The 115,343-nt window shown below is 40.6% G+C and carries 115 protein-coding genes and 3 tRNA genes (2 of these 118 cut by a window edge); 81 read left to right on the top strand and 37 right to left on the bottom strand.

What is annotated here, in order from left to right:
- From G4Y78_RS20820 to G4Y78_RS20785, 8 genes are all read left to right on the top strand, one after another.
- On the top strand, positions 1-2,472 hold the 3' portion of the coding sequence (locus G4Y78_RS20820; protein ID WP_163834828.1) for a DUF748 domain-containing protein. The gene continues 366 nt to the left of window position 1, outside the view; only the last 2,472 of its 2,838 coding nucleotides appear in the window; its start codon lies beyond the left edge, outside the window; its stop codon occupies positions 2,470-2,472.
- 498 nt (positions 2,473-2,970) lie between these two features.
- A complete protein-coding gene (locus G4Y78_RS20815; protein WP_163834827.1) occupies positions 2,971-3,219 on the top strand; it encodes an STAS domain-containing protein in 249 nt (82 codons plus the stop codon).
- A 284-nt stretch (positions 3,220-3,503) separates the two neighbouring features.
- On the top strand, positions 3,504-3,812 hold the full coding sequence (locus G4Y78_RS20810; protein WP_329604896.1) for a response regulator: 309 nt from the start codon (positions 3,504-3,506) through the stop codon (positions 3,810-3,812).
- Between the two features lie 259 nt (positions 3,813-4,071).
- Positions 4,072-6,087, top strand: coding sequence for a chemotaxis protein CheA (locus G4Y78_RS20805; protein ID WP_268935104.1), 2,016 nt, complete (start codon positions 4,072-4,074; stop codon positions 6,085-6,087).
- A gap of 30 nt (positions 6,088-6,117) precedes the next feature.
- Positions 6,118-6,627 (top strand): chemotaxis protein CheW, encoded by a 510-nt coding sequence (locus tag G4Y78_RS20800; protein WP_222937548.1) that lies wholly within the window; start codon positions 6,118-6,120, stop codon positions 6,625-6,627.
- Between the two features lie 339 nt (positions 6,628-6,966).
- Complete coding sequence (locus G4Y78_RS20795) at positions 6,967-7,452, top strand: chemotaxis protein CheW (RefSeq protein WP_163834826.1); 486 nt, start codon at positions 6,967-6,969, stop codon at positions 7,450-7,452.
- Between the two features lie 94 nt (positions 7,453-7,546).
- The gene (locus G4Y78_RS20790; protein WP_163834825.1) at positions 7,547-8,107 is read left to right on the top strand and encodes a chemotaxis protein CheD; all 561 of its coding nucleotides are present in this window, start codon (positions 7,547-7,549) and stop codon (positions 8,105-8,107) included.
- A 231-nt stretch (positions 8,108-8,338) separates the two neighbouring features.
- A complete protein-coding gene (locus G4Y78_RS20785) occupies positions 8,339-9,412 on the top strand; it encodes a protein-glutamate methylesterase/protein-glutamine glutaminase (RefSeq protein WP_163834824.1) in 1,074 nt (357 codons plus the stop codon).
- A gap of 32 nt (positions 9,413-9,444) precedes the next feature.
- On the opposite strand, the gene G4Y78_RS20780 is transcribed toward G4Y78_RS20785, so the two are convergent.
- Positions 9,445-9,762, bottom strand: coding sequence for a hypothetical protein (locus tag G4Y78_RS20780; RefSeq protein ID WP_163834823.1), 318 nt, complete (start codon positions 9,760-9,762; stop codon positions 9,445-9,447).
- Positions 9,763-9,801: 39 nt separating this feature from the next.
- Between G4Y78_RS20780 and thpR the strand changes: the two genes are divergently transcribed.
- Positions 9,802-10,407, top strand: coding sequence for an RNA 2',3'-cyclic phosphodiesterase (gene thpR / locus G4Y78_RS20775; protein ID WP_163834822.1), 606 nt, complete (start codon positions 9,802-9,804; stop codon positions 10,405-10,407).
- Positions 10,408-10,419: 12 nt separating this feature from the next.
- Here the strand turns inward: thpR and G4Y78_RS20770 are convergent, their stop codons facing one another.
- Positions 10,420-10,728, bottom strand: a complete 309-nt coding sequence (locus G4Y78_RS20770) for a hypothetical protein (protein ID WP_163834821.1) — start codon at positions 10,726-10,728, stop codon at positions 10,420-10,422.
- Between the two features lie 106 nt (positions 10,729-10,834).
- Positions 10,835-12,457 carry a methyl-accepting chemotaxis protein gene (locus G4Y78_RS20765; RefSeq protein ID WP_163834820.1) on the bottom strand — a complete coding sequence of 541 codons (1,623 nt, stop codon included), beginning with the start codon at positions 12,455-12,457 and terminating at the stop codon, positions 10,835-10,837.
- Positions 12,458-13,073: 616 nt separating this feature from the next.
- Between G4Y78_RS20765 and alaE the strand changes: the two genes are divergently transcribed.
- From alaE to G4Y78_RS20735, 6 genes are all read left to right on the top strand, one after another.
- A complete protein-coding gene (alaE, locus tag G4Y78_RS20760; RefSeq protein ID WP_163834819.1) occupies positions 13,074-13,517 on the top strand; it encodes an L-alanine exporter AlaE in 444 nt (147 codons plus the stop codon).
- 874 nt (positions 13,518-14,391) lie between these two features.
- The gene (locus G4Y78_RS20755; RefSeq protein ID WP_163834818.1) at positions 14,392-16,125 is read left to right on the top strand and encodes an ABC transporter ATP-binding protein; all 1,734 of its coding nucleotides are present in this window, start codon (positions 14,392-14,394) and stop codon (positions 16,123-16,125) included.
- 212 nt (positions 16,126-16,337) lie between these two features.
- A complete protein-coding gene (locus G4Y78_RS20750; protein ID WP_163834817.1) occupies positions 16,338-17,891 on the top strand; it encodes an ABC transporter substrate-binding protein in 1,554 nt (517 codons plus the stop codon).
- 95 nt (positions 17,892-17,986) lie between these two features.
- Positions 17,987-18,967 carry an ABC transporter permease gene (locus G4Y78_RS20745; protein ID WP_163834816.1) on the top strand — a complete coding sequence of 327 codons (981 nt, stop codon included), beginning with the start codon at positions 17,987-17,989 and terminating at the stop codon, positions 18,965-18,967.
- On the top strand, positions 18,964-19,899 hold the full coding sequence (locus G4Y78_RS20740; protein WP_163834815.1) for an ABC transporter permease: 936 nt from the start codon (positions 18,964-18,966) through the stop codon (positions 19,897-19,899). Before G4Y78_RS20745 ends, G4Y78_RS20740 begins: the two co-directional genes overlap by 4 nt.
- Positions 19,900-20,115: 216 nt before the next feature.
- Complete coding sequence (locus tag G4Y78_RS20735; RefSeq protein WP_163834814.1) at positions 20,116-21,273, top strand: coiled-coil domain-containing protein; 1,158 nt, start codon at positions 20,116-20,118, stop codon at positions 21,271-21,273.
- Positions 21,274-21,341: 68 nt separating this feature from the next.
- Here G4Y78_RS20735 and ppnN read toward each other — a convergent pair whose 3' ends face one another.
- Complete coding sequence (gene ppnN / locus G4Y78_RS20730; protein WP_163834813.1) at positions 21,342-22,718, bottom strand: nucleotide 5'-monophosphate nucleosidase PpnN; 1,377 nt, start codon at positions 22,716-22,718, stop codon at positions 21,342-21,344.
- Between the two features lie 275 nt (positions 22,719-22,993).
- Between ppnN and G4Y78_RS20725 the strand changes: the two genes are divergently transcribed.
- Complete coding sequence (locus G4Y78_RS20725; RefSeq protein ID WP_163834812.1) at positions 22,994-23,623, top strand: riboflavin synthase subunit alpha; 630 nt, start codon at positions 22,994-22,996, stop codon at positions 23,621-23,623.
- 99 nt (positions 23,624-23,722) lie between these two features.
- On the opposite strand, the gene G4Y78_RS20720 is transcribed toward G4Y78_RS20725, so the two are convergent.
- Together G4Y78_RS20720 and G4Y78_RS20715 are read right to left on the bottom strand one after the other, a co-directional pair.
- Entirely contained in the window at positions 23,723-24,607 is an 885-nt protein-coding gene (locus G4Y78_RS20720) for a glycerophosphodiester phosphodiesterase (RefSeq protein WP_163834811.1), read from the bottom strand.
- Between the two features lie 164 nt (positions 24,608-24,771).
- Positions 24,772-24,978, bottom strand: coding sequence for a YgdI/YgdR family lipoprotein (locus tag G4Y78_RS20715; protein ID WP_163834810.1), 207 nt, complete (start codon positions 24,976-24,978; stop codon positions 24,772-24,774).
- 668 nt (positions 24,979-25,646) lie between these two features.
- Between G4Y78_RS20715 and G4Y78_RS20710 the strand changes: the two genes are divergently transcribed.
- Genes G4Y78_RS20710 through G4Y78_RS20700 form a run of 3 tightly spaced genes read left to right on the top strand, consistent with a single transcriptional unit; the run spans position 25,647 to position 29,088 of the window.
- Positions 25,647-25,895, top strand: coding sequence for an OadG family protein (locus tag G4Y78_RS20710; protein WP_163834809.1), 249 nt, complete (start codon positions 25,647-25,649; stop codon positions 25,893-25,895).
- A gap of 43 nt (positions 25,896-25,938) precedes the next feature.
- Entirely contained in the window at positions 25,939-27,735 is a 1,797-nt protein-coding gene (oadA, locus tag G4Y78_RS20705) for a sodium-extruding oxaloacetate decarboxylase subunit alpha (RefSeq protein WP_163834808.1), read from the top strand.
- Between the two features lie 12 nt (positions 27,736-27,747).
- Positions 27,748-29,088 carry a sodium ion-translocating decarboxylase subunit beta gene (locus G4Y78_RS20700; protein ID WP_163834807.1) on the top strand — a complete coding sequence of 447 codons (1,341 nt, stop codon included), beginning with the start codon at positions 27,748-27,750 and terminating at the stop codon, positions 29,086-29,088.
- Positions 29,089-29,345: 257 nt separating this feature from the next.
- On the opposite strand, the gene G4Y78_RS20695 is transcribed toward G4Y78_RS20700, so the two are convergent.
- Together G4Y78_RS20695 and G4Y78_RS20690 are read right to left on the bottom strand one after the other, a co-directional pair.
- On the bottom strand, positions 29,346-29,795 hold the full coding sequence (locus G4Y78_RS20695; RefSeq protein ID WP_163834806.1) for a hypothetical protein: 450 nt from the start codon (positions 29,793-29,795) through the stop codon (positions 29,346-29,348).
- A gap of 414 nt (positions 29,796-30,209) precedes the next feature.
- Positions 30,210-31,163 (bottom strand): Tim44 domain-containing protein, encoded by a 954-nt coding sequence (locus G4Y78_RS20690; RefSeq protein ID WP_163834805.1) that lies wholly within the window; start codon positions 31,161-31,163, stop codon positions 30,210-30,212.
- Positions 31,164-32,189: 1,026 nt separating this feature from the next.
- Here G4Y78_RS20690 and G4Y78_RS20685 point away from each other — a divergent pair.
- A complete protein-coding gene (locus G4Y78_RS20685) occupies positions 32,190-33,140 on the top strand; it encodes a DUF3137 domain-containing protein (protein ID WP_163834804.1) in 951 nt (316 codons plus the stop codon).
- Between the two features lie 100 nt (positions 33,141-33,240).
- Here the strand turns inward: G4Y78_RS20685 and G4Y78_RS20680 are convergent, their stop codons facing one another.
- Both G4Y78_RS20680 and udk read right to left on the bottom strand, forming a co-directional pair.
- A complete protein-coding gene (locus G4Y78_RS20680) occupies positions 33,241-33,621 on the bottom strand; it encodes a hypothetical protein (RefSeq protein ID WP_163834803.1) in 381 nt (126 codons plus the stop codon).
- A 257-nt stretch (positions 33,622-33,878) separates the two neighbouring features.
- Complete coding sequence (gene udk, locus G4Y78_RS20675; RefSeq protein ID WP_163834802.1) at positions 33,879-34,505, bottom strand: uridine kinase; 627 nt, start codon at positions 34,503-34,505, stop codon at positions 33,879-33,881.
- A gap of 503 nt (positions 34,506-35,008) precedes the next feature.
- Here udk and G4Y78_RS20670 point away from each other — a divergent pair.
- The 3 genes from G4Y78_RS20670 to G4Y78_RS20660 are packed head-to-tail and all read left to right on the top strand — an operon-like array spanning position 35,009 to position 37,204.
- Positions 35,009-35,791: an amino acid ABC transporter substrate-binding protein gene (locus G4Y78_RS20670; protein WP_222937547.1), complete on the top strand. Its 783-nt coding sequence runs from the start codon at positions 35,009-35,011 to the stop codon at positions 35,789-35,791.
- Positions 35,788-36,450: an amino acid ABC transporter permease gene (locus G4Y78_RS20665; RefSeq protein WP_163834801.1), complete on the top strand. Its 663-nt coding sequence runs from the start codon at positions 35,788-35,790 to the stop codon at positions 36,448-36,450. The genes G4Y78_RS20670 and G4Y78_RS20665 overlap by 4 nt, the downstream gene beginning before the upstream one ends.
- 22 nt (positions 36,451-36,472) lie before the next feature.
- Complete coding sequence (locus G4Y78_RS20660; RefSeq protein WP_163834800.1) at positions 36,473-37,204, top strand: amino acid ABC transporter ATP-binding protein; 732 nt, start codon at positions 36,473-36,475, stop codon at positions 37,202-37,204.
- A 162-nt stretch (positions 37,205-37,366) separates the two neighbouring features.
- On the opposite strand, the gene G4Y78_RS20655 is transcribed toward G4Y78_RS20660, so the two are convergent.
- Positions 37,367-38,338, bottom strand: a complete 972-nt coding sequence (locus tag G4Y78_RS20655) for an NADPH:quinone reductase (protein WP_163834799.1) — start codon at positions 38,336-38,338, stop codon at positions 37,367-37,369.
- Positions 38,301-39,053, bottom strand: a complete 753-nt coding sequence (tsaA, locus tag G4Y78_RS20650) for a tRNA (N6-threonylcarbamoyladenosine(37)-N6)-methyltransferase TrmO (protein WP_230425626.1) — start codon at positions 39,051-39,053, stop codon at positions 38,301-38,303. The genes G4Y78_RS20655 and tsaA overlap by 38 nt, the downstream gene beginning before the upstream one ends.
- A gap of 78 nt (positions 39,054-39,131) precedes the next feature.
- On the opposite strand from tsaA, the gene G4Y78_RS20645 reads away from it, so the two are divergent.
- Complete coding sequence (locus G4Y78_RS20645) at positions 39,132-40,148, top strand: sphingomyelin phosphodiesterase (RefSeq protein ID WP_163834797.1); 1,017 nt, start codon at positions 39,132-39,134, stop codon at positions 40,146-40,148.
- 39 nt (positions 40,149-40,187) lie between these two features.
- Here G4Y78_RS20645 and G4Y78_RS20640 read toward each other — a convergent pair whose 3' ends face one another.
- Complete coding sequence (locus tag G4Y78_RS20640) at positions 40,188-41,840, bottom strand: hypothetical protein (protein ID WP_163834796.1); 1,653 nt, start codon at positions 41,838-41,840, stop codon at positions 40,188-40,190.
- 521 nt (positions 41,841-42,361) lie between these two features.
- On the opposite strand from G4Y78_RS20640, the gene G4Y78_RS20635 reads away from it, so the two are divergent.
- Complete coding sequence (locus tag G4Y78_RS20635; protein WP_163834795.1) at positions 42,362-42,844, top strand: hypothetical protein; 483 nt, start codon at positions 42,362-42,364, stop codon at positions 42,842-42,844.
- A gap of 39 nt (positions 42,845-42,883) precedes the next feature.
- Here the strand turns inward: G4Y78_RS20635 and G4Y78_RS20630 are convergent, their stop codons facing one another.
- Positions 42,884-43,576, bottom strand: a complete 693-nt coding sequence (locus G4Y78_RS20630; protein WP_163834794.1) for a helix-turn-helix transcriptional regulator — start codon at positions 43,574-43,576, stop codon at positions 42,884-42,886.
- Positions 43,577-43,755: 179 nt separating this feature from the next.
- On the opposite strand from G4Y78_RS20630, the gene G4Y78_RS20625 reads away from it, so the two are divergent.
- Positions 43,756-44,361 carry a restriction endonuclease gene (locus G4Y78_RS20625; RefSeq protein ID WP_163834793.1) on the top strand — a complete coding sequence of 202 codons (606 nt, stop codon included), beginning with the start codon at positions 43,756-43,758 and terminating at the stop codon, positions 44,359-44,361.
- Between the two features lie 59 nt (positions 44,362-44,420).
- Here G4Y78_RS20625 and G4Y78_RS20620 read toward each other — a convergent pair whose 3' ends face one another.
- Together G4Y78_RS20620 and G4Y78_RS20615 are read right to left on the bottom strand one after the other, a co-directional pair.
- Positions 44,421-45,650, bottom strand: coding sequence for an aminotransferase class I/II-fold pyridoxal phosphate-dependent enzyme (locus tag G4Y78_RS20620; protein ID WP_163834792.1), 1,230 nt, complete (start codon positions 45,648-45,650; stop codon positions 44,421-44,423).
- 99 nt (positions 45,651-45,749) lie between these two features.
- Positions 45,750-46,337, bottom strand: coding sequence for a cytochrome b (locus tag G4Y78_RS20615; protein ID WP_163834791.1), 588 nt, complete (start codon positions 46,335-46,337; stop codon positions 45,750-45,752).
- Positions 46,338-46,656: 319 nt separating this feature from the next.
- Here G4Y78_RS20615 and glsB point away from each other — a divergent pair, with 319 nt between their 5' ends.
- The 3 genes from glsB to G4Y78_RS20600 all read left to right on the top strand — a co-directional run bounded on the left by glsB (position 46,657) and on the right by G4Y78_RS20600 (position 49,972).
- Positions 46,657-47,574 carry a glutaminase B gene (gene glsB / locus G4Y78_RS20610; protein WP_456242945.1) on the top strand — a complete coding sequence of 306 codons (918 nt, stop codon included), beginning with the start codon at positions 46,657-46,659 and terminating at the stop codon, positions 47,572-47,574.
- 178 nt (positions 47,575-47,752) lie between these two features.
- Positions 47,753-48,331: a YfiR family protein gene (locus G4Y78_RS20605; protein WP_163834790.1), complete on the top strand. Its 579-nt coding sequence runs from the start codon at positions 47,753-47,755 to the stop codon at positions 48,329-48,331.
- A 42-nt stretch (positions 48,332-48,373) separates the two neighbouring features.
- Positions 48,374-49,972: an ATP-binding protein gene (locus G4Y78_RS20600; RefSeq protein WP_163834789.1), complete on the top strand. Its 1,599-nt coding sequence runs from the start codon at positions 48,374-48,376 to the stop codon at positions 49,970-49,972.
- Between the two features lie 138 nt (positions 49,973-50,110).
- Here the strand turns inward: G4Y78_RS20600 and G4Y78_RS20595 are convergent, their stop codons facing one another.
- Positions 50,111-52,102 (bottom strand): TonB-dependent receptor plug domain-containing protein, encoded by a 1,992-nt coding sequence (locus G4Y78_RS20595; RefSeq protein ID WP_163834788.1) that lies wholly within the window; start codon positions 52,100-52,102, stop codon positions 50,111-50,113.
- 249 nt (positions 52,103-52,351) lie between these two features.
- On the opposite strand from G4Y78_RS20595, the gene G4Y78_RS20590 reads away from it, so the two are divergent.
- On the top strand, positions 52,352-54,334 hold the full coding sequence (locus tag G4Y78_RS20590; RefSeq protein WP_163834787.1) for a TonB-dependent receptor: 1,983 nt from the start codon (positions 52,352-52,354) through the stop codon (positions 54,332-54,334).
- A gap of 9 nt (positions 54,335-54,343) precedes the next feature.
- Here the strand turns inward: G4Y78_RS20590 and G4Y78_RS20585 are convergent, their stop codons facing one another.
- Complete coding sequence (locus G4Y78_RS20585) at positions 54,344-55,909, bottom strand: DUF3369 domain-containing protein (protein WP_163834786.1); 1,566 nt, start codon at positions 55,907-55,909, stop codon at positions 54,344-54,346.
- A 220-nt stretch (positions 55,910-56,129) separates the two neighbouring features.
- Positions 56,130-56,603 (bottom strand): VOC family protein, encoded by a 474-nt coding sequence (locus G4Y78_RS20580; RefSeq protein WP_163834785.1) that lies wholly within the window; start codon positions 56,601-56,603, stop codon positions 56,130-56,132.
- Between the two features lie 61 nt (positions 56,604-56,664).
- Here G4Y78_RS20580 and msrA point away from each other — a divergent pair, with 61 nt between their 5' ends.
- Both msrA and G4Y78_RS20570 read left to right on the top strand, forming a co-directional pair.
- A complete protein-coding gene (msrA, locus tag G4Y78_RS20575) occupies positions 56,665-57,297 on the top strand; it encodes a peptide-methionine (S)-S-oxide reductase MsrA (RefSeq protein ID WP_163834784.1) in 633 nt (210 codons plus the stop codon).
- Positions 57,298-57,486: 189 nt separating this feature from the next.
- A complete protein-coding gene (locus G4Y78_RS20570; protein WP_163834783.1) occupies positions 57,487-57,756 on the top strand; it encodes a ComEA family DNA-binding protein in 270 nt (89 codons plus the stop codon).
- 25 nt (positions 57,757-57,781) lie between these two features.
- On the opposite strand, the gene G4Y78_RS20565 is transcribed toward G4Y78_RS20570, so the two are convergent.
- A tRNA-Asn gene (locus G4Y78_RS20565) sits at positions 57,782-57,857 on the bottom strand.
- A gap of 160 nt (positions 57,858-58,017) precedes the next feature.
- Positions 58,018-59,196 (bottom strand): pyridoxal phosphate-dependent aminotransferase, encoded by a 1,179-nt coding sequence (locus G4Y78_RS20560; protein ID WP_163834782.1) that lies wholly within the window; start codon positions 59,194-59,196, stop codon positions 58,018-58,020.
- A gap of 196 nt (positions 59,197-59,392) precedes the next feature.
- Between G4Y78_RS20560 and uvrB the strand changes: the two genes are divergently transcribed.
- The 16 genes from uvrB to G4Y78_RS20480 all read left to right on the top strand — a co-directional run bounded on the left by uvrB (position 59,393) and on the right by G4Y78_RS20480 (position 75,624).
- Complete coding sequence (gene uvrB / locus G4Y78_RS20555) at positions 59,393-61,414, top strand: excinuclease ABC subunit UvrB (RefSeq protein WP_163834781.1); 2,022 nt, start codon at positions 59,393-59,395, stop codon at positions 61,412-61,414.
- 125 nt (positions 61,415-61,539) lie between these two features.
- Positions 61,540-62,820 (top strand): Vi polysaccharide biosynthesis UDP-N-acetylglucosamine C-6 dehydrogenase TviB, encoded by a 1,281-nt coding sequence (tviB, locus tag G4Y78_RS20550; protein ID WP_163834780.1) that lies wholly within the window; start codon positions 61,540-61,542, stop codon positions 62,818-62,820.
- Between the two features lie 24 nt (positions 62,821-62,844).
- Positions 62,845-64,182, top strand: coding sequence for a UDP-glucose dehydrogenase family protein (locus G4Y78_RS20545; protein ID WP_163834779.1), 1,338 nt, complete (start codon positions 62,845-62,847; stop codon positions 64,180-64,182).
- 119 nt (positions 64,183-64,301) lie between these two features.
- The gene (locus G4Y78_RS20540) at positions 64,302-65,318 is read left to right on the top strand and encodes an NAD-dependent epimerase (protein WP_163834778.1); all 1,017 of its coding nucleotides are present in this window, start codon (positions 64,302-64,304) and stop codon (positions 65,316-65,318) included.
- A 71-nt stretch (positions 65,319-65,389) separates the two neighbouring features.
- Positions 65,390-65,466, top strand: a tRNA-Val gene (locus tag G4Y78_RS20535).
- Positions 65,467-65,622: 156 nt separating this feature from the next.
- A complete protein-coding gene (thrS, locus tag G4Y78_RS20530; protein WP_163834777.1) occupies positions 65,623-67,554 on the top strand; it encodes a threonine--tRNA ligase in 1,932 nt (643 codons plus the stop codon).
- Positions 67,545-68,102, top strand: coding sequence for a translation initiation factor IF-3 (infC, locus tag G4Y78_RS20525; protein WP_222937764.1), 558 nt, complete (start codon positions 67,545-67,547; stop codon positions 68,100-68,102). Before thrS ends, infC begins: the two co-directional genes overlap by 10 nt.
- A 90-nt stretch (positions 68,103-68,192) precedes the next feature.
- Positions 68,193-68,387 (top strand): 50S ribosomal protein L35, encoded by a 195-nt coding sequence (rpmI, locus tag G4Y78_RS20520; RefSeq protein ID WP_163834776.1) that lies wholly within the window; start codon positions 68,193-68,195, stop codon positions 68,385-68,387.
- Positions 68,388-68,429: 42 nt separating this feature from the next.
- A complete protein-coding gene (gene rplT, locus G4Y78_RS20515; protein WP_163834775.1) occupies positions 68,430-68,786 on the top strand; it encodes a 50S ribosomal protein L20 in 357 nt (118 codons plus the stop codon).
- Between the two features lie 206 nt (positions 68,787-68,992).
- Positions 68,993-69,988, top strand: coding sequence for a phenylalanine--tRNA ligase subunit alpha (pheS, locus tag G4Y78_RS20510; RefSeq protein ID WP_163834774.1), 996 nt, complete (start codon positions 68,993-68,995; stop codon positions 69,986-69,988).
- A 55-nt stretch (positions 69,989-70,043) separates the two neighbouring features.
- A complete protein-coding gene (gene pheT, locus G4Y78_RS20505; protein ID WP_163834773.1) occupies positions 70,044-72,419 on the top strand; it encodes a phenylalanine--tRNA ligase subunit beta in 2,376 nt (791 codons plus the stop codon).
- Positions 72,420-72,422: 3 nt separating this feature from the next.
- Positions 72,423-72,728, top strand: coding sequence for an integration host factor subunit alpha (gene ihfA, locus G4Y78_RS20500; RefSeq protein WP_163834772.1), 306 nt, complete (start codon positions 72,423-72,425; stop codon positions 72,726-72,728).
- Positions 72,706-73,065: a MerR family transcriptional regulator gene (locus tag G4Y78_RS20495; RefSeq protein ID WP_163834771.1), complete on the top strand. Its 360-nt coding sequence runs from the start codon at positions 72,706-72,708 to the stop codon at positions 73,063-73,065. The genes ihfA and G4Y78_RS20495 overlap by 23 nt, the downstream gene beginning before the upstream one ends.
- A 76-nt stretch (positions 73,066-73,141) precedes the next feature.
- Positions 73,142-73,218, top strand: a tRNA-Pro gene (locus G4Y78_RS20490).
- Between the two features lie 791 nt (positions 73,219-74,009).
- Positions 74,010-74,471 carry a CesT family type III secretion system chaperone gene (locus G4Y78_RS20485; protein ID WP_163834770.1) on the top strand — a complete coding sequence of 154 codons (462 nt, stop codon included), beginning with the start codon at positions 74,010-74,012 and terminating at the stop codon, positions 74,469-74,471.
- Between the two features lie 13 nt (positions 74,472-74,484).
- Positions 74,485-75,624 carry a cysteine peptidase family C39 domain-containing protein gene (locus G4Y78_RS20480; RefSeq protein WP_163834769.1) on the top strand — a complete coding sequence of 380 codons (1,140 nt, stop codon included), beginning with the start codon at positions 74,485-74,487 and terminating at the stop codon, positions 75,622-75,624.
- 99 nt (positions 75,625-75,723) lie between these two features.
- On the opposite strand, the gene G4Y78_RS20475 is transcribed toward G4Y78_RS20480, so the two are convergent.
- The 14 genes from G4Y78_RS20475 to G4Y78_RS20410 all read right to left on the bottom strand — a co-directional run bounded on the left by G4Y78_RS20475 (position 75,724) and on the right by G4Y78_RS20410 (position 84,891).
- On the bottom strand, positions 75,724-76,851 hold the full coding sequence (locus G4Y78_RS20475) for a tyrosine-type recombinase/integrase (protein ID WP_163834768.1): 1,128 nt from the start codon (positions 76,849-76,851) through the stop codon (positions 75,724-75,726).
- Positions 76,848-77,060 (bottom strand): DNA-binding protein, encoded by a 213-nt coding sequence (locus G4Y78_RS20470; protein ID WP_163834767.1) that lies wholly within the window; start codon positions 77,058-77,060, stop codon positions 76,848-76,850. Before G4Y78_RS20470 ends, G4Y78_RS20475 begins: the two co-directional genes overlap by 4 nt.
- A gap of 10 nt (positions 77,061-77,070) precedes the next feature.
- Positions 77,071-77,376 carry a carbon storage regulator gene (locus tag G4Y78_RS20465; protein ID WP_163834766.1) on the bottom strand — a complete coding sequence of 102 codons (306 nt, stop codon included), beginning with the start codon at positions 77,374-77,376 and terminating at the stop codon, positions 77,071-77,073.
- Positions 77,377-77,385: 9 nt separating this feature from the next.
- Positions 77,386-77,619, bottom strand: a complete 234-nt coding sequence (locus G4Y78_RS20460; protein ID WP_163832210.1) for a hypothetical protein — start codon at positions 77,617-77,619, stop codon at positions 77,386-77,388.
- Entirely contained in the window at positions 77,609-79,234 is a 1,626-nt protein-coding gene (locus G4Y78_RS20455; protein ID WP_163834765.1) for a DEAD/DEAH box helicase, read from the bottom strand. The genes G4Y78_RS20460 and G4Y78_RS20455 overlap by 11 nt, the downstream gene beginning before the upstream one ends.
- Complete coding sequence (locus tag G4Y78_RS20450) at positions 79,231-80,271, bottom strand: oxidoreductase (RefSeq protein ID WP_163834764.1); 1,041 nt, start codon at positions 80,269-80,271, stop codon at positions 79,231-79,233. Before G4Y78_RS20450 ends, G4Y78_RS20455 begins: the two co-directional genes overlap by 4 nt.
- Before the next feature lie 184 nt (positions 80,272-80,455).
- Complete coding sequence (locus G4Y78_RS20445; RefSeq protein WP_163834763.1) at positions 80,456-80,674, bottom strand: hypothetical protein; 219 nt, start codon at positions 80,672-80,674, stop codon at positions 80,456-80,458.
- 54 nt (positions 80,675-80,728) lie between these two features.
- Positions 80,729-81,298, bottom strand: coding sequence for a DUF669 domain-containing protein (locus G4Y78_RS20440; RefSeq protein WP_163834762.1), 570 nt, complete (start codon positions 81,296-81,298; stop codon positions 80,729-80,731).
- Between the two features lie 11 nt (positions 81,299-81,309).
- A complete protein-coding gene (locus tag G4Y78_RS20435; protein ID WP_163832206.1) occupies positions 81,310-82,062 on the bottom strand; it encodes an ATP-binding protein in 753 nt (250 codons plus the stop codon).
- A 2-nt stretch (positions 82,063-82,064) separates the two neighbouring features.
- Positions 82,065-82,481, bottom strand: coding sequence for a DUF7173 family protein (locus G4Y78_RS20430; RefSeq protein ID WP_163834761.1), 417 nt, complete (start codon positions 82,479-82,481; stop codon positions 82,065-82,067).
- An 83-nt stretch (positions 82,482-82,564) separates the two neighbouring features.
- Entirely contained in the window at positions 82,565-82,774 is a 210-nt protein-coding gene (locus G4Y78_RS20425) for a hypothetical protein (RefSeq protein ID WP_163834760.1), read from the bottom strand.
- On the bottom strand, positions 82,771-83,685 hold the full coding sequence (locus tag G4Y78_RS20420; protein ID WP_163834759.1) for a recombination-associated protein RdgC: 915 nt from the start codon (positions 83,683-83,685) through the stop codon (positions 82,771-82,773). The genes G4Y78_RS20425 and G4Y78_RS20420 overlap by 4 nt, the downstream gene beginning before the upstream one ends.
- An 11-nt stretch (positions 83,686-83,696) precedes the next feature.
- Positions 83,697-84,086 (bottom strand): helix-turn-helix transcriptional regulator, encoded by a 390-nt coding sequence (locus G4Y78_RS20415; RefSeq protein ID WP_163834758.1) that lies wholly within the window; start codon positions 84,084-84,086, stop codon positions 83,697-83,699.
- A gap of 148 nt (positions 84,087-84,234) precedes the next feature.
- Positions 84,235-84,891, bottom strand: a complete 657-nt coding sequence (locus G4Y78_RS20410; protein WP_268935000.1) for a helix-turn-helix domain-containing protein — start codon at positions 84,889-84,891, stop codon at positions 84,235-84,237.
- A gap of 352 nt (positions 84,892-85,243) precedes the next feature.
- Here G4Y78_RS20410 and G4Y78_RS20405 point away from each other — a divergent pair, with 352 nt between their 5' ends.
- The 8 genes from G4Y78_RS20405 (at position 85,244) to G4Y78_RS20370 (ending at position 90,691) form a co-directional block, all read left to right on the top strand.
- On the top strand, positions 85,244-87,505 hold the full coding sequence (locus G4Y78_RS20405; RefSeq protein WP_163834756.1) for a PriCT-2 domain-containing protein: 2,262 nt from the start codon (positions 85,244-85,246) through the stop codon (positions 87,503-87,505).
- A 301-nt stretch (positions 87,506-87,806) separates the two neighbouring features.
- Positions 87,807-87,977: a hypothetical protein gene (locus tag G4Y78_RS20400; RefSeq protein ID WP_163832199.1), complete on the top strand. Its 171-nt coding sequence runs from the start codon at positions 87,807-87,809 to the stop codon at positions 87,975-87,977.
- Between the two features lie 6 nt (positions 87,978-87,983).
- Positions 87,984-88,364, top strand: coding sequence for a VRR-NUC domain-containing protein (locus G4Y78_RS20395; protein ID WP_163832198.1), 381 nt, complete (start codon positions 87,984-87,986; stop codon positions 88,362-88,364).
- A gap of 47 nt (positions 88,365-88,411) precedes the next feature.
- Complete coding sequence (locus tag G4Y78_RS20390; RefSeq protein ID WP_163834755.1) at positions 88,412-88,960, top strand: hypothetical protein; 549 nt, start codon at positions 88,412-88,414, stop codon at positions 88,958-88,960.
- A 149-nt stretch (positions 88,961-89,109) separates the two neighbouring features.
- Positions 89,110-89,409, top strand: a complete 300-nt coding sequence (locus G4Y78_RS20385) for a hypothetical protein (RefSeq protein WP_163834754.1) — start codon at positions 89,110-89,112, stop codon at positions 89,407-89,409.
- Positions 89,410-89,511: 102 nt separating this feature from the next.
- Positions 89,512-89,934, top strand: a complete 423-nt coding sequence (locus G4Y78_RS20380; protein WP_163834753.1) for an N-acetylmuramoyl-L-alanine amidase — start codon at positions 89,512-89,514, stop codon at positions 89,932-89,934.
- Between the two features lie 125 nt (positions 89,935-90,059).
- Positions 90,060-90,452, top strand: a complete 393-nt coding sequence (locus G4Y78_RS20375; RefSeq protein ID WP_163834752.1) for a hypothetical protein — start codon at positions 90,060-90,062, stop codon at positions 90,450-90,452.
- A 20-nt stretch (positions 90,453-90,472) separates the two neighbouring features.
- A complete protein-coding gene (locus tag G4Y78_RS20370; protein WP_163834751.1) occupies positions 90,473-90,691 on the top strand; it encodes a phage holin in 219 nt (72 codons plus the stop codon).
- A gap of 14 nt (positions 90,692-90,705) precedes the next feature.
- On the opposite strand, the gene G4Y78_RS20365 is transcribed toward G4Y78_RS20370, so the two are convergent.
- The gene (locus G4Y78_RS20365) at positions 90,706-91,521 is read right to left on the bottom strand and encodes a hypothetical protein (protein WP_163834750.1); all 816 of its coding nucleotides are present in this window, start codon (positions 91,519-91,521) and stop codon (positions 90,706-90,708) included.
- 667 nt (positions 91,522-92,188) lie between these two features.
- On the opposite strand from G4Y78_RS20365, the gene G4Y78_RS30840 reads away from it, so the two are divergent.
- The 18 genes from G4Y78_RS30840 (at position 92,189) to G4Y78_RS20275 (ending at position 106,570) form a co-directional block, all read left to right on the top strand.
- The gene (locus tag G4Y78_RS30840; protein WP_163834749.1) at positions 92,189-92,773 is read left to right on the top strand and encodes a terminase small subunit; all 585 of its coding nucleotides are present in this window, start codon (positions 92,189-92,191) and stop codon (positions 92,771-92,773) included.
- On the top strand, positions 92,718-94,655 hold the full coding sequence (locus G4Y78_RS20355) for a terminase gpA endonuclease subunit (RefSeq protein WP_222937546.1): 1,938 nt from the start codon (positions 92,718-92,720) through the stop codon (positions 94,653-94,655). Before G4Y78_RS30840 ends, G4Y78_RS20355 begins: the two co-directional genes overlap by 56 nt.
- Positions 94,652-94,861 carry a DUF6148 family protein gene (locus G4Y78_RS20350; protein ID WP_163836548.1) on the top strand — a complete coding sequence of 70 codons (210 nt, stop codon included), beginning with the start codon at positions 94,652-94,654 and terminating at the stop codon, positions 94,859-94,861. The genes G4Y78_RS20355 and G4Y78_RS20350 overlap by 4 nt, the downstream gene beginning before the upstream one ends.
- The gene (locus tag G4Y78_RS20345; protein WP_163834747.1) at positions 94,858-96,339 is read left to right on the top strand and encodes a phage portal protein; all 1,482 of its coding nucleotides are present in this window, start codon (positions 94,858-94,860) and stop codon (positions 96,337-96,339) included. The genes G4Y78_RS20350 and G4Y78_RS20345 overlap by 4 nt, the downstream gene beginning before the upstream one ends.
- A 5-nt stretch (positions 96,340-96,344) precedes the next feature.
- Positions 96,345-98,351: a ClpP-like prohead protease/major capsid protein fusion protein gene (locus tag G4Y78_RS20340; protein ID WP_163834746.1), complete on the top strand. Its 2,007-nt coding sequence runs from the start codon at positions 96,345-96,347 to the stop codon at positions 98,349-98,351.
- A gap of 65 nt (positions 98,352-98,416) precedes the next feature.
- The gene (locus G4Y78_RS20335) at positions 98,417-98,734 is read left to right on the top strand and encodes a DUF2190 family protein (protein WP_163834745.1); all 318 of its coding nucleotides are present in this window, start codon (positions 98,417-98,419) and stop codon (positions 98,732-98,734) included.
- A complete protein-coding gene (locus G4Y78_RS20330) occupies positions 98,734-99,111 on the top strand; it encodes a hypothetical protein (protein WP_163834744.1) in 378 nt (125 codons plus the stop codon). The genes G4Y78_RS20335 and G4Y78_RS20330 overlap by 1 nt, the downstream gene beginning before the upstream one ends.
- Entirely contained in the window at positions 99,086-99,658 is a 573-nt protein-coding gene (locus G4Y78_RS20325) for a hypothetical protein (protein ID WP_163834743.1), read from the top strand. The genes G4Y78_RS20330 and G4Y78_RS20325 overlap by 26 nt, the downstream gene beginning before the upstream one ends.
- On the top strand, positions 99,645-100,181 hold the full coding sequence (locus tag G4Y78_RS20320; RefSeq protein WP_163834742.1) for a hypothetical protein: 537 nt from the start codon (positions 99,645-99,647) through the stop codon (positions 100,179-100,181). Before G4Y78_RS20325 ends, G4Y78_RS20320 begins: the two co-directional genes overlap by 14 nt.
- Positions 100,162-100,707, top strand: a complete 546-nt coding sequence (locus G4Y78_RS20315; protein ID WP_163834741.1) for a phage baseplate assembly protein V — start codon at positions 100,162-100,164, stop codon at positions 100,705-100,707. Before G4Y78_RS20320 ends, G4Y78_RS20315 begins: the two co-directional genes overlap by 20 nt.
- 32 nt (positions 100,708-100,739) lie before the next feature.
- A complete protein-coding gene (locus G4Y78_RS20310; RefSeq protein WP_163834740.1) occupies positions 100,740-101,027 on the top strand; it encodes a PAAR domain-containing protein in 288 nt (95 codons plus the stop codon).
- Positions 101,027-101,365 (top strand): phage baseplate protein, encoded by a 339-nt coding sequence (locus G4Y78_RS20305; RefSeq protein ID WP_163834739.1) that lies wholly within the window; start codon positions 101,027-101,029, stop codon positions 101,363-101,365. Before G4Y78_RS20310 ends, G4Y78_RS20305 begins: the two co-directional genes overlap by 1 nt.
- Positions 101,362-102,354 carry a baseplate J/gp47 family protein gene (locus G4Y78_RS20300; protein ID WP_163834738.1) on the top strand — a complete coding sequence of 331 codons (993 nt, stop codon included), beginning with the start codon at positions 101,362-101,364 and terminating at the stop codon, positions 102,352-102,354. Before G4Y78_RS20305 ends, G4Y78_RS20300 begins: the two co-directional genes overlap by 4 nt.
- Positions 102,351-102,980 carry a phage tail protein I gene (locus G4Y78_RS20295; RefSeq protein WP_163834737.1) on the top strand — a complete coding sequence of 210 codons (630 nt, stop codon included), beginning with the start codon at positions 102,351-102,353 and terminating at the stop codon, positions 102,978-102,980. Before G4Y78_RS20300 ends, G4Y78_RS20295 begins: the two co-directional genes overlap by 4 nt.
- Positions 102,973-104,709, top strand: coding sequence for a phage tail-collar fiber domain-containing protein (locus tag G4Y78_RS20290; protein ID WP_163834736.1), 1,737 nt, complete (start codon positions 102,973-102,975; stop codon positions 104,707-104,709). The genes G4Y78_RS20295 and G4Y78_RS20290 overlap by 8 nt, the downstream gene beginning before the upstream one ends.
- A gap of 19 nt (positions 104,710-104,728) precedes the next feature.
- On the top strand, positions 104,729-104,914 hold the full coding sequence (locus tag G4Y78_RS20285; protein WP_163834735.1) for a hypothetical protein: 186 nt from the start codon (positions 104,729-104,731) through the stop codon (positions 104,912-104,914).
- A complete protein-coding gene (locus G4Y78_RS20280) occupies positions 104,898-106,064 on the top strand; it encodes a phage tail sheath protein (RefSeq protein ID WP_163834734.1) in 1,167 nt (388 codons plus the stop codon). Before G4Y78_RS20285 ends, G4Y78_RS20280 begins: the two co-directional genes overlap by 17 nt.
- On the top strand, positions 106,064-106,570 hold the full coding sequence (locus tag G4Y78_RS20275; protein WP_163833387.1) for a phage major tail tube protein: 507 nt from the start codon (positions 106,064-106,066) through the stop codon (positions 106,568-106,570). The genes G4Y78_RS20280 and G4Y78_RS20275 overlap by 1 nt, the downstream gene beginning before the upstream one ends.
- A 2-nt stretch (positions 106,571-106,572) precedes the next feature.
- On the opposite strand, the gene G4Y78_RS20270 is transcribed toward G4Y78_RS20275, so the two are convergent.
- The gene (locus G4Y78_RS20270) at positions 106,573-106,848 is read right to left on the bottom strand and encodes a hypothetical protein (RefSeq protein ID WP_163833388.1); all 276 of its coding nucleotides are present in this window, start codon (positions 106,846-106,848) and stop codon (positions 106,573-106,575) included.
- 134 nt (positions 106,849-106,982) lie between these two features.
- Between G4Y78_RS20270 and G4Y78_RS20265 the strand changes: the two genes are divergently transcribed.
- The 7 genes from G4Y78_RS20265 to G4Y78_RS20235 all read left to right on the top strand — a co-directional run.
- On the top strand, positions 106,983-107,561 hold the full coding sequence (locus G4Y78_RS20265) for a phage tail assembly protein (RefSeq protein WP_163834733.1): 579 nt from the start codon (positions 106,983-106,985) through the stop codon (positions 107,559-107,561).
- Between the two features lie 99 nt (positions 107,562-107,660).
- Entirely contained in the window at positions 107,661-110,246 is a 2,586-nt protein-coding gene (locus G4Y78_RS20260; RefSeq protein ID WP_163834732.1) for a phage tail tape measure protein, read from the top strand.
- Positions 110,246-110,647 (top strand): phage tail protein, encoded by a 402-nt coding sequence (locus tag G4Y78_RS20255; RefSeq protein ID WP_163834731.1) that lies wholly within the window; start codon positions 110,246-110,248, stop codon positions 110,645-110,647. Before G4Y78_RS20260 ends, G4Y78_RS20255 begins: the two co-directional genes overlap by 1 nt.
- The gene (locus tag G4Y78_RS20250; RefSeq protein WP_163834730.1) at positions 110,622-110,828 is read left to right on the top strand and encodes a tail protein X; all 207 of its coding nucleotides are present in this window, start codon (positions 110,622-110,624) and stop codon (positions 110,826-110,828) included. The genes G4Y78_RS20255 and G4Y78_RS20250 overlap by 26 nt, the downstream gene beginning before the upstream one ends.
- On the top strand, positions 110,819-111,826 hold the full coding sequence (locus G4Y78_RS20245) for a contractile injection system protein, VgrG/Pvc8 family (RefSeq protein ID WP_163834729.1): 1,008 nt from the start codon (positions 110,819-110,821) through the stop codon (positions 111,824-111,826). Before G4Y78_RS20250 ends, G4Y78_RS20245 begins: the two co-directional genes overlap by 10 nt.
- A 47-nt stretch (positions 111,827-111,873) precedes the next feature.
- Positions 111,874-112,854: an SDH family Clp fold serine proteinase gene (locus G4Y78_RS20240; RefSeq protein ID WP_163834728.1), complete on the top strand. Its 981-nt coding sequence runs from the start codon at positions 111,874-111,876 to the stop codon at positions 112,852-112,854.
- 67 nt (positions 112,855-112,921) lie between these two features.
- On the top strand, positions 112,922-115,343 hold the 5' portion of the coding sequence (locus G4Y78_RS20235; RefSeq protein WP_163834727.1) for a S1 RNA-binding domain-containing protein. 239 nt of this gene lie beyond the right edge of the window; only the first 2,422 of its 2,661 coding nucleotides appear in the window; it begins with the start codon at positions 112,922-112,924; its stop codon lies beyond the right edge, outside the window.

Raw genomic sequence — 115,343 nt, 5'->3', positions numbered from 1 at the left:
ACATTACCTGACAATAAAGATGCCGAAACGACGGACCAAAAAACAATAGACTTCGCTATTCAGGAAGCTTTCATAAAAGATGGTCATATTTACTACGGTGCTTACCAAAATGATGCGCCGGTTAATTATCAGTTGAATGACATTAATTTTTTATTAGAAAATTTAACCAGCGACTTTTCACAGTCCTTTAAAACCAAATTGGATTTAGCTGCAGCAAGTGATGGCTTGCTTTCATGGCAAGGCGAAACTGCCTTAATTCCATTGTTGGTTAAAGGGGAGGCTGCAATTCAGCAAATTAATATCCCGGCTATTCTGCAATTATTACCCCTAACGTTACCGGTCAACTTAAAGCAAGGAGAGCTACGTGAGTTTAAAACTGAAATTGAAGTGAAAAAACAACAGAAAAATTTGGCAGTATCATTAGAAAAAATTGTAATTGGTTTAGATAAACTAGACTTAAAATTAGCTAAAAAAGAACAGGCTAAATTGACGGTTGATAACTTTACGCTTAATGATGGTAGCTTTAAGTGGCCTGCTAATCAGTTGAATTTAGGCAAATGGCAGATAGAAAATATAGTTTGGCGAGGAAAACTTGACCAACAGAGGCAGCTAAACTGGGTGACTGCCTTTCAAACTAAGGAAGAAACACAGCCAAAAAATAATACATTGAAAGATACGACGAAAGAAAGTACTACAAAGCTTTGGCAAATTAGTTGGCATCAGGGTGCTATCACAAATAGTCAGCTGAGCTTAAATGACTTGAGTATTCAGCCAGAAGCTAATCATCAGCTAACATTAGCTGAGGTATCAGCAAAGGCGTGGAATAATCAAAAAAAACAACCTTTACAGATAAATGCTAAAGGACAGCTGGCAGCAGGGGGGAAATTTAAGTTATCAAGTGATATTCACTTAAATCCTTTGCAGTTGGAAACTGAAGCTGAACTGGATGAGTTTTTAGTAGATCCTTATCAGAGATATTGGCAACCTTTTTTAGCTGCTGAATTGCAGGGAGCCATTAAAACAAAAGTAAAAGCTAAATGGCAACCAGATAATGAAACAGAGCCGTATCAGATGGCTGGTGATTTTCAATGGGATAATTGGTTATTAAAGGAAACGAAGACCAACAAGTTGATAGGGCAAGGTAAACAGCTGAGCTTACAAGGTATTTCCTTGTTACCAAATAAGCTCAACATTACTGCTATTGCTTTGAACTCACCTAAAGTATTTTTACAAAGAGAACCAGAGCAACAGTGGAATTTCAGTCCCTTATTGCCGCAGGCTAATAAAGCCCAAGCAAAAACTAATAGCAATCAAACAACCTCACAGCAGAATGATACAAAGCCCTGGGAATGGTTTATTGGGGCAATTGAGATTAAAGAGGGTGATTTAGATTTTCGTGATGAAACGGTAACACCTGTAGCAGAACTTAATTTGAGTAAAATTTTTGGAAAAATAAAACAGTTATCAAGTGAAGAGAAAAAGTCTAATTTACAGCTTAGTGCCTTGATTGCTGATTCTGACTTAAAAATAGAAGGTGAACTAATACCACTCAACCCCAGAAAACTAGCATCAATAAAATTTGCAGCAAACAATATGTCTTTACCCATATTTAGTAGCTATGCAGCTAAGTATTTAGGTTATCCAATTAAAAGAGGAAAACTAGGAGCAACACTTTACTATAATGTTAAGGATTTTAGCCTGCAATCTGATAATAAAGTCACTTTAAATAAGCTTAAATTAGGTAATAAAACAGCTAGTAAAGAAGCTGTTGATGCACCGGTTAAACTAGCATTGGCATTGTTAGAAGACAGTAAAGGGAAAATAGCACTTGATGTACCTGTTAAAGGTGACTTTAGCAAGCCAGATGTTAAATATGGTCAACTAGTCGTGGATGCTGTTTTGAAAATATTTAAAAGTATCGCTGCATCACCATTTAATTTATTGGGAGGCCTAGTCGATTTTTCTGGAACAGATGTTAATTTGATTAAGTTCAAACCAGGCAGTTATGAGTTACCTAAGACTGAACAAGAGAAGTTAGTGGCGATAATAAAGCTGCTCAATAAGAGGCCAAATTTGATTCTGGAGGTTGAGGGACAGTTTGATACTGAGCAAGACAAGCCTGGTTTGGCTCAGCAGACTATATTAGACAATATTAAAAAAGATTTGGGTGAAATTGAGAGTATATCTGACAAGCAGAAAAAAAGGTGGTTAATGGCCCAGCTAGATAAAGAGGGAATTATTACTAATGACTCAATGACAATTGAGTTTCTGACACGTTTATATACAGGCACTGTAAAGGTAAAAAATAATTCATTAACTAGTTTGGCCAAGCGAAGAGCAAAAGTGGTTAGCGAGTATATAGTTCGGCAAGGTAATATTAATAAAGAGAGAATATATACCCTTGATGTTAAAGACATAAAAGAAAAGGTTAAAGGAGATGTTTCTACTGTACTAACAATTAATGCCCCCTGATAAATAAAATTTTATTACTGATTAGCCAAAATGCCCCACATAGCATGGGGCATTTTTATGTCTGACAAAATTATTGCTGAACCCTTATTTTCGAAGTTACATAACAACTCGATATAAAGTATGCACTTTTGTATCAGCTTGGACATTTATTCGCAATTTTATTGACACTAAGTTTTAGATGAATGTAATTATAGTTAGCAATATTATTTTCTCAAATAATTAGTTTGCTTCATACTTTATTGTTAAAAAATATTAATAGCTAACTAGTATAAGGCTATTACTAAAAAGTCGGTAGCAAAGGATACTTCTGGGTAATAATAGTGATTCAAGAATACTGTATTTATAGTGTTTATAGCTTTTTCTCACACACTAATGGTATTCATTTCATCCGACTTTATAGTAGGTTGAATGTTTAGGTACAAAGAAGAAAATTTTATGCTATAAAAGTTGTATAATACATATTATAGAGTTGTTATTATTACTAATAAAGGTTGGTGCATGGATGCAGATTCTCACACTGTAAAGCTACCAGAGTCTGTTGATATTAAGCAGATAGAACAGCTTTATAGAGAACTAACAGAACATATTCAGCAAAGAAATTCTCTGGGGATAGATTGTAGTCAGGTTCAATCAATAGACACTGCTGGCTTACAGTTATTACTTGTTTGTCAACAAGAGTTTCTTAAGCAAAGCAAAACGTTTCATATCATTAATGCCTCACCTATAGTTATTGGAACTATAGCTTGAAAATCATAAAGTGACATAGATATTCTCATCAAAAAGCTGGCTATCACTGAGTATTGAGCTATCCAACCTATGCCACATTATAGATTTCTAGCTATATTAAGTCTTTTAGGGATTAACTTGAATCTATTTGAGATGATGGAATTTAGAGAAGTTTAATGACATTGTTACAGTTATTTTAGAGAATGAGTGCTGAGAGTACTTCTGTGCATAAGGTTATTTTTACCTGACGTAGTCAACAGCTGGTTTAAATAGTGGCAGCTGGTTTTAAGTAATAAGGTACTATTATGGTTAAAATATTAACAGCAGATGATTCTATATCAATGCGACAAATGGTGACACTTACCTTAAAGGAAGCTGGCTACGATGTAAAAGCATGTTGTGATGGTCAGGAAGCGTTAAATACTGCGAAACAAGGCTCTTATGATATTATTCTTTCTGATGTCAATATGCCTAATATGAACGGCATTCAGTTGGTATCAGAGTTACGTAAAATGCCAAAATATAAGTTCACTCCTATCTTAATTTTAACGACTGAAGCGGGGGCATCAAAAAAAATGAAGGTAAGCAAGCGGGAGCCACTGGATGGATTGTGAAGCCTTTTGAACCGACTACTTTAATTAAAACGATTAAAAAAGTATTAAATTAGTTTAAATAGACTGAATGGTTCTTTTCTGTAGTGTGATGAAATATCCAAGCTAGGTAAAGTAAATATAAAGTTGGTATTTTATGACAATAAATGTTGAGCAGTTTCAGCAGGTTTTTTTTGATGAATGTACTGAAAATTTAGACATTCTTGAGCAAGGGTTATTAGCACTGGGTAATGCCACTGCAGATGAATAAACAGTTAATCATATTTTTAGGGCTGCGCACTCGATTAAAGGTGGAGCCGCCACCTTTAATCTCATTGATATTGCAGGGATAACCCATGAGTTAGAGTTTATCCTAGATTTTATTCGGGATGGGAGTAAGTGTCTTTTACAGTCAGATATTTCTCCAATGTTAGCTGCAGTTGATGCTGTTCGTAAAATAATTGACATGAGAAAAGGAGGAAATCAAGAGCCTTTAGTAAATCAACAAGCTGTTATAGCTTCTTTACGAGCAATTGTGAATAGTAAAAATCTAGGCAGTGCTGAAGTACAAGCTGATAACTATCATAACTTTGCTGAGCATACGCAGCAGTTCGAAAGCAATGGGGCAAATCACACTCTGCAAACGGGTGGTAAGAGTGAAGATGAACAATTAATTAATAACTGGGAAATTATTTTTATTCCTAGCCAGAATATTTTTTTGACAGGCAATGATCCTATTCGTTTTATTAGAGAGCTGTCTGAATTAGCTGAACTAACAGTGAATACTAATATCAAACAGTTACCCAATTGGGCTTTCTTTGAGCCCGAAGACTGTTATTTGTCATGGCATATTCAGATAAGGGGAATGATAACAAAATCAGATATTCTTGAGGTTTTTGAATGGATAGCTGATGATTGCCAGTTAACAATTTCGCCATTAATAAATAATGAAGATAGATCGATAAATAGTAAAGAGAACAAACAGAGTGATGAACGAGATACATTATTGGATCCTACTGAGCAATTAACTAGACAATCTAGTCAAGTACAACAGTTAACCCCTGTTAAAAAAGAGCAAAGCTTTACTATTAATACAAGTAATCAATCAATCCGGGTTAATGTTGAGAAAATTGATAATTTATTTAATTTGGTGGGAGAGTTGGTGATTACTCAGTCAATGTTGTATGAGTTAGGCATCCTATTTTCTCAGGGTAACCTTGATTGTATTGAGCGACTACAATCAGGCTTTACCCAATTGTTACAAAATACCAAGGAACTGCAAGAAAGTGTAATGCGGATTCGAATGGTACCTATTAGTTTTATTTTTAATCGCTTCCCTCGAATAGTTCATGATTTAGCAAATCAGTTAGGTAAAAAAGTTGACTTAAAAATTGAAGGTGAAGGTACTGAGTTAGATAAAAATGTTATGGAACAGCTGGCAGATCCATTAGTTCACTTGGTTAGGAACTCTTTGGATCATGGTATTGAAGCAATAACTCAACGAATGCAAAACAATAAGTTTGAAACAGGTACTATTAAGCTATCTGAATGCCATCGTGGTGGCAATATTATAATAGAGGTTTACGATGATGGTGCTGGTTTAAATAGACAAGCGATTTTAACTAAAGCAGAAACAAAGGGGCTAATTAAATCGTCTGAACACTTTTCAGATAGCCAAATCTTTGAGCTGATTTTTGAGCCTGGTTTTTCTACTGAAAAAGCAGTAACAGATGTTTCTGGTCGTGGGGTTGGAATGGATGTCGTTAGAAAAAATATCTATAGTTTGGGGGGAAATATTACGGTTGAATCCGAGCAGGGGTTGTTTAGTCGTTTTCAAATTGCGCTGCCACTAACCCTCGCTATTTTAGATGGGCAATTAGTGAAAGTGGGGAGTGAAACTTATGTTATTCCGTTGAATTCTATAGTGGAATCATTACTAATGATACCTGGTGCGATTCAGCAGGTATCTGGTGCTCTTGAAGTATACCGGTTGCGTCAGGAAAATATCCCTGTTATCAGACTGTACCAATTATTGAACCTAACAGCAGCTAACACTGATTTAACCAATGCGCTACTGGTAGTGGTAGAAGTAGATGGAAATAAAATTGGTTTATTAGTTGATGACCTTTTAGCTCAGCAGCAGGTTGTTATTAAAAGTCTTGAAGCTAATTATGATAAAGTAACTGGAATTTCTGGAGCTACAATTTTAGGTGATGGAACGGTTGCACTAATTTTAGATGTTTCTGGGTTAGTAAGATTAGTAACTGATGACCATTGTTTTAAGCCATGTGCAGCTTGATTATGTCAAACTAATTAATAGGTATAATTCATGAATGAAGCTGTAATGGAATATGATGAGCTGTTGGCAACGGATAGCAATACACAACAATTCTTAACTTTCATTTTAGCTGATGAGTTATATGCGGTTGATATTTTGAGTGTACAAGAAATAAGAGGGTGGGAGCAGCCTACTTTGATACCTAATGCACCTGTATATATTAAAGGGGTGATAAATATAAGAGGTATGATTATTCCTGTTATGGACCTTAGGTTACGTTTTAATGTGGGTAACGGAGAATGTATAGCAACGACAGTGGTCATTGTATTGAGTGTGAAACAAGGGGGAGTCAATCGTACGATGGGTGTTGTAGTTGATGCTGTATCTGATGTTGTTAATATATCTGAAAGTGCCTTAAGCAGTGCTTTGCCAGTGAAAGGAGTAATCGCTGCTGATAAAATTAGCGGTATAATTAACATTAAGAAAAAAACAGCAACAGTATTAGCCGTTGAAATGTTGTTTGATTTTAAACCATCTATACCTATCTCGAATGATTTCTAGGGTATTATGTTGTTGTCGCTGACCACCAAAGAAGAGGAAATTCAGTTTATAAGTGATAGTATGGATACCACTCATTAGAGGAATATGCTAGGGTTAACTACCTTCGCCCCTATTATTTATAAATAGATAAACTCATAGAGGCACGTCTTATACATAAAGACTTACGGTAGCTACTTTAATTTACATAAAAGTGTTACTGGAACTTATTGATCAACGATCCAGCTAGCACTGTTTACTTCAATTAGTGCTGTTATTGCTAGCTTCACAGTTGTAAGACATTCATCTAAAAAACATCCGCTTTGGCTATAAGTGGATGTAGTTACAGGAAGCAAAAGCCTGATGAGTAATTTAACTCAAAGCAAGTCTATACAAAATGACCAAGGGTTGTCGTCGGGTTATTTGGATAGTAATGAAGCAGTTGATCGAGAATTTTTATCATTTATTCTTGATGGCAATGAATTTGGTATTGATATTTTAAAAGTTCAGGAAATTAGAGGGTGGACACCTTTACGTGAATTGCCTAACTTACCTACCTTTGTTCACGGCGTGATTGACTTAAGAGGGGAGGTAATTCCTGTTGTTGATATGCGAACTCGAATGGGGTTACAGAAATCTGAATATAGTAATACAACAGTCGTTATTATTATTAAACAGCAAATAGCTGGTTTCTCGGATAGTGTATACAGTGGATTGATTGTTGATGGCGTAGCAGATGTCTATCGTATTACAAAAATTAACTATCGCTCTGTCACTAATCTTTCTTGTTATCAGCAGCATAATTTTATCTCGGGTATGGTATCAGTGGACGATAAAATGATAGCTTAGATAGATTTTTCGAAAATTCTATCTAATACTTAGGAATAATAGAGTTTCAAAGAAATAGCCCCAAGGGGTATGTTTTTCCAGTTAGGTGTAACATATGGTTGTTGATCAATCAACGGCAAACTGTACCAATAAGTTGCCTGGCCAGGAAACGACGAATGAAGTGGAAGTGGTTAAACTACTACCTGGTGAAGTGTATGGTACGAGCCAGCAAGAAGAAATTGTAACAATTATAGGCTCTTGTGTTGCAACCTGTTTGTGGGATCCCATTGCTAAAGTAGGTGGAATGAATCATTTCATGCTACCAGAAACAAAAAAGCAAATAAATGTTTATTCAGTAAATGCTAGCCAGTCTCCAGTACGAATGCTAATGGGGCGTTATGGTAATTTTGCTATGTTTTACTTAATAGAAGCACTATTGGAAAAGGGGGCTCATTTACATCATTTGCAGGCGAAACTTTTTGGTGGAGCAAAAATGATAACCCACATGTCGGATATTGGAAAAATAAATGCTGAATATGCCGTTAACTACTTAAAAGAAGTGGAAATTCCCATTGTTGCATCCCACTTATTTGGTTCTTTTGCTCGTAAAATTACTTTTGAACCTTGGAGTGGTGTTGTCAAAATGAGAGAACTATCTTCTGTGTATCAAATGTAAAAGCTATATTTATAGTTTAGTATGCGATTTGATTTTAAGTTATTTTGTATAAAGGCTTTACAATACCCAAATATATAGAAAACGAATGGTTATTTGGGGCGCTATCGATCGATGATTTCCATTAAATGCTGCTCCTACATTTTCCTAATGTAGTGGTATCCCTCGGTGGTCAGCAACGGCAAAAAAACCTAAAAATTATTCGAGAAGTATATAGTAAATCTGGTAAAAATAATGAAACCTATAAAGGTGATTTGTGTTGATGACTCGCCATCAATGCGTCAATTTTTAAAAGCAGCTTTAGAGCAGGATAATAAAATTCAGGTGGTGGATCTTGCTTCAGACCCCTATGATGCAAGAGAAAAAATTAAGCATCATAATCCCGATGTCATTACGCTTGATGTAAAAATGCCCAAAATGGATGGTCTGACTTTTTTGGATAAAATTATGCAGTTAAGGCCGATGCCAGTGGTGATGGTTTCTTCACAAACGGTGAAAGGGGCAGATGATACTTTTACAGCTTTAGAAAAGGGTGCCTGTGATTATTTGGCAAAACCTTTTGATCCACAATTGCTTGATGAATTTGTTGAGTTACTCATAAGTAAAGTAAAAGCGGCCTCATTAATAAACCTAACAGCCTTAAATAAGAAGCGGGTACAAAAGAAGTCTACTCATAAAGCTCAAATGCGTAGCTATTTGGCTAGGCTGAAAGTACAAAGTCAAATCAAGCTAATTGCTATTGGAGCTTCAACGGGAGGGACTGAAGCGATAAAGCATATTATTATGTCAACGTCATTAAATGGGCCGCCAATTGTTATTACCCAGCACATGCCTCCGATTTTTAGTCGCTCATATGCAGAGCGTTTAGATAAGCTGTTACCTGTGCCTGTTAAGGAGGTTTCAGGCACCACTAAATTAGAGTTTGGTCATATTTATATAGCACCGGGAGATAAACATTTACTTGTCAAAAAAGTGGGCTCATCGCTTCAGGTGGTACTGGATAACTCTCCACCGGTTAATCGTCATAAGCCGTCTGTTGACAGTTTATTTTATTCTGCTGCGGAACAAATTGGTGGTAACTCGCTGGGTATTTTATTAACTGGGATGGGAGTTGATGGAGCAAAAGGGCTATTAGCTATTAAGGAATGTGGTGGGATAACCATTGCTCAAGATAAGGAAACAAGTGTTGTATGGGGCATGCCTGGCACTGCGGTGGGTATAGGGGCAGCAGTTATGACCCTAGGGCTGGATGATATCGCAAAAGAAATAACATCCTTGTACCAACCTTCATTGGTGGTGAATGCATAATCCTATTGTCAATCGCGATTAATCATCAACTCCTATTCCTGCTGCTTTAATAGTTGCTGAAACTGTTGTTTTTTTTCTTCTTGGGATAATTGGGGAATGGTATCAGTCGGTGGGTCACCCAAAGGGGTAGTATCCCAATTGCTACTTGGTTGTGGTAGGGGAGGCAAGCTTGCCAGGTAATCCTCCACAACGGCCAAAGCGTCTAATAAGCCTTGTTGTTGAGGGTGCTCATCATCCAATTCGGCTAGTTTGTTAAGAATATTTTGGGCAATTTGCTCTATACGTTCACGGGGCTCGTTGATGCCCTGAGTTTCAAGCCACTGCTTGGCAGATTTTGCGTTAGTTGTCATAGGGTATAATAAGCTCTTAGTAAACTTAAGTGAGAGCATATGGGAACTGCTAACCAGCCAGAGCATACCACAGATACAACTGACTCACAGCCGATACGGGTATTTATTGGTATACCAATTGCCACAGACTTGGCAGAAACTATTTTCCATTATTACCAGGGAGCTTTTTCTGAGGCCTTCATCAGTAAAAACCTTCGTTGGACCAAACTAGAGCACTTTCATATCACTTTAAAATTTATCGCTGCATTAGATTCTGGAGTGGTTGAGAGCTTGGCTAGTCATTTAACACAGTTAATAGCTGAACAAACCTGTTTTAGTTGCCAGCTGAAAGACCTTCATTGGTTTCCCAATAAAAATAGAGCTCGGTTATTAGCTTTATCAGTAAGTTCTAAAGGTATATTGCCTGCATTGGCGTTGAAGGTTGATCAGTTGTGTCAACAATGGCAGATACCTAAAGAAACCAGGCCATTTAGACCTCATTTAACATTAGCCCGCTTAAAAAAAACTATGCATACAAAAAAAGTATTACCTGTTGGACTTACCCAGTTATTTGAGGTAAATGAGGTGAAGTTGTTTCAGAGTACAGTGGATAACATGGGCTCTCACTATAAAGCACTAGCGACCTTTCCTTTAGCTCATGGCTAGTGGCTCAACTCGCTAGTAAGCCACTGCTCCTGCAGTGTAATCATCATCCAGATCAATGCTGTAGCGAACTTGATAATGCTCAAACTCTGGAATTAACTCATCATAAGAATATTTAAGGTACTTGGCGATGAGAATCGCTCGGTAAATCATTGCAAGTTGGTCATCAGATAGCTGTGAAGCTTGGTCTGTATTGTAAATGCAGCTTTCGATTAGCTGATGGCGCCATTGGGTGGGATTATCTTCGGTGGCTAGAATGTGATCAACTAAAGTGTAAACAAGCTTAATATGATTGCTTTTACTGTCGGCAAATAGTGACTTCATAATACTCAGCCTGGTCCATGGTAAAGGCATCACCCTTTTGGGTATATTTTAAGCATAATGTGAGTCTAGCTATCTTGCCAGTGAGTAACCGATGCAGAATTCAGTACTACACTCTAAACTGTTTCATTAGATTTTCCAGCTCAGCTGTTAGGCGAAACATTTCTTCGCAAGCATCAGCAGAGTCTTCGGCCATTTTAGTGGTATCTTCCGCCACATGATTTATAGCAACAACATTGCGATTAATTTCTTCAGAAACAGCGCTTTGCTCTTCTGCAGCACTGGCAATCTGTTCATTCATTTTGGTTAGGGTTTCGATGGAACCTGCAATAGACTCCAGCGACTTATTAGCCTCACAGGCTAGTTTTACAGTATCTTTTGCTTGATTGCAGCCTTGTGTCATAGCATTGACAGAGTTGTGAGAACCGGACTGTAAACGCTCTATCATTGAGTGGATTTCTTCTGTCGATTGTTGGGTTCGGTTTGCCAGATTGCGCACTTCATCAGCGACGACTGCAAACCCACGTCCTTGCTCACCGGCTCTGGCTGCTTCAATTGCAGCATTGAGTGCTAACAGGTTAGTTTGTTCGGCAATGCCTCTGATGACATCAAGCACACTGCCAATAGCATCGCTTTCTTGCTCCAATTTAACGATGACTGATGTTGAGTCTTCTATTTCCTGGGCTAGTTGGTTGATGCTGGTTTGGGTATTGTGAATTAAGCGAGTTCCTTCATTGGTTTCATGCTCTACTTCATTGGTGGCTTTCGCAGCCTGATTTGCATTTTGTGCAACATCCTGAATGGTTGCAGACATTTCCTGAATAGCAGTAGCAATCTGGTTGATATCTCCTTGTTGGAGGTTGACTCCATTGCAGGTATTTTTGGCAATGTCTAATACGGTGTGGCAACTGGATGAAAGTTTTTCTACTAGTTTGGAAACTTGTTTGACTAAGTCATGAATACGGCTGATAAACAAATTGAACTGTTGAGATACGGAGGCTAATTCATCGTGCCCTTGATCAGGCATACGCTTGGTTAAGTCACCTTCACCAGTGGCAAGATCTGTCATGATTGCTCTTAGCTGGCTAATCCGCCCATTAATGGCTAGGTAAATTAATGCAAGTGCGCCTATACAAAGTAATAAGGCAATAGCTGCACTGGTCACCATTACTTTGGTGGCTTGACTAATATGCTTGGTGACTTGCTGACTGGTTTCTCCTGTATGTTGATTAATGGTCTGACTTAATTGGTGAATAGCAGATAATGCTGGTTGGTCATTAATTTTAACGGAATTATCCAGTTCACTAATTGAGTAATTATTAAGAATAAAACTTTTAATTTGCTTAGCATTGTTAAAATATTGCTCAGCTGTTTCGGCAATAGTTTGCAGTGCAGTTTGTTCTATTGGGGTAAGATGTGGGAGTTGTTGATACTTTCTTATGCTGTCAGAAATATGCTGATAGTTTTGGGATATTTTTGTGTAGTATTTATCTGTTTTTCGCAAAACATAGTTTTTAAAATTATGGATGAGGCCCCCATAACCGAGGTTTTCCTGGATTGCTTCAAGTAGTTTACTTCTCTTGACGGCTTCTTGTTGGTATTTTCCCCAGCTTTGCTCAATAGGGATGATTGCTTGATAGGAGTAAAAGGATGAGCCAATCAAAATGAATGAAAGAATAATAAATAAACAGATGAATTTTTGTTGAACTGATAAGTGAGATAATAAGCCCATAGCTTCATCCTTGAAAAGTGATCAGTTGGTAACTGAAGACCCTCTTTATTATAGTTGGCAGAGCCACATCTGACATTTAGGGGAGTAATAGTTAATAATAACGATTAGAAATTACGCTCAACGGTTATCTAATCATGAGTCTCTTAATTCACAGGGATTCAACTTAGATTGCAAAGGTGTAATCCCTTTTCTTTACAGCTATCTGTTACAGTCCAGCTTCGGATTTTACTCATTGCAACCTTGTTTACATCTAGTTACTATTCGGCGGCTACCCTGACGGGTGGCTAATTGATCGTTTTTTATTTTTCAAGATACTTGCTGCAAATGTATTGTGCTTGGTTGGGTTAAAGCAAAGTGACCAGAGTTATTATCAAAAGTAGCCAACTACAATTTTTCTGTTCCCCTGAGAATACCGATCTCTTTGGGTATTCTTCCTTCTAACTAAAACTTAGCATTTTTCCAATGAGTTGATCTGTTGCGTTAACACCTTAGAAAAGGTGTGAATGGTTATGTGTGAACCAGGCTAAGGCAAGGTGCTGTTTAAGCCAGAAGCAACCATAGACAGATTGGCTTGTAAGTAAGACCTCATTGTTTAAAAAAGTCATTAGGGGTTGTCATGCGTTATTGGTTTTCGAAACGCTCATTGGCAGATACGTTTGCGTTTATCTCATTTGCATTTGTTACTGGGTTGTTTTTTGAAATTGTTGTAACAGGGCTTTCTGTGGAGCAGTCACTGCAATCCCGGTTGGTAAATATCCCAGTTAATATACTAATTGCTTCGCCTTATGGGTTATTTCGCGACTGGATATTTAAGCTATTTAATGCCATAAATGCCTCACAGCTGAAGCGCTCAGCAGTAGATACTTTGGCTTTTGTTTTATTTCATCCGGTTATTTATGGTTTAACTTTGGTGGCTGTGGGTGCAAATGTTGAACAAATAGTTACTGCTTGTAGTGTGTTGATTATTGCATCAATATTTATGGCAAGGCCCTACGGTATTTATTTACAGTTTTGTAGAAACCTGTTCAGAATTGAAGTAATACCTGGTACTGCATCCTAACAAAGGGTGTAGTTTGTTGAGTAACTCTCTTTCAAACAAGCGATTGCAGGCTAAACCCAGCAACAACTACTTATTTTCCCTCCAGTTATAGTTCACACCTAGGACATGCCTATCTAGTTGCTCTCCTGTAAATGGCTTCAAGTCTGTTTGATCAAACCAGCAGAGCTGGGCTCTATTGGTCAACCTTTGCATCTTGTGACTATTTAGTCTAGTTTTGTGCGCCTTTGCTCAGATGTTTGATTTGGGTTGACTATAAGATACTATTGGAAACAAAATGATAATATATGTAACTGAAAGTAAGTTATTGTTATTATCTATATTCCTATTAATTATAGATGGGATGATTTTAAGGGTTGATTATTTTAAGAAGTTATAAATAATAGAAATTGCTGATTATTTGATCAAAAGTCTTTGTTTGGTGCTTTCTAAATTAGCTGGATTTAAGCCAAAGTAAGTCGGGCGTCCACTGTGAAGGTAGAAATCGGGAAAGGTAAAAGAAAGAATTATATTTTTAAAGAAGGCTCCAAAGTAAAACTTAAGGTAAAAAAGAGAAGGGCCAAAGTAACATTTAGGGGTTAAAGTGGACTGTTACAAACAGTTAGGTATGAGCTTCAATTGATAGATGACATTTACAACAGGTAATGCATAAATAGGCGATATATCAGCCATAAAAATTCAGGTCTTAATTGCTTGATATATAGCAGTAACCACTGGAATAGAATACTAACAATAAAAAATGGTTATCTTATGAGTTTGTTTCTTAAAATACTTTATAGCGTTTAAATATTAAACAGAGATGAATGGTAGATAAAGGTTTTATGAATTACCTTATCGCTATGTTGTCGTTGCTTTGCCTATTGTGTAGGGGATATAAATGGCATTACTAGAAGTAAAAAATCTGAAAATTGAATTTCCTTCCCGCTTTGGTGTTGCAACGGCGGTACATGAGGCCAGTTTCTCAGTAGAGCCGGGTGAAGTTGTTGGTTTAGTTGGAGAGAGTGGTGCAGGTAAATCAACCATTGGTAATGCTATTATTGACTTATTAAGCCCACCGGGTCGAGTAGCAGGTGGTGAAGTGTTTTTAAAAGGAGAGAAAATATCACAACTGCCGGCAGATAAAATTCGAGAAATTCGCGGCCAACAAATTGGTTTTATCTTTCAAGATCCAATGACATCACTTAATCCTTTGTTGACTATTGAACAGCAAATGGTTGAGACCATATTGGCAAATAGTAGTATATCAAAGCAGCAAGCTCAGCAAAAAGCGCTAGAAATGCTACAACAGGTGGGTATTCCTGAACCGGAAATTAGAATTAAGCAATATCCTCATCAATTTTCTGGAGGGATGCGGCAGCGAGTTGTTATAGCTATTGCTTTATGTTCTGAGCCTAAATTGATTATTGCAGACGAACCAACAACGGCTCTGGATGTGTCCATTCAAGACCAAATACTGGAGCTGATAAAGTCGTTATGTAAACAACGTCAGGTGGGGTGTATTCTGGTTACCCACGATATGGGGGTTATTGCTAACGTAACTGATCGTGTAGCAGTTATGTACCGCGGTAAAATTGTAGAAATGGGGACGACTGAACAAATTCTAAGCAAACCGTCGCATCCTTATACAAAAAGCTTGATCAGTGCGGTTCCTCGCTCCGATGTAAAATTAGCGCGATTTCCACTAGTTGATTACATCGAAGCAGCAGAAGTTGCTTTTGAAAAAATTGATATCAGTAACCATTGGCTTGGTCAGGGAAATCATTTTGAAGCGACCGATGCAGACCATTTGTTAAAAGTTGATAAGGTTTGCTTAAAGTTTAAAACGCAATCGGCTTTATTAAAGAAAAACTGTAAGTATGTGCAAGCAGCTGATAATGTATCCTTTACGGTAAAAGCAGGGGAAACCTTTGGTCTAGTAGGGGAAAGCGGCAGTGGAAAGTCAACCATTGCACGAATAATTGCTGGACTTTACACACCTGACTCTGGTGTTATCGAATTTGCAGGAAGAGAGCTCACTGGCTTAACAGAAGCACAGCGAAGACCATTTCGTCGTGAATTGCAAATGGTTTTCCAAAACCCTTACTCTTCAATGAATCCCAGAATGTGCATAGCAGATATTATTGCAGAGCCTATTCGATTTCATAAACTGGCATCCTCCAACCAACAAATACAACAGATAGTCGGTGATTTGTTAGAGCACGTTGGCCTTGGTCGTAAAGCGGGTGTTAAGTATCCTCATGAGTTTTCAGGAGGGCAGCGACAAAGAATTTCGATTGCACGAGCATTGGCCACACGCCCGCGATTTTTAATCTGTGATGAACCCACCTCTGCATTGGACGTATCTGTACAGGCGCAAATTCTTAACTTGTTAAAAGATTTGCAGGATGAGTTGTCGCTGACGATGCTGTTTATCAGCCATGATTTACCAGTTATACGTCAAGTGTGTGATCGCATTGGAGTGATGCGCTATGGAAGTTTGGTGGAAGTGGCTGAAACAGAGCAGTTATTTACTAATCCACAACATGAATATACACAACAACTGCTAGATCTAATGCCAAAGTTAACCCAGTTATCCCGAGAAGGGTTGGAGATTGTGGAATCACGAGCTTAATGGTAAAAGTGGTTGGAGTGGTAATAGGTGAATCCTGAGTTACCACGTTACCCAACAAAGGTTTCAGACCAAACTTTTTGTAAAGGGTAAAACGCGATCATTTTGCTGTTAGTTAAAGAGTGGTTTGGGCCACTCTTATAATGCCTGAAGTGGCGATAAGCCAGGCTTGAAGGCAGCAATAATAATCAAATAGGAGATATTAGGGGTAAACTATGAAACGTGGAGTAACCTTACTGGCAAGTGTCGCCTTAGCTGCAACGATGAGTTTTGCGGCGGCGGCTAAGACACTTAAAATGGCCTATGATGCAGACCCAGTCTCACTTGACCCTCATGAGCAGCTTTCAGGTGGTACACTGCAGTTGTCGCATATGATTTTTGATCCATTGGTTCGTTGGAATAAAGACTTAAAAGTAGAAGGTCGTTTAGCTGAACGTTGGGAGCGGATAGACGATAAAACCGTACGCTTTTTCCTGCATAAAGGCGTTAAGTTTCACTCAGGGAATGAACTAACGGCACTGGATGTTAAATGGACCTTTAATCGTTTAAGAACCAGCCCAGACTTTAAAGCGATTTTTGCGCCTTTTGACGCGGTAAAAGTGGTTGACAAATATACTGTCGATTTGGTGACAGCCGAGCCTTATCCATTAACACTTAATGCTGCAACTTATATTTTCCCTATGGATAGTAAGTTCTATACAGGTTTTGATGGTAATAATAAGTCAAAAGATGCTTTGGTAAAACATGGTAATTCTTATGCGTCCACACATGCATCCGGCACAGGTGCATTTATTGTTGAGAAACGCGAGCAAGGAGTTCGGGTTGACTTCAAACGTTTTGATCAATATTGGGATAAAAAATCACCTGGTAATGTTAAGCAAATTGTATTAACACCAATTAAAGAAGCTCCAACTCGAGTTGCAGCATTGTTATCAGGAGATGTTGATTTTATCGCTCCAGTACCACCTACTGATTTAGATCGAATCAAAAAAGACCCTAAAGTAGATTTAGTGACTTTATCGGGTACTCGAATTATCACTTTTCAATTAAACCAACAAAGAGTGGAAGCTTTTAAAAATCCTAAGGTTAGGCAAGCCATTGTTTATGCTATCAATAATGAAGGTATTGCCAAAAAAATCATGAGAGGGTTTGCGACGACTGCTGCTCAGCAAAGTCCAAAAGGTTATTCTGGATTTAATCCAAACCTTAAACCTCGTTATGACTTGAAAAAAGCCAAGCAATTAATGAAGGAGGCAGGTCATGAAAAAGGATTTAGTGTAACAATGATGGCACCGAATAACCGCTATGTGAATGATGCTAAAATTGCTCAGGCTGTGGCAAGTATGCTAGCCAAAATAAATATTAAAGTAGACCTAAAAACAATGCCAAAAGCACAATACTGGGCAGAGTTTGATAAACGTGCTGCGGATATAATGATGATAGGCTGGCATTCAGATACAGAAGACTCGGCTAATTTCACTGAGTTTTTATTGATGTGTCCTGATAAGGAAACAGGTTTCGGTCAATATAATAGCGGCAACTATTGCAATCCAGCGGTTGACAAATTAGTGATTGCCAGTGGTAAGGAAACTAACTCAGAAAAACGGGCTGCAATGCTGCAAAAAGTTGAGCAAATGCTTTATGATGACGCAGCATTCGTACCTCTACATTGGCAGGATTTGGCTTGGGCGGCTAAGAAGAATGTTAAAATTGAGCCAATTTTGAATGTTATGAATTTCCCTTATCTGGGTGATCTAGTCATTGAATAATGATACCCCTCTAGTGCTGTGCCCTTTTTGATAGGGCCAGCACCAACTAGTAGCGCCTTGCTACTCGCTACTTACTTAAATAATGGTTTTAAAGCATGATTGCATTTTTAGCTAAGCGGCTATTGCAAGCGTTAGTAGTAATGCTTGTATTAAGTTTAATTGGGTTTGCTATTCAGGATAATTTAGGTGACCCATTAAGAGAAATGGTTGGCCAATCTGTTTCTGAACAGGAACGGGAAGCTTTAAAAGATAAGTTAGGCTTAAATGATCCCTTTTTAGAGCAATATTGGCGCTTTTTGAAAAAAGCGGTGAAAGGTGATTTGGGGACTTCCTATTTTTTTAAAGAGCCTGCACTTGAAGTAATTTTAAAGAAATTGCCAGCTACCTTGGAACTTGTATTTGGTGCTACTTTAATTATTGTTTTCTTATCAATCCCATTAGGTGTTTATGCCGCAATTAAGCCCAATAGTTTTTTTACAAAAGCAATTATGGGATTCAGTATTATTGGTATTTCAGTTCCTGTTTTCCTGACTGCTATTATGTTGGTTTATATATTTGCGATTGAATTAAATTGGATGCCTTCATTTGGTCGGGGTGAGGTTGTCCATATCATGGGTTATTGGGAAACAGGTTTTCTGACGTGGGATGGTTTATTACATTTGGTGTTGCCTAGTATTGCGTTAGCTAGCATTATGCTGCCTCTATTTATTCGTTTAATTCGCTCGGAAATGCTGGAAGTGTTGCATGCCGAATATGTACGGTTTGCCTGGGCTAAAGGATTAGCGAAATACCGTGTTTGGTTTATTCATGCCTTGAAAAATACTCTATTGCCAGTGGTTACTGTTGGTGGTGTGCAAATAGGCACCATGGTGGCATACACAATTCTTACCGAAACTGTTTTCCAATGGCCGGGAATGGGCTTTATGTTTTTGGAAGCTATTAATCGTGCCGATATCCCCTTAATTCAGGCTTATTTGATAGTTGTAGGGCTAATTTTTGTTATCACCAATACTATTGTTGACCTTATCTATGGGCTGATTGATCCTACAGTGAATGTAGCAGGAGGTAGTAAATGAGCACGTCAACATCAGCCTGGCAGCAATTTAAAAACTCTGATCTGCTTTACTATTTTAAAAAAGATAAAGTTGCAATTGGTTCCGCAATCATATTCTTTATAATGGTGCTTGCTGCTGTAATGGCACCATTAATTGCTCCCTTTAACCCTTATGATTTAGCAAGTATTGACGTCATGGACTCCACGTTACCACCTGTATGGCAGGAGGGTGAGGCCGATGAACGATTTTTGTTGGGTACAGATAACCAAGGGCGGGATATGTTGAGTACTATTTTATATGGTACTCGCACCTCACTAATTATTGGGCTCTTTGCCGTATTATTACAATCAGTGTTAGGCATTGCCATAGGGCTTGCAGCAGGTTACTACGGAGGTCGGTTAGAAAGTTTTCTAATGCGTTTGGCAGATGTGCAATTATCTTTTTCAACACTGATGGTTGCAATTGTAGTGTCCACTTTCTTTCAGGCCCAATTGGGTACAGAAACGTTTCATGAAGTAGCAATTTATTTGTTAGTACTTATTATTGGTATTTCTGAGTGGCCTCAGTTTGCTCGTACCATTCGGGCTTCGGTATTAGCTGAAAAAGAAAAAGAGTATGTTCAGGCCGCCCAAGTAATGGGTTTTGGTGGACTACGTATTATGGTGAGACATATTTTGCCTAACTGTTTACCGCCTATCTTTGTTATTGCCACTGTACAAGTAGCCAATGCTATTATGAGTGAAGCAGCGCTTTCATTCCTAGGGTTAGGAATGCCAGAAACGACTCCTTCGTTGGGCTCATTAATCCGTAGTGGTTTTGAATATTTATTAAGTGGCTCCTGGTGGATCACTGTTATTCCAGGCCTTGTGTTAGTAGTTTTAGTGCTAACAATTAATTTACTGGGTGATTGGCTCAGAGATGTATTAAATCCTAAGCTGTATAAAGAAATCTAACAGAAATATTTCTTAAGCTTATATTGAAGGCGCTACAGTTACTATACTGTGGCGCCTTTTTGTTTTTTTTATTACTTATTTTTTAAGCTTGCTTTTAGAGCATTACCAATTTTTTTTGGCTATAAATAATATTGAGGGAAGGCGTTTCCTTGTTTGAGAATAACGAGAGTGGGGAGTATATTTTATATATAGCACTAACTCTCGCAGGGAGGCTGAATGCAAAACTCAATATGGCTAGTGGCAGTGGCAAATTTTGCGTTATTGCTGATGATCTTGGTAATAGTGCTTGGTTGGCAGTTAGTTAAATTCAAAAGAATAGCGAGATTTCAAACTAAATCCTCTGAGAATAGTCAGCTTAATTATATTGAAGCTTGTATAAATGAAGCACAACATAGTTTAGATCGAGTGGGAGAAGTCAGCTTTAGTGACATATTGCAGCAACGAATTACCAAACGACATATTCTTGCCTTTCGAAAACAAGTCATGTTGGCAGAACAAAAGGGCTTTGCTGATATTGATCAAAATCAATCTATTTCAAGTAAAACAGAGGATTTAATCTTTCAAGCTTATAATCAGCTTTTATGTCAGCTACAAGAGAGTTTTAATACGATTGTTGATAAACAGCAATTTGGTTTTCATGATCATTTGATTAAGCAAGTAGAAACAACAACTCAACAAGAACGTTTTTATGGGCAAGTGGGTCTTGATGAAGTTGCTATTGCCCATTTGTCTCGTCAGGCAGTATTAGCATTGCGAAAAGCACTATTTTCATTAGAAGCTGGCTTGTTAAAAACAGAGTTTACCACAAGTCAGTTTTATGAAGAGCTTTTTAATCAGTATCGAGCCTTGTTTCAAAATGTTGCTCTACCTGAAAAGTTACTTGTTGCGGGTGAAAATGAGTATGGGAATAACTATACAAAGCTTGTAATAGAGCAATACAAAAAAGAACTACAGTGTTGTAATAAAAGGATGAAGCAGCAGGAGCAATTGCTTGCGCTGAATAAAACTGAAATTAATAATTGTATACAGAAAGGGCTTTCAGGTAATGATGCCAAGCAAATGGAAAGAGTAGCTGAATATAATGAATTATTAGAAGCCTCGCGATATCAGCTTGATAAGTTTAAAGAAGAGGTAAAAGAAAAGGATACCACAATTGTTCATTTGAAAATGAAAAGCAATCGATTGCAACAGAATACTGAGCATATTTTGAAAGATGCGTTACAGGATGATGTATCTATGAGAAAAATGCAACAAGATTTTTGTGATGAAATAACAAAGCTTAAACTGGAAATAGGTGAGCTCAGATCAGAAAAGAAAAATATAGAGCTCAAGCTAAAAGATAAAGATGCCTTGGCTGCTCGTTCTGCTCCTTAAATAAGCGGTAATCAATTAGCTCATTTGAGGAGCAAGTTGTAGTGAAAATTCTTTATAAAGCGTATATTTTAATTTTTCATGATTTTATAACAAGGTTCATAATGGCTGCCAGGCAGTTTCATGCGGTGTTGTTCAACAAAAGACTGCAGTAGCTGGTCGATGTCAGCCATTAATTCAGGGTCACCTGTTAATTCAAAAGGGCCATGTTCTTCTATAGCTTTAATACCTACTTCCTTAACATTGCCAGCAACAATACCTGACATTGCCCGTCTAAGGTTTGCTGCTAACATATAAGTTGGCTGGTCTTTAGTTAATTTTAGTGCGGCCATTTCTTGATGAGTTGGCTCAAAGGGAAGTTGAAACTCATGATCAATAGTGAGTAACCAATTAAAATGATAGGCGTCACCTGTTTGTTTACGAAATTTAGAAATTTCTTCAAGTCCTTGTTTCATTTCCTTAGCAACCGCAGGTGGATTTTCAATAATTATTTTATAACGACGCTGTGCTTTTGGGCCTAACGTTTTTCCAATAAAATTATCTATTTGTTTGAAATATTCTTTTGACTTGTCTGGACCTGTAAAAATTAGAGGAAATGGTATATGTTGGTTTTTAGGGTGCAGCAAAATACCTAAAATATATAGGATTTCTTCACAAGTGCCTGGCCCACCAGGAAATACGACAATCCCATGGCCAAACCGAACAAACGCTTCCAGACGCTTTTCTATGTCTGGCATAATGATGAGTTCGTTCACTATGGGATTAGGTGATTCAGCGGCAATAATCCCTGGCTCTGTTATGCCAATAAAACGGCTATCACTCGTGCGTTGTTTGGCATGACCAATTGTAGCTCCCTTCATAGGACCTTTCATTGCTCCTGGGCCACACCCGGTACAAATATGGTAACCTCTCAGGCCAAGCTGGTAACCTACACGTTTAGTATATTTATATTCGTAGTCAGAAATAGAGTGTCCTCCCCAGCATACGACGATGTTTGGCAGGACTTTAGGGACAAATGCTCTGGCATGACGGAGCATATGGAAAACCATATTACTAATATCGTCTGATTTATTAATGTCAAATTGATTGCCTGCAGTGACTTCATTCGCTACATAAAGAATGTCTCTTACCACTGAAAAAAGGTTTTGGCGAATACCTTTTATCAACTTACCATCAACAAACGCATCTGCGGGGGCGTTAATCAATTCCAGTTTAAGGCCTCGGTGTTCCTGAATAATGCGAATATCAAAGCTTTTATGTTGTTCAAGAATTTTGTAAGGGTTGTCAGAGTGTTCGTCACAGTTTAGTGCGGCTAAGGCGCATTGACGGAATAGTTTATAGAGTCCACCCAGGGTAGTATCTTGTAACTTGCTGACTTCACTGCTTGACAGCACATTCATCGTTCCTATTGGACTAACGATGGTCGAAATTAACTCTTCCTGCTTCATGTTATAACGTTACCTTTTGTTTACTGAGTTTCCTTTGATATAGCATAACAAGGACAGGGTTGGTTGTTTGATAAATTTGTTGGCTCTCTGGACTTTGTTGGGAGCAATTGACGGTATTGGGAGTGATAGGTGAGCATAGTTAAGATCGTGCTGTGGGAACGTTATTTGGACTGGAGCCAGACAGGTAGCTTGTGTTTTTTTATGCCGCTGGATATGGTGTTGGCTTGGTTAAGTGAAGATCGTTAGCAGTGCATGATATTTAAAGGAGTTGCTTTATGTTTACTGGAATAGTCGCTTGTACATTACCTGTTGCAAATATTGAAAAAAAACATCAGTTATATCGGTTTTCGTTTCAATTTCCTGAATCGTTATTAGTGGGCCTAACACTGGGAGCAAGTGTTGCCATTAATGGGGCTTGTTTGACTGTCACAGCAATAGAAGGTGATGTGGTCAGCTTTGACGCTATGATGGAAACCCTGCGGATCACCAACTTAGTGAATTTAAATGTAGGTGATCAGGTAAATCTTGAGCGTGCTGCACGGTTTGGCGATGAAATTGGTGGGCATCTCTTATCTGGGCATATCCATGCTATGGCGGAGGTCATTGCTACTGAATCACCAGAAAATAATAAAAAAGTGACCTTCAAAGTGCCAACTGAGTTGCAGGATTATTTATTTGAAAAAGGTTATGTAGCGCTAAATGGAGTTAGTCTGACTTTATCTGAATTAAATCAAGATAGTTTTAGTGTTTATTTTATCCCTGAAACTTTGCGGGTAACTACTTTTGGTCAGGTTGAAGTGGGTGATCAAGTCAATTTGGAAGTGGACAGTCAAACCCAGGCAGTTGTGGATACCGTCAAACGGATCAATGTGAAAAAACAATATACTGATAAGGCTAATCGGTGATGCATCCAACGTTGTATTCCTATCTATATACAGGATGCAACGAAGATAATAGAGTGAAGGGCACCTCTAAAAAAAGTAACTTTTTGAGATGCCCTTAAATTATTTACGCATCAAATTCAGTAATCGATCAGGGTAATCAGTGATAATCCCATCAGCCCCGTTTGCAATTAATGAGAGCATCATGTCTGGGTCGTTAATCGTCCACACTTGCACTTGCAACATGCGATCATGAGCTGCTCTAATGAATGACGGTGTAGCAACTTCGATCTTGCCATCTTGCTTGGGAATTTGTAGAGCACTGGCAGCAGGGCTAAGTAAGTCAGTTAGCCCTAGCCGCTCAGCAGCAAATAGTAGCTTGACCTCATTAGGGCTAGCAGAGGTAGCAATTTCCGGACACACTTGTCTAAAGCGTTTTAATACTTCAGGGTAGAAAGAGCCGATAATGATGTGATCTTCTTTTTTTGCCGCCTGAATTGCCTGGCAGACAGCTCGCTCGATTGCTGGTTGAGCCTGTTTTATTTCGACAATCATTTTTTGCGCTGGAAAGTTTTCAAGTACTTCCTGAAATGTCGGTATAACAATGTCTTTGCCACGAAAGGGAAAGCTCTTATTATCTTTGGTCCAGTTGAAGCCAGCGTCTAGTTTCTTTGCTTCTGCTAAGGTAAAGCTATTTATGGGGCCTTCACCATTGGTGGTACGATCAACATATTCATCGTGTAATACTACGAGCTGTCCGTCTTTGGTTTGACGGATATCAAGCTCCAGCATATCTACACCCAGCTTTACAGCTTTCTGAAAGGCATATAAGGTATTTTCAGGCCACAATCCTCTTCCGCCACGATGAGCAATCACAGCAGGTGTCGGTAAATCATCATAAACAGGGTAATGAGGGGCGGATTTGGCGGTAGCTTTTAGAACCCAATAGCCACCAATAGCTAAAATGGAAGTGCTTACTACGCCTAGCAGAATCGCTTTTTTTATCATTTAAAACATTCTCGTTTAATTATATTAGGCTATTTATTGCGGTACTCATGCGTCCTGATAGGAACAATATCATAACTCCCAGGCTTGACATATATGCTATCCCACCTAGTAACTAACAGACTGGAAGTACACTTGCTTTCAGTTATTAACCTGATGGTTTATGACTAAAGCTCACTGATACTTTTGACTTGGTCTTTGTTAATTGAACGGTTTTTTCCATTGACCCCTTCATATTCATAAAAGCCAGTGGAGCGATTATATTCTGGCTGATCCAGGGTTTCGATCTCGGAACCATCGATTAACAAAATCCGGTGAGGCGTGCTACAGCCTGCTATTACGGCCAAGGTACTTATAAGCAGCCACTTACTCATAAAGTTGCCCTCTCTTCTTACAAATAGTTATTTCACTTAGTTCTGTTAAGTTAGACAGCAGGAATCATTCAGAGTATGCAATGAGTAGAGTAGCAAGAGATCTTTAGGAACCTTAGCTTACTCTCTACTTTCATTAGTTGAACGGTATTGATCATCTATTTTGCTGATGAATAACCATAATTTTCTAGCTAAATGTATGGTGACACTTTTAAATCATCCCTATTTTTTCAACCACTCAGTAAGAGTCTTATTTATTATTTTTGTGAAGGGTTAACTAGGCAGAACCTGTCGGTCTTAATTAAGTGGTAATAATCAAGCATGTTATTTTAAGCGGTTAAAAAGTTGATTAGCAATAATAGCACGGGGTGGTATAGCCCTTGTTGGGTTTGCCTCTCTTTGGGAATCAAGGTACATTAACAACATTTGTCTGGGGGTAAAAGACATAGCGTTATATTTAGCCAAAGCGAAGGGTTGATCATCGTAAGGGTATAACGGCTATTAATATATACGGCGATACTAGTATAGACAGGACATATCATAACAGCGTGATAATAATAGCGTGTCTATAGCCAACAAAAGGTGTGCTGAAAAAGGCACATAAAAAATAAAGTTGCCCCAAATAACGACTAGTTTGCCAATAAAAACTGATAACCATAAGGAAACGCATAATGTCCGAGTTGCTTAATGAAGGGCTGAATTTAATGCTGTTTGGCATGGGCTTTGTGTTTGTATTTTTGACGTTACTTATTTTTGCTACTGCTTTGATGTCTCGTTTGATATCGAAGTTTGGTGAAGAGGAAGTGATTCCTGTTTCTCAAGCCGCTCCTAGTTCAACTGTGGCAGATAAACAACAAGATGAACAGCTTGTTGCGGTGATTAGTGCTGCCATAAAACAATATCGTAGCCGTCACCGTTAGTATTTAAGGATTTTTAATTAGCAAGCGAAAAGGCCAAAATGCCATGACTGAGAACAAAAAACCATTAGGTATTACCGATGTAGTGTTGCGAGATGCACATCAGTCTTTATTTGCCACCCGGCTGCGGTTGGATGATATGTTGCCAATTGCAGAGAAGCTCGACAAAGTGGGCTTTTGGTCGGTTGAATCGTGGGGGGGAGCAACTTTTGATGCTTGTATTCGATTTTTAGGGGAAGACCCTTGGGAGCGAATTAGACAGCTAAAAAAAGCCATGCCAAATACTCAGCAGCAAATGTTGTTGCGGGGACAAAACCTATTAGGTTATCGCCATTATGCTGATGATGTTGTAGAACGTTTTGTTGAACGCGCAGCTTATAACGGGGTTGATGTGTTTCGGGTCTTTGATGCAATGAACGACCCACGCAATTTAGCTACAGCGCTCAAAGCAGTAAAAAAACAGGGCAAACATGCACAAGGAACAATTTCTTATACAACAAGCCCTGTGCATACCATTGATATGTGGGTGGACTTGGCGAAACAGATAGAAGATATGGGGGCCGACTCTGTTGCTATTAAAGATATGGCAGGGATTCTTACGCCTTATGATGGCTATGAGCTAGTAAGTCGATTGAAGAAGAGCTTGTCAATTCCAGTACATATGCAGTGCCATGCGACGGCGGGTTTGTCTTCAATGACAGCGCTCAAAGCAATTGAGGCCGGAATAGATAATATAGATACCGCAATTTCTTCAATGAGTATGACTTATGGGCATTCTCCAACTGAGTCGATAGTTGCTGCTTTACAAGGCACTAAACGTGAAACAGGTTTAGACCTGCGCTTACTTGAGGAAATCGCTGCCTATTTCCGCGTTGTTAGGAAGAAATACGCCAAGTTTGAAGGAGCACTTCGCGGTGTTGATTCACGCATTTTGATCGCGCAAGTGCCTGGTGGCATGCTAACTAACATGGAAAACCAGTTAAAAGAGCAGGGTGCTCAGGATAAATTTGATGAAGTGTTAAAAGAAATTCCTGCGGTCAGAGAAGACTTGGGATATATCCCCTTAGTGACGCCAACCTCACAAATTGTGGGCACTCAAGCAGTACTTAATGTGCTGACCGGGGAGCGTTATAAGTCTATTTCCAAAGAAACGGCAGCTATCTTAAAAGGCGAATACGGAGCAGCACCGGCTGGATTTAATAAAGAGCTGCAACAAAAAGTGTTGGAGGGGGACGAACCCATCACCTGTCGTCCAGCGGATTTGCTCAAGCCTGAAGTAGAAAAGTTGACCCAAGAGTTAACCCAGCTGGCCAAAGAAAAAAGCTTTTCACTGGCAAAAGATAGCGTTGATGACGTCTTAACTTACGCGTTGTTTCCGCAGGTGGGACTTAAATTTTTACAAAATCGCGGCAATCCTGATGCCTTCGAGCCTGCTCCAACTGGACAAGAAGTGTCAGCAACGAAAGCTTCGCCTAAGCTAGCTGCTGCACCAGGTGGGATCGAAGTGTATACCGTTAAAGTGAACGGTCAGGCCTATGTGGTTGAAGTATCTGAGGGAGGAGAAGTCGCAGCTATTGCGCCAACTACACCAACAGTCCCTGTAGCCCCTACCACAGCTGGATCAGATGATGGTGAACCATTGTTAGCACCTTTGGCTGGGAATATTTGGAAAGTTCATGTTACACCGGGGCAATCAGTTCAAGAAGGTGACGTGCTGATTATTTTAGAAGCAATGAAAATGGAAACTGAAATACGTGCGCCAAGTGCAGGTAAGGTCACCGCTGTCATGGTTAAAGATGGTGATGCTGTAGCTGTGGGTGATGTATTACTCAAGCTGTCGTAAGGGTGTAGCTGAATGGATAAACTTCTTCTTCTATGGCAGGGCTCAGGGTTGGCGAATCTTGGGTTTGGCCAATTTGCCATGATTGTTATCGGATTCGTATTGCTGTTTTTAGCAATACGAAAAAACTTTGAGCCTTTGTTATTAGTGCCTATTGGATTTGGCGGTATTCTAGCGAATATTCCAGAAGCGGGTTTGGCCTATTCTGCTGTCGAGCAGGCGCTTCACCAAGCAACCAATATGATGGCAAATGGCGCCAAGCAGGTAGAGGCGCTGGTTATTGTCAATAAAATTGCGGCTGCATTAGAGCAGTCTGGGTTAACTGATCCAGAAATGGTTTTAAAAGCTTATTATAATGCAGCACCTACCTTACAGTCGGCTGCAGCAGGTATTGCTAGTAATTTAGGCTATAACAATGGTGTTTTATACCAGTTTTACTCAGTGGGCATTGCCAGTGGTGTCTTTCCTCTAGTCATTTTTATGGGGGTAGGGGCGATGACGGATTTTGGACCGTTACTGGCTAACCCTAAAACCTTATTTTTAGGTGCCGCAGCCCAGTTTGGTATTTTTGCCACCATAATGGGGGCGTTAGGATTGACGCATCTCGGCTGGATGGACTTCTCGCTGGCAGATGCAGCTGCCATTGGTATTATTGGAGGAGCTGATGGACCAACGGCAATTTATGTTTCCAGTATTTTGGCACCTCATTTATTAGGTGCTATTGCTGTAGCAGCTTACTCTTATATGGCACTAGTACCGCTGATACAACCACCGATCATGCGTGCGTTAACCTCCAAGCATGAGCGTGAAATAAAAATGGTGCAGTTACGCCATGTTTCCAAGCGCGAAAAAATAATCTTCCCATTAGTGCTATTGGTATTGGTTGCATTGTTATTACCAGATGCAGCACCACTACTCGGGATGTTTTGTTTTGGTAACTTGATGCGTGAGTGTGGTGTAGTTGATCGATTAAGTGATACGGCACAAAATGCCCTAATTAATACCGTTACCATATTTTTAGGCTTGTCAGTTGGCTCTAAATTAGTTGCCGACAAGTTTTTACAAGCAGAAACTTTAGGTATTTTAGGTTTGGGGGTTGTTGCCTTTTGTATTGGTACGGCTGCAGGGGTATTGATGGCGAAATTAATGAATAAATTATCAAAAACGCCAATTAATCCACTTATTGGTTCCGCAGGTGTGTCGGCAGTACCAATGGCTGCGCGGGTTTCTAATAAGCTTGGCTTGGAAGCAAACCCCCAAAACTTTTTGTTAATGCATGCAATGGGGCCTAATGTGGCGGGTGTTATTGGCTCTGCAGTTGCTGCGGGGGTCATGATTAAATATGTTTCTGGCTAAGCCTTAAATAATTAATCGCCACTTAAAAATCGCTTAAATGAATAATTTAAGCGATTTTTTATTTTTAAATAGTTAGCTTTTAGGAAAAATCACTAATTATTTGTACGGTTTGGTGCGAAGGGCATGCTGATTGCAAAAAAATGGAGTGGGTCTGGTGAAGCTGGAAGAGCTAAGGTGGGATATTTGATAGTAAAGGAGGTATCTCAGCTAAGATACCTCTAATAACTTGTAATGGCGTAGCTAGCTAGCAGTTTTATTTATGCGTCAAACTGTTGCTGGGAGTCTTGAGGATACCGATATTGACGACGCTTTTTATAAACGACTTTAGGGGCGGCCTGGTTGTGTCTTGAGTTAGCCTCTCCCGCTTCATAAGAAGGCTGAGATTGCTGATTATAATGGTTTGGCTGTTGTTGTCTGGCCCGGTTCTGTCTGAATGGGTGACCAGTACCTTTGCTGTTGTAGCCAGTATTATTATAATTAGGCTTATTGTGATTATTTAGCGAACGTTGGTGCTGCTGTTCATCCTGATGGTAGCTAGGCTGAAATTCGCCTTCTTGATTATCGCGCTGATTCTGCATATTGTGGCGCATGCGGTAAGGGTGGCCATGGGTCTTACGCTGCTGGCGATGCTCTGGCTTTGGTTGAGGCTCAGGTGGCTTTTGCCCAGTGAACTGTTCATAAACGGTGGTATAGAGATACTTGGCCATTACATACTCCTCAATGACTAAATTATTCTGTATTTATTCTTGGTTGCTAAATAATAAAAACTGAGCTGACAGGGTAAATAGGTATGATTACGTAACAGGCGCTTTTTCCATTTAATAACAACTTCAACATTGTTGATAAACTGCAATAAAGTTAATTTAATCGACTATTACAGAATAAAGCTTGTACAGAAAGTGATTCATTTAGGGGTTTTTACTTATTCGAGCTTAACAATAACCTTATAAACTAGCCCGTTAGACCCCTAGTCAAGCGAGTGCCGCATTCTAATGCAAAAGCTAACCTGTAGCAAGAGGATTGTGAACTGGTTTGTTATTTGAAGCGGTGATGTTGTAAAAATGATATGCACTATATTGAACTATATAAAGAATTTTTCTCCAACGTTTGCGAGCTAATAGTTAGGCTTCTGGATTTGTAATTGCAGGAAGATTGGAGTCGCTATTGATTTTTAAGTTTCCAGACACTGGCTGGATACCTGTAATTAACCACTGGCTGTTATCTTGTTGCTGGTTTTCCAGGTGCCAAACTTCACTGTAGGCTTCAACTTCTTTACTGGCTTTTGGTTTTGACCAACCATGGAACTTAACTGTAATCATTGCAAGTTCACCTAAATTGCGGGCGCTGGTAATGTCAGCAAAAACGGTCAATAAGTCTATTGTTGTTTGTTCGGTTTGGCTTGGCAGAGACAAACTTAATCGCTCAAATAGTTCTGGCGTTGTATAGTGCTTTAAAGTTTGTTGATCGCCTGCTAGCCATGCTAAGTGAACGCGTTTAAATAACTCTTTTGCCTGCTCTAAAAATAATTCTGGTTGTAAGCCTTCGGGCAGGTCAAATTGAGCATAGTGGGCAGCTAAATCTGATGTTTGGTCAACTGTTGAGGTGTTGGTTTTTGCAGCTTCTTCTGGTGTTTTGCTATTAACCTGTGGTGTTGAGGTAGTTATAGTTTTGTTTTTGAAACCTAGGTGAAAAGGGATAGTTCTGTCATTTACGGGCTCGGGTGCTGTTGATTCTGTTGTTGTAGTGATGTCTTGTTGAATACTTGTTGAAAGTGAAGCTAATGCCTCATCATCAATAACTGGCTCTGGCCTTGCTTTAAGGTAACGCTTTAGCTGATCAGACCGATACTTTAATAAAAATGCTAAGCCTACAGTGAGCAGGGTTAATACTAGAATATCGGCAACACGGAGATTATGGAATGGCGTTTTTAATAGTAGACTGGTTAATAAACCACCAGTAAATGGTTGAAAACCATCTGTGTGAGTAATATTCGCATTGGCACTAGCATAGCTGTTTAAAGCTGCTGTGCTTGATAAGGTGAGAATAGTGAGAAGCTTGACGATACGGTGTTTCAATTTGAACTTCCTGTGAATAGCTTTTTGTTAACTACTTGCTTATTTAAGTTGGAATTAGTTAAAAGTAGCATGCAATGTATGTCGTTTATTTAGCAAGGGTAGTTTAAAGCTATTTTAAAAGGAGTATTTAGAATAAACAGTGAATTATTCTGCAGAACCTTAGTTACAGAGGATTTAACTGCACGCGTAGTATATTAAAGGCAAACAAAAGATGAGAGCTCATCAGGCATAAAAGTTGTCAAAGTAAAGAGCTAATAAGTTTAATGTATGCCTAATAATAGGGTGATGTATTTCAAATTGTTGTAAGTGGTGCTGGGTTTCTTCACAGACCGTTAACCGGTTGGCAGATTCCAATAAGGCATGCGCTTTATATTTTTGCTTAATTGGTTACACAAATTTAGTTCTTAATATATTTCAGTCGGCTAATGTTGAGTTTTTTCTTACTGTCAAATTAACTCAAAAATATTTAATGCTGATTGACTCAAATTAGTTGTTTGGCAAGTTAATTGATTGTGGTGGCTGGCTAGTTGGAGTAACTGAGAAGTTATATTACTAAATAGCTATATTCAACTAAGTAACGAGGCAAATAACTGATCGAAACCAGTAGCTGGACTAGAAAATGATAGCCCGCATCTTTTAGTTAATTGCTAGCTGGTGAATAACTAAAACCAACAAAGCCATAGTCTCAATCCTACGCCCTTACTTTTATAGTAAGGGTTTTTTATTTTTTAGTTGTATCTTTTCCTCGCCATATTTTAATTGATTTTTTGATTGAATTTTGATCGCTTTCTGTCGCCAGTTTGATTTGTTGCCCATTTAGTTTAATTGTGGCTAATTCATAAAATGGTATTGCTTAATTCATCATGTTATGACTAATTGCTTTATCATAAAAATCAGTGATATTACCCCTTTTAAACTATGCTTGATCAGTATAAGGTTGCCTTTTGATTTTGACGGCTTTTTCTAAGTTGAAGGCTATACTTATATGGTTGATTATTGTCAGACAATGTTTAGGCGAGGGTAGTAATGAAGTCTGTAGATCAAATCACTGCCTTTTATGTTGATGCATTAGTGGAAGGCAAAGGGGACTTTTCAGCAAGGGCAAAATCGCTGGGCCACGAGTTTTATCAAAGTATTCAAAAAGGGTTGCTTTATTGGTTGGCGGCTATTGTTGCCTCAGCCTTATTGCTGGAAAGCAGTAATGCCATTCTAGTCACCATTTTATTATCAGCAATTGTGATTGGTTGGTATCTGCGCAAAGATTACTTGCAACTCAAGCAGGCCTTTAATACTGAATGTTACTCTGCCATTTTACCTAAAGTAGTCCAGTTTACTGATGACTCCTTGGAATACCGTGCTAATCAAGGGATAACTCGTCATGTATTCCAGGATAGTAAGGTAGTTCCGGGTGCTTTTGTTCGCTATCAAGGTCAAGACTATATTACGGGCAAGTGGGAAGGTGTTCATTTTGAAATGTCAGATATTTATGCGGCGGTGGAGCGGAAAGGTATTTTTCATTTCTTGCAAACAGCATTTCATGGGGTTTGTGTCATTATTGATAACGAAAAAAACTTTCCGGGACATTTAGTCATACGGCCTAAGCCAAGTTTCTTGGATGAAGAAGAACGTCAGGAATATGAGGCTTTTTATAAGTGTTTTAATAATATTAATGTTGGCTATGCTGCGTTTGATCGATATTTTGACGTTTACTCAGATTGCACGGAAGATGTTCATCAGTTGTTAACAACTCGACTGATAATGCAAGTCATGTCTTTACGTGCGAAATATGGCGATAATGTTTACCTGGTTTTTAATGGCAATAAAGTTGTCATTGGGATTAATGGTCTGCATGTATTTGATCGCTCTAAAAACGTTTATTTTGACAGCTTTTATTCAGATGATGTGATTGTTTGGTACAGTGAGCTGATGCGTGCTTGTTCATTAATCTATGATGTACGACTTGCTGTTAAAAGCTGAAAAATATCGTTAATATAGAGTTTAAAGGCCCCTAATACAGGGCCTTTAAACTATGTCACTGTAGAATTGCTTGCCGTTTGTTAGTCTCTTTTGCTTTTATTTAATAGTTTTTATACCACAACGTGTTCTTCCTTAACGAATCTTTGTCTTCTCTTTCGATATAACGCCTACCTTTTCTGCCATCTTGACTGGTGACATGAGCTGTCAATTTGACTTTGTTGGAAGGAAAACGAAATCGGTGGAAGCCTTTATCGTTTAATGGTTTGTTGATGATACGACGATTAAAGTCGTCAAATACTTCCAGTTGGGCACCACTGGCAGGCTCACCTTCAGGTAAGTAAGCTCTTAAATTTACGAAATCACCTTGGGTGTAATAGTATACACTTAATGGGTACTTGGCTTGCTGTTTGGCAATATGGGAGCAACCGCTAATCAATAATGCACTGATAAGGAAGCAGGAATAAACAATTCGTTTAAGCATTGAACAACCTCCATGCTTTTATGATAGATAATCAATAATAAAGCAACAAATGTACCTGGCTTAACCTGGAGTAAATGAGCTAATTGTAAGGTTTGACCTTTATTTAGTTGGTTTATCACCAGAACACTCAGTAAATTTGGGGGAGAGAACAAAAGTAGCTACAGCACCTTGATTCACTGATGAATCGAAAATGCTGTAGATAGGTAAGTCTAGATAGCGTGCTTGGCTCTTTAATATTTGCTGAAAAAGCCAGCAGACTAGTACTTTTCGATCAGAGAGCGGATTTTGGTTTTAATTAGATCAATAGCAATGCGATTTCGTCCGCCATGGGGAATAATCAGGTCGGCATATTGGCGTGAAGGCTCAATAAACTGCATAAACATGGGGCGAACAGTTTCTTGATACTGTTTTAGCACAGAGTCCATGTCACGGCCGCGGCTGATAATGTCTCTTTGCAAACGACGAAGCAGGCAAATATCCAATGGGGTATCCATATAAAACTTCAAGTCAAACTCATTTCTGACTTCGGGAGTAGCGAGTAGCAGAATACCTTCAATAAGAACTACACGTGTTGGCTTTACTGCTCGAGTTTCTGCTCGTCGGTTGTGGATAGAGTAATCATAGACAGGCACTTGAACGGTAGAGCCTAATTTGAGTGCTTGCATATGCTTGATCATTAATTCATGATCGAGTGATTCGGGATGGTCATAGTTAGTTTTAGTGCGCTCGTCCATGGTCAGATGGCTTTGATCCTTGTAGTATGAGTCCTCTGAAATTACACAAACCTGTTCAGATTGGAGTTCTTTGATTAAGGTTTGAGCAAGTAAACTTTTGCCAGAAGCGGATGCGCCTGCAATGCCAACAAGAATGGTATTCTGTGCCATGAGTTTGCTACTTTCTCTTCATGCTCTTTTGTAAAAAGAGACTACTAAGTTGTTAAATTTTAATGTAATACCAGAGGCTGAAAAATAGCCAAAAAATTTCCCTATTGTAACATATATACATTAAGGTTCTAGAATCTGTTGATGATTGTGTTTCAATGAGTAAGTAGTAGTTTACTTATATAACTGAATGTTATTTTTATGTTATTTTTTAGTATTGTATTGCTGATCTATTCTTCAGTATGGTGTCCTCCTGGCTAGGTCTATAAGTACGGTATAGGCTCCCTACCGCTGTTGAGATTTTTAATAGACTATGTGTTGTCACTTCGGTTTCTGCCTAAATCCATTATTGGTTTCATAAAGGGTGTTATTAGGAATGGCTGCCAACTGACATATTTGGCCAAATCATTCTATAAATAAATCTTGGTACCAATTAAATACAGTTTGAGTAATCACTAATTACAGTAAATGTAGTGTTATTTTTTATTAATATAGAGGTCGCTTGCGTGAAACAATTAATGCGTTGGTTGCTACCAATAGTTGCTATATTCGCTTTGGTAGGGTGTTCATCAGAAAATGAACAAGCCGGAAAGAATCAAGCAGAGGCAATAAAAGTTGGTAGTTCTGGTAGTTATTATCCTTTTACTTTTGTTGAAAAAGGAGAGCTACAGGGCTTCGAAATTGATTTATGGAATGAAATAGGCAAACGGGTGGATCAACCCATTAAGTTTGTGACAGCAAATTTTTCTGGTTTATTTGGCATGTTAGAAGCCGGTAAAATAGATACGATTTCTAATCAAATTACCATAACTGAAGAGCGTAATAAGAAGTATCAGTTTTCTACGGCTTATGTTTATGATGGTGCTCAGGTGGTTGTGCATAAAAATAATGCAACCATTCAGTCACTTGCAGATTTAGCTGGTAAAAAAGTAGCAGTTAATTTGGGCTCTAATTTTGAACAGATCTTGCGCAAGCATGATGAGAAGCAACAGATAGAGATTGTGTCCTTTGATACAGGTGTTGAACAAAATGTTGTGAAAGGTAGTTCAGATGCTTTTGTTATGGATAGAGTATCTGTGTTGGCATTGATCAAAAAATCTCAACTACCTTTAAAGCTAGTGGGTAAACCGATTGAAGTGATTCGTAATGCTTTGCCATTTCCACGCAATGAACGAGGGGATGCATTGCGTCAACAGGTAGATGAAGCCTTAGCAGCCATGCTACAAGATGGCACTTTGGCAAAAATTTCTAACAAATGGTTTGGCATGGATATTACCAAGCAATCATGAATTTTGACTTTCTTTACCTTTACGACCGGCTGCCGGTTATTCTAAATGCATTGGACATCACTATGGGGATGTCCATTATTGCTGTACTGCTATCGTTGGGTATTGGTGTTTTGCTGGCCTTAATAAAGGTTTTTCAAGTGAAAGGGCTAACCCAGCTGGCTGATTTTTATATTTCTTTTTTTCGTGGCACTCCATTGTTAGTGCAACTGTTTTTATTATATTACGGGTTACCTCAGTTAGTACCAGCTGCTGATATGTCGGGTTTTGCAGCAGCTGTGATTGGATTAGGGTTACACTTTGCTGCTTATATGGCAGAAAGTATTCGCGCTGCTATTTTAAGTGTTACCAGTGATCAGCGGGAAGCTGCATTAAGTATTGGCATGACAGAATTGCAGGCTATGCGACGAATTATTTTGCCTCAGGCTACCCGAATTGCCACTCCACCATTAATGAATAATTTTATTGACTTGCTCAAAAGTACCTCATTAGCATTTACTTTGGGGGTGGCGGATATTATGGCAAAAGCAAAACTAGAAGCTGCCAGCAGTTTTAAATATTTTGAAAGCTTTGTTTTGGTGGCGTTGGTTTATTGGTTGATAGTCGTTTTATTAACCCGTTGTCAGCAGGCATTGGAAAATCATTTAAATAAAGCTTATTGAGTTTAAAAGCGAAATTGTTGTTATGCTTAAAGTAAAAGGATTGGCTAAAACATTTGTTGGTAAAGCTGTTTTATCCAATATTGATCTCTCGATTAATGCGGGGGAGACAGTCGCTATAATAGGTCCATCCGGTACGGGTAAGTCGACATTACTGCGTTGTTTAAATTGGTTGGAAGCACCCTCGGCAGGCACTGTGGCTATTGATGGGATTACAGTCAACAGCCAGAGCTATACAACGGCTGATGTATTAGCTTTGCGGCGTAAAACAGCTTTTGTGTTTCAACAATATGCACTATTTAAAAATAAAACTGCTTTGGCCAATATTATGGAGCCGTTGATTACTGTGCAAAAATGGCCTAAAGCGGAAGCAAAACAGCTTGCATCTGAAATATTAGATAAGGTGGGGTTGGCAGATAAAGCAACCGCTTTTCCTGCTCAGTTATCTGGTGGTCAGCAACAGCGAATAGGCATTGGTCGAGCACTCGCAACTCAAAGCCCAGTTATTTTATTTGATGAACCAACCTCGGCACTTGACCCAGAGAAAGTAGGAGAAGTGCTGAATTTAATGAAAGCATTAGCCAAACAACAACAAACCATGCTGGTGGTTACCCATGAAATGCAATTTGCCCGTGAAGTCGCTGATCGGGTGTTGTTTATGGCAGATGGCGGTATTGTTGAGCAAGGGTCGCCAGAGCAAATATTTCAATCACCTCAAGACTCTCGCACCCAGGACTTTTTGGCGAGAGTAAGCTAGTTAGTAACTTGTTTGTACCCACTATGTGAAATACGGCAGTATATACTCACAGTGAAGGAGGTTTTAGGCTAGGCAACCAAGTGATAAGGCCCCAGGAGCTTAAGTAACTGGAGTGAACAACGATGGTAACAAAGCCTAAAAATTATTCACGAAGAGTTATACTTACTCTGGTCTTGCTATTAATACAACATTACCCGCCGCACCTTTGGTCATCACTTGTTGATGGGCTTTACCTGCTTCTTCAAGAGTAAAGGCATGTTTAACAACAGGATTAATTTTGCCATCTTTGGCTAGCTCAACGATATTGTTGTACATTGCTTGTCGTTCTTCCAGACTAGCATTGGCTAATGCTAATCCTCTGATATCGGCATTACGTGCCATGAGGTCCCTTGGATTAATTGTGACTTCACCACGGCTGCCAATAATAATTACCCGTCCTCCTTTGGTTAACAAAGGTAAATCCTGGCCTAAATTAATATTGGCTAACATTTCTAAAATAATATCGATACCTTGATTTTGGGTGTAACCCTTAATGGCTTGCCAGTGATTCTGATCATTGTGGTTGAACATTTGATCAGCCCCTTGCTGATAGGCTGATTGTGTTCCTAGTTCTGTACTGGCAGTACCCAACACTGTTAAGCCATGAGCATTACCGAGCTCAATGGCGGCTAAACCAACACCACCACTGGCACCATGAATTAACATAGTTTCACCGGCGATAGCCGCTGCACGCTGGTGAAGAGCTAACCAGGCTGTACCATAAGGGATGCCTAAGCAAGCACCCTGAGCGAAACTAAGGTTATCTGGTAGGGGATAAACATGATCTTGTGAACAAACAGCAGTATCAGCATAGCAGCCGGTAATGGATTGGGTACAAAACACCCGGTCACCTGGTTTAAACCAAGACACACTTTCTCCAACCGCTTCTACTATACCAGCGCCGTCTTTGCCGGGTGTGTAAGGAAAAGTAGTTGTGTAATTATTGGTGCCCGCTCTGATGTAAGTATCAACTGGATTAACCCCTGCGGCATAAATTTTAATGACTAACTCTTCAGGGCTAGGTGTAGGTAAATTTTTTTCTACCAGTTGTAGTACATCAATGTCTCCGTGTTGTGAAACTTGAATCACTTTCATTATTAACAGGCTCCATATAGTTGACATGAAAGGTGTCAGGTGTTGTATGCCATCTTATATTAACATCCCACAGTTGAATACCATGTTCACGTCCACTGCTATTTTGTAAATAAGCTGGCCTGGGGTCTTGGCTAAGTACCTGGCTGGTCAATAGATACAGATTTCGCCCCGTTGTTTGTTGGTATTGCTGACAAAATGACTTTACTTGCTCACTAAAGGTTACGGTTTTATTGGCAGCAGGTGGTGGAGCAAAACCATTGCTGGCTTCGATAATGTGATCACTATAGGGTAAGTAGGGTTTTATATCGATAACCGGTGTACCATCCAGCAAGTCTATTTCACTTAATTGCAGGCTTAGCTTGTCGCTTTCCTGGGTAATACTTTCCAGTTTTACAACTGATAAACCTATAGGGTTAGGGCGATGAGTTGAGCGTGAGGCAAAAACGCCCACTCTTTTTTTACCCCCTAGACGTGGTGGTCGAATGGTAGGACGCCAGCCCTCACTTAAGGTGTGATGAAATATAAATGAAACCCAAAGGTGAGAGAATACTTCCAAGCCGTTCAAGCACTCTCGGCGGTTAAAAGGGGGGAGTAACTCCAGCTCAGCAGTGGCAGCAGTGACTAAACCTGGCTGGCGGGGAATACCGAATTTTTGGGTATAGCAAGAATGGATAATACCGATAGGCTTAAAAATAAACTCGGTTAGATTGTCCACATTCTCTCCTACAAAATGCATAAACACCCTACGATCAAATCATAAAAGCAAAAATAATAAAAATAAGAGGTTTTCCTTATGTCTTTGTTCAAACACTGGCTCTTATTAGGGCTATGTCTCTCTTTATTTTCTCAAGTTGGTCAGTGCAAACCAACTCAGCTGCAAGTGATGGCTTATAACATTATGCAGCTGGGTAAAATTGCGGGTGACTGGGATCAAACTAACCGGCTAAATCAACTCGGTGAAACTATTCGTCAACTAGAATCATTGCCTGATGTGATAGTTTTTAATGAGGTTTTTACTGATAAGGCAGCAGATGTATTACATCAACTTGCAGATTTATATCCTTATCAAACCCCTAATGTAGGGCAAGACTGCTCAGGCAATGGGTGGGATAGTTTAAGTGGAGATTGTTCCAATAGTCTATTGGTTATTCGGGGTGGAGTGATGCTATTAAGTCGTTACCCGATAGTAGAGCAGCATGCCTTGGTTTTTACTGCCAGCCAATTTGGCTCCTGGGACTACCAGTCCAACAAGGGGGCTGCTTATATAAAAATTGAGCGGAATGGGCAATATTTTCATGTGTTGGGTACCCACTTGCAAGCGGCTCATGATGATAGTGAAAAATCCCACCCCTTCCGCATGCAACAATTAATAGAGTTGCGTCAATGGACCGATAGCTTTGGTATAAGCCGGTCGGAGCCTGTGATTGTCGCTGGTGATATGAACGTTGAATTTGGCCGTAGTGACCATATTCAGGATATGTTACGCAGCTGCCAATGTGAGTTAACCTATCAGCCAGGAACAGTGATGTCCTATTCAGCACCAACCAACTGGCATACCAGAGCCAATGCCTATCATTTTAAGTTTTCCCTTGAATATGACGATACGCTGGATTATGTCATGGCACGTGCCGACTACCGCCAGCCTAAGCAACCTGCTGAGATGGAAGTGATTCCTTTAAAAGCCAGCCAGCCTTGGTATTGGTCATACCTAAGAGGCTGGTGGTCTTTTGCTTCAGGAAAACAATGGTATGATGGCTATTACCAGGATATTTCTGATCACTATCCCGTCATCGCAACATTTCATTATTAGTTCAAGCACCACTATTTCAAGTTACTTTTCGAGAGGTTCTTAAGTAATACTATGTAAAAAGGGAAGGTGTGCCTGGTCAAAGTAGGCATCAATTGATGCCTGTAGAATGTGGGTAAATAAGGGGATTTCCTCAAGTGGCATATCATTGGCCAGGCAATCGGCAAGGATGGCAAACTCGTGCCACTCTGGCCCACGTTTTTGCAGTTTATGCTGGCTTAACAAGGCTAATAGAACAAAGCGGCTTAACCATTTTTCCCGATAGCTTTCCAGCATAAAAGAAGGGAGTTGTGCTTGTTGTTGCTCTGTTAGTTGATCATTTTCCCATTGCACAATTTTTTTATGTAGCTGATTGTCACTTTCAAACCAGCTAAATTGGGTCATTTCGCTGTTAGGCCAATCGCTACTTTTAGTGAGCACTTGATCTATCTGGTTAAACTCAAATAGATCTGAGTTTGAGTGTTTCCACTCTTTCAGCATGGTTCGGCTATTAATAAAAGTGGGCTGCCATTGATTAATGTTGAGCATTTCAAATAGCATCATCGCTTCTGCTGTGACGGCCTGTTGATTAGCGCGATTATAGGCTAAAAAATGAGGAAGTACATGGTTGAGGCACTGCTTATCAACAGAAAAACTGAACACTTGCTGACGAAATTGTTTAAATGCTTCATCACAGTCTTTGCGTAATGACAGTGGGGTAAACCAGCTATCAATAATGCCAAACTGCTCTTTTAATACCATCCCAATTAAACGAAACTTTTTATGTTCTTTGACCAAGGCTAATAATGAGCAGGCACCAGAGCCATCTACCATCGAAACCCGTAATTCTTTAAGCTCAAAATGTGGTTGGCCTAGATACTCCTCACACTCCACTCCGAGGCGGCGAATTTGTCGGATAATAATATCCAACTGTTGTTGTTCATCGGTTGCTAACCAGTTTCGCATCATGATGAGCCGCCGCAAAATTTTACTGGAAACCTGCTCAAGACAATGGGGGTGTTGTAATAGTGAAAGCAACGTTTGTCGTACTTCAGGACGCTTATGTAATAAAAATAAAAAGCAACCTTCATTAATGATAGCGCTGGTGGACTGTAACATATCTGCCAATAAAGGGATCAGGGTATCTTCTGGTACAAAAGTTAAATTGTCTGCAAAGTGAAGATAGAAATCATATTCATTGGTTATGTTGCAGTCGATAATTAAGGTTTCCAGCTCTGCCATTAAGCTTTCAGGGGTAGCATCAGTTTTATTATTCTCATGTTGATAGGCTTGCTGCTGGTGCCAGGCCTGACAGGCTGTAACTAGCTGTTGGTTGAGTGGCAAGTCAAATTCAGTCAAGTGGCCTAAAAATAACAAGATGCAGGATTTAGGTAATTGATTATTGTTTAGTTTATTAACAAACTCTGTTTGAAATTGTTCCCATTTTTTGCGGATGCCAGGTACTTGATTACGTAACTGGATCATCAGCTCTAGAAGACCTACATAGGCTGTACGGTCAATTGCTTCAAGGGTATGCTCATCAATGTCAGCTGCCAACTTTTCGATATGGTTAAGTAAGTCCATTAAAAAGTGAGCAGGACTACGCCAGCCACAATCTTCTATATCTTGCCAGCTAAGCACTAACTCAGCATTGTCGTTGAGTATTTGGGCATATTGGTTGATAACGTCGGTGATAATGTCAGAGTTAGCGTTCATTAAAAACCTGATTGTGTAATTGCTAATGTAAAGCTCAAAGTTGCGCTGTTAACCTGAATGTTGAATGTATTGGCCAGATGAATGTACGGAATGTGCCTGAACTCGCTTTTTAATAAAACGTTGGTCCCTTAAATTGAGAAAGGAGATGTATTCATCATTTTATTACGACACTATGTAGTATAAATGCAGCCTAAGACAGTGGTGTTTAAAAGGTCGGCTTGGCTGTTGAGCACTCAAAGTACGCTCTCTTAACCGCTGTTCTATTTAACTAACAGCAATAAACTCAACTCAAGGACTTTCTTAGTGCCATGGAGGCTGTCACAAAACGCTTATACATGCAACTCAAGCACTACCATTTGGTTTAAAAAGCTTTGAAGAACAAAGTCTCTTTAATAGTGCTTTTTACTGCTAATCAATTGAATGTAGCAGGGGGTTGCTGGGTTTTCAGGTGTGTGATACTTATCCATATTTAACAAATATTGTAACAAGCGGCTGCTGTGTTGACTTTATAGCAAAAAGCAGTGGCTTTAAAGCTAAGTGAGTTTGAGAAAGAGAAAATACACGACAAGCAGGAGAATTGGCTGATGGTCATGGCATTTTTATTAGGCTTATTAACCTTCGGGTTAATGGCAAGTGTCATTATATTAACCCTGGTAACAGTGCCTCAAATATATCAACGATTATCTGTTGAGCATGAGCAATTATTGATCAAGCAAGTGATGCCGATGGCTTACCCCGCTCTGGGTGGTGTGGCCTTGTTATCAGTGCTATTGAGCTTTTTACAAACCCAGCCTATGTTTTTAGGCACAGTATTATTAGTTGCGGTGGTAGGCGTTTGCTTATTTGCTTGGGGCTATATGGCACCACAAATTAATCAAAGCTATGAATTGTTACAGCAACAAAAGTTTGGTGCAGATAAAGACTTTAACCAGTGGCGTAATATCTGCTTGGGTGTTAATGGGGCACTGCTGGCTGTTCTGCTTATTGTATTTCTAATGATTTAATTCCATCGAGCACTCTGGATTAGGTTCAAAAGATAGCACTTAGTCAGTGTTATCTTTTGTCGACATCAAGGTGATAAAGTCGCTGAGTTGTTTGCCAGGTTCATCAATAAAGTAGCTGTTTTGTAAAGTAAGCTGTTGGATTCGGTCCAGTCGAAAATTTCTAAAGTCATTTCTTAATTCACACCAAGTGGTCAGTGTCCAGACTTTTCCCCAGAAATAGAGCTGTAGTGGTCGAATGGTTCGATGGCTGGATTGCTGCTTTTCATCAAGGTAATCAATGACTACTTTTTTCTTTTCAATGGTGGCCTTCCGCAGAGGTTCAATACGTTCACTGACTTGTTTGTCATGTAACGGAAAAGGGACACCAAGAGGTGTCTGTTGAAGCTTGGCTAACAGCCTAGCCGGGATATTTTCTTTTACTTTGTTTAGGACTGATTCAGCTGCATCATGGAGCTGTTGATCGGTGCATTGCATGGTGAGCTGTAAGCCAAGCACCAATGCTGTTAACTCTTCCTCCGTAAACTGTAAAGGAGGAAAGTTAAAACTTTGATCCAGTTGATAACCATAGCCTGCTTCACTAATTACTGGCACACCACTTAATTGTAAGTCCTGCATATCTCGGTAAATAGTACGCTCAGAAACTTCCAGTCGCTCAGCTAAATAGGCTGCAGTCGTCCATTGACGGTGACGGATAATTTGCACAATTTGAAACAGTCTGTCTGATCGACGCATTTCCACTACCTACAAGAAGAGTTAAGTGATAACACTCTATTATACTGACCTTCTCCTGCCACCTATATGTCAGGAGAGGGAAGTTTGAACTTTGTTGGGACAAGTGCGGGTTTTTATGCATAATATGTCGTATTTAACCCTTTGATATCGTCTTAGAAGAACAAAATAAAATAGCTTTTATGGCCTCAATACGTGCTTGTTTAATTCTACCCTGGTGGGCTTTTCTACTTTTAGCCCCTATTTTCTACAGTTTAATGGCTTACTACTTGCCTGACCAAAACTTCTCTATTGGGCTTATTGAAAGACTGGTGACGTCTATTGAGCCTTACGCCAAGAATACTGCGCTGGTGATGCTGGCATTGGCTGTATTTGAGCTAATTATTTATTTGTTTAGGGGGCGCTCTGGTCGGATTAAGCTTCAGTTTAAAGGTAAAGATATCTGCAAGATTAGCTGGCGAGAATTTGAATTGTTAGTGGCAGAAGCTTATCGGCGCAAGGGATACCGTGTTCAGGTAACAGAAGGCTCTGCTGATGATGGAATTGATGTGGTATTGAAAAAAGGGGCGCAAGTAACTTTAGTGCAATGTAAGCACTGGAAGAATAGCAAAGTTGGAGTTAAACCTGTTAGAGAGCTATTAGGAGTGATAACAGCAAAAAGAGCCCACAAAGGTATTTTTGTGACCTCAGGTACTTATACCCGACCAGCGATTGAGTTTGCTCAAACTAACGACCTCACGCTTGTAGATGGTGATGGTTTACGGTCCCTATTAAAAGAAATTGGTTAGCGCTTATTTTTTTATAGATGGGCAGTGGCCTATATTTAGCCACTTCAGCCCCTTAAGTGTTATTTTAAAGCATCAATTTTCTTTAGTGCACTACTGAGTTGTTGCCAGCGCTGTTCTGCTGAGCCTGTATAGCCAATCGCCAGTCTAATTAAGCCTGGACTAATTCCAGCACTTTGTTTGTTTTCTTCACTGAGTTCACTTGAAGTAGAGCTGCCAGAACAAGACATTAACGTGTCAAAATAACCTAAGCTAACAGCCATATACCCAAACTGAAACTCATTTTGTAGGCAGTTCATGAGTTCGTTGGCTTTGGTTTCGGTGCCCATATCCAGGGTTAGGATACCACCAAAGCCGTATTCAAGATTGGCAATCTCTTTAAACAGCTGGTGGTCTGGGTGGGTGGGTAAGCCAGGGTAATTCACTTTAATACCATTTTCAGTTAGTTTGTTGGCAATAAATCGAGCGCGCAGGCTATGTTCTTTAATTCGCAAGGGCAGGTGAGGTAGGCGCATACTGATTCTGAATGCGATTTCTGGATCCATGGTTGGTCCCAACAGCATTAAAGTACCTTGGTGTAAGTCCATCATATCTAGTATAAAATCTTGTCGTGCACAAATGGCCCCTGCAATAGTGTCTGATGCTCCATTAATGAACTTGGTTAGACTATGTAAAACAATATCAGCACCCAGATTAATGGGATTAATAATGAGTGGGCTAAAGGTATTGTCCACCACTAATGTGAGTTTATGTTGTTGAGCAATCTTAGCCAGTAAAGGTAAAGGTGCTACCCGTAGTGTAGGGTTAGAGAGTGTTTCAGTATAAATAACTTTGGTTTTTTCAGTAATAGCTGCTTTGACGGCTTTGAGATCAGTTATATCAACAAAGCGGGTATTAATATTATTTTTGGCGGGTAGCAAGTCATGCAGTAACGCAAAAGTACCACCATAGATTGAGTTAGCGGCAATAATTTCATCGCCCGGTTGACACAGTTGAATAAGTGTTGAGCTGATAGCGCTCATACCACTTGCCGTGCAATAGCCAGCTTCTGTGCCTTCTAAAGCGGCGAGTTGCTGGCCTAAGTTATAGACAGTGGGATTGAAGTGTCGTCCATATAAATAGCAGCCACCTTGGTTTGGGCCTTTTTCCCCCTGGAAAATTGCAGGTAGTGTGTCTGCCTCCATCACGGTAAATGTAGTGCTTGCTTCGATGGACATATTAACACCACCATGCTCTCCAAATTCATGGCGGGCAGTTGCCATCCGTTCAACGGGGTCTTGATTGTCGGTCATGAGGTAATTCCATTTATTGTGCTTATTTTATTTTGCGATTGCAGTCCAGTGTAACGTCAGTTGTTGGCTAAAGAAATACTCCTGTGGGCTAACTTTGATTTAGGCTTTACTTGGCAGCATTTTTTGTAATGTATCATCCAGTTTAATCCAGTGATGGTAAAAAGCCGCTAAGATATGTACGACAATGAGCATCCAAACTAAATATTGGCCACCAATTTGTTTGTGAAAAAAATCGATTGGCTTTTCAAACTCTTTAAATGTCATGCCTAGTTGATCAACAACCCACCAGTCAAATAATGGGGTATGGGCAAATTGGGGAATATTAAATAAAAAGAAAAACTGGGTATCATCATGGGTACCCATATAGCCGGTTAAAGGCATGGCAATCATAAAAAAGTAGAGTGCAAAATGACCTGCTTTTGCAGCCATATGTTCCCACCTGCTGCCTGGTGCAGGTTTAGGGGTGGGGTTAGTAAAGCGCCAGGTAATTCTTAGTAAAACGAAAATACCAATTGAAACCCCAAAAGAAAGATGCAGGTGTAAAGCTGTTAAAGTGGCTTCTGTTTTAGGCTCAGTAAACCAGTGACGGTAATAGACACTTATATAGGCAGCCAAAAAGCCAAGTGCTGTTAACCAGTGTAACCATTTAGCAATAGCACCGTAGCGTAAGTTTGTATTTCTTAACATGTATTCCCCTCCATTGGGACTAAAAAGAGCTGTATTCTCAATAAAAATATGAATATGTGGTGTTGATGTGGTTATTAATTATGAGTAAGCCACATAAGACGAAATGTAATTTAACTGAAAATAACCAGTATCCCAAGCAAGACAAACATAATAACAAGCTGTTAGTGGCTACTATATAGTCTGAATAAGTTAACTGGTGTTTAGGAATCTAAAAAAAGTTGTTTTGGCACTGGTTTTCTCGGTATGATGGCGCGCCCCGAGGGACTTAGCTTGTTGCTAAATAGCTGTAGTGCCAAATGTTTATGAGGTAAAGACGTATATGCCCATCATGCAAAGTACGCTCGATGACATTATCGCTGAAGTAAAGCCACTGATTGGTCAGGGCAAAGTTGCTGACTATATTCCTGCATTAGCAGAAGTGCCTGCTGACCGCTTGGGAATAGCTGTTTGTACGGTGGATGGCGAAGTGTTTAAAGCAGGCGATGCAGATGAGCTGTTTTCTATTCAGAGTATCTCTAAAGTGCTTAGCCTGACTTTGGCGATTAATCGGGTAGGAGATGAACTCTGGGAGCGCGTGGGTAAAGAACCTTCTGGGTTGTCATTTAACTCGTTGGTTCAGTTGGAATATGAGAAGGGCATCCCTCGTAACCCATTTATTAATGCGGGTGCCTTGGTTGTTAGTGACGTACTGCAAAGTCGTTTATCAGCACCAAAGCATCGAATGCTGGAGCTAGTGAGAGAGTTGGCAGATGATCCAGCGATTATCTCTGATAAACGAGTGGCACGGTCAGAGTATCAGCATAGTGATCGCAATGCTGCCATTGCTTACTTGATGAAGTCATTTGGTAACTTCTCTAACCGGGTGGAAGATGTTCTGCGCTCCTACTTCAGCTACTGTGCGTTAAAAATGAGTTGTGTGGATTTGGCGAAAACCTTCATTTATTTAGCCAATCAGGGGCGCCCATTGGGTTGGAAAAAGCCACTGATCAGCCCGAGACAAACTAAGCAAATCAATGCATTGCTGGTGACTTGTGGGCTATATGATGAAGCTGGTGATTTTGCTTATCGGGTAGGCATTCCTGGCAAGAGCGGTGTGGGTGGCGGCATTATTGGTATTGTGCCTGGTGAACTCACCGTTTGTGTATGGTCTCCTGAGCTTAATAAATCGGGTAACTCATTAGCAGGCACAGCGGCACTAGAACTGTTTACCTCAAGATTGGGACGCTCTATCTTTTAAAAGCAGCTTTTTGGCTCAATCTATTTTCATCTCCCTTAAGTCTAGGCTTTCTACCAAGGCTTGTTAGAAAATGCAGCCTGTAACCCCCAGCAACCTTGATAACTGAGGAAAAATTCGGGCTAGCATTTATACTTTTCCATAGCTTTCTCCTTCAATTCAGCTCACTAGTGGCGTGTGCATGCGGTTCAGCCTGGCAACTCAGCAATATGTAAGAGAGATATTCTTGGTAGCTATCCTGCTAGTGACGGCATGGTTACCTGCAGTTAGCCAAGGCGCTGATCGCGGCTTAGCTAATGTAACGGCAGCGTTTATTTATAAAATCAGCAAATTTGTTATCTGGCCAGAATCTACCTTTAAAAACAAAGATTCCACAGTGAACTTATGCTTATACGGTCCTGACCAATTGGGTTTGGCAGCTATTTTAGGCAAGTTAAAAGGGAAAAAGACCCAGCAACGACCACTAGATGTTTTTTCAGTATCTTCTGAGTCTGCATTAGTCAGGTTGATAAAAGAAGGTCAGCATTGCCATATGCTTTATTTTACCAATGGCAACATTAATCAAATTTTAAAACGTAATACCAGCCTACTTACCAATACGCTGTTGGTCGGAGGGAACAAAGGCTTTTTAACCAGTGGTGGAATGGTTGCACTTATTTTGGTTGACAAGAAATTGAATATTTTTATCAATCGTCAGGCGCTGGAACAAAGTTCGGTGAAATTGCAGGCACGACTATTGATGATTACTAAGACGTTTTAAGGGATATCAGTTGTAGGCACAATAAATGATGGTTATATACTAATGTTTAGTGGGTTTCACTCTATTAAAGAAAAAATCATTTTGTTGGCAATGGGAGCTTCCTGTGTTGCTTTACTGTTGTCTACAGGAATTTTGACTTATCTAGAAGTTAAGCGAATTAAAACTAACACGATAAAAACAGTAGAAACTCAAGCAAAATTAATTTCAGTTAATATTATTCCGGCATTGACTTTTGGTGAAGTCACCACAGCAAACTTGATATTGCAAACCTTAGAGTCTGAGCCAGGAATCCAAGCAGTGATTATCTATCGCACTGATCCATTGACTAATCAAACTGATACCTTTGCGAATTATGTCAGACCAGGTGATACACTCCCAGCCATTAACAATCATATGAATTATCTGTCAATGAAGGAAGAAACGCGCCATATTCGCCTGACTAAGCCTATTGAGTTTGAAGGGGAAATGTTGGGGTATCTGTTTATTCAGGCGGAGATTCGTCAGCTTTCAGACATATTGATAGCAAGTAGTCAGGCAAGCTCCTTGATAGCGTTAATTGCTCTGGGGATTGCCTTTTTAATTGCAATACGTTTTCAACGGGTAGTGACAGAGCCAATCCACTCTCTGATGGATGTAACTCGTAATGTCACTGAGCGTAAGGATTATACATTACGGGTACCTGTTGTTTCCAATGATGAATTAGCGAAGTTGGCTGAAACTTTTAATATGATGATGGAGGAAATCCAAACTTACTTAGCCGAAAAAAATCAGGTTGAACAGGAAATGAAACAACTAAATGAGGAGTTGGAACAAAAAGTTGCAGCGAGAACCTATGAGCTGGAAACCTCTAATCTTGAATTGCGAACTACCTTACAACAATTAAATACCTCACAGCAACAGCTGGTGGAACGGGAAAAAATGGCTTCGTTAGGAGAGTTGGTGGCGGGAGTAGCCCATGAAATTAACACGCCAATCGGCATAGGGGTTACATCTATTACATTTTTACAAGAGGCAGTCAATAATCTAGCTAAAGCCTATGAGCAGGAAACCCTTTCGGCTGAAATGTTAGAAGAGTTTGTTGAAAACGCTAAGCAAAGCTGTCAACTGTTGTTTTCTAATTTACAGCGTGCGGCGGATTTAGTACGTAGCTTTAAGCAAGTGGCAGTTGACCAATCAAGCGAGCAGGTAAGAACATTTAAAGTGAAAGAATATTTAGATGAAATAATTTTATCACTGCGGCCAAAGCTAAAACGAGTAAAACATGAAATTGAAGTTGATTGCGATGCAGAGATGATTATTACTAGCCATCCTGGCATCTTATCGCAGATTTTTACTAACTTAATCATAAACTCCTTAATCCATGGTTTTGAGAATAAAGAAAAAGGGTTAATAAAAATAGATGTGCATCGATCAGACTCTCAGATAAAAATTCAATATCAAGATAATGGTAAAGGCTTAGCCAAGGAGCAGTTGCAAAAGTTATTTGAGCCTTTCTTTACCACTAAACGTGGGCAAGGTGGTAGTGGATTAGGCACTTATATTATTTATAATTTGGTTACCCAAGGGTTAAAAGGGACTATTAAAGTGAAAAGCCAGCAAGGAGAAGGGATACAGTATGATATTGAATTTCCCATAGATTAATAACTAATGGTGCATGTACTTCACTTTGTAGCTAACTGCTCCTGCAAACAAAGCACTCCCTCCACTTACGTTGCTCGCAACAAATTCTAAAAACCATTGGCGTAGAGTATGCACATAATATTAAAAATGTTAGGTGGCTTAGAAAGTCACTTTTATTGTTCCATAAACCGCTCGTCCTTGATTATTTGGTGAGGTATTAACTGTTTGGGTAGAAAAATTTGGGAAAAATACTTCTTCGTCTAATAAGTTATCTAGATAAAGTGAGAAAGAAGCATTATTGAGTTGTGGTTTATCAAATACCTGTCCTAAGTTTAACACTAGGTTAGCAGTAACCAAGTGGTGGCTGTTTGCTTCAGGGTTAACATTTTGAGCAGAGTCTGCCACTTTATCCAGGGGGGTGGGTTTGCCAAAATAACTATCAAATAAGGCAATACTGTATCCCTTTGGGTTTTCATAGGAGATACCCAGCTTAGCCATCAGGTTTGGTATAAACGTTGAATCTCTAAGTCCAGTATTGGTTTTATTCGTCTGATAGCTAGCACTGGTAACGACACTTAGCGTTTTAGTGAGTTGCCAGGCTGCTTCAAACTCTATGCCGTCAATTTCAACTGTGCCTGAATTGATTGTTTGGAATTTATTGATATTAGGAATAAATACTGGTTTGTGGATGTCTGTTACACGGCTATGGTAATAAGTCAGGGCTATATTGTAGTGATCAGCATTATAGGCAACTTGAGCATCAAAAGTATCAATCATTTCTGGTTTGAGTGAGTTATTTGCTGTAGCAAGACTCCCATCAAAATAACGATTAATAGCTTCGCCATTGCGAAATGCCTGGCCATAAAGGATTTTGCCACCCCATCCATTACTAAAGTTGAAAATCAGCCCTGCTCGTGGGGATGTATCAGTAGATAATTCTTTGGGGCGATTTATCTGAAAGCCACCAACCAGTTTTAACCAGTCAAACAATTGGTAGTCAATTTGACTATAAAGACCAAACTGCCAGGTACTCCAGTCACCTTTTAGTTCTCCTTCAGCAAATTCTCCTTTAGAGTATAAAGGGTTAATACCCAATAGTAGGTTAGTTTGCTGATTAAGCTGGCCGTGTAAATTAAATTCAAGTGAATGCAGGGTGCCATCAACTTCATTGGTTAAGCCATTGGGGGCAATGAACAGGTCGGTAAAGTTGTTAAAGTACCCATAGTAACTTTGTAAGGACCAATTGGCAGTGAAATCCCATTGGTGACCAAAATCGAGTGATACTCGTTTTGTTCTTACTTCCTCTGCGGGAAACCGGAAATCAGCCAGTAAGTTGTCTCGTTCTGCATCACTGATATAACCATTCACTTTAAAGTTATCAAGCTCCATTACAAATACGGCACTTGCTCCTTTGCCTCCCATCGGATAGGTGTCTGTTTGTCCAGAAAGGTCGTTAATGTTAGTAAACTCATCTCCTTCGAAGTTGGTTGCATGGACGGCACCTGTTATCCAGCCTTCAGATAATGAGGCACTACCATGCAGGCTGGCAGATTTAGTAGCAAATGAGCCGTAACTCAAAGATAAGCCATCGTTGATGGTAGCGACTGATTTTGTTTTGATATTAATAATGCCGCTAAAAGCGTTACTGCCATATAAGACTGAGCCTGGTCCACGAATAATTTCAATTTGCTCAATAATGTCTAGGGGAAACGTTAAAAACAGATCTACATGGACATTACTACTTTGAGTGTCGGATATTGGGCGACCATTTAGTAAATAAAGTATCTGATTATCTTGAGGAGCTTTGAGTACCCCTCTTAGAGCTGCTCTAGACTCAGGTAGTACATGACCTCCCACCATCATAAAACTGGTTTGTCGGTTTAAAATATCCCTGAGATTGCGGGCACCAAACTTTGCAATATCTTTTGCGGTAATAACACTGATAATGCCAGGTGCATTATGATGAGGCTCTTCACGTTTTGATGCTATAGTGATTGTTACCAGTTCTTCTAAATCCATTTCCAAAAGCTCATTTAGTTCATCATCGGTTGCATATGAGCTGTTAGAAAAAAGGCTGGTAATGACAATAAATAATAGTGTCAAACTAAAATAATGTTTAGCCAGAGTTAGTGTGACTATTAGATGCTTCATAGGGCCGTGTTTTTTAGGTATTTTCTTTATTATTAATAAACGTGTATTTGTTTGTTTAGACTGAACAAACTATTAGTGCAAGTATTGATAATAATAGGAAGAAATTAAATATAAAAAAGTCTACATAAATAGAATATATAGAAAATAAAGCCTTTTAAATAGGCTTTGTCCAGAAGCATAGGAGTTGCTGACTATATAAAGGGTGGGATGTAACACTTATAAAGTACTTCAGTGGTTAACAGCAATCTTATGGTTGGTAGTAAAAAAGCAATTTGGAGGGGGGCTGGGGGAGTGCTGTTATTAATAGCCTCTCAATTATTTGCCAAGAATGATACTAACAGTGACTTGTATGAACTACCCCTTGAAGCGCTATTAAATATAGAAGTGTCGGTTGCTTCAACTAAGCAGGAGAACATAGCTAATACACCAGCCGTTGTATCCAGTTATTCAGTAGAGGATTTGAGTAAATTAGGATTACGCTCATTAAAAGAAGTCATCAGCTTTGTACCTGGATTTGTCGTGGATCGTAATGTATCTGGTACTCCACAAATCATGGTAAGGGGGGCAACCTCGGATTTTGGAGCCAAAATATTAGTGTTGCTCAATGGCGTCCCATACTGGTCTCCTTCTCATGGTAATCTTCCAGTTCTAGGTATTCCGTGGGCTGCCATTGATAGAATAGAAGTCATACGCGGGCCTGGTGCTGTCATTTACGGATCGAATGCAATAGCTGGTGTTATTAATGTGATCACCAGAGAAACCTCTGGAGGGCTTGTTCAAGGGAGTTATGGTTCAAATCCTACAGTTAATTCAACAGGATATTATCGTTATGAATTAGCTTCGGGTGACAGTAAAGAGAAAGGAGGTGGCGTTGTTGTTGCCTATGAAAAACAACATAAAGATGATGGCTATGATGCAGAAGTCAGGCAGTCTAATCAGGTAGCTGCCCCAGCTAAGTTTCAGCAAAAAGAATTGTTTGAATCTATTTTTATTCAGTTTCAGCATGACCGTGGGCAAGTGTTTTTATCGTATTTTAATGATTTTACTGAAGGTGCCAAAATTAAAATTCCGGCATTTCCAATGCCGGGTATGCCATCCCCTATGCCTGGAATGTTAATCGAATCGAAAGTGCCTGATGTGAAGACAGAGGGGTTATTATTGCACGGTGACTATCAGTGGGATTGGCAGCAACACTCGTTATCTGTGTTTGCTGATTATAATCAGTATGCCCCTGCTTTTTTATCACCAGATATGATCTCGCGGTTTGATGATAGCTGGCAAGATAACTTTCGTTTGCGTACTGGATTTCTGGCACAGGGTAAAGCCAGTGATATGATTGATTACTTAGTTGGGTTAGAAACTGAACTACGAAAAGTGGATGATTTTAGAAATATATCAAAAAATCCAGGAGGAACGGAGTTACTATTATTTTCAGCAGATGATATGCGTGAAGACACTATTTATGGCCAGTTAGATTTTCATTGGGACAAATGGCGTGTTTTGGTGGGAGCAAGAGCAACAGATAATGAAGAGTCAGGGTTTAAAATAACGCCAAGAACGTCACTGGTGTATTCTATTGATGAACAACAATCTTTAAAGTGGCTTTATTCTGTCGGTTTTACCTCGCCTAATTTTGAGACCAATATTACTTCGAGTGGTAGTGCTTTAAAGCCTGAAACTGTTGAAATGTTGGACTTCGTTTACTCGTACGTTACCCCAAAAACAGTTTTTGTCGCTAACCTGTATTATTATGAAGGGGAAGACTTTATTACCCGGTTTCCAGCTCAGCCACCTTTTTTATTGTTTACCAGTAGAGACACTTTTACTCGTAAAGGACTAGAGTTAGATTATCAGATTCAGCTGGATAATACTCGTTTTCATACAAACTTGGCTTACAATCATGAAGGTAACCGAACAAGCATTAGTGATGATACTTTTGCTGCATTAGTGCCTAAACTAACCGTTAATATTGGTGGGCACTATCGTTTAGGTGATCACGTATTTGGTGCCAGTGCGCGTTATATTAGCCAGCGGCAAATTTCTGAGAATGCAACAGATGTAGCCCTTAATTATCAATATGAAAAAAACGGCATTACTTTTTTTGCAACCGTTAATAATATATTGTCAGAAGACTTATTTTCGGTAAACTTAGGGCCGAATAATACACCTAGTGCAAATCAACGCAGTGATAATGATGTTAATTTTACGATAGGTGTTAAGTTTGAGTTTTAATCAGGGACTTTAAGAGTCTTGGTATTGTGCACGGATCGCAAGGAACTCATCGAGACTGCTGAAAAGGATATCTACCAATGTAGGATCAAAGTGTTTACCTTGTTCTGTTTTGATATAGGAGAGCACTGCGTCGATATCCCATGGTTCTTTGTAACATCGTTTACTGCTCAATGCATCAAACACGTCTGCTAATGCTGTGATTCGACCATAGATATGGATATTTTCACCTGCTAATTGACTAGGATAACCAGAACCATCCCATTTTTCATGGTGTTGATTTGCGATTATACTGGCTGCATTAAATACTTTTGATTCGTCACCTTTAAGAATATTATAGCCAGCCTCTGCATGGGTCTTCATCACCTCCCATTCGGTATCAGTTAATTTGCCAGGCTTATGTAAAATAGCATCTGGAATTGCTACTTTGCCGATATCGTGGAGTGGGGAAGCCATTTCAACTATTTCAGCTTCCATTTCACTTAAACCTGATTTTATGGCCAGTAACTTGGAGTACTCTGCCACTCGTTGTATATGGGCGCCAGTTTCCTTGGAGCGGTTTTCAACAGCAGTGCCTAGAGTATTGATAATCTTACGTTGGATTTGATCGCTTTCTTCACTAAGCTTTAAGTTCTCTAAGCAGGTGGTAACATTGTGAAGAAAAATATCAATTAAATGTTTTTCTATGGAGCTCAAAGAATCTATTTTACTAATTCCAGAGAAATACATAACCAGTTCATTGTTATGCCTTGAAGTATAATAAGCATAACCCGTTTCTGTACAAATACTGTGTTTTTTTTCTAAAGCGGTTTTGATGCAAGTTTGGATACTTTCATCTAATTGAGTGATATTGCTACCGGCTAATATTTCATGGCAGCCTGTTCCACATAATACTTTGATATCAGTTGAACCTGATGGGTTAGCAGTAGCAAGGTGATTATTGTTAATTATTAAGGTGTTGTCAGCTAAGTGCAGCAGGCTGCAAAGTTGGGTGGCAACGCCGGTGAGTAGTTGATTGAGGGAACGAAATTGATAAATATTATCTAATGACTGTACCACTTCTCTGAGTCCTTGCTTATTTTTTTCTATAGACATAATGTTGCGATAGGAGCGTAAATTAGAGCGCATTAAAGTAAACAGTTTTTGTGAAGTTAACTCAGTTTTTTCTTTATAATCATCAATATCATAATTAACTATTACTTCATTTTCTGGTGCCTGGCCTGGTTGTCCAGTACGGAGTACAATTCTCACAAAAGGGTTTTTCAGTTGTTCCCTTATGTATTTAACAACCTCAAGCCCTGCATGGTCAGTTTCCATTACAACATCTAATAAAATTAATGCAATGTTCGATTCCTTTTCAAGCAGCTGGCACGCTTCTTGTCCTGAATAAGCGCTTATAAACTGAACTTTAGCATCGTTGAAGGTAAAGTTGCTTAATACCATTTTAGTAATGGTATGGACTTCAATATCATCGTCGACTACCAGTACTTTCCACCTTTGCGCAGTTGTCTGGCTTGTATCAGCTTTGGTGTCGAGCTTTTGAGAGGGTTTTTTGTTTGCAAAAATATAGTTAGGCATGATGTAGCATTACCGCTTAAATGCACTGGTATTAAGCCAGACAATCATATTACTTGAAGTATAACAGACGCTTATCTTTTGTCAGAATTAAGCAAAGAGATAGTCATTTTATGCAAAATAAAAATATAACTATCAGGCTTGATTATATATAGAAATAATCAAGCCCAGCTATTGTGCCCTTAAAACAGTTATTTCATAAAAAGCGAGGGTATGGGATGACTTATTTTTTTACGTTATAGCCAGGAGGTACTTTGCTTAGGTCGAAAGTTTCTTTATTTTCCCCAAATGACCAATGATAACCATCATTATCTACCGCAGAATACATTTCATCTCCCCAGAACATTAAGGCAGGCTCCATAATAATTTCAACACCTGCTGCTTTTGCTTGTTCATAATGTGCTTTGACATTAGGGCAGTATATGTAAAGGGCAATCCCTTGCTGAATCTGGCTGTGTTTTGGGGTTACACTGTCATTTTGCATAGCGCCCTGCTTACCCAGCATAATACGGGCATTGTGAAAAGACATTTCAGCATGAACTAGTGTATTGCCATCAGCAAGCGGGTTTTCAGCAGGAATAAAACCAAAACTGGTTTGATAAAACTTAAGTGAAGTTTCAATGTCCTTCACTGTAATATAGGGCATCAGTTGTGGCATACCTTCTGGAATGTAGGAGTGGTTAGTTAGCTTAGCCATAAATGCCGATCCTTGGTTATATAGTTGTTGGGTTGTTTTAACTTTAACAGGATTAGAAAAAATGTTGGATCACGATAAGTTTACAATGGTTGAACAGGATAAAGCATTACCAGGCAGTGATGAATTGATGAATATTACCAATAAGCATTTTGTTTCAGGTCACCCTCTTAAGCCACCATTTCCAAATAGTTATCAGCAAGCGGTTTTTGGAATGGGATGTTTTTGGGGGGCAGAGCGTTTGTTTTGGCTACAGTCTGGTATTTATACGACGGCTGTTGGTTATGCAGGAGGTTATACACCAAATCCTACTTATCAGGAAGTTTGCTCTGGAATGACAGGTCATACTGAAGTGGTGCTGGTAGTGTTTGATCCTGATCAGATTAGTTATCGGCTATTATTGCAGTTATTTTGGGAGTCCCACAATCCAACTCAGGGTATGAAGCAAGGTAATGATCGGGGGACTCAATATCGGTCTGCAATCTATGTGACTTCAACGGATCAGTTACAGCAGGCAACTCAGTCAAAAGCTAATTATCAGCTAGCACTTACTCGTGATGGCTATGCTGAAATTACCACTGAAATTGCTGAATTAACTCACTTCTACTATGCAGAGGAATATCATCAACAATATTTAGCTAAAAACCCAGATGGTTATTGTAGTTTAAAAGGAACTGGTATTAGCTGTGCTTTTTAGTTTTATTTTTAATTGGTTGAGTAATAAAAAATTGTAAATTGCTCTCGTAAAAGCTGATTATTGTTATTGCGAAAAAAATATGAGGCTTGGTTCTTTTTTTTTAAAATAGACTGTTAAAAAATAAACTTATGATTGGTATCTTCTGTTTCTCTTTTTGAGTGGTCGTTAAAAAACTGTAAGGAGATAGTTATGAGTAAACTATTCAAAACTTTGGCTTTCACTTTTTCTTTAATTGTTGCTAACTTATCTTGGGCAAATTCTGGTGAAGTAAATATTAATACTGCTGATGCAGCTACTATTGCAGAGGTACTAACTGGGGTAGGAGAAGCTAAGGCAAAAGCTATTATTGCTTACCGTGATGAGCATGGTGACTTCACTAGCATAGAACAGCTAACTGAAGTTAAAGGAATTGGTGAAGGTACGCTGCATAAAAATGAAGGTAAAATAATTCTAAAATAAAGAACTTCAACTGATTAGTTAAAGTTGGCTCCCCGAACTGGACTCGAACCAGTGACCCAATGATTAACAGTCATTTGCTCTACCAACTGAGCTATCGGGGAATCGCTAACGGGGTGGTATACTAATAAGTTGTAGGGAGGAGGTCAACACTTTGTTGGTGGTTAAAATTCATTTTTACAACTAAGTGTTAAATTTGATTAAGCCTTGTGCTGCCTGAAGACACTAAAAGCTCGCCAACTGGCGAGCTTTTTTTACTTCTACTTACAACGCTTGCTGTATACGATCTAATGCTTTATTGAGTATATCTTCACTTGTCGCATAGGATAGCCGCATATAACCAGGTGAGCCAAAAGCTGAACCTGGTACTAAAGCAACCCCAGCCTGTTCGAGTAAATATTCAGCAAACTCTACGTCACTGTTAAAGCCTTTATTGTTCATGGCCTCTGTAAAGTTAGCAAAGGCATAAAAAGCTCCATCTGCTTCAATACACGAAACGCCTGCTAGCTGATTAAGCCGGCCAACTACCAAATCATGACGTATCTTGAAGGCTTTGACCATTTCTGTAACACAGTCTTGAGAGTTGCTCAGTGCAGCAGTGGCTGCAGCCTGGGAGATGGAGCAGGCATTGGATGTGCTTTGGGACTGAATTTTTTTCATAGCAGCAATCAGGTTAGCTGGTCCTGCGGCATAACCAATACGCCAACCCGTCATGGAGTAAGCTTTTGATACACCATTAAGTACAATTGTGCGAGGGTATAAATCAGGTACTGCATTTAAAATATTGCTGAACGGTTCATCACTCCATAATATTTTTTCATACATATCATCGGTAGCTACCAGTACATTCGGATGGGCTTGCAGCACTTCAGCTAATGCAGCTAAGTCAGCCTTGGAATAGGCTACACCTGTAGGATTTGATGGGCTGTTCAAGACTACTAGTCGCGTTTTATCTGTTATCGCTGCTGATAATTGCTCCGGAGTAAGCTTAAACCGGTTGGACTCAAGGGTGGTTACAATGACAGGTTCACCACCGGCAATTTTGACCATATCAGGGTAAGAGACCCAATATGGTGCTGGAATAACTACTTCGTCACTTGGGTTTAACAGGGCGAGAGCAAGGTTAAAGAAGCTTTGCTTGCCACCGGAGGACACTAAAATTTGGTTGGGTTGGTAAGTGAGCTGGTTATCATTGGCAAGTTTATCAATGATGGCCTGTTTTAGTTCGGCTGTTCCATCTACTGCAGTATATTTGGTTTGGCCTGCATTAATTGCGGCAATGGCTGCATCTTTAATATGGTTGGGAGTGTCAAAGTCCGGCTCACCGGCACCTAAGCCAATAATGTCTTTGCCTTCAGCACGTAAAGCGGCTGCACGACTAGTGACGGCTAATGTGGGGGAAGGTTTGATGGCACTGACACGATGGGAGAGCTGCACGTCCACCTTGATTCCTCTTAAATCAGTTTGTGTGTTTACTATTTGATTTGCTCAGGCTAGCCTGTATACCCATTCGCAAAATAGCTTTTACGCTTTGGGTAAGTGCCAGATAAACAGTGCGAAAGTAATTAGCAAATGCTAACTGGCTATTTTTGAGTTATTTGCTCATCCATCATACTAGATGTAGCAGGCTTCAGGAACCATGACTAAGCAATTTCAAGTTGTTTCGACGTTTCAGCCAGCCGGTGACCAAGCGGCTGCCATAAAGTCGATTGTGGCAGGGGTGAGTGCTGGGTTGGCATCACAAACTTTATTGGGGGTTACTGGCTCAGGCAAAACCTACTCGGTTGCCAAAGTAATTGAGCAGCTACAACGCCCAACTTTGGTGATGGCGCATAACAAGACACTTGCTGCTCAGTTGTATGGTGAGTTTAAGAGCTTTTTCCCCAATAATTCTGTTGAGTATTTTGTTTCTTATTATGACTATTACCAACCTGAAGCCTATGTACCTACCTCAGATACTTATATAGAAAAAGATGCTTCAGTCAATGATCATATTGAACAGATGCGCCTGTCTGCTACCAAGGCGTTGTTGGAGAGGTCTGATACCATCATTGTGGCAACTGTTTCAGCGATTTATGGTTTGGGTGATCCTGAATCCTATTTAAAAATGGTGATGCACCTTGATCGAGGTGATGTCGTTGATCAACGAACCATTTTGAGGCGACTCGCTGAGCTACAATATACTCGCAATGACCTTGAACTGCGTCGGGGAACTTATCGAGTGCGTGGGGATGTGATTGATATTTTCCCCGCAGAGTCTGAGCAGGAAGCAGTTCGAGTTGAGTTATTCGATGATGAGATTGATCAACTGTCTTATTTTGATCCATTAACAGGGGTTGTGAACCAGAAAATCCCGAGAGTGACTATTTTTCCTAAATCTCACTATGTGACTCCTAGACAAAAGCTCTTAGATGCAGTTGAAGACATAAAGGTTGAGTTAAAAGATCGCCTTGAACAATTACGTAACAATAATAAGTTGGTTGAAGCGCAACGTTTGGAACAGCGCACCCGTTATGATTTAGAAATGATTATGGAGCTAGGCTATTGCACAGGAATAGAAAACTATTCCCGTTACTTGTCAGGGCGTGCTACTGGTGAACCACCGCCGACACTTTTTGACTATTTGCCGGATGATGCTTTGTTAGTGATTGATGAATCTCATGTAACTGTACCGCAAGTGGGTGCTATGTACCGTGGTGACCGGTCGCGCAAGGAAACACTAGTGGAATACGGCTTTCGTTTGCCTTCTGCCTTAGATAACAGGCCAATGAAGTTTGAAGAGTGGGAGTCGAAAAGCCCACAAACTATTTTTGTTTCTGCCACACCTGGGTCTTATGAACTGGAACATCAAGGCCAGCAAGTGGAGTTGGTAGTTAGGCCTACTGGGCTGATTGATCCTGAGCTAGAAGTGAGGCCTGCAACTTCCCAAATAGACGACTTATTATCTGAAATCAGTCACTACGTAGCGCAGCAGCAGCGGGTGTTGGTAACTACACTAACAAAGCGGATGGCAGAAGACCTTACAGAGTTTTTGCTGGAGCATGGGGTGAAAGTTCGCTATTTGCATTCCGATATTGATACGGTTGAGCGAGTGGAAATTATTCGGGATTTACGCTTGGGTGTCTTTGATGTGCTTGTGGGCATCAACTTGTTGAGGGAAGGGCTGGATATGCCAGAAGTAGCCTTGGTTGCAATTTTGGATGCAGACAAAGAAGGGTTCTTACGCTCAGATCGCTCGTTGATCCAAACCATTGGTCGTGCTGCCCGGAACATTCATGGTAAAGCGATTTTGTATGCGGATAAAATCACTGGCTCCATGCAGCGTGCAATTGATGAAACCGAGCGCCGCCGGGCAAAACAAATAGAGTATAACAAGCAACATGGCATTATTCCGAAAGGTGTGACAAAGGCAGTCGCAGATATTTTAGAAGGTGCGACCATTCCTGGAAAGAAAGGCAAAGGGAAGAAAGCTCAGAAGAAACAAGTGGCTGAGCCTGAAGCACAATATCAAGTTATATCAGCAAATCCCGAAAGCTTATTGGCAACAATTAGTAAACTTGAAGAAAAAATGTACGAACATGCCAAGAACCTGGAGTTCGAAGAAGCTGCAGCGGTACGTGATCAAATAAGCCAGCTAAAACAAGCAGCGCTCTTGCAGTAGTCCGCATTATTGGGCTTAGCCGAGGGGCTATCGTGGCCAGCAGACGTTTCTACGATTATACTTGCCTGCAGTTTTATAACTCAGAATCAATTAATTAAGTAGCTGTATATGCGGAGAAAAACTACATGGAACAGCGATTAAAAGACCGGAAAATCGCAGTAATAGGCCTAGGGTATGTGGGCTTGCCATTGGCTGTGGAGTTTGGCAAGTATTACAACACAGTTGGCTTTGATATTAACCAAACGCGAGTTGCAGAGCTGAGTGATGGTGTTGATAAAACGCTGGAAGTGAGTTCTGAAGACTTAAAAGCGGTGGATAAGTTGAGCTATACAGCGAGTGTAGAAGACTTAAAAGGTTGCTCCATTTATATTGTTACTGTACCTACACCAATCGATGACTATCGACAGCCAGACTTAACCCCGTTAACTAAAGCCAGTGAGATGCTTGCGAAGGTAGTAAACAAGGGGGATATTGTTATTTATGAGTCAACAGTTTACCCGGGTGCAACAGAAGAGCATTGTATTCCTATTTTAGAGCAGGGCTCTGGTTTGGTTTATAACCAGGATTTTTTTGCTGGCTATAGCCCTGAGCGGATAAACCCTGGTGATAAAGAACATCGTTTAACTACGATTAAGAAAGTGACCTCTGGCTCTACTCCTGAAATTGCTGAGCTGGTGGATCAATTGTATGCCAGTATCATTACTGCAGGCACCCATAAAGCGTCTAGCATTAAAGTAGCTGAAGCAGCTAAAGTCATTGAAAATACCCAGCGCGACTTGAATATTGCCTTGATTAACGAATTGGCTTTGATTTTCGAGCGAATGGATATTGATACTTTAGAAGTGTTAGAGGCTGCCGGTACCAAATGGAACTTCTTGCCATTCCGCCCTGGTTTAGTGGGTGGTCACTGTATAGGCGTTGATCCTTACTATCTTACTCATAAAGCGAAAGCAATTGGCTATCGTCCTGAAGTAATTTTGGCTGGGCGGCGGATTAATGACCGCATGGGAGCCACTGTTGCTAACCGCGTTTTAAAGCTTATGGTGGGTAATAAGATAGATCTGTCAAAAGCAAAAGTATTAGTGCTTGGGTTGACCTTTAAGGAAAACTGCCCAGATCTGCGGAATACGAAAACAATCGACATTATTGCAGAACTGCAAAGCTGGGGGGTTCAGGTTGATATCCATGACCCTTGGGTTGATCCTGAGGAAGCTCATCATGAATATCTGCTGGAAGTAATGACTGAGCTGCCTAAACAACAATATCAGGCGATTATTTTAGCTGTAGGTCACCAGCAATTCGTTTCACTGACAGAGAGCCAGCTAAATGCATTAAAGGCGCCAAATGGCGTATTATTTGATGTGAAGAGCGCACTACCCAAAACGTGGGTTGATGACAGGCTGTAATTTTTTCACTCAAAGTGATCAATAATGAAAATAACCATTATGGGCACAGGCTATGTGGGTCTTGTAACAGGGGCCTGCCTGGCTGATGTGGGGCATCAAGTTTGTTGTTTTGATATTAACCATGAAAAAATACAACAGCTACAGGCGAGTGAAGTACCTTTTTTTGAGCCAGGCTTAGCTGCAATCATTCAGCGCAATGTTGATCAGCGGTTGCTTTTTAGTAGTGACTTTCAGCAGTCGCTTAATTTTGCTGATGTCATTTTTATTGCGGTGGGAACACCGCCTAATGGGGATGGTTCAGCAGACTTGCAGCATGTCTTAAGTTTGGCTGAGCAGCTAGGTCGGCATGTTGCCTCAGATAAGGTTATTGTTACCAAGTCTACTGTACCAGTTGGTACGGCGAAAAAAGTAAAGCAGGCTATTGATCAACAATTGGCTTGCAGGGAGCAAGCAGTTAATGTTGAAGTGGTTGCTAATCCAGAGTTTCTAAAAGAAGGGGCAGCAGTTGCTGACTTTATGCGCCCTGATCGGATTATAGTGGGGGCGGAGTCTGATCATGCCAAACAAATCATGGCTGAAATTTATGCGCCCTTTAATCGTAACCATAACCGCATGATGTATATGGAAGTGAAAGCAGCGGAATTAACCAAATATGCTGCTAATGCCATGTTGGCAACCAAGATCAGCTTTATGAATGATTTAGCTAATTTGGCTGAGCACTTGGGTGTAGATATTGAAGAGGTTCGGTTAGGGATTGGCTCTGATCATCGAATTGGTTATCACTTCATCTATCCAGGTTGTGGCTATGGCGGTTCTTGTTTTCCAAAGGATGTTAAAGCGATTACTCAAACAGCGAGAAACGCAGGTAGCCCTTTAAACTTGCTGGAAGCCGTAGACCAAATTAACCAAAAACAGAAAAATCAACTATTTACTAAAATAAACCACTACTTTGCTGGTGAGCTAGCAGGTAAAGTGATTGCTGTTTGGGGGCTGGCATTTAAACCTAAGACAGATGACATGCGTGAAGCTCCAAGTCGAGTTGTTATGGAGCAGTTATGGCAGGCAGGAGCTGTAGTTAAAGCATTTGATCCAGAGGCTATGGCCCAAGCCCACTTAATCTATGGAGAAAACTCAAAACTAATTTTGACAGAGACTCCTTATGATGCCTTAGTTGATGCGGATGCATTGGTTATTTGCACAGAGTGGGCGGTATTTCGTGCCCCGGATTTTGAGCGCATGAAACAATTATTACGCAATCCAGTCATTTTTGATGGCCGCAATATTTATGACCCGCATACCATGGCTGGCTTGGGGATCAACTACTATGCCATTGGCCGTGGAATGTCATTATTAAATAAGTAAAGTTTGCATTATTTGCAGAAAGCAAGTGTTGTATACTGTCAGGGGTAGCTTGTGGAATGTTACCAACGCAATCGTTTTGCGGCAGTTTTATTAAGTAGGAAGCCAAGTTGAGCAATAATATGAAGATTTTAGTAACTGGTGCAGCAGGATTTATTGGTTGCCATGTGGCTCTTTATTTATTATCCCGTGGTGATCAAGTTGTAGGTTTGGACAATGTTAATGATTATTACGACGTTAACCTCAAGCTAGATCGGTTGAAGCTGATTGAAAACCACGAGCAAGCAGCTAATTTTAAGTTCGTAAAAATGGATTTGGCTGATAAAGAAGGAATGGCCAACCTGTTTGCTCAAGAACAGTTTGATAAGGTTGTTCACTTGGCGGCTCAAGCGGGAGTTCGTTACTCTTTAGAAAACCCACATGCTTATATTGATAGTAATATTGTTGGGTTTATGAATGTGTTGGAAGGCTGTCGCCATCAGCAGGTAAAACACTTGGTTTATGCTTCTTCCAGCTCGGTTTACGGGGCAAATGAAGACATGCCTTTCTCTGTGCATCATAATGTAGATCACCCCTTATCACTCTATGCTGCCACAAAGAAGTCCAATGAGCTGATGGCCCACACTTATTCCTCTTTATATGGGTTGCCTACGACTGGACTGCGTTTTTTTACCGTATATGGTCCTTGGGGACGGCCAGATATGGCTCTGTTTTTATTTACAAAAAACATTTTGGCTGGCAAGCCAATTGATGTGTTTAATTATGGCAAGCATCGTCGCGACTTTACTTATGTTGACGATATTGTTGAAGGGGTCGTGAGAACCCTTGATAAAACCGCTACCGTAAATCCTGATTGGACTGGTATGAATCCAGACCCCGGTACTTCCAAAGCACCATGGCGGGTATACAATATTGGGAATAATCAGCCAGTTGAGCTGCTCACTTATATTCAAACCTTAGAAGAAAAACTCGGTAAAAAAGCTGAAATGAATTTATTACCATTGCAGCCTGGTGATGTGCCTGACACTTATGCCAATGTAGAAGACCTGGTTAATGACGTTGACTATAAACCAAGTACAACAGTTGCTGAAGGTATTGATCAGTTTGTCCGCTGGTATCGAGACTACTATCAACTGTAACAGTCTGAAATATATAAATAATAAGGGGTTGTTTTTTTTAGTAATGGCTGATATGGTACGCTCCACGTTTTAGGCGCGTAGCTCAGTTGGTTAGAGCGCCACCTTGACATGGTGGAGGTCGTTGGTTCGACTCCAATCGCGCCTACCAAATTTTAAAGAGGCCAGTCTAGTGACTGGCTTTTTCTGTTTCGCTTTGATTGTTTAAGTTATAAAAACGAATCACCTGACTTAGCTAACCTTACCAAGCGAACAACAACATGTGGCCTTTGGTGTGGGTCACCACTGAACAAAGTAAGGAAATCTAATGCCTGTAATTACCCTCCCTGATGGCAGTGCTCGCCAATTTGATCAGCCAGTTTCTGTATTGGCTATAGCTGAGTCTATTGGTCCTGGCTTAGCAAAAGCAACTATTGCCGGTCGTGTTAATGGCCAACTAAAAGACGCTTGCGACCTGATTGAAGAAGACGCTGATCTGCAAATTATCACCGCCAAAGACGAAGAAGGCGTTGAAATTATTCGTCACTCATTTGCTCACTTGGTTGGACACGCAGTTAAGCAGCTTTTTCCAGCAGCGAAAATGGCTATTGGTCCTGTTATTGAAAATGGCTTTTATTATGATATCGCCTATGATCGGTCATTTACTCAAGAAGATGTGCAGGCAATCGAAACCCGAATCAGTGAGTTGATTAAAAAAGATTATCCTGTCATTAAAAAGATGACACCTATTGAAGAAGCTCGGAAAGTATTTCTTGATCGTGGTGAGAGCTATAAAGTACAGCTAATTGATGACATGGATGACTCTGTTAAGGCTGTTGGGCTATACCACCACGAAGAATACACAGATATGTGTCGTGGCCCTCATGTGCCGAACACCCGTTTTCTTAGAGCATTTAAGCTCACTAAATTGGCAGGTGCTTATTGGCGAGGTGACTCTAATAATGAAATGTTGCAACGTATTTACGGCACCGCCTGGTCTGATAAAAAACAGCTAAAAGCCTATTTACGTCGTTTGGAAGAAGCAGAAAAACGGGATCATCGTAAATTAGGTAAGCGTTTAGGATTCTTTCATACCCAGGAAGAAGCACCCGGAATGGTGTTTTGGCATCATCATGGCTGGACTATTTATCAAGTGGTTGAGCAATATATGCGACAAGTTCAGCGTGACAATGGCTATCTGGAAATTAAAACCCCACAAGTGGTTGACCGGACGTTATGGGAAAAATCAGGTCATTGGGATAAGTTCCAGGACATGATGTTTACAACTCATTCAGAAAATCGTGACTATGCGGTTAAGCCAATGAACTGTCCCTGTCACGTGCAGGTCTTTAATCAAGGACTACGGAGTTATCGTGATTTACCATTACGCCTAGCAGAATTTGGTTCTTGTCATCGTGATGAGCCATCCGGTACATTGCATGGTTTGATGCGAGTAAGAAACTTTACTCAGGACGATGCTCATATTTTTTGTACTGAAGATCAGATTCAAAAAGAAGTTGCGACTTTTATCGACTTGCTGTTTGCGGTCTATCGTGACTTTGGTTTTGACGAAGTGATTCTGAAACTATCCACTCGGCCTGAGCAGCGAGTAGGCTCTGATGCCGTGTGGGATCAGGCGGAGCAAGCCCTTGCCTCTGCTTTGGATGCAACTGGTTTGGACTGGGAAGAGCTGCCTGGAGAAGGTGCTTTTTATGGACCTAAAATAGAATTTTCGCTAAAAGACTGCATCGGTCGGGTATGGCAGTGTGGCACTATCCAAGTGGATTTTTCAATGCCTGAGCGGTTGAGTGCGCAATATGTGGCGGAAGATGGTTCTCGCCAAGTTCCTGTCATGCTACACCGTGCTATACTAGGCTCGTTTGAGCGGTTTATTGGTATTTTAATTGAGCATTATGAGGGTGCAATGCCTCCTTGGCTGGCTCCCGTGCAGGCGGTGGTGTTAAATATTACCGATAATCAGGCTGGCTATGCAACGAAAGTCGTCGATCAACTAAAAAATCAAGGCTTTCGAGTCGTATCAGACTTGAGAAACGAAAAAATCAGTTTTAAAATCCGTGAGCACACTTTACAAAAAGTACCTTATCTCTTGGTTGTTGGTGATCAGGAGATGAATGCTGGGACGGTCGCTGTAAGGACTCGAAAAGGGCAAGACCTAGGAACCCTCTCAATCGAAGAGTTCTGCAAGCATCTGTCAGCAGATATAGAATTACGCGGCCGATTACTGAGTGAATCGAAGTAGGAGACATTACAATTAAGCGCGACAACAGAAGAGAAAAACGTGCCAATCGTATCAACGATGAGATTCGTGCTAAACAGGTGCGTTTGATTGGAGCTGATGGCGATCAGGTAGGCATTGTAGATTTATCCGATGCATTGGCTAAGGCAAAAGAAGCTACGCTTGATTTAGTTGAAATCAATAGCAGCGCCGAGCCACCTGTTTGTAAAGTAATGGATTATGGTAAGCACCTGTTTGAGCTCAAAAAGCAGAAAGCGGCTGCAAAGAAAAAACAGAAACAAACCCAGGTGAAAGAAATTAAGTTTCGCCCAGGTACCGAAGAAGGGGATTATCAGGTAAAACTGCGCAACCTGATACGTTTCCTGACAGAGGGCAATAAAGCCAAGGTATCACTAAGATACCGCGGTCGAGAGATGGCTCACCAGGAGTTGGGATTAGAGTTGCTAAAGCGGGTTGAGGCAGACTTGGAAGAGTTTGGTACCGTTGAGCAATACCCTAAAATGGAAGGTCGTCAGTTGATCATGGTGCTGGCCCCAAAAAAGAAAAGGTAGTTTTAAGTAAACTGACATTGCGTTAGTTTCACTGCTTTTTATTAACTAAATGGCAAAGGCTATAAGCCTCACGAATGCGGAGTGATTATTATGCCAAAGATGAAAACCAACAAAGGTGCTGCCAAGCGCTTTAAAAAGACTGCGTCTGGTTTTAAGCGTAAAAGTGCGTTTAAAAGCCACATCCTCACCAAAATGACCACTAAGCGTAAGCGTCAGTTACGTGGTACTTCTGCAGTCGCAGCTGCTGATGTACCTGCAGTAAAAAGAATGCTGCGTGTTAACTAGTCAACTTTTCTTAGTGTTAAATTTTTTAAGTAGGAGTGAGGAATGCCTCGAGTTAAACGTGGTGTAGTGGCGCGTCGTCGTCATAAAAAGGTTTTAAAACAGGCTAAAGGTTATTACGGTGCTCGTAGTCGAGTATTTCGTGTAGCTAAACAAGCTGTTACTAAAGCAGGCCAGTATGCTTACCGTGACCGTCGTCAACGTAAGCGTCAGTTCCGTGCGCTGTGGATTGCTCGTATAAATGCGGGCGCTCGCATAAACGGTCTATCCTATAGCCGCTTTATTGCAGGTCTGAAGAAAGCTTCTGTTGCCATCGACCGTAAAGTCTTAGCTGACTTAGCTGTTAATGATAAAGAAGTGTTTACCCAGATCGTCGAAAAGGCAAAGCTGGCTTTAGCCTAACCAGATTTGTTAATCGACAAAAACAAGAAAGGAGGCTTTAGCCTCCTTTCTTGGTATATGGGCCATGAAAATATGAAAAAGTCTTGTCAAAAGTAATGGTGTGTGGTGTGCATCGAGTTAGGTATGTTTAAAAGTAAAAAATAGCACCACTGTCATTTTTGAGAAGGTTTTTGCTTGATATCCATTATTAAAAGCCGGAGTTACCCATGGAAAATCTTGATGCATTAGTTGCTGCTGCATTAGCCAAAGTATCCTCTGCAACTGATGAGGCTGCACTTGATCAGGTGCGGGTGGAATATTTAGGAAAAAAAGGTGAGATTACCCAATTGCTAAAAGGGCTGGGGAAATTGAGTGCAGAGGAGCGGCCGAAAGCAGGCGCAAAAATTAATGAAGCCAAACAGCAAGTGCAGCAGGCAATCAATGATAACAAGGCTCAACTCAAACAGCAGCAGTTAAATGCAAAGTTAGCTAGTGAAACGCTGGACGTGACTTTACCAGGAAGACGTCAGTCTAAGGGAAGTATCCATCCAGTAACTAAAACTATGGAGCGGATTGAAGCTTTTTTTGCGAGTGTGGGCTTTGGAGTGGCTGAAGGCCCTGAAATTGAAGATGATTATTATAACTTTGAAGCATTGAATATTCCTTCTCACCATCCAGCTAGGGCAATGCATGATACATTTTATTTTAATAGCCATACACTGTTGAGAACTCATACTTCTCCAGTGCAAATTCGTACTATGAAAGACAGCCAGCCGCCCATTCGAGTGATTTGTCCAGGTAAAGTATATCGCTGTGACTCGGATATGACTCATACACCGATGTTTCATCAGGTGGAAGGCTTGTGTGTAGATAAAAACATTAGTTTTGCTGATTTAAAAAGTACTATTGAGGCGTTTTTACAAGTATTTTTTGAGCGTGATTTAAAAGTGCGGTTTCGTCCATCGTATTTCCCATTCACTGAGCCATCAGCTGAAGTAGACATTGAGTGGGGTACCGATGAAAAAGGCAATACTAAATGGCTGGAAGTAATGGGCTGTGGCATGGTGCATCCTAAAGTGTTTGAGGCTGTGGGTATTGATTCTGAAAAATATACTGGTTACGCCTTTGGCTTAGGGGTAGAGCGAATGGCGATGTTGCGCTACGGGGTTAATGATCTTCGGATGTTTTTTGAAAATGACTTGAATTTCTTGCAGCAGTTTTAATAGAAGGCAAATAACGTATAGTTTTCAGAGTAATTAATTTGTAAATGGTAAAGCGATGAAATTCAGTGAACAGTGGTTACGAGAGTGGGTTAATCCGAAAGCAAGCACGGAAGAAATAGTATCAACAATTACTATGGCTGGCCTAGAAGTAGATGATGTTGAACCTGTTGCCAGTGATTTTCAAGGAATAGTAGTGGGCGAAATTTTAAGTACAGAGCCACATCCTAATGCAGACAAACTGAAAGTCTGTCAGGTAGCTAATGGTAGTGAATCCCTACAAGTGGTGTGTGGTGCTCCGAATGCAATAGCTGGAATGAAAGTACCATTTGCTTTAGTTGGTGCAATATTGCCTGAAAACTTTAAAATTAAAAAAGCCAAATTAAGAGGTGTAGAATCTTTCGGAATGCTGTGCTCTGAAGCAGAGCTAGGTATTTCTGATAATCATGATGGATTGATGGCATTGCCAGCTGATGCGCCTGTAGGAGAAGACATACGTCAGTATCTGCACCTGGATGATCACATTATTGATGTTGATTTAACGCCTAATCGTGCTGATTGTTTAAGTATTGCGGGTATTGCCCGTGAAGTAGGGGTAAGTTTTAATACAATAGTTAATTCAGTTGAAATTAAGTCCGTTCCTCCACAAATTGATGATAAGTTTGCTATAGAAGTACAAGCACCTGATGATTGTCCACGTTATGTTGGCCGGGTAATTAAAGGCGTTGATTTATCTCAGCCAACACCACTGTGGCTTAAAGAAAAATTACGTCGTAGTGGCGTTCGCAGTATAGACCCAGTGGTTGATGTGACTAACTATGTAATGTTAGAGCTGGGTCAACCAATGCATGGTTTTGATTTAGCAGAACTACATGGAAAGGTAATTGTTAGAAAAGCCAAAGCAGAGGAAAAACTTAAATTATTAGATGGCCAGGAAATAACCCTGCAAGATGATATTTTGCTAATCGCTGACGAAAAAGGGCCTTTAGCGATGGCAGGGATTATGGGAGGAGAGCACTCGGGCGTTTTTGAAAAAACGAAAGATATTTTCCTGGAAAGCGCTTTTTTTAACCCAATTACCATCGCAGGTAAAGCCCGTCGCTATGGTATGCATACAGACTCATCTCACCGCTTTGAGCGAGGGGTAGACTATGAATTGCCCCGTCTAGCAGCAGAGCGTGCAACAGCACTGATTTTATCAATTTGTGGTGGTCAGCCTGGCCCATTAACAGAAGCAGTCGTAAAGGATAAGTTACCGCAGCGTCAGCAAGTAAAATTGCGCGAAGCAAGAATTGAGCGGCTGCTGGGCTTTAGCATGGCTAAGGAAAAGGTTGAAAATATTCTTGGTGGACTTGGTATGCAAGTTTCTACCACTGAAGAAAATAGTTGGTTGGTGGATGTACCCACTTATCGCTTTGATATTGAGCGGGAAGAAGACCTGATTGAAGAGCTTGCGCGTGTGTTTGGCTATAACCAACTGCCCACCACCACGCCACAAAGCCAGCAAGTAATGGCACAAATACCTGAAGCCAAAACACCGTTACATCAGCAGCGAAAAGTGTTGACGACTTTAGGCTATCAAGAAGTAATTAACTACAGTTTTATTGCTCCTGAGCTACAGCATTTGTTTAGCCCAGATTTAAAGCCTCAGCCATTAGCTAACCCAATCTCTGTAGATATGGCGGTCATGAGAACCAGTTTATTACCTAGCTTATTAAGTAATGTGAAATATAACTTAAATAGGCAGCAATCAAGAGTCAGGCTGTTTGAAACAGGACAGGTGTTTGTTGAAACAGAACAGGGCTTAACTCAGGAGAAAAAAATAGCGGGCGTTATTTATGGTAGCCGCCTTCCTGAAAATTGGCATTCTCAGAAACAATCAGTAGATTTTTATGACCTAAAAGGTGATGTAGAGGCATTGTTGGCCTTAGGTAATGAAACCACAGTCGAAATTAAACCAGGTACGCACTCGGCTATGCACCCTGGTCAAACTGCATCTGTTTACTGTAATGGAGAATTAGCTGGCAATTTGGGAACATTACACCCAGAGCTACAAGCAAAGTTGGATCTACCTGGCTCCGCTTATTTGTTTGAGCTGGACTTGAAGGTTATTAGTGAAGGAAAAGTGACTGCTTTTGTCCCACTATCTAAATTCCCTGAAGTTAGACGAGATCTGGCGTTTATTGTTGATAGAGCAGTATTGGCCCATGAGCTAAAGTCAGTAATTGAGGAAAAAGCGGGTGAGTGGCTTAAGTCATTGACTTTGTTTGATTTATACGAAGGAAAAGGGATTGAACCAAGTCAGAAAAGTGTGGCTTTAGGCTTGACGTTGCAACATCCATCGCGCACTCTTAATGATGAAGAGGTGAACTCAATTATTGATCAAGTAGTCTCTCAACTGGAGCAAAAATTTCAGGCAAGTTTGAGGAAGTAGCCAATGGCGGCACTGACGAAAGCAGAAATGGCTGAGCGTCTTTTTGAAGAGCTAGGCCTTAATAAACGTGAAGCCAAGGATATGGTGGAGATGTTCTTTGAAGAAATTCGTCATGCCTTGGAATCCAATGAGCAAGTTAAATTGTCTGGCTTTGGTAATTTTGACTTAAGGGACAAACGAGAAAGGCCAGGTCGAAACCCAAAAACAGGGGAGGAGATTCCAATTTCTGCAAGAAGAGTAGTTACCTTCAGGCCAGGACAAAAACTCAAGGCAAGAGTAGAGGCATATGCTGGAACCAAGCATCAGTGAAGAACTACCAGCGATACCTGGCAAGCGCTACTTCACAATTGGAGAAGTAAGCGAGTTGTGCCAGGTTAAGCCCCATGTGCTTCGCTATTGGGAGCAAGAGTTTGAGCAGTTGAAGCCAGTGAAGCGGCGAGGTAATCGCCGTTATTATCAGCGCCAAGATGTGCTGATGATTAGACAAATTAGAAGCCTGTTATATGAAAAAGGCTTCACAATTGGTGGTGCTAGAAATCAACTTGCTGGTGAAGAATCAAAATCAGACCGTACGCAATATAAACAGCTTATACGACAGATGATTGCTGAATTGGAAGAAGTACTCGCTGTATTAAAATCCCGTTAAATGACGACAGAAAATCCGCTTGAACTTTAACGGATTTTCTGTATTATCAGCGTTGTTTCAAAACAGCGAAGCAGTTCGGAGTGTAGCGCAGCCTGGTAGCGCACCACAATGGGGTTGTGGGGGTCGGAGGTTCGAATCCTCTCACTCCGACCATTTTTCCTCCCTAAAACAATCACTTACAAGTCTTTGAAATTGAGACTCATTCTCGTCCTGCAATATTCTGCAATAACCTGCAATATAATTTTTGAGAAAAGCCTGCTAAACGACAACTGACTTCTATTTTTCCCTCTGGTTATGTTTAAAGTTTGTGTTCGTTAACCAGTATCCTTGTGCACAGTTCACCAAATAATCTTTCTTAATTCTGACGTTTAGTTTACCTATTTATGAACGTGCATTAGCTTTGTTTAAGCTGGCTGTTCATGGAGGTAATCATCCAGTGAATCTATCGCTTAAAGAAGTGAAATTCTGTTGTGTTGGTGCGCGGTTTTTAAGTTACTAAGGAGAGAAGCTTTTATTTCTAAAGTAATGAATGTTGAATATGATTTATTTTACGATATTTCGCTTATAAATTTTAAATTGTAGGCTTTATTTAAATCCTAAAGTGAATTTGTGGGAGTGAGTGGAGTTTGTGTGGTTCTATCATCTCAATAGAAGGTTTTCTATGATCTATTGAGACTACGTATAAATTCTCGGTGTAGGCACTTTGCTCTTTTCTGTAAACGCGTGCCATATAAACTATTTTCCAGAAAAAAACTTTTTCAAAGGATATAACTATGGGGTGTTTATTTAAACTCTTTGTTGCTTAGAGTTAAAAATAAGGACTGATTATAATAAAAAGAAAATATTGCTTTATAGTACTATTGTAAATTAAGAGAGAAGACAGTTATATAAAGTAAGGATCTTAGTAGTTAGTACCTTTACTTTAGGATTTATCGGTGTATCTAATGTTTCATAATTATATCGAACAACTTCTAAAAGAGTTTGCTGATAGGGCAAATTTATCTGATGTTTCACTTAATGAGGATGGGCTCTGTCATTTAGTTATAAATAATAAATACCCTTTGTCTTTACGCTACAGCTCGAATAGTAAACGTATAACACTGTTTAGTGAACTATCAACTATTAATCCGAAGAGTATTACAACAACCTGGCTGACATTAGTGCTAAATACAGCTTTTAACAGCTTCAACGAAAATGAACCAGGTATAGGAAAACATCCAGAATCAAATTCGTTAGTTGCTTTCCTTCATCTTGATCTCGATAAATTAACAGTGGACTCATTAGAAGCATCTGTCGCCTATTTTATAGAATGGCAGATAAAATGGCTACAAAGTGAGAGATCAATAAATAATCCTGAAGTTAGTCACACCAATATAACATCTCAGAATCACTCTATGCGTGTTTAATATAGGTTTTTTTATGACGAATATTAGTGCTATCCAAGCTAATTCTATCCCATCACTTTCAAACTCAGATTTAATTGCAGCAAAAGATTCAAACAGTAAAATTGAGGTTAATGGAGTTAAATACAAAATTTCACATAACCTTGATGCTCAAGTTAGTGGTAATTTGAACAAACTTTACTCAAAGTTTTCTAAGCTATTGCAACATTTGCATATTCACGACATCACCAAAGGAAAAGAAATTAACGCAACACTAGCTGGTTTAGAGGCTAGATTAAATAAAATATCGCAAGAATCTGATACGAAAGCTACAGCAGCAAAGCCAGCAGGTTTTCCTCTTGCTTTGCAAAGTTTACCCGAAAAAGGCACTGCAGAAATTGAGTACTATGACTCTGAAGAGGGTGGATATCAATATTTAGAAATTGATATAAATAATAAATCATCTCTTACCAGCCAATTGCTACAACACTTTGCGCCTAAGGATGACGGTATATTTGGGTCATTTGATGATGATGAAGATGGTAAAGGTAATCTTTTTGATATTACCAAAATCACTATCCCAGATTCCGATGGTGTTGATCGCAGTGTGTACTTTCCTGAAAAAAAACCAGGTGACTATAAACATTTTCAAGAATTGTTTGATGGCGTTCCAGTAGATATTAAAGACATGGATAATATAGTCACTCCTGACAACTTTGATCAGTCTTTAGAAGGTGATTATGGATTTGACTATGCTGTTCATAACAATCTTCATGTTATTCAGCAGGGAACTACTAATGCATGCGGTCCAACATCACTAGCCATGATATTAATGGATAAAAATGTTGATATATCAAAACTTCAGCGAAGTGTTATGGACACAGAATCAGGTATGTTCATGAATAAATTAAATGAATTAGCAAATGACTATACTAAAACTGATTTTCAGGAGAATAGTAAAAACATCCTAAAAACTTTAAAAGAAAATTTAAATGCAGATGGCCCTAATAGAGCTGCTATTGTTATGTACGGTCCTCATTTTATAGTCGTAGACTCTGTCGATGATAATAAAATTTCAATCAGAGATCCTTTTCAAGGTACATTATCTGAAATAGCACTTGCTTCTTTAGATAAAAGTAATCTTGGTTCAGATATCATTTTTTTTCCAAAAGATTAATTATTCGTTTTACACCTGTTTTGGAGCCTAGTATCTCTAGGCTCTTTTGATACATAATAAACTGCTATTTTTCACCTCTTTTCTTTTCAAGACTGTTATTTATTCATCCAGCCAATCCAACCTAAAATCAGCATCAACCATTGTCCACCTTTCCACATGCCCCTGTAAGTAGTGCTCTGTCATTTTTTCAGAAGTGTGGCCCATTAATGAACGTACCTCGGCTTTAGTCCTGCCGTGCTGTTCATAGAGGTGTCCACCTAAAGCCCTAATTTCATGAAAAGTGGGTCTTTGTTGTTGTGGTATGTTGGTAAATAAATCCGTTTTATCACGGGCTTGAGCAAAGGCATCCGACAAGTATCGTGGGGTGATGGCTGTCCAATGTTCCTTGGTCTCTAGCTGCTTTCTCTGGCGTTGCAGTGGCTTTCGGTGAATGATGAAAGGGGAGAGCACACCACTCGACCTTGCTCGTTGTATAATGGCTTTCAGATCATGGCCAATATGGATAGACAGCCTAGCCGCATCCCCATGTTTTTCGGTTTTGCTCTGGACGAGATACAATCTGTCGTCTTTAATATCGGTGAATTTTAGCTGTAATAGGTCTGACCGCCTTTGCAGTGTGGTCAGTGCCAAGTCCATTGCTATTTGTAACCAAGTGTCTGCAAACTGATAGATCGCTTGGTATTGCTCTACGGTTAATCGGCTTCTCTGTTTTTTTATTTTTTCACCTTGCAGAGTAGGGAGGGTGGTTTCAACGGGATTTTCTTTCATCCAACCTTTAACCACTGCAGTACGACAGAGTTGATTTAATACTGAGCGGTGTTGTTTATAGGCATCCCCTCTAAAGTTAATATCCAAATAATAAGCAACTTTTTGTGTGGATAATTTCGTTAATGCCCAATGGCCGATATCTTTTTCAACTCTATTTAAGCGATAATTGATTTCATGCAGTGAACGTTCTTTTAATTCTTTCTTGGGTAATATTTCTTCTTTAAATTTAAGGATTAAATCTTTGATGGTTTTATTGTCTAAACCCATCACACCACGTATTAACGTTTCATGATTGGGCAGTAATATGGCATTCAACTCTTTAGCTGCTTTGACGGCTTTAGCCTTATCACGCCCTAAATTATGCCAGGTTTTTTTATAAGGGTGGCGATAGCGGTAAAGCCCATCAGACTCGTAAAGGTTGGGGCAGAGCCCCGGTTTAATTCTACGTCTTGGTGTCATAGCATGCCTATTTCACTTAATACTTTCTCAACCAGAGGATCACCACTCGTCGAGGAGGCAACATCGATATCCACATACCATAATTTACCTTCCTTTCGAGCGCCAGCAAGATCACCACTACGGCACTGTCGTCGCAAGGATCCCATCGAAGGGCCATCACCAAAAGGAAATTTAGTTTTTCTATAATTTTCCAAGCTAATAAGTCGCACTGATTTCTCCTTAAGCGGCTGTTAACTCTTTATTGGATTTAACTTGCTTATTTCTTGATTCCAGCTCACTGCGTAATATGATTACATCTCTCGGTGCATTAAAATAAAAACACACTTGACCACCTTTATGTCGAATAAAGAAGGTAATATCGTCACCTAGCTTTTGATAAAGTTCGTAAGGCACCTCCTTAATTTCTAGTTTTTCATTGATTGCTAGTCCTACTCGGGCCGATTCCCGATTAAACCCACCCAATGAAATTCTGATGTGGTTACCAATATAAATAGACTGACCGTATTTTCGTGAGAGTGCTAACATGGCAATTCCTTAATGTTGAACCGGTACAACTGGGATATTGTTAAGGGTGTAAGGTGGTTTGCATTTACCATTAGTCTTTGTTAGTAAATTTTTCCTAAGCCTTTCATATTGTTTAATTTCTAACTGTATTCTTTCAGGCTTTCGTCCATCTGCTTTGGCTAGCTTATAATAGTTAATATACTCCCTCATTCGCTCAACAACCTTTCTGTTTTCTCTTGATAAATACATCTGGTTAATTTCCATAAGCCATCTCCTTTATTGTCTCGGGTAGAAACTCGTAATTAATTATTTTTTTGTATTTGCCTTCAGGTTTCACCTGAATAGCAGATGGGGTTTTAACGTTGTTATTATTTAAATAGGCCAATGCCGTATCACAATCATTCGGGCATGGCGGTTGATAACCGACCCGTTGCACCCACCAGGTTAATGCCCGGTGTTTCGGAAAGCCGGTGTGCTCAAAACAAACCCACTCATCAAAAAATTCAGTGCCACACTGATAAGTCACTTTGACTGAGTTATTCGAAAACGCCTTGCTATGCAGTTGATAAAATACCGCTTCCACTGGGTACCATTCGGCCTGTTGCATAGCAGACAGTACTGCTTTGTTACTGGCTGTGGCTTTATGGGGGGCTTGTGCGGGAAAAATATACCCGCAATCTGGGCATTCTTTTTCAAAGCAGGGAATCAATAACTGACACTTGGGGCATTCCTTGATTGGCATTTCCCCCGGCTCTTTTTTCTTACCGGCATTCCTCACTTTGATTTGATCAATCGGCCCATGGCGTTCAACATTGCCGCCATAATCTAGGACCAAACAATTAGTCTTGCCGGTTTCGGGCGATATCCGTAATCCACGTCCTAATATCTGCACATACAGCCCAGCAGATTTAGTCGAACGTAATAACGCAATTAAATCCGTTCTAGGCGCATCGAATCCCGTCGTTAAAACACCTTGCGAAATTAGACAACGTATACTACCTTGTTTGAACAAAGTAATAATTCTATCCCTTAACTTATTAGGTGTCTTACCATGGACGATCCCCACGGAGACACCTTGCTTTTTTAATTTCTCTTCAATTTCTAGACAGTGCTTAACCGATACTCCAAAGATCAACCAACTTTTTCTATCAGCCCCTAACTCCATAATTTCAGCCAAGGCTTTATCAGTTAAATCATCTTTATTAACCGCCTTTTCCATATCCTTGGTGGCATAATCGCCGTTTTGGGTCCGTACCCCAGTAAGGTCGATTTTCTGCCTGCCACCTTTGGTGACCAAAGGAGATAAATAGCCATCATCAATTAATTGCTGAATATCGGTTTCATAAACAATCTCATGGAATAAGGCATTATCCCCATGGGTTAATAACCCTGACTTCATCCGATACGGTGTCGCTGAAAACCCAATCACTTTAATATTGGGATTCATCTTTTTAGCATCGGTAAAAAACTGGCTGTACATCGTGGTGTCGTTATCGGCATTAATTAAGTGGCATTCATCCACAATAATTAAATTGAAGGGACCTAAATCAAACGCTTTGGAATACACGGATTGGATACCAGCAAATAACACACTGGCGTCTTTGTCTTTGCGTTTTAAGCTGGCCGAATAAATCCCCATATCCACATCAGGGGCCAGGGTTTTTAATTTACTGTAATTCTGCTCCAGGATTTCTTTAACGTGGCTGAGTATTAAGATGCGTTGATTAGGAAATTGGTTTAATACCAACTGACACCAAGCGGCTATCACCACGGATTTACCGCCACCAGTGGAAATACAGATTAACGGATTCCCAGTGGCACGATGAAAGTATTCAATCAGTGCCTGAATCGCTTCCTGCTGATAAGGTCGAAGTTTCATGCCACCACCTTGGCATCAAAGTGCTCACGAATGGCCTCAACGTTTTTATCGTTTAATAACGATAAGTCAGAAACGGCCCTTAATTCACTGCTCTTGTGGTGTTCCGGTGCTTCCCCGGTGGTAATGATTTCCCCCGTGGCTTTGATAGCAAACTGATACCAGTAATCCCCGCTATCCAGTACTTCCGCCCAGGGATACAACAGATGTGGGTTATACATATGGCTCTGACAGCCCCAGCGTTGTTGCTCATCGGTCGGATTGAGTTGGTAACGCTCACATAACCACTGACCATTGGCCACTGGGGTAGAATGCATACAGGTACGACAGTTAACCGGTGGTAATTTGTTTTGATGGCACACGGCTTGGTGGTCGCAAAACTTGCACTTAAACCAGCTCGGGTCTTCGTTAATTTTTGCCGGTGGTGCACTCGAAAAAATCACATTACATGCTTTATCAATTGCCTCCCTGGCATGCTGTTGATCATATTCAACCCGTTCACCATAAAGTTCGTCAGTGTTTTTATTCACGGCAATATAAAAAGCTCGCTCGAATCCGCCGAGGTGCATATAGACTTGCATTTGGGTGTAATGCTGGGGTTTGGATTCCTTAACCTTTTTCTTTTCTAATTCCTTAAAAGACTTCTCGCTGTGAGTCTTCATCTCTACGACATGGGGTGTCTTTGGGGCTTCAGGGAAACCTTGACCAATGCCATCCATACTGCCACCAAAGTGACCATCACAAGCCACGACCCGATATTGCAAACCGGTCTTTGGGTCTACGGTATGGATTTGTACGCCAATGGCTCTTAGGTTTTCAGCAAAGCGCGCTTCGGCTAACTGGCCAGTCTCAAATAAGCGCAATAGCTGACCCGAATGATTGCTAGGGGTACACCAATGAAAGTCATACCACAGCGCCCGTTGGCATTCTTTACCAATAATGGACGCGCCCAAGTGTGCCCGAAAACCACTATCAGCATTTTTTTCGTAATGTTGGTAAATGGCATTAACGGTTGTGTTACTGGCGTCAGGAATTTGCATATGGTCACTCCCTGGTTACCGGCTATTAAAAGTGTCGTTTTTAGGAGAATTTTTTACTGTGGTTGAGGTAAACTTTTTTCTCCTATCTCAGTCAGATAGTTTGTAATCTTGCGTATATTGGCATTGCTTCGTTGCTGTACTCTAGTCCCAAACCCGCGTTAACGAAGCAATGCTTTTTTAGTCCTTATGGCGATTGCTTAATTTCCTTTTCTGTTTTCTCAATCGCATCCAGATAGGTCTGCACATTTTCTGTCACGAGCACAATGGCGACCTCCGGCTTTCCGTCATAACCCATGATTTTCAGTTCTATTTTGCTGGTTTTTTGAAATACCATATGTTCTAAAATATCTTTCAGACTGGTTTCCATATAGGTGTCAATATTTGCGGTTAATAATGATTCCATTGTGTGTGTCCTTATTATTTATTCAGTCATTTCCCACCCGCAGGTGGGGATTAATTAAACCGCTATTTTTGCTGCTTGCTCAGATGAGGGTGTATTAAATACTGGTTGACCATTAGGACCACCTAAATTCATGGGTTGTTGTGGTGCTTGAGTCGTAGTAGTTTGTTGCGGCGGCATGGTTGGCACAGCCGTTTGTTGATAACTGCCTGGTGATGCCGGTTGTTGCATACCAAACTGATAAGCCGTGAATTTTTTAATGATATTTTTATCACCATATTCCTTATCATTTTTTATGCCTAAATTTAATACACAAGGCTTTTGTAGCAGTTGGTCAGTATCCTGGGCATCAGGAATCCCAATGGCATGGGCAATCGCCGACAGTCGTTGCCGACCTAATTTCTCCGCCATGGTATTTTGGTGAGTAATATTGACTGCATCAAAAATATTACGATTAGCAAACTCGCCTTCAGTAATTAACCATTTACAGTTAATAAATTGGCCGGTGCCTTTTGAATTCGCTTTAATATCGGCTTCTACCAACATAGCGATATAATCACCGGCAGGTAATACCTCAAAACCGGCATTAGGATCGTATTCACCTGTATTAAATCCAAAACTTGCCATAGTGACTCTCCTTATACAGAGGGTTGTGGGTTAAGTGCATTGGTAAATGCCTCCCATGCAAGGGGCATTTTTTCGGGTAAGTTAAAACGGTTTTTAGCGATATAAGCGGGTTTTTCCACGGTATGAATTAATCGCTGTCCAGTGGAAATACCTCGGGCTTTTTCTTTACCAAAGCCAACATCCGCTTTATTAATGTTGACTTGGTAATTACAGAACAACACACAGTCTACTGACTCTTGAACTAAGCCACTGGCTTTGTCATTGAGCTTAATTTGGTAACGATCATAAGAATCCGTTTCAGGACTATCAAAACGTTTAATATGGGTATGAGCCGTTAAAATATAGGTCATGCCTTTTTGATTGCGTAACGCATCGAGCCAACCTAGTATTTCACGCCAATAACGTAAGGCTTCCATATAGCCCTTGCCATAGCCAAAGTCTTCGATACTGTCTTTATTACATTGCTGAGCCGTATGGGTCCAAATTAAGGGTTCTAAATGATCCAGTGAATCAAGCACCACGGTCTGAAACTCGTGTTGTTCATTGTATAGAGCCGCTAAAGCTTGAATAACTTCTACATAATTCGTCAGCAGTGGAAATGAATTTAATGCTAATTGACCGGAACCATCTTCGGTAAATAAAAATATGGGATTCGGTGCCCCGGCAGCAAAAGTGGTTTTACCAATACCATGAGTCCCATAAATCAATATCCGAGGGGCCTTAATCCCATTGGTTTTTGATATACTGGCAAGTGAAATGGCCATGGTTATTGCTCCACACGCTCAACGCTAACGCTGGTTCTGGCTGGGGTGGAAATCACCGCATGGGCTGCTACATTGTAGGTTTTACTGTCGGTTTTCATTAACTCCTTAAAGGCTGTGGTATTGACCTCATACTTCACCCGAAACAAGTTATTAAATAAGGTTGGATTTATGGACTGCGCGACATCAGCTAATTTATTGACATCTACTTTGCGACTAATCTTAGAGTTAGTTTTTAACTTGAATATTTCCGTTGCTTTACTACAAGTACCTTCTGGCTTACGGCCAATTAATTCAATCAGTTTATCTTCAATAGCACGACGGCTTTTTATCGCTTCGGTTTCTTGTTGTTTGGCTAACTCCCAGCAAGTAGCTAACTCATCTATCATGCTGGTTGGTTGTGGTTGTTGGATTGCTAACATTTTGTTTTCTCCTTCACTTTCTTCGGGCAATAAGAAGCCGTGGCTCTAATTTGAGCGTTTTTAAATTCAGCTTTTTATTCGGTTTAGAACCCGGCAGGTTCTCTTAGTAATTTATGTTTCGTTTTATCGAGCTGATAGCGTAATCGTATTCTTAGGCTGTTGTTAATTTTTAATAATTCGTGGTACTCCCTGGTGATTTTCTCCCACATTATTTCAGCTTCGGTTTTTCTCCTTCTTAATGCTTGGTTGGCTTTTAGTTCAGTTTTGGGTAATCGGGTGGCCATGGGTTTCATGCCGCTTGCTCTTCTGGCAATCTTTCCTCAACCAACCCACCAAACGCTTTAATTAAGGTGTTAATAATTTCACTGATGGTTTGTTGAGTGACAAACGCATTAACCCGAAGATAATGAAGCTTGTCTTCTTCCTCATTATTTATAAAAGAATCGGTGTAAGCGTCATCAATTTTAAGTCTTTTGACTTGCATGTTTTCGGTAACATCAAACGTGTAATGCACACTTTCAAGGGTTAATTGCTTAACCTGGCGAGTACCACATAAATCAACAATTTCCTGATCGCGTAAATCTTCTTTCCGACAGGTAATAGAACCTTCACCATTGGAGATTTTAAAGCAGTCGCCTAGCTCAAATTCAGAAAAGTCTAAGGCTTCCTGGTATATCCAGGCGGTCATGATCAAACTGGGTTCTTGTTTTGTCACCATTAGTTCACTGGAAAAACCACTGACTACTTGTCTAACAGCACCTAAGACATAATCCAGCGCTGTAGTATTACAGCTACCCACCACTAACCAACCGTTTTGGGTATCAATATAGGCATCAATGGTTTTATAAAGGCTAAATGCTTGTGGGAGTAATTCAAAACGGACAGCATCTTTTATTTGATCTTTTTCTTGTCTTGATAAGGGTTTACCGTTTTTTTCTTCGGCTTCGACAATACGTCTTTGGGCATGGTGTTCAATCACCGCTTTAGGTAATATTTTTTCTTCGATTTTATAACGAAATAAAACCAAGTGATCACCCATTAAAACAAAGCTATCGTCCACGACTGGTGTAAACCCATGGCTTAACTCTTGGGTTTTACCGCATGGCTGAAATGCATATTGTTGTAATCCACCCATTATTTTTTCGACCACCATATCAGAGTGGACTTTTAATCGATAAATAGTTGCTTCCTTTATACTGGCCATTGTGTGGCTCCTTATACTAATAATGTCGTTAAGTCATCAGCTCGCCGCACAGGTCGTTGGGTAATGCGAACCTGGCGGGGTTGATTCGGTTCATCGTCTTGGGCAGTTAATAGTGGTAAATCAGGTAGTGTTAATGCAGCTAATACCATCATCAGTGGGGTGACCACTTTTAGCCGAATTAACTCAGCCACTAAATGTGCCCGATTATGGGTCCGTAGCTTGTAATGTACGGTTTTAATTCGTTGCGTCACTGTGCCCGGTGAGACTTCGCAATCGCGGGCTATCTGTTTATCTGACTTACCCGCTAGGAGACCGAAGCAGTACAACGTTTCCCGTGGGGCAAGATGCGGATTGTTCAGGTGCGCTTGCCAGTGTCCTTCTGCTATTACGTTACCGTCCATAGTTATACTCAAACCGATAAATAGTGTACTTTTATGTAAATCTACACCCAAAAACCAATACTTTTCTAATTGATAATATTGATCAGAAATTGATTTTTAATAGCTTTTGTTTAAAGTTAAGAAGGGAGATGAGAAAGGAGTGGGAGGGTTACGGACGATCTTCAATGGTTTTAAGTAAAGCAAGAATCATCTTAAGGTCAGACTGGGTAAGCTTTTCTTCTAATGCTAATCGAGTGATGGTGACGGATGCTTCTGTTGCATCATCTAATATTCTACTGCGAAACTGATTAGCATCGTCAACTTTGTCTGGTGGCTCATTATCTACTCTTTCTTTCCAAGATGGGTCTAGATCACTTGAATCTGACGACAGCCAATCATAAGGGCAATCAAGAGTTTTACAAATTTGTCGTAAGCTTGCCTCTTTTGGTTTACTTCTTCCAATCTCCCACGAAGCAACAGCTGCAGTTGATACTCCTAGCTTGTTTGCCAGCTCTTCTTGAGTAAATAAACGGAATTTTCTTACAGCTTTTAGTCTGTCTTTGAACTCGCTTTGCTTCTCAATATCTAGCACAAGTAGTTCGTCATTGATTTCTGTAGTATCTGATTCAATCCACTCAACAGGACAGCCAAAAAGCTCGCTTAACTCTTTAATAACGAGGCTTGTAGGAACATTTCTTCCTGTTTCCCATGCAGATATAGCAGCCTTAGTAATACCTAACTTTCGACTTAACTCTTCCTGGGACATCTTATGCGACTGTCTCAAGGTTCGAATTCTATCTTTAAGCTCGCTTTTTTTGTTACTCATGCATTAAGTAAACATCAGACGTTACATGTAAATAGTATACATACAAATAAATAAAATACTTTCTTGACTTTTGGGTATACTTTTATTACAAATACCAATACAACAAAAAGCCGGAACCTCCCAAGGGAAGTCCGGCTAAACCCGAAACAACAAAGGAGATGGGAGAGGTATAAGGAGTAGCCTCACGGCTATAAGGCTCTGCACATCCCTTGGTTGAACAATAACTATATCTGAGTAGGTCTTTGATGTCACTACTGCTAGAGATGACTGTTTTGCTAACTAGTACCCAACTGGAGTACTACCGGTGTTTCCTAAGTAACCACAGTCAACTGACTCATAAGGAGGTGAGGTAATGCAATTTACCTTATTGCCCGCTTCGCATGAGGCTAAGGGCTGCCTGTGCTCGGAAAACTCCTGGCCAGACTTTTATAAGCACTATTTATCTAATCACCAAGTCAGACCATTAAAAGAAGGTCCGCTATTTTGTCCGACTATTTTTAAAGATAATCACCGTTGTTTAGCGAATGCGATTAGCGCGCAATTTATTGTTTTTGATTATGACAATAAAGTCGGCAAAGAAAAATCCACGACACCGGCATTACCTGATGATGTAGCTTTTGAATTAGAGGGCTATGCCTGGGCCTGTTATTCCACTTATAGCCATCAAGACGACTGGCCGAAGTGGCGTTTGGTTATTCCATTAGATCGACCAGTTAAACCGTTTGAATGGGAAGCCGTTTGGACAGGGGCTTTTAATGCATTAGGTGGCGATTCGAATAATATTGATACCAGCTGTAAAGACATGAGTCGTGCGTTTTGGTTACCGGCTTGCCATCCTGAGCGTAAAGATCAGGTCTTTACGGAATTTTATGAAGGGACTTTTTTTAGTGTTGAAAAATTAATAGAAGCCTCTGGTCTTATTCCTAAAGTACCCGAGCCAGAAGCGCCAACCATTCCTAAAAATAGAGCATCGACTTTACCACTGGCAACGCTTCGGGATGTATGCGATGCCTTGCAATACATTGACCCCACGCCTTATGAAGATTGGGTTAAAGTGGGTATGGCACTCTATAACTTAAATAACGATGAAACGGGTTTCAGCCTATGGCAGCAGTGGTCTAGTCAAGCCAGTAATTATGACGCTAAGGCTATAAAGGAGATGCCCGCTAAATGGAAAAGCTTTGGTAATCGACCTAATGAAATTCAGTTAGAAACACTTTTTTATAGAGCTAAAGAAAGTGGCTGGCCTGGTAATCAACAACCGGTCAAAAGTAATTTGGTGGATAACTTACTTAAAAAGCAGCAGGAGCAATTAACCATTCCTGATGAGAAGATTTTTAAGCAAGAACACCATCAGCCCCAATTTCCCAGTCATTTATTAACTGTGGGGGGAATGTTGGGCTTGGTATCTGATTTAATTAATCGCACAGCGACCAAAGTACAACCGGTCTTTTCGTTATGTGCTTCCATTATGTTGGTGGGTTTACTGACGAATCGAAAATTTTGCACACCCACAGGCTTACGACTGAATGAGTATATTGTGTGTCTGGGGCCAACGGGTTCAGGTAAAGATCATCCCCGTAAAGCCCTTAAAAAAATTCTGCATGATTTACAGTTAACCGATTACTTAGGTGGTGAACGGGTGGCAAGTGGTCAAGGGTTGTTAGCGCGTGTTAAAAACAATCCTAACGTATTATTTCCTATTGATGAAATGGGGTTGCTCCTTCAGTCGGTCATGCATACGAATGCTTCCAACCACGAAGCACAGATCATTACTAACTTAATGCAGTTATATACCAGTGCAGCTTCTATCTTTATTGGTACTGAGTATGCTGATCAAAAAAATAAGCCACGCCAGGATATCGAGTATCCTCATGTGTTTTTATATGGTTCGTCTGCCACTGAAGAATTCTGGCGCGCCTTAGAATCAAAAAATGTGTTGTCTGGATTTGTTAGTCGGATGTTAATCACCCAAACCAGTGATGAATATCCAGCTGATAATGAATTCCAGCAAATCGACATTAAAGCACCAGAAGAATTAAAAGAGTGGTGGAAAGAGGTCAGTAACTTATCCGGTGATGAGGGTAATTTAGTGGGTCTATCACCAGACAAACCCATTCGGCTATTATTTGATAAGCCCGCGAAAGAATTAGTGGACCACTATAATCGTGATATCATTCACTCAGCATTAAAACAAGGTAATGAAGTTGATCGTGCACTTTTTTCGCGTGCTTTTGAACATGTAAGTAAACTGGCTTCCATCAGGGCACTCAGTAATAACCCTAAATCTAGATATATCCAATTAGATGATGTAAAGTGGGCGATGGACTTTGTGTCGTATAGTATTAATGTCACTCGATTTGCTGCCCAACATCGTATGGCGGATAGTGAATATCAAAAGAACTACAACGAAATATTAGAAGCTTTTCGATGCGCAGGTAATAAAGGCATTACTGAACGCGAATTTAATCGCGGTGTCTTCTCTAAGTGGTCTAAAAAAGTCAGGATGGAAATCAGAGATACACTCATTGCGGCTGAGTTAATTAAGTATGGCCGTGTAGACGGTATTGCTGGTCGCCCTCGTCATGCATTTGTTGCCATGCAAGCTGAATAATGACAATAAAGACAATTATGCCAATTAACGTGTCAAAACAAGTGGCTGAAAAATAAAGGGAAAATGGAGTTTTGACAATTATGACAATTACGCAGCAGGGCCTTAAAAAACAAACTAATAAATAGGGTTTAAGTACCCCCTTGTCATTATTGTCAAAATTGTCATTATTATATTTATTATTATTTTTTATATTATATATCAATAGTTTATAGATTCTTAGTTTTGACAAAGTAAAAGCAGATTAAAGACAAGGTTGTCAAAAGTACGTAAAACCCGAAATAACGAATGGAGAATAACAACAATGAAAAGCAAAGAACGAACGACCAACTTGATTGCCATGGCAAAACGCTTTGAGAGGCTCGCAGAGCAGCTAGAAGACAGTTTAGAACATGGCAGTAGAGAACTAGCCCTAGCAGTGAGAAAAACGGCTGAGGGGCTGAAGAGTGGCAAGTGTGGTATGTGTGGAGAGTAAATAACAATGCGCGACCTTGAAGGAAAAGAACAAGCTGATTTATTTCGTTGGTTACATGGCAACTACCCTGATGTTTATCGTCATGCCTTTCATGTGCCTAATGGTGGTCATCGGCATGTGGCCGTGGCGAACAAATTAAAACAGCAAGGGGTTAAAGCTGGCGTTCCTGACATTTTTATCATGATGCCCCGCGGTGGTTACCATGGACTGGTGATTGAGTTTAAAGCCAGTCCCCCAGCTAAAACACAAGTGTCAGCCAATCAAAAAGAATGGCTAAACCGGTTAGCCAGTCAAGACTATCTGGCCGTCTTGTGTCGTGGAATCGATGCGGCTAAGCAACAGATTCAAGATTACTTAACGCTACCCGAAAATAAAAAAATAGCGTAAGTACTTAATTACCCGAAGCAACAAAAAGAGAAAAGAGGTAACCATCAATGAAATGGTATAGTGCAAAAGTCGCCTGGCATGATGCTTTTCTTGATATCGAAAGTCGAGTAGGTAAAACGCCTTCAGGATTTAATACAAACTTAGGTCGTATCACAAAGAATGTGGAAGCAGGTAAAGTACAAGACATCGTGGCAAAGCTTCCTCAACCGATTAAAGAGTGGGGAATGTTTTGTTATGCCCCTGATCACCCACAAGCTGAAAAGTTAAAATCAAGGATTGCTGACAGGCTTTATAAAGTGGTTATACAAAAGCATGGTGATAAAATCGTTAACAGCCGTATAAAGTGTGCCCGGTTAATCTCTTTATGTAATGTTGCGATTGATGACCGGAAAGAACAACAATGGAAAGGTAAGTTTATGCCAACCACTAAAAAGGCTGAGCAACTTGATTTAAAAAAACAAAACTTTACGCGTGACTGGGGTGATGTTTATTCCACGATGCAAAACTTTTTAGATGATTACTGTAGTAAAGCATTAGGTCCTGTGTCCGTCTTGTGCGAAAAAGAGCGTAATGCACTTGAGCAAGAAGCGGCATAAACTTTTTTTGAATTTTTTAAATTTAGGTGTTGACAATTGATTACCCAGAAAGTACCCTTCAGGTAAGCTGTTATTTTTATGTCAACAGCACTCAATTCAAGAAAGCCCTGTCAGATGACGGGGCTTTTTTTATGCCTGGAGAAAAGTAAATGAATATGAAGCATTACAAGCTAAGCCCAACGAGAGGACAAGATTATGAGTTTCGAGGGGCAGTAATAGCCACTACAGAATATACGAACAATGGAATGACTGCGGGTGTAGATTTATATAAAACAGAAAGCGGAAAGTTTATTTTTCATCTTGAATCACAAGATAAACCAGGTGAAGAGCCTGTTCACTATGTTGAGGTTTACAACAATGAAGACGCTCTTATTGGTGAGTATGGGTATAACGAAATTACAAAGCCTTTATATAAACAAGCAGGTATCGGAAAAACCATAGTTGTTTAACACTAAACTCACCATACACATCATAAAAAGAGTTATCCATCGACCGATATGGGAATTCCCATAACGGCTCTAATTCAATTTATACATCAAATCCAGCTTCAAATGAAAATCACCAAACTCGTCGTCCACTGCTCAGATTCCCCTAACAACAAAGATATTTCAGCCGAAGACATTCATCGCTGGCATATTGAACAAGGCTGGTCGGGTATTGGCTACCATAAAGTAATTAAGCGTGATGGCACTATTGAAAATGGTCGGCCTGAATTTTGGGTCGGTGCTCATGCTAAAGGCCATAATAGCCATAGCTTAGGTGTTTGTTTAGTAGGTCGAGATCAGTTTACTGATGCTCAACTTGATAGCTTAAAAAAAGTGGTTATCGATTGGCACATTAAATACCCTGAAGCTGAGGTGGTTGGGCATTGTGATTTAGAGCCTCAAAAGACTTGCCCTAATTTTCATGTTGAAAGTTGGTGGAGTGTCGTTAGAGATATAAGAGAGTACAGTCAATATGGAAACAACAGTTAACTTTTTCATTATTCTTGCAGCCGTTTTTATTGGAACTACTTTACCTTCCCTAAGTGTTTTAATTTACTCTTGTTATCAACATAGTAAACATTATCAAAACTACTTAAACAGAAAACGAAAGCCAAATGATAGCCACTATCGTCACAGCCGTTAGTAGTTTATTTCAATCCTATTTAACCAACAAACAACACAAAGCTGAACTCAAGCAAGCCATCCACCAAAAGCAATTAGACGAAATTCAGCAAGGTAATATCAGTGCCTCAGAGCTGGACTCAATTAGTATTCAGTCGCGAGGCTGGAAAGACGACTTTTTGCTGATTATTACTGTCCTGCCATTAGTCATTTGCTTTGTGCCTGGCATGAGTATTTATATTCAGGATGGCTTTGATGCTTTAAAAGAGAGCGTGCCTGAATGGTACTTATATGCCTTGGCCCTTGTTTTTATTGATACCTTTGGATTTAGACGAATACTGCGTAGTGTGTTAGTTCAGTATTTAACGAATAAATTTGGTAAATAACTGACAACACGGTTAGCCCCATGGTAACTGACAAAATCATATCAAACGCCCCTTATGTCGCTAGTGCAGCCACTGTGATTGCAGGTCTAACACTCAAAGACTGGGGTGTCATTATCGGTATCATTCTGACCACGATTACCGTTGTTGTTAACTGGATATATAAGCATCGGCAGGATAAAAGAGAGACGGTTTTGTTTTATCAGAAGATGAATGGTTTGTCTGAGCCTAATGAGAAATAACTGTTAACTAATAGTCAGAGTGATTGATCATTTGTTACAACATCGTGAAGTAAACCATTAAGCTCAGTAAACTGATCAAGATTGTATTGAGAAACTTCAGTAATTTCACTAGGTATCTTTATACTTGGATCAAAGCTAAACAATATAAAAAAAAGATCAGCAAGTTTTGAAATATTGGGTAGATATTCAGAAAGCAATAATGATCTTTCTATGCTAACTTCAAGTCCAGCCAAGTTTTGTTTAATAGGTTTTTTAAATAACCTTATATTGTTTTTGTTCTGCAGCTCATTAATACTTTCAATTACATTCTTTAGCTTGTTTTTATTAGTCTTTTGCTCCTTTATTTTTGCTTTTCTAAAACTGACTGCTATTTCACTTATATAAGTCTGGTTAGGTGTTAAACAGCCCTGTTTTGATAAGGGATATAGGCTATTGTATATAATTGAGGGAAACTCTATATAGGGTGGCTCCTCATTAGAGTTTACTCTCTTTTCGACATATTCATGAAATAATTCATAGTATTTTATATGATTAGTAAATATGTTTTGTTGTTCCATTTGCCTAGATCTATAATGTGCAGCCAGTAGCCCTAAAATGGGCAAAAGTGCTCCAATTGTTAATAATGGAAACTTAAAAAGTTCGATAAACCTTGAGAACCCATCTGCAGAAAAGTCAAATGTTAAAAATTTTGCTTCAGTATATAAAATAAGTACGAAAGATAATGCTGCAATAAAAACAAATACCCAAAAAAAGTACTTTACTATAGGCTCTCCAAAAAGACCTTTTCCTTTTTTTCGTGGTTTAAAAAAATATGCTTCAGAAAATGCCATTATGTTTACCTCGTCCCTTTTTGTTCACTACCATCTAATGAAAGCACAGCTGATAGGCTAGGTTATTAGGAAACCCAAAAACATTATTGAAATAATCAGTTATAGGTTAGTCTATGCACACTGTATTGTTAGTAATATTTATTTCTTCAATATTTAATTATTCCCTTACCACCATAAATCCTGATATTAATAGCAGTTATTATCATGCCTGATTGTTATTATTTATTGCATGATTGTTACAAAGGTACTCCCAGCGCATCCGAGCGTAACGGGTGTGAGACTCGCCGGTTTCGCGTCATTTTACTGTCAAAAATGGGGTCCTTTCTTCCTTTCTCAAAACATAAGAATCTCAGTAATGACGGGGGCTAGCGCCGAGTTGAGAAAGGAGTAAACCACTTGTCGGGTAACAAACAGCCCGTTTTGCCTCCTTTCTCCTGAGACCGTCAAAAGTGGACTTTAGCCTATAAAAACAGGGGTTTTAGTGGTTTCGAAGGCAAAAAAAGAAAGGAGCCAAGTCAGTGCCATGCACTTACTTTTTGTTTGTATTGTGTTCAAATTACCCCTGAATTGTCCCTTCTGCAGCAATAAGAAAGGACCTTAACGAGGCCAGCAATAACGGGGGGTCTAGCCTACTTCAACTGCCGTTTTTCACTCAATCTCCTTTCTGATGGGTAAGTTAGTTAATAAAAAAGAGTTTGCCGACATCCTGGGCAAAAGTCCGCGCCATATCTCCGAGCTCATTGCGAATCATCCTGACTTTCCTATTGAGGATGGTGGGGGCCGTGGTGTGGCCTTAAAAATTGATACGGCTAAAGCCATTGAGTGGTTAATTCAAACCGAAGTCAATAAGCAGCTGGGTCACTGTGAAATAGTCGAAGGCTCATTAGCCAGTGAAGAATTAAAACTTAAACGGGCACGCCGTGAAAAAGTAGAAATGGAAACCGCCACTGCCCGAAAAGAGTTATTACCTTTTCCTGTGGTGGAACAGATTTTATTACGGGTGGCCAATATTTTTAGCACCCAATTACAAGTATTACCACCCCGTAATGCCAACGCCTTAGCCATTATTGATAATCCCGCCGAAGTCGAAGACAAGTTACAACATGAATGCGCACGCATACAGTCAGCCACTGCCGGCGAATTATTGTCAGAAGTACAAACACTCACTGCAGAAATTAACGGCAGTCGTGAGTCTGATGGCCAAGATGGTGGACCGACCGCCACCGAGAACAGCGGACGAATGGGCGCGTGATAATCGGGTGATGCCATTAGGGTCACCGATTCCCGGGCCATTTGATCCGAGCGTTAATCCTTATATGCAACCGATAGTGGCAGCCTTTGCTAAACCTCAATACAACCGAATTACTTTTGTCATGGGTACCCAAATGGGTAAATCGGTGACGATGGAAAATGTCGTGGGCTGGCGGTTAGATGATGATCCAACACCGGTCTTATATGTAGCACCCACCTCGAATTTAATTGACTCCACTATCGAGCCTAAATTTGATGCGTTATTTTTACAGAGTGAAACCCTCGCCAAAAAATACGACCATCGGCGTTCAACTAAATACACTAAATGGCTCGGTGGCATTAAATTCCGTTTTGCCTGGGCCGGTTCCCCGACAGAATTAGCCGCTGATTCGGCTGGTTTAGTCCTGGTGGATGAAGTTGACCGGATTGTTAATACCAACGAAGGTGACACCACCACAATCATTGAAGCCCGGGGCGATGCCTTTGCTAATTCCAAAGTGGCTTATACCGCCACCCCTACTAAAGGTCGAGTGGGTCGCTTTACCCATCCCAAGACAAAAACTGCCCATTGGGAAATCACCGAGCTGGATAAACTGCACTCGAAAGTGTGGAAACTCTGGCAACAAGGTACCCGGCATGAGTGGTGTGTGCCTTGCCCGCATTGCCATCATTATTTTATTCCCTGGTCGGGGTTATTAACACCCGGCATTGGGGATGAAGGCGAAGTTACCCCGGAAGCGGCAGAAAAAAAAGCCGGCTTGCGTTGTCCTCATTGTTCAGTGGTAATAGAAGACAAGTACCGCCGTAAAATGAATGAGCGTGGTGTCATTATTGCCCCCGGTGAAATGGTTAATCAGCAAGGGGAAATTACTGGCACAGCGGATACAGCCGGTAATACGCATTTTTCTGCGTGGGTGTCTGGGCTCTGTTCTTTTTCCCCGAAAAAAACCTATGGTTATTGTGCCAAGCGGTTAATTGAAGCCCTTCGCACGGGTGACCCGGAAACCTTACAGGGTGTATTTAATACCGTCTTTGGTGAACCTTACGACCAGCCAGGCGACGCGCCGAAATGGGAAGAAGTGAAATACCATATTTGCCAGCAAATTCCCCCAGGTAAAGTCCTTGCCAATCCTAAGTTTTTATTATGTACCGTTGACGTACAAAAACGACGCCTGGTGTATGTTGTGCGTGCCTGGTGGCCAGGCATGGGGAGCCAGTTAGTTGAGCATGGCGAATTATTTGGCGAAACCGATCACCCGGAAGTTTGGGAAGCGTTATCGCTATTGCTTGAACAGGAATGGTCAGGCTATGGCATTAAACAAATGGGCATTGATTCCGGTTATCGCCCAGATGATGTTTATGCCTTTGCCCGTAAACACCGTGGCCGTTGTCGGGTATTGCGTGGCGATAAAATGAATCGGCTATTTCGAATGATTCGTGTCGGGGTAACCCAACAAGGCCGGATCAGTCGTGAACGTACCGAAACCCGTTGGGATTTTGATTCCTCACGGGCAAAAGCCTGGGTACACAGTCGCATTGGCCGCCCTTATAACAAACCGGCTTGGTGGGTACTGTCATCGGCGACCACGGATGATTATTGCAAGGAAATTGTCGGGGAAGAATACGACGAGTTAAACGACGAATGGAAACAAGTCGGTGAAAACCATTATTTAGATTGTGAGGCCATGCAATTTATTTTGGCGAATATTCTGAATGTGCACCGGATTAAACGCAATATTGATTTTTACCCGTTATTAGAAGGCAATAATCAAACTACGACAGAAAAGAAAAAAGCTTCTGTTCCTTCAACACCTACGCCTGAAGTCAAAACTCAACCCTCAGCCCCGGCTGATCCCTTAAATGATTGGTTAACTTGCACATGACATTAACTGAAGCTAAATCGATGCTGCGCTTTTATTTAGAAGCGGAGCAAGCTGTTTTATCGGGAAAATCCATTACCAAAGGTGACCGTAATTGGACCCGTGAAAATCTCGCGGAAATTCGCCAAGGTCGCCAAGAATGGGAAAGCAAAGTTCGTCAATTGCAGTCTTCCGGTCGTCAATGGCCTAGCCTGGCAGAATTCGAATGAATCCATTAGAAAAATCCATTGCCCTGATATCTCCCAGTTGGGCTGCCGCGCGGGCAAAATCCCGCTGTGAAATACAACTGTATGAAGCGGCTCGCCCTAGTCGGTTGCATAAAGCCAAAACTAACCACAGTGATGCCAATAGCACTGTAGAATGGGCCGGTAAAAGTTTACGGGGCCAAGGCCGTTGGCTGGAAGAAAATCACGATTTAGTCAGTGGCCTATTATCGGTGCTAGTGAATCATACCGTGGGACCGAATGGGATTGGAGTGGAACCGATGCCTTTAACCAAAGGTGGCGAAATTCATGAGGATTTTGCTAATACCTTAAGCCAACAATTTGCGGAATGGTCATTAGCCCCCGACAGTTCAGGTGAATTAACCCGCCCAGAGTTAGAACGTTTAGTCTGTCGTACTTGGTTACGGGATGGGGAATGTCTAGGTGAACAATTAGTCGGGCGAATTAACGGCTTTCATCACCCTAATCAAGTGGTGCCTTTTTCGCTACAAGTATTAGAGCCTGACTTTTTACCCATTGATTTTAGTGAACCGAAAAAAAAGATTACCCAAGGGATTCAGCATAATAACTGGAATCAACCCGTCGCCTATCATGTGTACCGGGATCATCCGGGCAGTGGAATAAGCTCACCAAGACAACTACTGCGTGAAATTCCGGCTTGGAAAGTCCAACACATTAAACAAATGACTCGGTTACACCAAGGCCGGGGCATTAGCATTTTAGCCCCGGTCATTAAGCGCTTAAGTGGGCTGCAAGGCTATGAAGAAAGTGAGCTGGTTGCTGCTCGAATTGCTGCTGCCATGGCCTTTTATATTCGTAAAGGTTTGCCTGATTATTACGATGAATTAGAGCAGCCCAATAAACGACAGTCGTTTCCTATTGCACCGGGAAATATTTTTGATGATTTACGCCCAGGGGAAGATGTCGGCGTGATTGAATCCAAACGGCCTAGCCAATTATTACAATCGTTTCGGGATGCCATGCTACGGGCGGTGTGTTCGGCGACCGGGGCTAATTTTTCCACCGTAGCCAAACAATATGACGGCACTTACAGTGCACAGCGACAAGAGTTAGTGGAATCCTTTGTTAGTTACGGCGTGTTATCCAATGCTTTTATTGCTCGTTGGGCAAGACCGACTTACCGGCGTTGGGTACAAATGGCTACCTTAAGTGGGTTAACCATTCCAGCCGATGTCGAGCCATCAACGGTTTTTAATGCCCACTATCAACCCCCGGTGATGCCTTGGATTGATCCCGCCAAAGAAGCCGAGGGCTATAACTCACTGGTACAAGGCGGTTATTCCACGGAGGCCGAAGTGATTCGCAGCCGTGCTCGTAATCCCCGAGAAATTAAGCGCCAACGGTTACGCGAAATTCAGGAAAACCGAAAAAATAACCTGGTGTTTTCTTCTGATAGTTATCACCAGTATTACGCTAAATCCACCCCATCCGCTCAAGAGTAAACAACATGTCAAAACAAACCTGGTATAGCATCGAGGCGAAAGCTGACGGTGTTACCGCCATTTATATTTATGATGAAATTGGTGCTTATGGTGTCAGTGCTAAAGGGTTTTTAGAGGCGGTTAAAACCATTAAAACCCCAGCGATTGAATTACACCTGAATAGCCCCGGTGGTTCTATATTTGATGGTACCGCCATTTATAATGCGTTACGCAATCATCCGGCAACCATTACCGGTTATATTGATGGTGTCGCGGCTTCGATGGCCTCGGTGATTTTACAAGCCTGTGATGTTCGAAAAGTCCCTGAAAATGCCTATTTTATGATGCACAACCCACAAGGTGGTGTGTATGGGGAAGAAACCGACGTTGAAAGCTATTTAAGTTTAATGAAAAAAGCTCGGCAAACCATGATTGGTTGCTACGCTGAGCGCTCGGGCAAAACGGCAGAAGACGTGGCTCAATTATGTGATGCCACTACCTGGTTAGTCGGCAATGAAATTGTTGAAGCGGGTTTTGCTGATGAAGTGATTAATGCGGTGGAAATGCAAGCGCGTTTCGATGCCAAGCAATTATCCGTTTTCAACCCACCGAAAACATTAGTAAATCAATTAACGCCTGTTAGTGAAACCTCAAAGAACCAAGCCCCAACTTCCCATCAACCTAAAAACACACCCACCATTGTAGAAACAAAGGAGACCTCCATGCCTGATTCAGCCAATGTGGCGAATGCCGAGGCAAATTTTAAAGCCAAAGAACAAACCCGGCGCACGGATATTAATGCGCTATTTGACGGGTTTTCGCAATTTAGCGAATTAAAGCAAACCTGCTTAAATGATATGGATATCGATTTAAATGCGGCCAAAGATAAATTACTGGAAGCGTTAGGCAAAGGCAGTGAACCGGCATCCGGCAACCACCGTATTGATGCCCGCTTTCATGCCAGTAATGGCCGGATTATTCGTGACAGTTTAACCAACATGTTAGCGGCCCGGGTGGGTTTGGATCAGCTGGAGCAAGAAAACCGCTATAAAAACCTATCATTAATGGAGTCGGCGCGCTTGGCTTTAACTGAATCCGGGGTCTCTGCCTATGGCATGGATAAAATGGATTTAGTGGCCAGTGCGTTTACGCATACCAGCAGTGATTTTAATCATGTGTTGAAAGATGTGGCCCATAAAGCCATGTTAAAAGGCGTTGATGAAGCCGAGGAAACTTTTACAAAATGGACTAAAAAAGGCCATTTAGGTGATTTTAAAGTGTCGCACCGCGTCGGCTTAGAATCCTTCCCTGTATTAAAGAAAGTGGAAGATGGCGGTAAATACCAATACGCCACCTTGAATGATACGGGTGAACAACTTCAACTAGCCACCTATGGGCGTAAATTCTCGATTACCCGCCAAACCATTATTAATGATGATTTGGATGCGTTTACTAAAATCCCATCCATGATGGGACAAGCGGCCATTCGTACGGTCGGGAATTTAGTTTATGCGGTGTTAATTTTAAATCCCACGATGAGAGATGGTAAGCCATTATTTCATGCGGATCATAACAACCTGCTAAAAGCCTCGGACATTAATTCTATTTCGTTGCGCGAAGGTAAATTAGCCATGGGGTTACAACGAGATGGTACGGGTACCCCGTTAAATATTCGTCCCACTTATTTAATTGTGCCATTAGCCTTGGAAGACATTGCCCACAGCTACATGACAAATAGCTATGACCCTGACAGCGATAACTTTAATAAAATTAATCCCCATAAAGGCATGGCAACCGTGGTGGCAGACTCTCGGTTGGATTACGCCTTTGAAAATAAAGCTCTGCCCTGGTTCTTTGCGGCGGGTAATCGCTATGACACAGTTGAAGTGTCGTATTTAGATGGCAATGATAAACCCCATTTAGAACAGCAACAAGGCTGGGATGTGGATGGCGCCGAATTTAAAGTACGAATTGATGCCGGTGTCAGTGCCTTGTCTTATCGGACGTTATCAAAAAATCCAGGCGTCAAATAAAGCGCCTGTTTTCTTTTATTCCTTCACTTTTATTTTTTAATTATTTCTAAGCTTGGATTACAACCATGAAAAATTATCTTGCTGATCATGACACGTTGAATTTAATTGCACCCTCGGGTGGTGTGGAATCGGGGGTACCCGTTTGTATCGAGGATTTATTTGTTATCCCTAAACAAACGGCACCCGCCGGACAGTCCTTTGTGGGCATGCGTTATGGCATTTTTGCGTTACCGGTTGAAGGCTCGGCCAGTGTGGTCACCGGTAAAAAAGCCTACTGGAGTAAATCCAAAAAAGCGGTGACCAGTGCCGCCGAGAATAACTTAGACATTGGACACTTTTATCAGTCATCCGGTGATGGGCTGGTGGAAGTGATTGTCAGTTAATGAAACGCTTTGATGAATTGACCGCCGCCATGGATCAAGCCTTACTTGATCCATTATTGGGGCTGGGCACATCAGCCACTTTAATTGATGGTAGTCATAAAAAAGTGATTAATGGGTTTGATAGTGTGCCTGAGCAACATGGCACCCTTGGCAGAAAGTTTAACGAGGTGGCCAAAGGCATTAAACAAACCCACCACACCTGTTACTTCCAAGTCCTTAAAGCTGATGCGCCCCCACAAAAAAACGGGCTCATGATCGAATTAAATCAGCAGCTGTATGTCATTGCGGATCAATACCCCATTGATAATGAATTAGTCGAGTTGGTATTAAACCGAAAACCTGAGACGACTTATGACGGCTCCTTATTTAGAAATTGATATTACTCAAACCGCAACAAGCCAGGCCGGCACGGAATTATTAACAGCAAAGGAAATTGATAAAGCAACCAACCGCGCTTTAAAAAAAGCCGCCAAATGGTTGCGGACCCACTCATTGCGGGAATTAGGCACCGAGTTAAGTATTCGGCGAACCGCGATAAAAGGCCGTGTACAAATCTTTCCACTTGGTAACCGGGGAATGAAAGTCTGGTTTGGCCTGAACCGGGTGGGAGTTCATTGGTTAGGACAACCACGCTTTAGTGCCCAAGGGGTAAAGGTGGGTCGCCGTGCTTATCCAGGGGCTTTTATACAGCCGATGCGGTCTGGCCAGCTATTGGTATTTAAGCGTAAAGCCCTGGCACGTTATGCCCAAGGACACGACAGTAAAGGCCGGCCCCGGCGTCATCGACTGCCGATTGAGTTAGTCACTGAAAACATTGAAACCCCGTTACGGGATATCGCGGAACGCTGGGAAGCTCGACTAATACAACGCTTTCATACCTTATTAGATCATGAAATTGAGGTGCTAATTAATGGCTATGCTTAATGAGCCGTCTGAATTTTACCGGGCGGTTGAATCCTCCTTGCAAAGTATCCTACATGAGACGTGTTTTATTAGTGGCTACAGTGATTATGGTCGGGTTAACCTAAGCCAACATGAAGCCGCTATTTTAATTGAAATTGAGCAAGCCCAAGCGATCCAACGGAATCATGATGGCCGTTATGGGGTGCAATTAGACGTGGCACTGCATATTCAAGTTGGCCGCCATAAATTACAACCGGAATTAAAATCCCTGGATTTAGCCATAGGCTTAGCCCGTCGTATTGATTGTCATTTATGGGGATTACCCACCCAACAAATCGACTACCCCACTGATATTCGGACAATACCCGGTGGCTTTGATCCCGATAACAGTAACGGTTACGAGTCCTGGTGCGTATTGTTCTCTCAAACCATTTATTTAGGTCCCAGTGAATTAGAAGACGATCCCCCTGTAAAAGGTGTTTGGTGGGCCAATAATCCGAACAATCCAGCCGACGAAAAAGAATATGAACGGTTCCATGATTGACATTATCGAATCGGTGGTGCAACGGTATTTACAGGAATACCAAGATAAAATAGCCGAGTTAGTGGAAGAAGCCGACGAGATTTACCGACGCTTAGGCAATCAAATTCGGGTGGGCACGGTCGCTGCGGTTGATCCCCAAAATGCACTAGTCAAAGTAAAACATGGTGATAATTTATCACCGTTTATTCGTTTTTTTGTGCCCGCTGCTGGCCAAGTGAAAGAGTACCGTTGTCCGTCTGTCGGTGAACAAAGTTTATTAATTAACTATGCCGCCGGAGATAACTCCAGTCAGGCATTTGCACTGTGTGGGTTTTATTGTGATCGGTTTCCACCGCCGTCCACGAATTTACACGAGCATTGTCGGGTGTATCCTAATGGCTCTAAATTCACCATTGACCATAACAGCAATCAAGCCGTGATTAATCATGTAGGGGATTTAACCATTAAAATCACTGGTAATTTAACCCTGGATATTGGTGGCATTATTACCGAAAAAGCCCAGCAGCATATCGCTAATAAACGTTAATTATTTTCTTCCTTTTTAATTCCTATTTTCCTATGCAACCTATTTGTTTACTTGGCGACTCTTGTACCGGTCATGCGGATTTTCCGCCGCGCAATAATACCGGCTCGGATCATTATTTAGTGATCAATGGCCGTCCGGTACATTGTGTCGGTCATGGTTGGGCGGATCATTGTAACCCGGTGCCCGTTTGTCATGCGGGTGTCTTAGCGGCGGGCTCGGCTTATATGACGGTTAATGGTAACGCTGTGGGCCGCATTGGTGATCCGGTCAGTTGTGGTAGTCAAGTGGCAACCGGTGACAGTTATTGGGTAGTAGATTAATGATTGGCATTGATCGCACCACCGGGAAAACCCTGGCTGAAATTCCCCAATTAAAAAGCCGTCTACAACAGGTGTTAAGTACCCCGGTTGGGGCACGGATTAAGCGCCGGGCCTTTGGTTCCCGGGTACCGGATTTATTAGGCCGTAATGTCAGCCCCGAAGCAGCGTTAAAAGCCCAGGTGTATACATTGGAAGCGTTAATTAATCCAGCCAATGGCGTATTGGATTTTCAGTGCCAGGTGTGCCGGGTCACTGTCAATAGCGATAACAATGGCTTTGCCATTTATTTACATGGGTTATGGCAAGACCAGTTAATTACTTTGGAGTTTGCCTTATGATGATTCCCGGCCATAACCAGCTGGCCATGCCTGAAGCCTTGGCAGTCCCTGATTATGAAAACCTATTCACGGAATATAAACAACGGGTCGTCGAGTTTATTGCTAAACAGGATCAAACCCAGGCTAAGGAGGTAGCCACCACCCTGGAAAACGATGCGGAAATAATCACTAAGCTATTACAAGCTTTGGTGTATATCCGTCAGCATGATATTCGACAACTGAATTATCAAGCCCAGCAGATGTTTGCCTGGTGGGCTAAAGGCTCGAATTTAGATGCGGTGGTGAGTAATCTAGGGTTAGAACGCCACCCCAATGAGAGTGATGATGATTTACGGCTGCGGTATTTTTTAGCGCCTTATGCCTTTTCCGTCGCAGGACCACACAAGGCGTATGTTTACCATGCGTTAATGTTGGGAGAAAAACCCGATATTACTTTGGAAAAAACCTCACCCACGGAATTTAATTTACGCTATCAATTTCGTGACAATGGCGTAGCCAGTCAGATTAAATCCGCCACCGCGATTCGGCCAGAGCCGGGCAAAGTGGTTATTACCTTATTGGCCTATGATCAATTACAACTAGCCTTTGCGGAAACCGAAGCATCCAAAAAAACACTTAAACAAAAGCTTGATACGTTATTAGAAAACGCTAACGCCTATTTTGCTCGGGATGATGTCGCCCCCGCCACCGATCAGATTACCGTACAGTTAGCTGAATTACTCCCCTATACGGTGGATGTGGTGTGTTATGTGTATTCAGGGCCAGACGCAGGGTTAACTAAAAACAGTGCTGAACAAGCCTTACAGCAATACACCGATCAACAATTTACCTTACACGCGGCCATTGATGCTGGGCAAATTTACCATGACTTGCATCAGGCTGGTGCTGTGCAGGTGGATTTAATTCAACCAGAAAAACGCTTAATCACCACCCAGCAACAAGCGCCGTATTGCACGGGCATTAACATCACCATGAAAACCCTGTCATGAGTACCGACCATTACAGCATTTTACCCGACAATAAATCCTTATTAGAGCGGGGTTTAGAGGTGGGGTTTTACGAATTACTACAAGATACCTGTTGTCCTTACCCAGCTTTATTAAATCCCAAGGAAACATCAGCTAAGTTGCTCCCCCATTTAGCCCAGGATCGTGGCGTCACCGATTGGCCCATGGAAGCCAGCGAGGCAGAAAAGCGTCATACCATTGAAGCAATCTGGCCAATACGGCGCAAGGCGGGTACCGCTTGTGCGATTAAAATGGCAGTGGAAACCTTGGGTTATGAAGCGACGATATTACCCTGGTATGAAACCAATCAAACGCCGTATACCTTCGAATTACTGGTGTTTTTAGACGGTAAAAACCTCCCGGCAAATATCGAGCAACGGATCAGTGCCCGGCTGGAAGAAGCGGTCAGTCTTCGGGATCAATACAGTATTAATTATTGCCGGTCTGCAACCTTCGAATTAACAACCGGCGTCGCGACGGAATGCTGGGAAGTCATCGATGTGGCTCCTTATCAACCGGATCAACTCAACACATCCAGTCAATTTTATAGTGGTAGTCACTTTGCCCAACTTGAAATCATTACACTCCAGGTAACATCGAATGAATGATAATTATTGTTTAATTACTAATAAAGGCTTAGAAAAAGAAGCTCGTGCTCGGGTGGATAACACCAAAATTAAATTAGTGGAATTTGCCGTCGGCGATGGGGAATTACCCGATGATCAAAAAGCCGTGGCTGCCCGTACGGCATTAATCAACCAGCAATTTCGAGCCGCCGTTAATGGGGTATTTGTTGATAGCAAACACCCGACGCAGATTAAAGTCAATGCAGTAGTCCCCCACGATATCGGCGGTTGGTTTATTCGGGAAGTCGGTATTTATGATGCGGATGGAGATTTATACGCCATTGGTCGAGTAGACCCGACCTTTAAAAATGAACCGGACTCAGGCGCTAAAAAACAAGTGGGTTTTAATTTTTATATTGCTTCGGCTAATGCGGCGCAGATCACCTTAACCATTGATCCTGACACGGTTTATGCCACTCGGGATATGCTGACGGCCATGATTGAAATGCATGTCAGTCAGGTTGATCCTCATCCGCAGTATATTCCAAAAAGCCAGCTGGGGAAAAATAAAGGGCAAATCCCGGTGGTGGGTGATTTTGGGTTAGGTGAACTAATTCAGGAAAATAAAGCTGATATCGATGCTATTAAAAACTTTGGCTTTTACCATGTCACCGAAGCGGCGGGTACTTTGCCATTAGGCTATGGGGTGAATGATTCTGAATCTGCATTTTATCTCGAAGTATTAGCCGGTGGCGATAACTTAATTTACCAACGCTTACAGCCTGTTCAGGAAAATAGAAAATTCGAGCGACGTTTTATTGAAAATAACTGGCAACCTTGGCGAGAAGTGGCCTTTGTGGATGCACTAAAACATGAGTTATCCAGCCATGAGGCAGCACCCAATCCCCACCCACAATATGCTTTACAAGCAGGACATTTATCGTTACTTCCTATTATGCCAGAACTTGTCACACCGGATAATCGTTTAGCTGTTGAATTGCGCGGTAGTGTGATTACGGTTAAGCCGGGTCAAATCATCCGCTGGCGAGGCTGGAAAAATTTTAATACCGCAGATTATCCTGAAAGTCAGCGGGCATTTGACTATATCAGTGTGAATAAAACCTATCATTTACGCTGGTCGCCTGTTAATGGTTTTCAATTGCGGGACTTGCAAGATAGCGTTTATAACCCACAGGGGTTAACTGAACGGGATTTATCATTTGATAGTACCTATGACGATGTATTAATGGGCGGTGTAGGCAATGGTGTTTTTTATACGGCAATTATCAAGCCCAAGCGTGTCTATCGATATCATACCAAAGGAAATGGCCTATTACGGTTACCTTTGGGGTATCGTGATCGTTCTTTTCGTTTATTAGTCACAATTAGAAATCAACTGCAGCAGGGAAATGTTTTGTTTAAATCAGTTGATAAAGCACATACTGCATTATTTACCATGAGAGGAAACAATCATGGTGACAACATGAATGTTGAATTAGATAGTGATGATAAATTTCTATTTACAAGCAATAATAGTAACGGTGAAGTCAGTATTAGTACATTAACCGGTGATATCATTGATGACTTGCTGTATATGCAAAACCATCAAAGCGAATATGTGAAAAAAGTTAGCCCAGACGATACGATTGATGGTGATGAAGAACTTTTTTCGATGGGAATAAAGCGTTTAACGATTGAAGACGTTCAAAAAGGGTTACCACTGGAATATGAAGATATTGAAAGTGCTTCAATCGTATTTGAAGTGTTTTAATTAATTTAAGGAATAATCCATGACTATTAAAAAATACTGCGTTTGCCAAGCCTTTGCTTGGCGACAAGGGTGGACTGTACCCAATGAAATACTCGAATTAACGGATTGCGAAGCTCAGCAATTATTAAGAACTGGCCACATTAAACACTATCTACCGCCTAAACCAACGACGAAAAAGGAGAAAGTGAATGCCACAAATCACTAATTTTGAACATAATGGGATTACCGTTATTACTAATGAGCCGCCACCGCCATTAGGCCCACCAGGTGAAAACGTGGTGGCTTGGGTGGTGACGGCACCAGACAAACATGAATCGGTGCCGTTAAACCGCCCGTATCGCGTCTCTAACTCCACGACAGCCGCTTTATTGGATAGTAAGGGGGATGAGCGTGGCACCGGTTGGCATGCCGCGATTCAAACCCTACAACGCACCCGGGTTCCCCAGTATTTTATTGTGGTGGAAGAAGGGGCCGACGAAGCAGAAACCACCAAAAATATTATCGGTGGGGTTGATACGGATACCCGACAGTTAACGGGAATTTCGGCGTTGGCGTTATGCCCCGAACGTCCAACCCTAATTGCGGCTCCTGGGTTTAGTCATCAAAAGTCGGTGGTTGATGCTTTAGCATCCATGGCGAATAAATTACGTTGTCGGGTCATTGCTGATGGCCCTGCACAAAACATTAAGCAAGCCATGGAGTATTCCAAGCAGTTTGGTGGTGAAGGCACGGGTCATGATCGGGTGTATATTGTGGAACCGATGCCAGCGATTTACAGCAAAAAAGCCAAGGGTAATATTTATGTTCCCACCAGTACCTTAGCGATGGGGGCGGTAGCGGCGGTAAAACCCTGGGAAAGCCCGGGTAACCAAGGAATTTATATTCAGGATGTGTCGTATCACATTGACTACAACATCATTGATAAATCCACTGATGGTAACTTGCTCAATAAACATGGTATTTCCTATTTTGCCCGCACCAGTGACGGCTGGCGTTTAATCGGTAATCGTACGGTCACCGGGGATTTTATTTCTCATATCGGACTAAAAGACGCCATTGCTCGTAAATTAGAAGCGGCCAGCCAGCGGGCCATGAGTAAAAACCTCACCATGTCATTCATGGAGCAGGAAATTACCAAAGTCGATTTATTTATGCAGGATTTAGTGGCCGCTGAAATTATCCCCGGTGGGAAGGTGTACTTGCACCCTGAGTTAAATACCGTGAGCCGCTATAAAAACGGCAGTTGGTATATTGTGGTTGAGTACGGTCGTTACAGTCCGAACGAGCACATGATTTACCATGTGAATGCCAGTGACAATATTATCGAAGAATTCTTAGAGGAGGTCTTAAGCTAATGGCTGAACAACGTTATCGCACGATGTTAAGTGCCAATGTTAACGGGCATCCGTTAATGGCTGAGGTAGAAGAATTTACCCCGCCAGAACTGAAACACAAAATGGAAGACAGTCAGGGCGGTAAATTTATTCCTGATGAAGTCTGGGTGGGGTTAGAAAAACTCACTTTCGAATTAAAAATTGCTGGGGCGGGTGTAGAGCTATTACAACAATACGGCCTAAAACACGGGGAAATCTGCCAAGTAGATATTAAAGCCGCCGAACGGGATAAAGACGGCGGTAAGTTTATTATCCACTACAGTTTATCCGGCCAACTCACTGGGATTAAAGAAGAAGCCATTAAGATGGGCAGTAAACCCGAAGTGACCATCAGTGGCAGCTGTATCGCCTTTAAGAAAACCGAAAATGGCAAAACCCTCTGTGATATTAATACCCGTACCCAGAAAATCGATTTAGGTCAGGGGGATATTTTTGCGGAGGATCGGCGGGGATTAGGTTTACCTTGAATTTAAAGATAATTTTTGGTATTCAATAATTTAATATCCATAAATTCTTTTGTCATTAGATCATTTAAACTAATCACTTTGTTTTTATAAGTACCGTTAATGAGCTGTTTAAATTCATTCTGAAAGTAATGCACAGGCGACATACACTGTTCTGCCCATAAAGACTCTGAAACAGCATATTTTCCACACACAGAGCAATTAATAAGATAGGAATTATGGGTTTTAGAATGAATCAAGGTGGGAAGCTTTCCACAATCACCTAAACAAGACATACTCATAAATCTCTCACTGAGAAGTTGGTATAAATTTAGTTTAGTAATGATATGCTTTTTGATCAATATTTAGCTATTTAACTTCATTGTAATTTAAGTGAAATCCATAATTTAATTATTTATTTAAAAGGTAAATTATTATGACCCAATGGACACCCGAAGTCTATCAATTACGCTGGGCAATTACGGATGATAAAGACCAGCCTTTAACCCAAGTCACCCTAAAACCGGTTAACCGAAAGGATCACGTTAACGCTTTAAAAGACAAGCCAGAAGACAATGAAGCTTTATATCGGTTAGCCCAATTATCCTGTGGATTATCGATCAGTGAAATTAAACGGTTAAATACGCCCGACTGGAACAGTATTAAAGACAAACTCATTGATCTAGTCAGTAAAGGCGCGGATTATTTTTTTGAAAAACTGGGCGAGGATTTTGATAAAGACCATCCAGCGTTGTTGGTACCGATTAAAGGCGATGATGATCAGCTGATTAATAACATTGATTTAAAAATCCCCACTGTTGAAACCAGCGAATTAATGCAAGCACAAAAAACCACGGAATTAAGAGGCTTATTTATTACCCGTGCTTGTACCGGGTTAAGTGAAACCGAAATTAATCGGCTAGCCATGCCTGACTGGTTGCATATTCAAACGAGGATTACGGATTTTTTGACCGAAACGGCGGACTGCTTTCCCGTCGAGACATTAACACCCTAACCGATACCATCCCCCTGGTTTACCACGTCACCGAACAGGAAATTTTATCCTGGCCGGTCGATAAAGCCCTGCGTCGTTATCAACTGACTCTACAACGTTATGCCAAACGCTCAATATAGTATTGCCATTGCGGCGATAGACCGCTTTTCGGCACCACTACAGTCGTATCAGCGCACTACAGAACAGTTAACGTCACAATTACGTGAGCAACGTTCTGAGGTTCGTAGGCTTAATGCCGTGCAACGGGATATGAGCAGTTATGATCGATTGCAGCGGCAAATGGAAGACACCAGTCGTTCGCTCACGGAAGCCAGAAATGAGCAACGGCAATTAGCCCAACAGATGGAGGAAACCCAAAACCCCAGCCGACAATTGACGCGGACCTTTGAACGGGTTAATCGGGCCGTTTCGCAGTTAAATGTGCAGTATCAAACTCAAACTAACCGGTTAGACCATCTACAACGGGAGTTGTCTGATGCCGGTGTGGATACTAACCGCTTAGTGGTTGAGCAAATCCGCATGGCGGGTGCGGTGAACCAAGCCAATAATGCCTTAGAGTCTCAGCAGCAACGGATGCAGGCGGTCAATCAAGCCCAAGCCCGAATTGATGCCAACCAGGCGGAACGGGGCAAAGTCTATGGGGCCATGATGGAAGTGGCCGCCGCCGGGTATTTAATGGCCCAGCCTGTCAGAAAAGCCATTGATTATGAATCGTCTTTTGCCGATGTAAAAAAAGTCGTGGACTTTGACGGGTCCAAAGGCGAAGACAAGCAAATGGCCAGTGACATACTGAAGCTGTCCACTAAAATCCCGATGGCCGCAGACGGCTTATCAGAAATTATTGCCGCCGGTGGCCAAAGTAATATCGCCAAAGGTGAGTTATTAAACTTTGCGACCTCGGCGGCCAAAATGGGTGTGGCCTTTGATATTGAGGCAGAAGAAGCCGGTAAAACCATGGCCGCCTGGCGTTCGGCAATGGGATTAAATCAAGACCGGGCAATTAAGCTGGCGGATGCTACTAATTATTTATCAAATAACCTATCAGCAGAAGCCAAGGATATTGCTGGGGTAATGAAACGCCAGGGATCAGTGGCGATGTCCTCTGGCTTTTCAGAAGTCCAGGCCGCGAGTTTTTCGGCTGCCTTATTATCCGGTGGTGCAGCTGAAGAAGTCGCTGCTACGGCCTTAAAAAATATCACCGGGGCCATGTCCAAAGGGAAAATGGCCTCCAAACGCCAAAAACAAGTGTGGGGGCAATTAGGCTTTGACCCGGAATTATTAGCCGGTGAAATGCTACAGGATGCGCCTAACACCATTATTCGGGTCTTTGAAGCCTTTCAGGATATGCCCGAGGAAGAAATCAGCGCCTTAGTCTCTGCCTTATTTGGAGAAGAATCGAAAGGGGCAGTGATGCCCTTAATTAAAAACCTGGATAATTTAAAAAATGCATTCAAATTAACCGGGGATGAAAGTCGTTACCTTAGCTCCATGGAAAAGGAGTATCAGGCCCGTTCAGCCACTACTGCGAATAACTTAGAATTATTAGGCAACAGTTTTGACCGCTTATTTATAGTAATGGGCGATCAGTTATTGCCGGTATTAAATGACATTGTTGATCCTCTCACCGAATTTATTAACTCATTAGCGGATGCCGCCGAGGAATATCCAACCGTAGCTAAAACCATCGGCTTAATTGGCGCTGGTGGTGTGGCGTTAATTGGGGCTGGATTAGCCATTAAATTAATGGCCCTCGGTATTGGCCAAGGGATTAATTATTTACGCCGAGCCCGTGCCAGGTTAGGCGGTACGACAGCGACCACGGCCACCCAAACCCAACAAGCGAATACGTCACTACGACAGTTGAATAATACCTTAGCGGGTACGGGTCGAGGCAATAACAATAGACGACAATTAGGCGCTAACTGTGCTTGCTGTTGTTGCCAGATGGACGGTGGTGGTAGACGAAGAAGGCGTGGTAGAAGAAACAGAGGGCGAAGCCGACGTGGGAGACTATCCGGCAGAGGCCGTACATTACCCGTTTTACCCAACCCTGCTGCGGCAGCCGCTTCGCCCCCAGGACTGGGCAGACGTTTATTACAAGGTGCAGGTCGTGTAGTCAGGCCATTAGGCGTTGGACTGGCGGCGACTGCCTTAGCCGATGCGGCCATGGCGGGTGATGCGACAGAAGCCGGCGGACAGATAGGCGATATAGCCGGCAGTTTAAGTGGGGCGATGGCAGGTGGTGCCATGGGGGCGGCAGTAGGAAGCGTCGTACCGGTCGTGGGTACGGTAATTGGTGGGGCCATTGGTAGCGTAGTGGGGGGTATTGCTGGGAGTAGTTTAGGTAAATGGATTGGCGAAGGGGTTGGCAGCTGGTTTGACGATGAAAAAGAAACAGTCGAGCTTAAACCCAAGGTGGCTGATATTGTTAATCAACCCATTACCGATAAATTACCTTCCCCGGAAAAAGTCGCACAACAGATCGTGACCAATAATAATCACCAACAAGTGTCGCCTACCTTTAACCTAAGTTTTATGATGCCACCTGGCATTGATCCCAATAATACCCAAGCCATCGCTAACAACGTCATGAACCAAATGCAATCCCAAGTCTTACCGCTGATGGCCAGTGGTCAATTAGCTGAGCGGCTGGATGGTTCGCTTTCAGATAGGAATAACGATTAATGCGACAACAAATGGCATTAGGGGATTTTGTATTCAGTATTACCCATCGCTCGGCGTATGAGCAATTACAATATAAATCTTCTGTTAAGTGGGTGAATACCGAAGTGGTGAATGGTAAACCATTAAGCCACTTCAGTGCCCCGAATTTAGATACCATTAGTGTAAATGGTAAGGTCTTTGGTGTGACTGGCGAAGATAATTTATTGCGTTTACGACAGATGCAGCTGGCCGGTCAGCCTTATTTTTTAGTGGATGGCCGGGGTACCAATTTAGGGCAGTGGAAAATATTGGAAGTGACCGAAACCCATAAACGGATATTACCTACCGGGGAACCCCAAGTAATTGAATTTACCCTGTCATTAGAGGAGTATGCCAATGCGCGTCTCGACCCTGGCCGGTGATACAGTAGCTGATGTATTGTATCGGCATTTAGGGCAAGATAATGACGAATTAGAGAAGGCTTTTTATCAGCTTAATCCAGAAATAACACAACTAACTTATATCTTACCTGCCGGTATTCCCCTCACTGTACCCACCCCACAACCGATAAAACCAAAGCAAGTTATACAATTATGGGATTAGATTATCGCGTATATCCTACCATGACGGGGGCGCATGCCAAGATTATTAATCAACGGCTCATTTCCTGGGAATTAACCGATGCCGATGGTCATCAGTCTGACCAATTAAAACTAGTCGTCGATGCAGAAGGGCTACCTGGACTACCGAAAGAAGGCGAACGAATAGGATTAATACTGAATTATCAAGGTGTTCCCTACGATAAAGGCGAGTTTTTAATTACTCGGATTAACGCTAAATTATTTCCGATGGAAATAACCATAGTCGCCACCGCAGCACCATTTCAGGTGAAAGATGACAGTGCGTTTAAGAAAAGACGGTCACAGTCCTATGAGCAATATACACTCGGTGTGTTATTTGAAAATATCGTAAAAAAACACGGTTTTTTACCTCGCGTCGATCCAGCATTAGCTAAAATTATAGTGAGTCATGTCGATCAAACCGACGAAACGGATATGTCGTTTATTACTCGGTTAGCCAGGCAGTATGATGCGGTAGCTAAGCCTATCAATAAGCTGTATGTACTGGCTAAAAAAGGACAGCTGAAAAGCATATCGGGTAAAAAGTTATCGACTGTTAAAGTGGGTTTGCCTGCCAATAACCAGCCGACAAATCATAATTTTATTAATGCACATGCCACTTTACCGAGTCGAGGTAAATATAATGGTGTGGTCACTCTCTGGTGGGATGGAAAAGCCGCTAAGGAACGAGAAGTGAAAATAGGAAAGCCTGCCTATAAAAAACTACGGCACCTGTTTGATAGTGAAGCTAAAGCCAGAGAAATTGGTGAACGTCAATTAAGGAAAGTAGGGCGTAAAGGGGTGAATATTTCTTTAGAAATGCCGGCTAATCCGTTATTAGTGGCTGAAGGATTAATCGAATTGGATGGGAGTTTTCCTGCTCATATGCAAGGTAAGTGGTCGATTGAGCGGGTGATGTTTAGAGGCAATAAATCGATGGGGTGTCGATGTTCGGTGAGTGCTGTTGGGGTAAGTAACTAAGGAAAAATATTTATATAAAATAAAAGAACTGTCTTCAAGGAGGCATCATGAACTCATCAATTGAAAACATTGCAAGCATGGAAAATAAGAAGGAAGTAGTAGATGAGTTTAAAATAACAAATACCAAACAAGATAAAAAAGAAACTGTAAGCAAAAAATTCAACGAAGAAGAATATGTTGAAATGTTTCGAAATAAAGAACCTGAAGATAATATAAAAAAAATAATATCAGCCCATTTATGTGATCTAACTAAGGAAACTAATCTATCTAGCTACAATATAATTTACCTGTTTGATGACGAAAACCCAATAAATAGCTTTCACGCAAACCAGATATATCATGCTATAAAAGATTCTAAAGATAAAGATATTCTTATGATACTTCATTCAAATGGGGGGCAAATTGAGCCTGCTTACTTAATTAGCAAAACATGTAAAAAATTAGCAAAGTCAAAATTTAATGTTTTAGTACCTCGTCTAGCTAAATCAGCAGCAACTTTAATAGCACTAGGAGCAAATGAAGTTCATATGGGATTATTGAGTGAATTGGGGCCAATTGATCCTCAAATACAGGGGTTTCCTGCTTTAGGCTTAGCTAATGCAATTGAGAAAGTTGCAGAAATGACCTCTAAATTTCCAAGTGCTTCAGATATGTTTGCTAAATTCTTAGCAGAGAAAGTTAGTGTTGTACAACTTGGCTTGTTTGAACGTCTAAACGAATCAGCAGCTCAATATGCAGAGAGGTTATTAATTGGAAAAAGTCTGCCTGGAAATCTATCAGCTAGTTCTCTTGCTGATCATTTTACTAATCATTATAAAGATCATAACTTTGTTATTGATTCTGAAGAAGCATCTAAATTACTTGGAAATGAGGTTATTAAAGAATCAACTAAAGAATATGAAATAGGAAACAGTATATATGAGTTTCTTATACTTACACAATGGTTATTCAAAATTTTCAATAAAACAAATTTCAGGTTTGTCGGAAGTAATTCTAGTGGTTTTAATACATACAATAGTAAAAGTTGAGTCAAAGAATTCATGCTAGTTAACCAGGAAATTCCATAAAATAGTTATTTGGAATAAGAGAAAAGAAATGTATAAAGTTTATAGTGAATTGGAATTGTTAACTGAGAGTGATGTAGAACAGAAATTCATATATAGGCTTCTTACAGAAGGGGAGCCTATAGGCTTAGGCTATTCGGATACAGATTTTAGAACGAAGCCAGACATTAGAAAGTTGGCTATTGATAAAGGCGCTAATAAAAAATTATATTATCCAGATTATGCAATTATTGTTGACGGTGTGCCTTCAGTAATAGTTGAGGCTAAAAAACCTGGTGAAGACATTGACGAAGCGTTAAGGGAAGCTCGTCTATATGCAAATGAAATAAATGCATCTTATCCTAAAAACATCAATCCATGTGAGAAAATTGTAGTAACAGATGGGATGGTTGTTGCGGCAGGATATTGTGATAGAAACAAAATCGAGATTTTTGTCGAATCTAAAAATTTTAGTTCAGTTGATACAAATTTTTCAGCATTAATTGATTTTCTTTCAAAAAAAACTGTCTTGTCTAGAAGTCAAGATATATTACTCAAAATAAAGAAGTCAGCAAAATACTATAAACCAGTTTACTTGCTTGGCGGAAAATCTGTAAAAAATGAAACAGTTGGAGAAAACTCATTTGGTGCAAATATCTCAGTAGAGTACAAATGTCTATTTAATCCTGATACTGCTGAAGATCGCGCTGCAATAGTTCAAAATGCTTATGTAAAATCAAAACGAAAACTTTCCCATATCTCTCCAATTGATAAAATAGTCAGAGCTGCAATACCTGAGCATATAATTAATGCCAGGTCTCTGCAAGATACCGAATTTCCTACAGAAATCACTGAACAACTATCTAACACACAAAAAATTTCAAATGAAATATGTCTTCTAATTGGTAGCGTGGGGTCAGGAAAATCAACATTTACCGATTACCTTCGCATAAAGGCATTACCTGAGTCAATAAGACTCTCAACTGAGTGGGTAAATTTAAATCTCAATAAAGCACCTCTATCTAGAGAGCTTATATATACTTGGATTGTTAGTGAAACTATTAATGAAATTAAAAAAAATCACTCAAAGATAGATTTTGATAGTATAGAAGAGCTAAAGAAAATATACTCTAAAGAGCTAGAGAAAACAGAAAAAATAGCTTCACTATATCCAAAAGATTCAGAGAAGTATATAGATGTAATATATAATGAAATTACAAGGCTGCAGCACGATCATAGTGCAACTTTGAGAGGGATAATAAATCATTATTTTGTTAAAAAAAATAAACTATTAGTCATTGTGCTAGATAATTGTGACAAACGAAATCGCGATGATCAACTTCTTATGTTTGAGGTGGCTTCATGGCTAAAGAGCAGTTTTTTGACCATGGTCTTTCTGCCAATTAGAGATACTACATACGATCAATTTCGAAATGAACCTCCACTTGATACTGTAATAAAAGATTTAGTATTTAGAATTGATCCTCCGCTGTTGGATAGAGTTATATATGAACGTCTTAATTATGTGCTGAGAGAAATTCAAAAACAGAACACAGACTTCGTATATTTTTTGCCAAACGATATGAAGGTTGTGTGCTCTCGTGTTGATATAGGAAAATATTTAAAGTCGATGATCGCATCTCTTTTTCAAGATAGGATGTTTAAAAGAATAATATCTGGAATAGCAGGTCGTAATATAAGAAAAGGACTAGAAATTATATTATATTTTTGTAAAAGTGGACATATTAGCGAAAGTGAAATTTTAAAGGTTAGGCAGTCAAATGGAGATTATCGACTACCTAATTATTTAATAGCTAAGATACTTTTGAAGGGAAAGAGGAAGTACTATAGTGACCAGGAGTCCCATATAAAAAATCTATTTAACTCTGATAGTGAGGATAGTCTTCCAGATCCATTTGTTAGAATTGCTATATTAGAGTGGTTACACTCTAAGTTTAGAGAGTATGGTCCTAATAAAACAAAGGGATTCCATAAAGTTGGAAGCTTGGTACAAAATCTTCAGTCTTACGGTCACTCCCATTCAAGAATTTTAATCGAGCTATCAAGCTTAATACTCTCAGGTTGTGTTAGCTCTGAGGCTCAGAAATCTGATATTAATATAGAAGATCTTGTTTCCATTTCACCAGCAGGTATAATCCACCTTGAACTGTTGAAAAATATAAGTTACTTATCAGCAATATCGGAAGATACTTTATTTAGAGAAAATCAAGTAGCTAAAAGCATAGCAGATAATCTCATTGGAAGGGGTAAATTTAGAAATGACTCTAAACAGTCACAGATTAGCAATGCTAAATACCTTATAGATTATATGAATTCATATCATAAAAGCTATTTTATGGGTTATGCAAAAATCCTCAAAGAAGATACTAACATAAATGATGACTATATATCCAATATCTACGATTATGTTACATCAGTTGCTGGAAATGATTATCAATATTGTACTGTAAAAA

Source organism: Spartinivicinus ruber (assembly GCF_011009015.1).
In the GTDB taxonomy this organism is placed as follows: domain Bacteria; phylum Pseudomonadota; class Gammaproteobacteria; order Pseudomonadales; family Zooshikellaceae; genus Spartinivicinus; species Spartinivicinus ruber.
The sequence above is the reverse complement of the archived record's forward strand: the minus strand, read 5'-3'. Positions and strand labels throughout refer to the sequence as shown.

Bases quoted from the DNA above. Each gene is read 5' to 3' on its own strand.
- G4Y78_RS20815 (WP_163834827.1), top strand. From the start codon at position 2,971: ATGGATGCAGATTCTCACACTGTAAAGCTACCAGAGTCTGTTGATATT.
- G4Y78_RS20810 (WP_329604896.1), top strand. From the start codon at position 3,504: ATGGTTAAAATATTAACAGCAGATGATTCTATATCAATGCGACAAATG.
- G4Y78_RS20800 (WP_222937548.1), top strand. From the start codon at position 6,118: ATGAATGAAGCTGTAATGGAATATGATGAGCTGTTGGCAACGGATAGC.
- G4Y78_RS20795 (WP_163834826.1), top strand. From the start codon at position 6,967: ATGAGTAATTTAACTCAAAGCAAGTCTATACAAAATGACCAAGGGTTG.
- G4Y78_RS20790 (WP_163834825.1), top strand. From the start codon at position 7,547: ATGGTTGTTGATCAATCAACGGCAAACTGTACCAATAAGTTGCCTGGC.
- G4Y78_RS20785 (WP_163834824.1), top strand. From the start codon at position 8,339: ATGAAACCTATAAAGGTGATTTGTGTTGATGACTCGCCATCAATGCGT.
- G4Y78_RS20780 (WP_163834823.1), bottom strand. From the start codon at position 9,762: ATGACAACTAACGCAAAATCTGCCAAGCAGTGGCTTGAAACTCAGGGC.
- thpR (WP_163834822.1), top strand. From the start codon at position 9,802: ATGGGAACTGCTAACCAGCCAGAGCATACCACAGATACAACTGACTCA.
- G4Y78_RS20770 (WP_163834821.1), bottom strand. From the start codon at position 10,728: ATGAAGTCACTATTTGCCGACAGTAAAAGCAATCATATTAAGCTTGTT.
- G4Y78_RS20765 (WP_163834820.1), bottom strand. From the start codon at position 12,457: ATGGGCTTATTATCTCACTTATCAGTTCAACAAAAATTCATCTGTTTA.
- alaE (WP_163834819.1), top strand. From the start codon at position 13,074: ATGCGTTATTGGTTTTCGAAACGCTCATTGGCAGATACGTTTGCGTTT.
- G4Y78_RS20755 (WP_163834818.1), top strand. From the start codon at position 14,392: ATGGCATTACTAGAAGTAAAAAATCTGAAAATTGAATTTCCTTCCCGC.
- G4Y78_RS20750 (WP_163834817.1), top strand. From the start codon at position 16,338: ATGAAACGTGGAGTAACCTTACTGGCAAGTGTCGCCTTAGCTGCAACG.
- G4Y78_RS20745 (WP_163834816.1), top strand. From the start codon at position 17,987: ATGATTGCATTTTTAGCTAAGCGGCTATTGCAAGCGTTAGTAGTAATG.
- G4Y78_RS20740 (WP_163834815.1), top strand. From the start codon at position 18,964: ATGAGCACGTCAACATCAGCCTGGCAGCAATTTAAAAACTCTGATCTG.
- G4Y78_RS20735 (WP_163834814.1), top strand. From the start codon at position 20,116: ATGCAAAACTCAATATGGCTAGTGGCAGTGGCAAATTTTGCGTTATTG.
- ppnN (WP_163834813.1), bottom strand. From the start codon at position 22,718: ATGAAGCAGGAAGAGTTAATTTCGACCATCGTTAGTCCAATAGGAACG.
- G4Y78_RS20725 (WP_163834812.1), top strand. From the start codon at position 22,994: ATGTTTACTGGAATAGTCGCTTGTACATTACCTGTTGCAAATATTGAA.
- G4Y78_RS20720 (WP_163834811.1), bottom strand. From the start codon at position 24,607: ATGATAAAAAAAGCGATTCTGCTAGGCGTAGTAAGCACTTCCATTTTA.
- G4Y78_RS20715 (WP_163834810.1), bottom strand. From the start codon at position 24,978: ATGAGTAAGTGGCTGCTTATAAGTACCTTGGCCGTAATAGCAGGCTGT.
- G4Y78_RS20710 (WP_163834809.1), top strand. From the start codon at position 25,647: ATGTCCGAGTTGCTTAATGAAGGGCTGAATTTAATGCTGTTTGGCATG.
- oadA (WP_163834808.1), top strand. From the start codon at position 25,939: ATGACTGAGAACAAAAAACCATTAGGTATTACCGATGTAGTGTTGCGA.
- G4Y78_RS20700 (WP_163834807.1), top strand. From the start codon at position 27,748: ATGGATAAACTTCTTCTTCTATGGCAGGGCTCAGGGTTGGCGAATCTT.
- G4Y78_RS20695 (WP_163834806.1), bottom strand. From the start codon at position 29,795: ATGGCCAAGTATCTCTATACCACCGTTTATGAACAGTTCACTGGGCAA.
- G4Y78_RS20685 (WP_163834804.1), top strand. From the start codon at position 32,190: ATGAAGTCTGTAGATCAAATCACTGCCTTTTATGTTGATGCATTAGTG.
- G4Y78_RS20680 (WP_163834803.1), bottom strand. From the start codon at position 33,621: ATGCTTAAACGAATTGTTTATTCCTGCTTCCTTATCAGTGCATTATTG.
- udk (WP_163834802.1), bottom strand. From the start codon at position 34,505: ATGGCACAGAATACCATTCTTGTTGGCATTGCAGGCGCATCCGCTTCT.
- G4Y78_RS20665 (WP_163834801.1), top strand. From the start codon at position 35,788: ATGAATTTTGACTTTCTTTACCTTTACGACCGGCTGCCGGTTATTCTA.
- G4Y78_RS20660 (WP_163834800.1), top strand. From the start codon at position 36,473: ATGCTTAAAGTAAAAGGATTGGCTAAAACATTTGTTGGTAAAGCTGTT.
- G4Y78_RS20655 (WP_163834799.1), bottom strand. From the start codon at position 38,338: ATGAAAGTGATTCAAGTTTCACAACACGGAGACATTGATGTACTACAA.
- G4Y78_RS20645 (WP_163834797.1), top strand. From the start codon at position 39,132: ATGTCTTTGTTCAAACACTGGCTCTTATTAGGGCTATGTCTCTCTTTA.
- G4Y78_RS20640 (WP_163834796.1), bottom strand. From the start codon at position 41,840: ATGAACGCTAACTCTGACATTATCACCGACGTTATCAACCAATATGCC.
- G4Y78_RS20630 (WP_163834794.1), bottom strand. From the start codon at position 43,576: ATGCGTCGATCAGACAGACTGTTTCAAATTGTGCAAATTATCCGTCAC.
- G4Y78_RS20625 (WP_163834793.1), top strand. From the start codon at position 43,756: ATGGCCTCAATACGTGCTTGTTTAATTCTACCCTGGTGGGCTTTTCTA.
- G4Y78_RS20620 (WP_163834792.1), bottom strand. From the start codon at position 45,650: ATGACCGACAATCAAGACCCCGTTGAACGGATGGCAACTGCCCGCCAT.
- G4Y78_RS20615 (WP_163834791.1), bottom strand. From the start codon at position 46,337: ATGTTAAGAAATACAAACTTACGCTACGGTGCTATTGCTAAATGGTTA.
- glsB (WP_456242945.1), top strand. From the start codon at position 46,657: ATGCCCATCATGCAAAGTACGCTCGATGACATTATCGCTGAAGTAAAG.
- G4Y78_RS20605 (WP_163834790.1), top strand. From the start codon at position 47,753: ATGCGGTTCAGCCTGGCAACTCAGCAATATGTAAGAGAGATATTCTTG.
- G4Y78_RS20600 (WP_163834789.1), top strand. From the start codon at position 48,374: ATGTTTAGTGGGTTTCACTCTATTAAAGAAAAAATCATTTTGTTGGCA.
- G4Y78_RS20595 (WP_163834788.1), bottom strand. From the start codon at position 52,102: ATGAAGCATCTAATAGTCACACTAACTCTGGCTAAACATTATTTTAGT.
- G4Y78_RS20590 (WP_163834787.1), top strand. From the start codon at position 52,352: ATGGTTGGTAGTAAAAAAGCAATTTGGAGGGGGGCTGGGGGAGTGCTG.
- G4Y78_RS20585 (WP_163834786.1), bottom strand. From the start codon at position 55,909: ATGCCTAACTATATTTTTGCAAACAAAAAACCCTCTCAAAAGCTCGAC.
- G4Y78_RS20580 (WP_163834785.1), bottom strand. From the start codon at position 56,603: ATGGCTAAGCTAACTAACCACTCCTACATTCCAGAAGGTATGCCACAA.
- msrA (WP_163834784.1), top strand. From the start codon at position 56,665: ATGTTGGATCACGATAAGTTTACAATGGTTGAACAGGATAAAGCATTA.
- G4Y78_RS20570 (WP_163834783.1), top strand. From the start codon at position 57,487: ATGAGTAAACTATTCAAAACTTTGGCTTTCACTTTTTCTTTAATTGTT.
- uvrB (WP_163834781.1), top strand. From the start codon at position 59,393: ATGACTAAGCAATTTCAAGTTGTTTCGACGTTTCAGCCAGCCGGTGAC.
- tviB (WP_163834780.1), top strand. From the start codon at position 61,540: ATGGAACAGCGATTAAAAGACCGGAAAATCGCAGTAATAGGCCTAGGG.
- G4Y78_RS20545 (WP_163834779.1), top strand. From the start codon at position 62,845: ATGAAAATAACCATTATGGGCACAGGCTATGTGGGTCTTGTAACAGGG.
- G4Y78_RS20540 (WP_163834778.1), top strand. From the start codon at position 64,302: ATGAAGATTTTAGTAACTGGTGCAGCAGGATTTATTGGTTGCCATGTG.
- thrS (WP_163834777.1), top strand. From the start codon at position 65,623: ATGCCTGTAATTACCCTCCCTGATGGCAGTGCTCGCCAATTTGATCAG.
- rpmI (WP_163834776.1), top strand. From the start codon at position 68,193: ATGCCAAAGATGAAAACCAACAAAGGTGCTGCCAAGCGCTTTAAAAAG.
- rplT (WP_163834775.1), top strand. From the start codon at position 68,430: ATGCCTCGAGTTAAACGTGGTGTAGTGGCGCGTCGTCGTCATAAAAAG.
- pheS (WP_163834774.1), top strand. From the start codon at position 68,993: ATGGAAAATCTTGATGCATTAGTTGCTGCTGCATTAGCCAAAGTATCC.
- pheT (WP_163834773.1), top strand. From the start codon at position 70,044: ATGAAATTCAGTGAACAGTGGTTACGAGAGTGGGTTAATCCGAAAGCA.
- ihfA (WP_163834772.1), top strand. From the start codon at position 72,423: ATGGCGGCACTGACGAAAGCAGAAATGGCTGAGCGTCTTTTTGAAGAG.
- G4Y78_RS20495 (WP_163834771.1), top strand. From the start codon at position 72,706: ATGCTGGAACCAAGCATCAGTGAAGAACTACCAGCGATACCTGGCAAG.
- G4Y78_RS20485 (WP_163834770.1), top strand. From the start codon at position 74,010: ATGTTTCATAATTATATCGAACAACTTCTAAAAGAGTTTGCTGATAGG.
- G4Y78_RS20480 (WP_163834769.1), top strand. From the start codon at position 74,485: ATGACGAATATTAGTGCTATCCAAGCTAATTCTATCCCATCACTTTCA.
- G4Y78_RS20475 (WP_163834768.1), bottom strand. From the start codon at position 76,851: ATGACACCAAGACGTAGAATTAAACCGGGGCTCTGCCCCAACCTTTAC.
- G4Y78_RS20465 (WP_163834766.1), bottom strand. From the start codon at position 77,376: ATGTTAGCACTCTCACGAAAATACGGTCAGTCTATTTATATTGGTAAC.
- G4Y78_RS20460 (WP_163832210.1), bottom strand. From the start codon at position 77,619: ATGGAAATTAACCAGATGTATTTATCAAGAGAAAACAGAAAGGTTGTT.
- G4Y78_RS20455 (WP_163834765.1), bottom strand. From the start codon at position 79,234: ATGAAACTTCGACCTTATCAGCAGGAAGCGATTCAGGCACTGATTGAA.
- G4Y78_RS20450 (WP_163834764.1), bottom strand. From the start codon at position 80,271: ATGCAAATTCCTGACGCCAGTAACACAACCGTTAATGCCATTTACCAA.
- G4Y78_RS20445 (WP_163834763.1), bottom strand. From the start codon at position 80,674: ATGGAATCATTATTAACCGCAAATATTGACACCTATATGGAAACCAGT.
- G4Y78_RS20440 (WP_163834762.1), bottom strand. From the start codon at position 81,298: ATGGCAAGTTTTGGATTTAATACAGGTGAATACGATCCTAATGCCGGT.
- G4Y78_RS20435 (WP_163832206.1), bottom strand. From the start codon at position 82,062: ATGGCCATTTCACTTGCCAGTATATCAAAAACCAATGGGATTAAGGCC.
- G4Y78_RS20430 (WP_163834761.1), bottom strand. From the start codon at position 82,481: ATGTTAGCAATCCAACAACCACAACCAACCAGCATGATAGATGAGTTA.
- G4Y78_RS20425 (WP_163834760.1), bottom strand. From the start codon at position 82,774: ATGAAACCCATGGCCACCCGATTACCCAAAACTGAACTAAAAGCCAAC.
- G4Y78_RS20420 (WP_163834759.1), bottom strand. From the start codon at position 83,685: ATGGCCAGTATAAAGGAAGCAACTATTTATCGATTAAAAGTCCACTCT.
- G4Y78_RS20415 (WP_163834758.1), bottom strand. From the start codon at position 84,086: ATGGACGGTAACGTAATAGCAGAAGGACACTGGCAAGCGCACCTGAAC.
- G4Y78_RS20410 (WP_268935000.1), bottom strand. From the start codon at position 84,891: ATGAGTAACAAAAAAAGCGAGCTTAAAGATAGAATTCGAACCTTGAGA.
- G4Y78_RS20405 (WP_163834756.1), top strand. From the start codon at position 85,244: ATGCAATTTACCTTATTGCCCGCTTCGCATGAGGCTAAGGGCTGCCTG.
- G4Y78_RS20400 (WP_163832199.1), top strand. From the start codon at position 87,807: ATGAAAAGCAAAGAACGAACGACCAACTTGATTGCCATGGCAAAACGC.
- G4Y78_RS20395 (WP_163832198.1), top strand. From the start codon at position 87,984: ATGCGCGACCTTGAAGGAAAAGAACAAGCTGATTTATTTCGTTGGTTA.
- G4Y78_RS20390 (WP_163834755.1), top strand. From the start codon at position 88,412: ATGAAATGGTATAGTGCAAAAGTCGCCTGGCATGATGCTTTTCTTGAT.
- G4Y78_RS20385 (WP_163834754.1), top strand. From the start codon at position 89,110: ATGAATATGAAGCATTACAAGCTAAGCCCAACGAGAGGACAAGATTAT.
- G4Y78_RS20380 (WP_163834753.1), top strand. From the start codon at position 89,512: ATGAAAATCACCAAACTCGTCGTCCACTGCTCAGATTCCCCTAACAAC.
- G4Y78_RS20375 (WP_163834752.1), top strand. From the start codon at position 90,060: ATGATAGCCACTATCGTCACAGCCGTTAGTAGTTTATTTCAATCCTAT.
- G4Y78_RS20370 (WP_163834751.1), top strand. From the start codon at position 90,473: ATGGTAACTGACAAAATCATATCAAACGCCCCTTATGTCGCTAGTGCA.
- G4Y78_RS20365 (WP_163834750.1), bottom strand. From the start codon at position 91,521: ATGGCATTTTCTGAAGCATATTTTTTTAAACCACGAAAAAAAGGAAAA.
- G4Y78_RS30840 (WP_163834749.1), top strand. From the start codon at position 92,189: ATGGGTAAGTTAGTTAATAAAAAAGAGTTTGCCGACATCCTGGGCAAA.
- G4Y78_RS20355 (WP_222937546.1), top strand. From the start codon at position 92,718: ATGGCCAAGATGGTGGACCGACCGCCACCGAGAACAGCGGACGAATGG.
- G4Y78_RS20350 (WP_163836548.1), top strand. From the start codon at position 94,652: ATGACATTAACTGAAGCTAAATCGATGCTGCGCTTTTATTTAGAAGCG.
- G4Y78_RS20345 (WP_163834747.1), top strand. From the start codon at position 94,858: ATGAATCCATTAGAAAAATCCATTGCCCTGATATCTCCCAGTTGGGCT.
- G4Y78_RS20340 (WP_163834746.1), top strand. From the start codon at position 96,345: ATGTCAAAACAAACCTGGTATAGCATCGAGGCGAAAGCTGACGGTGTT.
- G4Y78_RS20335 (WP_163834745.1), top strand. From the start codon at position 98,417: ATGAAAAATTATCTTGCTGATCATGACACGTTGAATTTAATTGCACCC.
- G4Y78_RS20330 (WP_163834744.1), top strand. From the start codon at position 98,734: ATGAAACGCTTTGATGAATTGACCGCCGCCATGGATCAAGCCTTACTT.
- G4Y78_RS20325 (WP_163834743.1), top strand. From the start codon at position 99,086: ATGACGGCTCCTTATTTAGAAATTGATATTACTCAAACCGCAACAAGC.
- G4Y78_RS20320 (WP_163834742.1), top strand. From the start codon at position 99,645: ATGGCTATGCTTAATGAGCCGTCTGAATTTTACCGGGCGGTTGAATCC.
- G4Y78_RS20315 (WP_163834741.1), top strand. From the start codon at position 100,162: ATGAACGGTTCCATGATTGACATTATCGAATCGGTGGTGCAACGGTAT.
- G4Y78_RS20310 (WP_163834740.1), top strand. From the start codon at position 100,740: ATGCAACCTATTTGTTTACTTGGCGACTCTTGTACCGGTCATGCGGAT.
- G4Y78_RS20305 (WP_163834739.1), top strand. From the start codon at position 101,027: ATGATTGGCATTGATCGCACCACCGGGAAAACCCTGGCTGAAATTCCC.
- G4Y78_RS20300 (WP_163834738.1), top strand. From the start codon at position 101,362: ATGATGATTCCCGGCCATAACCAGCTGGCCATGCCTGAAGCCTTGGCA.
- G4Y78_RS20295 (WP_163834737.1), top strand. From the start codon at position 102,351: ATGAGTACCGACCATTACAGCATTTTACCCGACAATAAATCCTTATTA.
- G4Y78_RS20290 (WP_163834736.1), top strand. From the start codon at position 102,973: ATGAATGATAATTATTGTTTAATTACTAATAAAGGCTTAGAAAAAGAA.
- G4Y78_RS20285 (WP_163834735.1), top strand. From the start codon at position 104,729: ATGACTATTAAAAAATACTGCGTTTGCCAAGCCTTTGCTTGGCGACAA.
- G4Y78_RS20280 (WP_163834734.1), top strand. From the start codon at position 104,898: ATGCCACAAATCACTAATTTTGAACATAATGGGATTACCGTTATTACT.
- G4Y78_RS20275 (WP_163833387.1), top strand. From the start codon at position 106,064: ATGGCTGAACAACGTTATCGCACGATGTTAAGTGCCAATGTTAACGGG.
- G4Y78_RS20270 (WP_163833388.1), bottom strand. From the start codon at position 106,848: ATGAGTATGTCTTGTTTAGGTGATTGTGGAAAGCTTCCCACCTTGATT.
- G4Y78_RS20265 (WP_163834733.1), top strand. From the start codon at position 106,983: ATGACCCAATGGACACCCGAAGTCTATCAATTACGCTGGGCAATTACG.
- G4Y78_RS20260 (WP_163834732.1), top strand. From the start codon at position 107,661: ATGCCAAACGCTCAATATAGTATTGCCATTGCGGCGATAGACCGCTTT.
- G4Y78_RS20255 (WP_163834731.1), top strand. From the start codon at position 110,246: ATGCGACAACAAATGGCATTAGGGGATTTTGTATTCAGTATTACCCAT.
- G4Y78_RS20250 (WP_163834730.1), top strand. From the start codon at position 110,622: ATGCGCGTCTCGACCCTGGCCGGTGATACAGTAGCTGATGTATTGTAT.
- G4Y78_RS20245 (WP_163834729.1), top strand. From the start codon at position 110,819: ATGGGATTAGATTATCGCGTATATCCTACCATGACGGGGGCGCATGCC.
- G4Y78_RS20240 (WP_163834728.1), top strand. From the start codon at position 111,874: ATGAACTCATCAATTGAAAACATTGCAAGCATGGAAAATAAGAAGGAA.